The sequence below is a fragment of the Nonomuraea terrae genome (assembly GCF_044465245.1).
Taxonomy (GTDB): domain Bacteria; phylum Actinomycetota; class Actinomycetes; order Streptosporangiales; family Streptosporangiaceae; genus Nonomuraea; species Nonomuraea terrae.
Genome location: NZ_JBITLL010000003.1, coordinates 728,410 through 841,745 on the forward strand (window position 1 = coordinate 728,410; position 113,336 = coordinate 841,745).

Here is a 113,336-nt window from a genome sequence, read left to right on the forward strand (position 1 = left end):
CGGTGATCCACGCCCAGGCCCGCCTGCGGGTGGTCGCCGCGCTCAACGTCCTGCCCGAGGGCGACGAGATGGCCTTCAACTCCATGAAGGAGCTGCTCGGGATGACCGCGGGCAACCTCTCGGTGCACCTGACCAAGCTGGAGGACGCCGGCTACGTCCGGATCATCAAGACGCACAGGGGCCGCACGCCCGTCACGTACGCGGCGCTCACCAAGCGCGGACGGCTGGCCTTCGAGGACTACACCAAGGCGATCCGCGCCTTGCTGGACAACGCTGGAGGAGTCTGATGACGGTTCTCGCCAGGACGGTCGAGGCCACCCGCCGCTACGGCGACGTGCTGGCGCTCGACCGCGTCTCGCTCGACATCAGAGCGGGCGAGCTGGTGGGCCTGCTCGGCCCCAACGGCGCGGGCAAGTCCACCCTGATCAACCTGTTCGTGGGGCTGCGCCGCCCGACGTCCGGCGTGGTGGAGCTGCTCGGCGGCTCGCCCTCCGATCCGGTGCGGCGGCGCGGCATCGGCGTGACGCCGCAGGAGACCGGGCTGCCCGAGTCGTTACGCGTCGCCGAGATCGTCGACTTCGTCTCGGCCCACTTCCCTGACCGGCTCCCCAAGGAGGAGCTGCTGGCCCGCTTCGGGCTCGACGACCTGGCCAGACGGCAGGTCGGCGGGCTGTCCGGCGGGCAGCGGCGGCGGCTGGCGGTGGCGCTGGCGTTCGCCGGCAACCCGCGGCTGGTCTTCCTCGACGAGCCCACGACCGGCCTCGACGTCGAGGCGCGGCGCACCTTGTGGGAGGGCATCAGGTCCTTCCACGCCGAGGGCGGCACGGTGCTGCTCACCAGCCACTACCTGGAGGAGATCGAGGCCCTGGCCGAGCGGGTCGTGGTGGTGGCGGGCGGGCGCGTGCTGGCCGACGACACCGTGCGCGCCGTACGCGAGATCGTGGGCGTGCGCCGGGTGTCGTTCGCCGCGGCCGAGCTGCCCGAGCTGCCCGGCGTGGTGGGCGCCGAACGCCACGGCGACCGCGTCGACCTCGTCACCACCGACCCCGACCGGCTGGTCGTCGAGCTGGTGCGCAGCGGCGCGTCGTTCTCGGACCTGGAGATCAGGCCGACCACCCTCGAAGAGGCCTTCCTCGCCCTGACCTCGAAGGAGTCCGCGCATGTCTAGCCTGGTCGTCGCGCACACCCGCTATCTCCTGCTCGAACAGCTCAGGGTGCCGATCAGCCTGCTGGCCGGCGCGTTCTTCCCTGCCGTGGCGATGGTGGCGTTCGTGGTGCCGTTCGCGGGCAGCGACCCGCGCGCGGCCACGATGGCGACGGGCTCGCTGGCGTTCTTCGGCGCGATGTCGGGGGCGCTCATCGGGCTCAGCATCACCGTGGCGCAGGATCGCGAGCTGCCCTGGAACCCCTACCTCCGCACCCTCCCCGCGGGCCCGGCGCCCCGCTTCGCCGGGCGCATCCTGGCGACGCTGGCCGTCACGGTGACCTCCATGGTGCCCGTGCTGCTGGTGGCGGGCCTCTTCACCGAAGCCACGACCACGCCGCCGCGGCTGCTGCTGGGCCTGGGGGCCGTCGTCGCCGGCCTGTTGCCGTTCATGCTGCTCGGGCTGTTCATCGGGTTGGTGACGACGTCCAAGGCCGCGATCGCGGTGTCACAGGTGCTGTTCTTCCCGATGGCGGTCCTCGGCGGGCTGGTGATGCCGCCGCAGCTCCTGCCCGGGTTCGTCCAGGCGATCTCGCCGTACGTGCCCACCAGGGGCGTGGCCGAGCTGCTGTGGGCGATCACGGCGGGCTCCACGCCGGACGCGGTGGCGCTGGTCATGCTCGGCGTGTGGACGGTCGTCGCGGCCGCGGCCGCCGCCTGGGCCTACCGCCGCGACGAGGGCCGCCGCTTCTCATGAGTTCGGGGGGGGTGTGCCGCCGAGTCCGCAGCGATCTCGACGGCACACCCGTCCATGAGGGGGTCTTGGGGTCAGCTCTGCTCTTCGAGGGTGACGTCGACCTCGTGAGTCTTGCCGTCCCTCATATATGTGATCTTGACCTCTTGGCCCGGTTTGAAACCTCTGACCTGTCCCACAACCGTATCGCCCCCGTCAACCGTCTTGTCGCCGATCTTGGTGATCAGGTCGCCCTGCCGCAGACCGGCCTTCTCCGCCGGGCTTGCGGCGGTGACCTGGCGGACGAGGGCCCCGGGCACGTCGCCCATGGCGTCGGTGACGCTCACGCCGAGGAACGCGTGGGTGACCTTGCCGTCGTTGATGAGCTGCTCGGAGACCTGCTTGGCGGTGTTGACCGGGATGGCGAAGCCGACGCCGCCGCCCGCGGCCTCGGACGCGATCGCGGTGTTGATGCCGACCAGCTCGCCCGCGGCGTTGACCAGCGCGCCGCCGGAGTTGCCGGGGTTGATCGAGGCGTCGGTCTGGATGGCGCCGCCGATCGTGGTGAGCGGGCTCTGCTGCCCCTGCATGCCCCAGCCGGGCGGGAGCTGCTGGCGATCCTCGCCGAGGTTGAGCGTACGGTCGAGCGCGCTGACGATGCCCGCCGTGACGGACCCGTCGAGGCCGAGCGGGCTGCCGATCGCCAGCACGGGGTCGCCCACCCGGAGCCCGTCGCTGTCGCCCAGCGTGGCCTTGGTCAGCCCGGAGACGCCCTCCGCCCGGATGACCGCGAGGTCGGTGGCGGGGTCGGTGCCGACGACGGTGGCCTTGGCCGTCTTGCCGTCGCTGAACTTGACCGTCATCTGACCGGCCTGCCCCGCGCCGACGGCCACGTGGTTGTTGGTGAGGATGAGGCCGTCCTCCGACAACACCACACCGGAGCCCTCACCGGTCTGGCCCTGGATCATCACCACCGACGGCTGCACCTTGGTCGCGACCTCGGCCACGGTGAGCTGGTCGGAGGCGGTCTTGAAGACCGGGCCCGGCGTGCCGGTGGTGCTGCCGGCGACCGGCTGTGGCTGGAACGAGGTGGCGACGTAGGCTCCCACCGCACCGCCGCCGATCGCCATGGCGGCCAGGGCCAGACCGGCGACGGCCTTCTGGCCGGCGTTCAGCCGTGCCTTCACGGGCGTCCCGGCCGGCGGCGGTGGCGGCTGGGGCATGGGGTGCGTGTCCCTCCGGGGAAAGCCCCCGGCGGCCGGCGGAACGGCGCCGAACTGGCTCCACCCACCGGAGCGCTCCTGCTGAGGGCGCTGCTCGTGAGGCTCGTTCGCGTTCATCTGTCATCTCCTCAAGTCCCGATGGCTCAAGGATGTCAAGACCCGCGTAAGACCTGCTTAAGAGCCCGTTCGGCACGCTGCGAAACCACTCACGCACGCTTTATAGCCGCTGGTCGCACGGGCAGTCACCAGCCGCATGACCCGCAAAAAGATCTACCGGATCTTTGCACGGGCGAATCGGCGCTCCTGCGCGGGAGCCGACGTGCGCCCGGCGCGCGAGGTCGGCGTGCTCTGCGCCAGGTGATCAGAGGGTGGAAAGGTCGGCGCACACCTTCCCACCCTCGAACGATGTTTCGCCATACACGTCCGTTTTCCCGGACGGGATTTCCAGGCCGGTAAACGCCGCGTGTTCTTGGCTCATGGCATGGTCGAAACCACCGGCAGGAACGCGCATCCGTTCAGGGCCTCAATCCGGGCCCCCTTGATGACGTCGTAGCTTTCCCAGCCAGCGCCGCTTCTTCTCCTTCGTCTGCGGGCCGGCCGCCGTCGGCGTGGCCGTCTCGACCGGCTGCTTCTTCTTGAATCTGCGCAGGAACGTGCGCACCCGATCCATCAGTCTCCTCATGCGATCCACCTACCCGACAGGCGGCTGTCATGCCGCTGACCAGCGGCGACACCTGACCTGCCACCCGACGCCGGCGCTCCGTCAGCGGGCGGGCCAGTACGCGTCGCGGAGGAGGCGTTTGTAGAGCTTGCCGGTGGGGTGGCGTGGCAGCTCGGGGCGGAAGTCGACCGACTTGGGGCACTTGTAGTGCGCCAGGCGCTCCCGGCAGTACGCGATCAGCTCCGCCTCCAGCTCCGGGCCGGCCTCGTCCATCGACATCGGCTCCACCACGGCCTTGACCTGCTCCCCCATCTCCTCGTCCGGCACCCCGAACACCGCCACGTCGGCGACCTTCGGATGCACCGACAGCACGTTCTCGGCCTCCTGCGGGTAGATGTTCACCCCGCCCGAGATGATCATGTACGAGCGCCGGTCGGTGAGATACAGGAAGCCCTCGGCGTCGAGGTGGCCGATGTCGCCCAGCGTCGTCCAGCCCCTGCCCCGCGGGTCCTGGACCGAGCGGGTCTTCTCCGGGTCGCCGTGGTACTCGAAACGCCCGCCGCTCTCGAAGAAGATCGTGCCTTGCTCGCCGGGCGGCAGCTCGTCGCCGTCCTCGTCGCAGATGTGCACGGTGCCGAGCAGCGGGCGGCCGACGGTGCCCTTGTGCTTGAGCCAGTCCTCGGGACCCACGTACAGGAAGCCGTTGCCCTCGGTTCCGGCGTAGTACTCGTGGATGATCGGCCCCCACCAGTCGATCATCTGCTCCTTGACCGGGATGGGGCACGGCGCGGCGGCGTGGATCGCGTAGCGCAGCGAGGACAGGTCGTGCTTCTGCCTGGCCTCGGCGGGCAGCTTGAGCATCTTGATGAACATCGTCGGCACGAGCTGCGTGTGCGTCACCCGGTGCCGCTCCACCAGCGCGAGGTACCGCTCCGGGTCGAAGCGCTCCATCACCACCACCGTGGCCCCGAGCCGCTGGAACGACAGGCTGTAGCGCAGCGGCGCGGCGTGGTAGAGCGGCGCGGGCGACAGGTAGACGCTGTCCGCCGAGGGCGCGAAGAGGAACTGGATGAGCTGGAGCAGCGCGCCCGGCTCGGTGAGCGGGCCGTACGTCGAGGGCAGCTTGACGCCCTTGGGCCGGCCCGTGGTGCCCGAGGAGTAGAGCATGTCCATGCCCATGCACTCGTCCTCGATCGGGGTGACCGGCTGCCCGGCCACGGCCTGCTCGTACGACTGGAAGCCGTCGGCGGCGCCGTCCAGCATGAGCCGCAGCTCGACGCCGGGCGTGGCGGCGGTGACCGAGGCGGCGACGCCGGCCAGGTCGGCGCTGGAGATGAAGACGCGGGCGCCGCAGTTGTTGACGATGTAGGCCAGCTCGTCCGTCTGCAGCCGCGAGCTGATCGGCGTGTAGTACAGGCCCGATCGGTGCGCCGCCCAGGCGATGACGAGGAAGAGCGGGTGGTTGGCGAGCATGAACGCGATGTGGTCGCCGGGCCGCAGCCCGGCCGCCCGGAACAGGTGGGCCAGCCGGTTCGACTCTTCGTCCAGCTCGCGGTAGGTGACGATCCGTCCGGAGCCCGCCATGATCACAGCGGGCTTGTCGGGGGTGGCTGCTGCGATGGCTCCCGGATGCATGACCAGAACAGTATTCGGTGCGTCGGCGGCGGGCCAGGACCCAATTTCCGCGACGACGAAGCCGCGGCCTCACCTTCGAGTGCCGCGGCTTCGCGTGGGGCTCAGACGCCCGCGTGGTGGACCGACTCCCACCCGGAGTGGACGCCGGTCGGACGGGAGTGGTCGCCCCTGCTCACGTCCACGGAGATGTGGGCGGCGTTCTTACCGGAGAAGGAGAAGTGGCGGGGGTGCCTGCCGCAGTTGGCGAAGCTCTTGAACGAGGACGAGCCGTTCTCGTGCACGACCTTGAACGTCTCCCACGCGCACTTGCCCCTGCCCGACTTGTGGTTCACGAGCGTGCTGTGCACGGTGAAGAACTCCCTGTACCGCCACTCCCAGACCTTCTTGCCGACCTTCTTCACGACCCATTTGCAGTGCCGGTCGCCCTTGTGATCCTGAAGCACTCGCGGTCCCTGACGAAGTCGGTCTTCCAGTACCAGTGCCGGTAGCGCTGGCGGTCGACGGACACGTGACCGCGCGCGGCGGCCTTGTGGTCGGCGGAGAAGTAGGGGCCCCAGCCCGCCTGGGATGTGGTGGACGCGCCGGCCGCGGCCGGCGTGAGGACCGCGGCCACGGCGGCCGCGGTGATGCCGAGCATGATTCGTGAGGCGATTCGCACGGGGTCTCCTCGGGAGAGGTTTTCCTGACCCCGCTTTCGTACGCCTTCCTGATTGCTCTCGGCTTACAATTCGCTTAACGCCATAAAAGGCCGGATAAGATGATATTCCAGAATGATCGTGAAAAATCCTGATCATTAGGTTGATCATTTATCCGGCCCCTTGATGTGTTACTCGGCGGGGATCACCGAGCCCTGGTACTTCTGCTCGATGAAGTCCTTGACCTTCTGGTCCCGCAGGAGCTTGCCGAGGGTGACGATGTTGGCGTCCTTCTCGTGGCCCGCCTGGACGACCAGGCCGTTGACGTACGGGTTGCCCTCGGTCTTCTCCAGCACCAGGGCCTGCGAGGCGGGCTTGAGCCCGGCCTCGATGGCGTAGTTGCCGTTGATCACCGCGGCGTCGACGTCCTCCAGCGAGCGGGGCAGCTGGGCCGCCTCCAGCGCCTTGAACTGCAGGTTCTTCGGGTTCGCCGTCACGTCGCGCTCGGTGGCCGCGGTGCTCGCGCCCTCCTTGAGGGTGATCACGCCGTTGTCGGCGAGCAGCTTGAGTGCGCGGCCGAGGTTGGTGGCGTCGTTCGGGAGCGCCACGGTGGCGCCGGCCGGCAGCGCGGAGACGTTCGTGATCTTCTTGGAGTACAGGCCGAGCGGCTCCAGGTGGACCGGCGCGACGAAGCTCAGGTCGGTGCCCTTGGTGGCGTTGAAGTCGTCGAGGTACGGCTTGTGCTGGAAGAAGTTGGCCGTGAGCTGCCCCTCCTCGAGCTGGACGTTCGGCTGCACGTAGTCGGTGAACTCCACGATCTCGAGCTTCAGCCCGGCGGCCGGGGCCAGGTTGTCCTTGACGAAGTTCAGGATCTCCGCGTGCGGCACGGGGCTCGCGCCGACGCGGAGCACGGCGTCAGCGCCCTCAGCGGTGGCGCCACCAGTGGCGCCGTCGGTGGCGGACTGCGACGTGCCGCATGCGGCGAGCGACAGAGCCAGCGCGACAGCACCCACAATGCGGTGAATTTTCATGATTTTTCCTTACTTATGCGATAGTCGGCGAGCGATCAGGTCGCCGAGGCTCTGCAGCAGTTGCACGATGACGATGAGCAGGACGACGGTCACGATCATGAGGAGCGTCTCGAAGCGCTGGTAGCCGTACCGGACGGCCAGGTCGCCCAGCCCGCCCCCGCCGAGCGTGCCCGCCATGGCGGAGTAGCCGATGAGCGCCACGACCGTCACGGTCAGGCCCGCGACCAGGCCGGGCAGTGCCTCCGGCAGCAGCACCTTGCGCACGATCGTGGTCCGGCTCGCGCCCATGGCCTGCGCGGCCTGCACGACGTCGGTGCCGACCTCGCGCAGCGCCGTCTCCACCAGCCGCGCGTAGAAGGGCACCGCCCCGACGGTCAGCGGCACCACGAACGCGGCGGTGCCGATGGTCGTCCCGACGACGAGCCGGGTGAACGGGATGATCGCGATCATCAGCACGATGAACGGCAGCGACCGCCCGATGTTGACCACGAACCCGAGCGCCGCCCGGGGCCCCGGCAGCGGCCGCAGCCCGTCGCGGTCGAACGCCACCAGCGCCACGCCGAGCGGCAGCCCGAACAGCAGGGTGAACAGCGTCGACCACCCGACCATCTGCGCCGTCTCCAGCGTCGCCGGGCCGAGCAGCGGCAGGATCTCTTCCCAGGTCACGCGGCCTCCTCGACGATCAGCCCGGAATCCCTCAGGTACGCCAGCGCCGCGGGCCGGTCGGCGCCGTCGAGCGTGACGCGCAGCCGGCCGACGGGACCGGCCGGCAGCTCCTCGATGGAGCCGCCCAGGATGCTGAGGTCCACGTCGAACTTGCGCACGACCGCCGACACCACGGGCTCCGACACCACGGGCTGGCGCGGGTCGCCGGTGAACGTCAGCGTCACCGAGCCGGCCGGCGCGGGCTCGGGCAGCGGGAAGATCTCCCGGGTCAGGCGGGAGCCGGGCGTGCGGATGAGGTCGGCGATGGCGCCGGACTCCTCGATGCGGCCGTTCGCCATGATGGCCACCGAGTCGCAGACGCTCTTGACGACGTTCATCTCGTGGGTGATGAGCAGGATCGTCAGGCCGAGCTCGGCGTTGAGGCGCTTGAGCAGGGCGAGGATCGACTGCGTGGTGGCCGGGTCGAGGGCGGAGGTGGCCTCGTCCGACAGCAGCACGGCCGGCTCGCCGGCCAGCGCGCGGGCGATGCCGACGCGCTGCTTCTGGCCGCCGGACAGCTGGTGGGGCCGGTCCTTGCCGCGCCCGTCGAGCCCGACGAGCTCCAGCAACTCGGCGACACGGCGCTCGCGCTCGGCCTTGGGCACCCCCATGACCTCCAGCGGGAAGGCCACGTTGCCGGCGACCGTACGCGAGGAGAGCAGCGCGAAGTGCTGGTGGATCATGCCGATGCGCTGCCTGGCCCGGTTGAGCTCGGCGTTGCCCAGCGCGGTCAGGTCCTGGCCGGCGACCGTGACGGTGCCGGCGGTGGGACGTTCGAGCAGGTTGACGCAGCGCAGGAGGGTGCTCTTGCCGGCGCCGCTCTGGCCGAGCACGCCGTAGATCTCGCCTTCGCGCACGTGCAGGTCCACGCCGTCGAGCGCGACGGTCGTGCCGTACTGCTTGCGCAGGCCTGAAGCCTGGATCACGGGACTTCCCCACGACTGAGGGCGGCCACGAGCGCGGCCGCGGGAACGTACATCACCGGACGAGGAGAAACCGAGCGGTCAGCGGGTGCCCGGGGGGAACGGCAGGTGCGTCAGCCTGCGCAGCACGAAGCCAGGTGTGATCATGAGGGAACCTTCGAGGGAACGGGCGGAAGGGGTGGTCTAGCGGGCCGGCATTCGCCCCATACGCATGCGGCGACACGCGCCGCTGTGGGCACGGTGGTCGGTCGCGTATACCTCGTTCACGACTTGCCTAACGGAATACGGAGATTTCTCTATTCCGCCGCCGCTTGGTGATGTGTGTCACGCTGCGTGACATGAGACTGCCCCGCCGTACCCCAGGAGGCCGGGTGCGGCGGGGCAGTCGCCCGGGGGGTCAGGCCGCCACGGTCGAGGCGACCTGAGCCGGGGCGAGCGCGATGTCGAGGACCTCGCGCACGTCGCTGACCGGGTGGATGGTCAGCTCGTCGCGGACCTCCTCGGGCACGTCGTCGAGGTCGGGCTCGTTGCGCGCCGGGATGAGGACGGTCGTGATGCCCGCGCGGTGGGCCGCCAGCAGTTTCTGCTTGACGCCGCCGATCGGCAGCACCCGCCCGGTCAGCGAGATCTCGCCGGTCATGGCGACGTCGCTGCGGACCAGCCGCCCGGACAGCAGCGAGGCCAGCGCCGTGGTCAGCGTCACGCCCGCCGAGGGGCCGTCCTTCGGGACGGCGCCCGCCGGGAAGTGGACGTGCACCGAGCGGTCCTTCAACGCGGTGACCGGCAGCTCCAGCTCCGCGCCGTGCGAGCGCAGGTAGGACAGCGCGATGCGGGCCGACTCCTTCATCACGTCGCCGAGCTGGCCGGTCAGCGTGAGGCCCGTCTCGCCGGTCTCGGGGTCGGCCAGCGACGCCTCCACGTAGAGCACGTCGCCCCCCGCCCCGGTGACCGCCAGACCCGTGGCCACGCCGGGCACCGAGGTGCGCTGGGAGGTCTCGGGCAGCGACGACTCCGGCACGAACCTCGGCCGGCCGAGGTAGCCCACCAGGTCGTCGGCGCCGACGGTGACGGGCAGCTCGTCCTGGTCGTCCGAGCGGGCCGCCACCTTGCGCAGGACGCGGGCGACCGAGCGCTCCAGCGAGCGCACGCCGGCCTCGCGGGTGTACTCGGCGGCGAGCCTGCGCAGCGCGGCGTCCTCGACCGTGACCTCCTCGGCCGTCAGGCCCGCGAGCTCCAGCTGCCGGGGCACGAGGTGGTCGCGGGCGATCGCGACCTTCTCGTCCTCGGTGTAGCCGTCGAGCGTGACGACCTCCATGCGGTCGAGCAGCGGCCCGGGAATGGCCTCCAGGACGTTGGCCGTGGCCAGGAAGAGCACGTCGGACAGGTCGAGCTCGACCTCGAGGTAGTGGTCGCGGAACGTGTGGTTCTGGGCCGGGTCGAGCACCTCCAGCAGGGCGGCCGTCGGGTCGCCGCGGTAGTCGGCGCCGACCTTGTCGACCTCGTCCAGCAGGACCACCGGGTTCATCGAGCCGGCCTCGCGGATGGCGCGGACGATGCGGCCGGGCAGCGCGCCGACGTAGGTGCGCCGGTGGCCGCGGATCTCGGCCTCGTCGCGGACGCCGCCGAGCGCGACGCGGACGAACTTGCGGCCCATCGCGCGGGCCACGGACTCGCCGAGCGACGTCTTGCCGACTCCGGGAGGGCCGGCCAGGGCGAGGACGGCGCCGCTGCGGCGGCCGCCCACCACGCCGAGGCCCTTGTCCTGGCGGCGCTTGCGCACGGCCAGGTGCTCGATGATGCGGTCCTTCACGTCGGTGAGCCCGGTGTGGTCGGCGTCGAGCACGGCCCTGGCGCCCGCGATGTCGTAGTTGTCTTCCGTACGGTCGTTCCACGGGATGTCGAGCACCGTGTCGAGCCAGGTGCGGATCCAGCCGGTCTCGGGAGACTGGTCGGACGTCCGCTCCAGCTTGTCGACCTCCTTGAGCGCGGCCTCGCGCACCTTCTCCGGCAGGTCGGCGGCCTCCACGCGGGCGCGGTAGTCCTCCTCCTCGGTCTCGGAGTCGCCGTTGAGCTCCTTGAGCTCCTTGCGCACGGCGGCGAGCTGCTGGCGCAGCAGGAACTCGCGCTGCTGCCTGTCCATGCCCTCCTGGACGTCCTTGCGGATCGTCTCGGCGACGTCGAGCTCGGCGAGGTGCTCACGGGACCACTCGATCAGCTTGGCCAGCCGGTCGGCGGGGTCGGCGGCCTCCAGCAGCTCGACCTTCTGCGCCGTGGTCAGCCACGGGGTGTAGCCGGAGCTGTCGGCCAGCACCGACGGGTCGTCGATCTGGTTGACCTGGTCGACCACCTGCCAGGCGCCGCGCTTCTGCAGGATGGTGGTGGCCAGCGCTTTGTACTCCTTGGCCAGCTCCTGGGCGTGCTCGCCCACGGGGACGGCGTCGATCGTCTCGGCCTCGACCCACAACGCCGCGCCGGGGCCGGTCGTGCCGGTGCCCACGCGGACGCGGTCGACACCGCGCACCACCGCGGCGGGCTCGCCGCCGGGCAGCCTCCCGACCTGCTCGACCACGGCCCGCACGCCGATCGCGCCGTAGCGGCCGTCGATCCGGGGAACGAGGAGGACCCGCGGCTTGTTGCCGCCAGATGCGCGGGCTGCGTCGATGGCGGCGCGGACCTCGGAGTCGGACAGGTCCAGCGGGACCACCATGCCCGGCAGGACGACGGCGTCGTCCAGCGGCAGGACCGGGAGGGTCAAGCTCTCACTCATGCGCACTCCAAAGGGTTGAGTTATACCGACTCAATTCATCGGAGCCCTCTGGTGTTCCCTTCTCTGCCGATGTTCGCTCAGGGCGATCGTAATCATGTAAGCGATACCTGAGGGTGACACCGGAATCAACCCGTGGTCCGACGCTGGGCGCGGCCCCGGCGCGTAGTCTCAGCCGGGTGATCAGCGCCCGCTCCCTCAGCCACCGGCGCCGCCGCCCAACCCCTCAGGAGGAGCCGGCCCGCACCGACACCACCGGCGGCCGACGCGCCCCGGGCGAGGATCCCCCGGAACCCGGGGCTCCGGAGCCCGGCAGTCCACAGCACGCAAACCGGCAACCCGACGGCGCGCCACCCGGCAGCGCGCAACCCGGGACACCGGAGCCGCAGAGTGTGGAGCCCGGCGGTGACAGGCGCGCTGCCGGCGTGTCCGAGGAGCCCGCCACGGGCCGGCCCCCTTCGGCGCACGCCGGCGCCGAAGACGCCCGTCCCGCTGGAAGCCCTGACGGCCGAGACCCTTCCCGTGGAGGGCGCGACCGGGTCGTGGCGTGGGCGCGGGTGGTGGTCGAGCCGGTGGCGATGGCGCTCTTCAAGGGTGACGCCGACCCGGCGCCGCCGGCGCGGCGGCCGACGATGCGGGTGCCGCGCGCCTTCCGGGTGCTGCTGCCGTCCAGGAGCGTCGGCCTCGTGCAGGTGGCCGACATCGCACTGGCCGTGATCCTTCACGGGGTGACCGTCTCCACGGTGCTCGGCTGGAACTCCCGAGTCCCCGGGCAGCCGGTCGGCGAGAGCCTGGTCCATCTGACCGGGATCGGCGTCTGCCTGCCCCTGGTGCTGCGCGACCGCCTGCCGCTGGCCGCGTGGCGGGTCGCGGCCGTGCTGCTGCCGGTCGTCATCTGGGTGACGATCCGGCTCGACGGGGCCGCGCCGCCGTACCCGTTGCCGGCGATCATCATGTACCTGCTGGTCCTCTACTCGGTCGCCGTGCACTGCGAGCGCCGCGTCACCATGGCCGTCTGGGCTGTCACGGTCCTGGCCGCCTGGATGATCCACCCCAACTCGATGGCGCTGGTGACCGTCGTGGTGTCGGTGGCGGTGGTGTTCGGCTACAACGTCCGCGTACGCCGCACCGCGACGGCTCGGCTCGTCGAGGAGGAACACCGTACCCGGCAGGCCGAGGGCGCCCAGGCCGTGCTGGAGGAGCGGGCCCGCATCGCGCGGGAGCTGCACGACGTGGTGGCGCACCACATGTCGGTGATCGCGATCCAGGCGGAGGCGGTGCCGCTGAAGGCGGGCGGCGACGCCGCGCAACTGGAGGCCGGGCTGGCCGAGATCCGCCAGCTGTCGCTGGAGGCGATCGCGGAGCTGCGCCAGGTCCTCGGCGTGCTGCGTGATCCGGAGGGCCGCGTCGACACCGCCCCGCAGCCGGGGCTCGACCGGATCGACGAGCTGGTCGCCAACGCCCGCGCCGCCGGGCTGGCGGTGCTGGTCAAGCGGTCCGGCTCGCTGGAGGGGCTGCCGCCGGCCGTGGGGTTGTCGGCGTACCGGATCGCGCAGGAGTCGCTGTCCAACGTGATGCGGCACGCGCCGGGGGCGGGCGTCGCCGTCGACCTCAGCCGCGGCGGCGGTGAGCTGACGCTGCACATCGTCAGCGGACCAGGCACCGGCCCGGGCGCCGGAACCGGCGCGGTGGCCGACAGCCGGCGCAGCACCGGTCAAGGGGCCGGGCACGGGGTCGGGCGAGAGGCCGGGCACGGGGGTGGGCAGGGGCTGGTCGGAATGCGGGAGCGGGCGGCGCTGCTCGGCGGCACGCTGGAGGCCGGGCCGCTGCCCGGTGGAGGGTTCGAAGTACGCGCTGCGCTGCCCGCCGGGCAGGGGGAGGTCACGTGATCCGGGTGCTGATCGCCGACGATCAGGGCATGGTGCGCACGGGTTTCACCGTGTTCCTGAGCACGCAGCCCGACATCGAGGTCGTGGGCGAGGCGGGCGACGGGCGCGAGGCGGTCGAGCGGGCCGCGGAGCTGCGTCCCGACGTGGTGCTCATGGACGTGCGGATGCCGGTGATGAACGGGCTGGAGGCCACCCGGGAGCTTCTCTCGCGTGCGACCCCGGTGCCCAAGGTGCTCATCCTGACGACGTTCGACCTCGACGACTACGTCTACGAGGCGCTGCGGGCGGGCGCCAGCGGGTTCCTGCTCAAGGACGCGTCGGCCGCGCAGCTCGCCGAGGCCGTACGCGTGGTCGCGGCCGGCGACGCGCTCATCGCGCCGGCGGTGACCAAACGGCTGATCACGGAGTTCGCCCGGATGGGCGCGACCCGGCCGGTGGCGGGCCGGCGGCCGGCCGAGCTGACCGACCGGGAGAGCGAGGTGCTCACGCTGGTGGCCCAGGCGCTGTCCAACCAGGAGATCGCCGGCAAGCTGTTCGTGGCCGAGCAGACGGTCAAGACGCACGTCGGGCGGATTCTGACGAAACTCGGGCTGCGCGACCGCGCCCAGGCCATCGTGTACGCCTACGAGACCGGCCTCGTCCGCCCCGGCACCTGACCCCGCGAGCACACCCGGGTGCTCCCCGGCGCTCGTCGGCCGACGAGCGTTCGCTGGCCGACGAGCGCCGGGGGCGCGACCCGTGGCTCGGCCTGGGCGGGCGCCGGGCGGATACGGTTCGGGCGGTTCCTCTGCCGCACCGGTCTGAACGGCGGTCCGGACGGTTCCCCGGCCCCGCCGGTCTGAACGGCGGTTCGGGCGGTTCCCCGGCCCCGCCAGTCTGAACGGCGGTTCGGGCGGTTCCCCGGCCCCGCCAGTCTGAACGGCGGTTCGGGCGGTTCCCCGGCCCCGCCAGTCTGAACGGCGGTCCGGACGGTTCCCCGGCCCCGCCGGTCTGAACGGCGGTCCGGGTGGAGTCGTCGGGCGTGCGATCAGTCTGCGGTGGGGTCCTCTCAGTTGGCGTTCATGACGCGCTGGTGCAGCCCCATGACGACCTGGCGGGCCGACTCCAGGGCTCCCGACTGCCAGGCGATCATGTGGCTCAGCCAGTCGCCGGCGAAGTACACGCGGCCGGCGGGCTTGTTGAGGAGCTGGTATGCGCCCTGGCGGGACGGCCAGCTCACCCATGCCCCCTCGATGTTCGGCTGGAGGTTCCACGCGACGGACACCGACGTCGCCAGCTCGTCGCGATACTTCGCACCGTGGATCTTCATGCCCTGCTCGACCGCGCGGCGCTCGCGCTCCGGGGACGTGAGCGCGGCGTACGCGTTGGCCTGGGCGTCGAAGTTGTAGTAGCCGACCACCAGTCCGCGGGCCGAGCCGTACCCGTAGGAGGGGTAGAGAATCTGGGTCAGGTCGAGGTCGGTGGCGGTGATGCCGCCGTAGATGTCCTCGTCGAGCTCCCACCAGCGGCGGTTGTACTCCAGCCCGATCTTGCCCGCGTTGACGACGGTCGGGGTGGCGAGGGCGGCCTGGACCTCCGCGCCGAGATTGTGCGGGGTCCTGGCGAGGATGTGCGGAGGCATCGCCGCAACGCACAGATCCGCGCTGATCTTCCGGGTGGTGCCGTAGTGGTCCCGGTACTCCACCTCCACGCCGTCCTGCAGATTGGTGATCTTCGTGACCTTGGAACGCAGCAGGATCCGCTCGGGCCCGATCCTCGCGGCGAAGGCCCGGGGGATCATGTCCATGCCGCCGACGGGGTGGAACATCAGCATCGCCTGGTCGTAGCCATGCTCGAACTCGAACCACTGACCGACGCCGCTCGCCAGCACCTCCGACAGTGACGGCACCGGCCCGAGCACCGTACCGGCCTCGTCACCCGCGCCCGGGTTCACGCTGTAGCCGCGGCGGGGGGTTCCCGTGTACCTGAATCCGCTCGCCTTGTTGCCCACCGCCCCGAAGCTGGACAGAAACGCGATCAGCCGCTCTTTGTCCTGCGCGGTCAGCGCGGCGTCCAGCGCCCCCGCGTCGGTCGCCCGCGACAGCAGTTCTGCGACGTAGCCGTACATGTCGGCCTTGGCCGTACGCCAGCGGACAGGGGCCCCCACGTGCTGGTGGTAGATGTACGCCTGGGCGTTGGAGTTGGTGAAGATCTCCAGGTCCACGCCCAGCTCGCGGCAGTAGTCCATGGTGACCATCCACTGCGCCAGCCGGGTCGGGCCCGCGTTGAAGTGGATGCCGTCGCTGAACTTCGCGACCTGGAAGGAGCGGTTGAGCTCAAGCACCCTGTCGCCGCCGCGGATGGTCCAGTTCCGGCCACCGACCCGGTCGAGCGCCTCCAGGATCGTGCAGTCGTAGCCCGCCTTGCCGAGCTCGTACGCCGTGGCGAGGCCGGCGATCCCCGCGCCGAGGATCACCACCCTGTTCGCGGACCGCCCGGTGAGTGAGAAGTCGGTCGGCTGCGGCGGCGCGAAGGCGCCCTTCGCCGACGCCTCGGCGGAGGGCGCGAGCCCAAGTGCGCCCATGGTCGCCAAGAGCGCGCCCGCCCCGCCGGACATGCCGACCGCGGACAGGAAATTGCGTCTGCTGTACGTCAACGCCGACCTCCAGGATTCAGGGCGGTCCGGTCCTCGGGGTGACCGGTCTTCCGGGTGACGCCTGCGGGCAGGGCGGCCGCCGCACGGGCGAGGCCCCGCTCCGCCCGCGGGGAACGGCTCATGACTGTCCTCGGCCCGAGGGCCGGTGGCGCGGGGGCCCCGGCGGACGCTCGGCGAGTTCCAGCTCCAGCAGCCATTCCACGACTTCGGTGTGGTGGCGGGCCTGCCGGGGATCGGCGCCCCACGCGTACAGGCCGTGCCCGGCGACGACCGCCGCGGGCATGAGGGGATTGCGGGCGGCTTCGAGCCGGTCGCCGAGCACCGCCATGTCCTGGCTGTTCTCGATGACCGGCAGGACGACGTCCTCGTGGTGCGCCGCTCGGCCGACGCCTTTGAGCATCTCCAGGTCGCGGAAGACGATCCCGTCGAGCCTGCGCCGCGCGACGGCGACGGCGGCGATGCTGTGGACGTGGACGACGGCGCCCGCGCCGGTGAGCCGGGCGATCCGGGCGTGCAGAGCGGCCTCGGCCGACGGTCTGCCGCCGTTGACGGCGGCGCCCGAGTCGTCGACCAGCACCGCGTCGGACGAGGTCAGTTCACCCTTGTCCAGGCCGCTGGCGGTGACCGCGAGACGCAGCGGATCACGGCTCGTCACCATGGACAGGTTGCCGGACGTACCCCGCATCCAGCCGAACGAGGCGAAGCGGGCCGCCTCGGCGGCCAGCACCGCTCCCGCCTCCGTCAGGGCCAGATCGCCGGAGCTGTCGATGTCGTTCACCGGGTGCCTCTCATGACGTGTTCCTCGCCTCGCTCTGCTGGGCCCGGCCGATCCGGAGGCCGGCGAAGGACTCGACTTCGGGGTGGCCGGCGGCGCCGTGCCGGTGGTAGGGCTCGCCGGGCCGTCGCACCGCCGCGGTGAGCCAGCCGGAGGCCCGCGCGGCGTCGAGTTCGGCCGGCCGGTCGGACAGGAACAGGGTCCGGCCTGGCCGCGTGCCGATCGCCTCGGTGATGGCCCGGTACGAACCGGGTGACTGCTTGGGGCCGGCGTTCTCGGTGTCGAACAGCCCGTCGACGAGGGGCAGGAGGCCGCCCCCTGGGCCGTGGGAGAACCAGTCGCGCTGGGTGGCCACCGACCCGGACGAGTACACGTAAAGCCGCACGCCCGCCTCGTGCCAGTCGCGTAGGGCGGGTGCCACGTCGTCGAAGAAGTGCGGGACCAGGTCGCCGCTCGCGAAGCCCTCGGCCCACACGATTCCCTGCAGCGTCTTCAGCGGCGTGGCCTTGCGGTCCTCGTCCAGCCAGTCGCCGAGTGCCCGCTCGACGCGTGCCGCGTCCGCGCCCGGATCGCCGAGCAGCCGGCGTGCCTGGTCCATCGCGCGGCGTACGGCGGGCTCGTGGCCCCGGTCGGACAGCAGTGCGCCGAACCGGCGACGCGAGTACGGGTAGAGCACCTCGGTGACGTACGCGGAGGCGCTGGTGGTGCCCTCGATGTCGAGCACCACCGCGTCGGCGTCGAACGTCAGGTTCACGCGTCCGGCTCCGCGGCGCGGGTCGCGTGGATGGTGTCGAAGTCGGGGAAGCGGGAGGAGATGTCGGAGCCGGTGAAGGTGCCGATCCAGCCGTCCTCCTCGTGGAAGAACCGGATCGCGGTGAAGGACGGCTCGGTGCCCATGTCGAACCAGTGCCTCGTGCCCTTGGGGACCCCCAGCAGGTCCCCCTTCTCGCAGTACACGGCGTGCACCTCGCCGCCCACGTGCAGATAGAAGATCCCGGCTCCGGCGACGAAGAAGCGCACCTCGTCATCGTCGTCGTGGGTGTGCTCGGTGAGGAACTTCTCGCGGGCGGCCCGGGCGCGCTGCGGCCAGTCGGGGTCGTCACTGGGGTGCAGGGCGACGACGTCGACGGTGACGAAGCCCCCTTCCTCGCTCAGCGCGTCGATCTCGTCGCGGTACGCGGCGAGGACGGTGTCGGCGTCGGCGTCGGCCGGGACGTCCTCCCGCACCGGCCACTGCTGGTGCCGCACCCCGAGCGGGGCGAGGGCGGCGGCGATCTCGGCCGGGTCGGACGTGCGTCGGATGACGGTGTGCGGGCCGGAATCCGGCCAGGTGGTCAGAAGCGTCATGGGGGCTCCAGCGCTGCAGGGATCAGGAAGGAGGGCAGGAGTGAAGGGCGGGGACGTGGACCGGGTGCCGGAACAGCAGGATCGGGAGTCGCCGGGACGGCGCGCGTCACGGAAGCTCGAACGGCAGGGACAGGCCTTCGAGCGCGGTGGCGCAGGGACACGTGCGATCCTCGGGCAGCAGCCGCGCCGCCCCGACGATCACGTCCCGCAACCGATCGATGTTGGCCCGGAACACCCGGAACACGGTCTCCTGGTCGACGCTCTCCCCCTGCTGCACGCCCGCGTCGTGGTCGGTCACCAGCGCCACGGCGGTGTAACAGAGGGCGAGTTCCCGGGCGAGGACCGCCTCGGGATGACCCGTCATGTTGATGAGCGACCATCCGGCCGCCGCGTACCACTGGGACTCGGCCCGGGAGGAAAAGCGCGGGCCCTCGACGACGACCATGGTTCCGCCGTCGTGGGCCTCGGCGCCGAGGGACGAGGCGGACTTGAGCACGGCCGTCCTGCCCTCCTGGCAGTACGGATCCGCGAACGGCACGTGGACGGCTCCCGTGTCGTAGTACGTCTGGATCCGGCCGCTGGTGCGGTCCACGATCTGGTCGGGCACGACGAGGCTGCCCGGCCCCAGCTCCGGGCGGAGCGACCCGACCGCGCAGGGAGCCAGGATCCGCCGTACGCCCAGGGAGCGCAGGGCCCACAGGTTCGCCCGGTAGTTGATCCTGTGGGGTGGAAAGCGGTGGTCGGCGCCGTGCCGGGGCAGGAACGCCACCCGCCTGCCGCCCACGTCGCCCACCGCGAGGGCATGCGAGGGTTCGCCGTACGGCGTGGTGACCTCGATGTGTTCCGCGCCGGTGAGCAGTTCGTAGAACCCGCTGCCGCCGATGACGCCGATCTCGGCCCGATGCGTCCGCGTGCTCATGCCGTCGCCTTCCTGTCGATGCCGTCCGCATGGCCTGCTCCGCCGAGTCCGGCGGGGTCCGCCTCCGGCACGTCGTGCAGGACCAGCAGGGGGTGGCGGGACAACCGCTCGCTCCCGCCGAGCCCGGCCAACGCCACCAGCACGGCCATGCCCGCCGTACGGGCGCCGCAGGCCTCCACCAGAGCCGCCGCGGCCGCCAGCGTCCCTCCGGTGGCCAGCACGTCGTCCACGCACAGCACCCGTTCACCGGGGGCGATCGCGCCCTTCTGCACCTCCAGCTGATCGGTGCCGTACTCCAGGGCGTACTCGACCCGGTGCACAGGACCGGGCAGCTTCCCCGGCTTGCGGACGAGCGTCAGCGGCAGGCCCGTGCGGGCCGACACCGCGGCCCCGAGGAGGAATCCGCGCGCCTCCACGGCGAGGATCCGGTCGACGCCGCCGAAGTGTCCCGCCACCGCATCGGCGAGCTCGGCGAGCAGGCCGGGTTCGGCGTACACCCCGGCGAGATCGCGGAAGACGATCCCGGGCTCCGGATGGTCGGGGAACGCGGACAGCAGCCCGGCGATCCTGGCCGACAGGGAGCGTGCCGTCGTCCCCGCCACCCCGGAGGCGGGGCCCGTCGCGAAGTGGCCGGTCACCGTGCGCCGCTCCGAGACGGTCCCGGTGATGAGCCCGGCGGGCGTGACGTCGAACGCGGGGTTGAGGACGCCCGCGCCGGCGGGCGCCACGGCCACGCCCCCGACGTGGGTGATCTCGGCTGGATCGCGTTCTTCGAGGAGAATGCCCGACCCGTCGGGAAGCGACCGGTCCCACGTGGACTCGGGGGCGACGACGACGAAGGGCACACCGTGGTGGGCGGCCGCCACGGCGAGCCCGTAGGTACCGATCTTGTTCGCCACGTCGCCGTTCGCCGCGATGCGGTCGGCCCCCACCAGGACGCAGTCGACCAGCCCCTGGGCCATGGCGGCCGCCGCGGCGGAGTCGGCGCAGATCCGGTAGGGGACGCCCGCCTCCCCCAGCTCCCAGGCGGTCAAACGGCTGCCCTGGAGCAGCGGACGGGTCTCGTCCACGAGGACTTCGGCGACGTGGCCGCGTCCGGCCAGTTCCAGGATGGCCCCCAGCGCGGTACCCGTCGCGGCGGTGGCCAGCCGCCCCGTGTTGCAGTGGGTGAGCAGGCGCAGCGGGCGCCTGGCCGTCAGCGACAGCACCAGGTCGGCCGCTCGCCGGGCCGCGACGCGGTTGGACTCCGTGTCCTCATGAAGCATCGCCGTCGCCTCGGCCAGCACGGCCTCCGGACCGTCGGCGAGCCGGCCGAGCGCGCGGCGGACCCCCCACTCGAGGTTCACGGCGGTCGGGCGCGCCGCGGCGAGGCGGTCGGCGTCGGCCGTCACCGCCGCCGCGGCCTCCTCTCCCGCGGACCTGTGCAGTCGTGCGGACAGAGCCACGCCCAGGGCGCCGGCCAGGCCGATGGCCGGCGCTCCGCGGATGGCCAACGACCGGATGGCGTCGATGAGCTCGTCCACCGTGGTCAGGCGCAGCAGGCGGTATTCTCCCGGCAGCGCCCGTTGGTCGACCGCGACGACGGCGTCGCGGTCCCAGCGCAGCGAGGGCGTTCCCGGCTCGTCTCTGTTCACATCGCCTCCGTGAGGCTGGTCAGGGGGTCGTCACGGGATGATGAGGGGCTCGCCGAGGACGAAGCGGTCCAGGGCGTCGGCCATGGCGCTTCTCGACGGGGGATGGAAGGCCAGCGCCCGGACCGCCGAGAACAGCGTCGCGCTGACCCCGCTGACCATGTACGGCGTCCCGCCGAGCAACTCGGTGGCGAGCGCGGCCACCCGCTCGATGGTCCGCTGGGCCGAGTACCGCACGTACAGCGCACGGGCCACGCCGGCCGGATCGTCCTGCCCGAGCTCGCACGCGCGCGCGACCGCTTCGAGCGAGGCCATGACGGTCTCCAGCTCGCCGACCAGTTCGACCCGTTCGGCGGCGGTGCCGCGGCGCCGCTCGAGCACCGTCTCGACCAGTCCGCTGGCCGCGCCCACGTAGCTCGCCGTGACGAGGAGCTCGAAGGTGTGGAAGGCCGTCGACAGCGCGGCGTTCAGCGACTGCGGGTCGCCCAGGAGGGACATGCACTCGTCCGGCACCTCGACGTCGGTCAGCACCACCTCGTGCGTCTCGGAGCCGACCAGCACGGGCGAGCTGCGGAACGGTCTGACCGAGAGCCCTTCGGCGTCGGCCGGAATGATGGCGAGCGCCATCTCCGAGCCGTCCGTGTCGGCGGAGGACAGGGCGACGCTCGCGGTGAGGAAGTCCATCGACTCCGCGAGGCTGCACGGCTTCTTGGCGCCGTTGAGGCGCCACCCCTTCTCGAGGCGCTCCGCCCTCATGGTGGGTGCGAGCACGCTGGCGCCGGGCCTGCCCTCCCCGAAACCGGAGGCGATGTACAGGTGGTCACCGGCGACCGCGCGGAGCAGATCCTCGGTCGCGGCGCACGGCGGCATGGCGAGCACCGTGCAGACGTGCATGTTGACGGCGACGGCCAGCGACGGCGACCGGGCGCCGAGCACGCGCTGGATGTGCAGGGCGTCGACGAGCGACGCGCCGAGGCCGCCGAGCTCGCCCGGGACCACGAGGCCCGGACCGCCGGCCTGCCGGAAGATGCGCAGGCCCGGTGACGTGGCGGACTCCAGCTCGGCCGTTCCCGTCTCCCGGAGCTGCCGGTCGAGGCCGGGCAGCAGGCGTTCGGCCGTCGACAGTTCATCGGTCATGAAGTGCGGGGGCAATGCCTTTCCCTCATCTCGTGTCAGCTTGCGGCCTTCCGTCGCCGGCGGCGACGAATTCGGCGATGCGCGCGGCGAGCCATTCCGGCTCGTCGAGCGAGACGAACGCGCGGGAGTTCTCCGCGATCGCGACGGACGAGTGCGAGAAGCAGGACGCCAGCCGCTGTGCGTGGTGGAACGGGAAGAGCGGGTCACGCCTGGACCAGACGACGAGCACCGGCCGGCGGAACCGGTGCAGCTCCTTCGCGACGGCCTCGGTGACCTCGGGCCTCAGTCCGCGCAGGAGCTTGGCGAAGTCCCGTTGGACGCCGCGGCTGCCCGGCAGTTCCCCGAGGAGTACGTCCAGGAGCGCCGGGTCGGGCGATCGCCGCGACACGAGCAGCATCATCGCCCGACGGACCAGATCCAGCCGGAGCGACAGCGCCACGGCCCGGACCGCGCCCGGCACGTCGGCCAGCAGGCGCATCGGGGCCAGGAGCCGGGGCGGACAGTTGTCGAAGGCGTCCGACGGCAGGAGCACCAGCCGGTCGAACAGGTCCGGTTCCAGGGTGACGGCGATCTGCGCGATGGCTCCGCCGGTGTCGCTGCCGATCAGCACGACGGGGGGTGGAAGCCGCCGGGCGAGCTCCACGACCCGCTGCGCGTGGGCCTGGAGGCCGCAGTCCGCGTCCGGTTCGAGCGGTGTGCGGTGGCCGCCCAGTGGCAGGTCGGGCAGCACCATCCGGAACCGGTCGCGGAGCCCGGGGATGAGCGGGTCCCATACGTGTCCGTTGACCATCAGTCCGTGGACGAACAGTGCGGTCGTCCCCTGCCCGACCTCTCGTACGTCGATCTGTCCGCCGGTCGTCAGGACCCGGGTCTCCTCGTCTGTCATGCGGTGTCGTACTGCCTTTCTCCGCTCAGCCGCGGGAGGTGAAGACCTCGAGGTCGTAGACGAACGCCTTGTCGTCGTGGGTCAGTGACGAGCTCAGCGTGTCGTCCCGGCGCAGCGTCGCGCGGGCGTCGTCCGGCAGGCCGTGCTTGGCCAGGAAGTTCCGGTAGCAGACCCGGCCGCCGGGTCTGACGGTGCGCGCGACGTGCTGCATGATCAGGTGGAAGTCCGCCTGGCCGACGCAACTGGTCACGTCGGACAGGGAGAACTTGTCGAACGAGGCGTCCGGAGCCCGCCGCAGGTACGTGGTCAGGTTCTCGGTGACGATCTCCACCTTCGTGTCCGCGGCGCGGATCGCGTCGTAGTTGTCCCGGAGCAGGAAGTGCGGCAGCGTGTCGCGGTCCGGGTACTTCCCGGTGAACATGAAGGCGATCCAGTGGTTGTCCCGGGCGAGGTGGTTCATGAAGGTGTGGTGGACCCGGTCCAGCACGTAGCCGCCCACCGAGTCGACGTCGACCGTGATCTGGTAGCCGGGGTCGTTCAGCACGGTCTTGAGCATGCGTTCGGAGAAGCCGTACCGGATGATCGACCGCCACAGGGGCCCGTCGATCCGCTGGCGGTAGACCGCCCGCTGCTCCTCGATCGTGGAGGCCGCGAACAGGTCCCGCACCGCACGGCCGAAGAAGAGCCGCATCGTCGGCGCGACGACGCGGGTGTAGAACTTCTCGTGCCTCCCCGCGAGCAGGACCCCCTGCCGCACCGCCCTGCCGTGCCGGGCGAAGTACCGGAACGCGTCATGGCTCATCCGGCTCTGCAACTCCTGGAACAGTTTCCACCGGTCTGGGCACGGGTCCACGCCGAGGAACTGGAGCAGCGAGTCGTAGTCGAAGTGCCGGATCGCCGCCAGCTTGAGTTCCAGCAGGTAGTTCTGTCCGGGCGAGGTGTCCACCGACACGACGGAGCGCGGGGCGTTGGCCACGAGGCTCAGGGTGCGGCAGCCGCTGCCCGTGACGCTGAGCACGTCGTCGCCCGGCGAGACGTCCAGAGCCCGCATCTCGGAGTCGGAGTCCTCATCGCAGGTGCTGTACAGAATCCATTTCTCGGCTGCCTGGGAGCTCATGATGTGGTTTCAGTCCCTCTTCTCGGGCGTTCTCGGGTCTGTGCATGGGTCACGGGTCGCTCGGATGGGGTGGTGGGTCCCCCAGGGGCCGGTCACGTCACGAAGAACCCGTCGCCCGCCATGTCCGTCAGGCTGAGGTCGAACGCCTTGCCGACGACGGCCAGGTCGTCGTCGGTGTGGGCGGCGCTCAGCAGGAAGCTGTGCAGCTCGGGCAGGTAGACCCCGTGCTTGCGCATGTAGTAGGCGAGCGCGATGGTGGCCTTGAAGTTGCTCCCCGCCATCCGCTCCCGGTAGACCCCGGCCGAGCGGTGACTGAAGTTGAGCGAGAAGATCGAACCCCGGGCGTTGATCCGGCAGGCGATTCCCCGTTTACGCGTGCTCTCCTCGAACTCGGCGCGCAGCCACCGGGTTCTCGCGTCCAGGTCCTCGTAGAGGGTCGGATGGTCGCGCAGATGCGTCAGCACGGCGTTGCCCGCCCGGCAGGTCAGCGAGTTCCCGCTGAGCGTGCCGCCGGCGAACGCCTTCTTCTCGTAGTCGAGGAACGGGTCCTCGGAGCTGCGGGCCATGTCCGTCAGCTCGGCGCGGCCCACGACCGCGCCGCAGGGCAGGCCGCCCCCGATGATCTTGCCCAGGCAGGTGAGGTCCGGCTCGATCCCGGCGATGGTCTGCGCCCCGCCGTAGGCGACGCGGAAACCGGTGACGACCTCGTCGAAGACGAGGGGGATGCCCAGGTCGGCGGTCGTCCTGCGGAGCGCTGACAGGAACTCCTCGTCGATGGCGGCGGTCGAGCTCGGCATCGGCTCCACGATGACGCACGCGAGCCGGTCGGCGTGCTCGCGCAGCCGGTCGAGGCCGCCGATGTCGCCGTACTGGAACACGAGCGTGTTGCGCACCACGCCGGAGTCGGAGCCCAGGGTGCCCGCGATGGGCTCCGGTGCGTGCTTGTCGCCGGTGAACCGGAACCAGGAGCTGACCATGCCCTGGTCCGAGAAACCGTGGTAGTGGCCCTCGAACTTCACCACGACGTCACGCCTGCGGTAGGCCCGGCAGAGCCGCACGGCCAGCAGCACCGACTCGGTGCCGGAGTTGCACAGGATGGCCTTCTCGGCCGCCGGGAACGCGTCGACGAGCAGCTCGGCCAGCTCCACTTCCGGCTCGTGCCCGATGCCGTTGACGTTGCCCGCGGTCACCCCCGAGATGATCGCCTCGTTCACGACCGGGTGGGAGTAGCCGAGGATGTGGGGGCCGTACCCGCCGGAGAGGTCCACGTACTCGTTGCCGTCGAGATCGCGGATCCGGCCGCCCGCCGCGTCCTTGACGAAGACGGGATACGTGCTGGGGAAGAAGTAGCGGTTGATGTGGGTGGGCGCGACGAGGGAGTTGTTGGCCCGGTCCCGCATCTTCAGCGAGGTGGGGATCTGGGTGCCGAAATGGGCGTCGAACCGCTCGCGCACCTCCTTGCTCATGTAGGGCGAGTAGCGGTCGGTGAATCTGCGGGCGTTGTCCCAGATGTTGATCTCCGGGTCGAGCTGGGTGGCGAACCCCTCACAGGAGAGGAAGACGAGCTCGACCTTGGTGAAGCTGGAGGTGTAGCGGGCGCCGTACCTCTTCAGCAGGTCGCTGACGTCCCGGAAGTAGCCGATCGTCGACCAGCGGTTGGACACGACGTCGAAGTGGTGCTCGAGCACCGCGGCGAGCTCGGCGCGGTAGGCGTCCCACTTCCGGCGCAGGGTCCGGGTGCCGGTGACGAAGTGAGCGGTGAAGCGCTCGACGGCGACGTCCCACTCCTTGCGGGTGCACGCGTAGTAGAAGGAGGACAGCCCCCACTTCTCGTCCTCGGTCAGCTCGACCGTGATGCCGTAGTCGAGCAGCAGCAGCTCGCCGGACTCGGAGAACAGGATGTTGCCGGGATGCGGGTCACCGTGCGACAGCCCGTGCATGTACAGCATGGTGTAGATCGTGTCCTGGAGCCGCCGGGCGAGCTGCTCCTGCGGCATCTGGACCTCGTGCGCGGCATTCCCCCGGATGCCCTCCATGAACTCCATGGTGAGCATGCGGGGCGTGACGAATTCCGGGATCACCCGGGGCACCCGGACGTAGGGATGCCCCTCGAAGTTGCGGTACACCGCCTTCTGCCGGGACGCCTCGTGCAGCATGTTGGCCTGGGAGCGGAACAGCGTCGCGATCTCGCCGAAGCGTCGCACGGCATCCGCGTCGGCGACCGCGGAGGAGGCCCGCTGGGCCAGGCGGACGGCCGCGCCCATGGCCCGCAGGTTCTGGTCGATCTGCCGGGGGACGCCGTCCTTCACCAGCTTCACGGCGACCTTCTGACCGTCCAGCAGCCGCGCCGAGTGGACCTGTGCCACGGATCCGCTGGCCACCGGCACGGGATCGAACTCCCGGAACACGCTGTTCATCGGCGCGCCGAGCTCGCGTTCGATGGCGGCGCGGCTCTGGGGGGCGTCCATGTGGGGCGCGTCGTCCTGCAGGGTGCGCAGCGTCTGGACCCACTCCGGGGGCACCAGGTCGGAGCGTGTGGCGAGCAGCTGCCCCATCTTCATGTAGACGGGGCCGGCCTGGACGAGGCAGTCGAGCAGCCGTTCGGCCTCCTCCGTCCGCAGGTCCTCGCGGGGGCTCCGGATGCGCGCCGCGGTGTAGCCCACCAGATGGGCCAGCGCGTGGACCACGGGCTTGGCCGGGAAATTCGCCGGGAGATTCCGGGCGAACCTTCTCGGGGAAGCAGACATGTTCTTTCCCATCCTCATCGACGCTCCCGGTCAGTACACGAACGAGAAGGCGCTGAACGACATGCCGGCGCTGCCGACCCATCCGATCGCGCGGTCACCGCGGCGCAGCCGCCCTCCGCCCACCGCGGAGGCGATGGCGGCGGGCACCGACGCCGAGACGATGTTCCCGGTGTCCTGGAAGACGTGGTGGATCCGCTCGCCCAGGCCGACGTGGTCGGCCATGTCCTGCCACCACCGTTTCGACGAGGCGTGGGTGAACACGGCCACCGCCTCGTCCTTGGGGGCGTCGAGCCGCTTGAAAACCTCCAGGACCTCGTCCCGGCCGGCCTCGTGCAGGTCGAATCCGTACGAGGTGAACCGCTGGACGCCGTTCTTGGCGATCTTCTCCGAGGGCGTGACGCAGAAGTCCGCGTAGTCCGCCATGGGGACGTTGCACAGGTCCGCGAGGTCGGGCCGCGAGGCGAACGCGAACGTCCACGGCTCCGCTCCCTCCGCGGTGAGCACCGTGGCGGTGGCGGCCTCGCCGAGGGTGAAGGCGGGGAAGGTCCAGGTGAGGGCCTCGGGATTGCGCAGGGCGAACACGTGCGGGTAGACATGGCCGGTCGGACGCAGGCTGAACTCGGCGTTCACCACCAGAGCGGTGCGGCACGCGCCCGAGCGGAACAGGCCGTCGACGAGTTGCAGCGCGCGGGTCCAGCTCATGCAGGCGTCGAGGATGTCGAAGCACTGCGCACGCCTGAGGCCGAGCGCGACGGCTGCGTGGTAGGCCCCTCCCGGTTCGAGGAACCCCCTGCCCACTCCGGTGTAGATGACGATGTCCACGCTCTCCCGTGCCAGCCCTGCCTCGGCGAGGGCCTGTTCGCCCGCGCGCACCAGCAGATCGGCGGGACGCTCGTGGTCCTCGGACCACCGGCGGCACTCGGACCCCGAGTACGCCAGCCAGAACTCGATCTTCCGGAGGGTGTCCTCGAGGTCGCCTTCGAAGACGGGAGCGCTGTGCTCGCGGACGAGGCCGACGACGTCCTCGTTGGTGACGCGCCGCGAGGGGAGGGCGGCGGAGACGGCGGCGATCCTCATCGGTCGCTCCCTGTGGTGGCCGCGGGGCTGGTCAGCCGGCCGGCGACGCGGCCCGCCAGTTCGTCGACGGACGCCGAGTCCCACAGCCACTCGTGCGGCAGGCGGGTCCCGGCCCACTTCTCGAGACTCTCGTGCAACTCCATCAGGTGCAGGGAGCTCAGTCCGTGCGCCGCGAGCGACCGCCGCGCGTCGACCTCCGCCGTGCCCTTCAGCACCTTGCGGGTGATCCAGTCCACGATGTGGGCCCGGCCGGCGTGGTGGAGCGCCGCGGCGGCGGACCCGACGTCGGTGTTCTCCGGCCCCGGCGCCGCCGGGGCCGCGCCGGACGGGTCGCCCGCGGACGGGACGGTGTCCCCGCCCGTGCGGTACCGCAGGGAGAGCCGGCCTTGCAGGTACTCCGACCGGCATCGCCGGCGCTGGATCTTTCCGCTGGTGGTCATGGGGATGGCGCCGGTCTCGGCGATGGCGACCGTCACGGCGATCTCGTGCCGGCGTGAGATCGCCTCGCGGATCGCGCGGGCGACGTCCTCGGCGGGGGTCTCGTCGCCGCGGTGGCATTCGGCGACGACGACGACGCCCTCAGGGCCGTCCAGCTCCGTGTCGAACGCCGCGATGCGACCCCGGCGGATGGCGCCGTGGCTCGCCTCGGCGGTCTCTTCCATGTCGTGGGGGTAGTGGTTGACACCGTTGACGATGACGAGGTCCTTGATCCGTCCGCAGACGTACAGCTGGCCCTCGCGGTGGAAGCCGAGGTCGCCGGTCCGCAGGTAGGCGTCGGAGTCCTCGCCCTGGATGCGTGCTCCGAACGTGGCCGCGGTCTCTTCCGGGCGACCCCAGTAGCCGCGGGAGACGCTCGGGCCGGCCACCCAGATCTCCCCGACGTGGCCGTCGGGCAGGCGGCCTCCCGTGTCCGGGTCGACGATCGCGACGGCGGTGCCCGGCTCGGTCGTACCGCAGCCGACCAGAGCGCGTCCGGCGGTGTGCTCCACGGCCGGTCCGCCGGGGGAGACGGCGTCGAAGGCGCCCCACGCCAGCGGCTCGCCGGGCCGCTTGGTCGTGACCTTGAGCGTGGCCTCCGCCAGGCCGTACCCGGGGCACAGCACGTCAGGCCCGAGCCCGTACGGGGCGAAGGTCCGCTGGAAGCGCTGCAGCGTCTCCAGCCGCACCGGCTCCGCCCCGTTGCAGGCCATCACCAGGGTGCCGAGGTCGAGACCGGCGCGTTCGTCTTCGGTGGTGCCGTCGACGCACAGGTCGTAGGCGAAGTTGGGAGCGGCCGTGTGAGTGCCGCGGTGGTGTGCGATCGCCTGCAGCCAGCGAATCGGCCGCTGGACGAACGTGGCGGGCGCCATCTGCACGGACGTGCAGCCGAGGTAGACCGGGAGCAGCACCGCGGAGACCTGGCCGAAGTCGTGGAAGTGCGGGAGCCAGGTCACCAGGCGGCTCTCGCTGCCCACTTGCCAGGTACGGGCGAGTTCCGCGCACTGCTGCAGGGCGTTGGCGTGGTCGATGATCACGCCCTTCGGCGAGGACGTGGACCCCGACGTGTACTGCAGGTAGACGATCCCGTCCGGGGCGGCCTCGACCGGCAAGCCGTCCCCCGCGGGCGGCGCCGAGAGGTCACCGTCCGGAGTGTCCGTCGCCAGCCAGGGCAACTTGCGCACCCGCGCGTCCTCGTCGAACAGCCGCTGCTTGTGCGCGCCCAGCTCGGTGGTGAGCACGGCGGCGGCGGCGCAGTCCTGCGCGATGGCCTCGATCGTGTGCACGGTACGCGGCTGCGGCGCGTAGAGCGGGACGCTGATGAGGCCGGCGTACAGGCATCCGTAGAACCCGACGACGTAGTCGAGGCCCGGCGGGTACAGCAGCAGGACACGCTCGCCGGGCTCCGCCACCTCCAGCAGACGGGCGGCCAGCGCACGGGCGCGGTCGTGCAACTCCGCGAAGGTCAGTGTCGCCCTCTCGTCCAGGTCCCCCTGAAGAAACGTGAACGCGGGCCGGCCCGATCCTGATCGGGCGCGCTTCTCCAGAATGCGGGAGAAGTCGGTTTCTGGTACGGGAATCACGCGGATCCTACCCCCAGTGATGGCACGACGAGACGAGGCGCCTGTCGCTGTGCAGGCCCGGAAAAGGGGACATCGCATGCCGGACGGGCTGCACGGACGGCGATCGAGCGCGAGAAATTTCCTGGACCGCGAAATGGCCCAGGATGATTTTCAGTCGTTTGACGCCCCCGTTGATCTTTGACACACAGCGTGCCATGAATCGACGAGCCCGAACAATGACGACAGTCGGAAAATCCCGTCGGCCGATCTTCGCAGTTCGCGAAGACGTGCGCCGATCGCGCCCGTACACCACCGGCACGCTCCGTATCCATCCAGGTCACAGGCCTGCTACGGAGAGGTTGGTGGCCATGACGGAGCATTACTCAGTTTGTTCCCACGGTTTCCGACGAGGCCATGCGACATTTTCCAGGGGTCTTCGCCGAGTGCGAACATCGAGTCGCGACACTTCCGACTGTTGTCATTGTCCGGACCGCACGGCCAATGGCAGAATCCTCGTCCGGGGCGGCGGATCTGTCATTGACTTGTCCGCGGGCATGACTTTCTTCGCGCATCACGGCTCGTTCCCGTGCCGGCCGGCATATACGATTCCACCGCGGTCGGAATCCGCTTCACTACCGGCCTCCCATCAGGCCGCCCCGCCGAACCGCTCAAGGTGCATCCCGCCCGCCGACTGAAGGGAACTTCAGCCGTGGAACCGCTCAGAACCCAGGTGGCCGAGCCGATCACCTCCAGGACGACCCGCGAACGCCCCGCAGCGGGTCCGATCCGCGCACACGACACCGCGCAGGGCCGGTGGTCCGCGACATCCGCCGCGGCCTTCCCGGCCTCCCGGGCCGTCCCGGCCTTCCGCTGTTCCGCGACGACATCCCGGACGGGCACGTGAAGCTCTTCTGCCTCACCCGAGCCGACGGCCCGGCCGGGCTGCAACCGCTGCGGGTCGCGCTGCAGCCCGACATCGACGTCGTGCCGATCGAGCCGTCCGGCGGCCGGCGCGGCGACAGGCCGGGCGAGCCGTCCCCCGAGCGCGCCGCCGCCCTGATCGCGAACCAGGCGGGCGAGGGTTCCTACGCCGTCTTCGGCTGCCATCTCGGCGGCCCGCTCGTGTACGAGGCCGTTCGCCGGCTCGTGGAGGCGGGGCACCGGCCGCCGCACCACCTGTTCGTGTCCGCCGGACCCCTGCGGCGCCGTCACGGCGACGGGGCGGCAGCCGGTGAACGCCCGTGGCTCAGCCCCACTCCCCCGGGGTCGTCTCCCGGCCTGAGCTGTCCGGTCACGGTGGTCACGGGCGGTGAGGAATCCGCCCTCACGGAACAGGCCGTCGCGCAGTGGACCCGGCTCACCAGCGGCCCCGTCACCCGATGGGAGCTCGCCGGCGTGGACCACTCCCGGCCTGAAGGCATGAGCGGGACCTTCGCCGCCCGAATCCGCTCCGCCCTGCTCGGGGACGGCCCAGGCCACGAGGGGCGGCCGCTGGACCAGGACCTGTTCCGGGACGCCATGGCGCACCTGGCCGCGCCCGTCACCGTGGTCACCACCGTGGGCGGCGACGGACGGCCGCATGCCTTCACCGCCAGCGCCGTGTGCAGCCTGTCCGCCGATCCGCCGCTGCTCCTCGTGTGCGTCAACCGGTCCGGCAGCGCTCACGACGTGTTCACCACCGCCGACCGCTTCCTCGTCAACGTCCTCGGTCACGAGCAGGCCCACGTCGCGCGTGCCTTCGCCCGGCACCTGCGCGCGGAGGACGAGGCACGGCTGGCGACCCTGGAGCTGGGCCTGCCCGGCCTGCCCGACGCCTCGGCCCGATTCGCCTGCACGCGGCAGGCAGTCCTGCCCGGGGGCGATCACAGCATCCTCGTCGGCCGGCCGGAGCAGGTCGCGTTGTCCGGCGCGCCACCGCTGATCCATTACCGACGGGGCTGGCACCAGCCGGCGGCGCTGCCCGCCCAGCGTCCCTCGCAACCGTTCCGGCGGGTCTGATCACGTCCGCCGCCGCAACACACGTCCTGTGACGCCCCCCGAACACCCCGACCACGACCGCGAGGCCGTGATGTGACGTACGTGTTAAACGTTTTCGCGCTGCAGATTCACGTCAGGCGTTTGCATCTCGCGCGAAGCATAATCGTCGGTATGAACCTGACTGAATCGGTGCCCCAGAGATTTTCGGTCAACGGAAAAAGGCTATTTAGCGAAGGTTCTGTTCACGACTGCGGCGACATGACGCACGGTACGGCCACGCTCACACGTCAGGTCGCCGACGTCGCCGAATGTCTTTCCGGACACTTACCCATGGTGGTCGACGACGTCCTGTCGGCGATCTGGCGCGACGCCATGCCGGACAGCCTGCTCGGCAAGGATCCCGCGCTGTCGGCGGTGGTGCGGTCGGAGACCACCATGCTCCTGACTCGCTTCCTCCACAGCCTGGTGAAGGGCCAGGAAGAGCCGATCCGGTCACTCGAGTCGCGGCACATCGCCCGGCTCGCGGCCCGGCACGAAACAACGCTCTCCGACGTGATCTCCGGCTTCCGGATCGCCCACCGGATGCTGGAGGAGGCGTTGTTCGAGGCGGTGCACGAAGCGGGAATCCCGCCGGGTGACTCCCTGGAGGTGCTGCGGCACTGCTGCCGTCAGCTGTTCCGCCAGATCGAAACCCTCGTCGAGATCGTGACGGCGGAGTACGCCCACGAGACGGAGTCGCGGGACATCGACCAGAACGCCAGGCGACTGCACGCCGTCAAGTCCGTGCTCAACGAGAGACGATCCCTCACCGTCCTGCCCTTCTACGACCTTGAGGCCGAGCATGTCGCGGCGGTGGCCAGGGGGGCGACGGCCGTGGCGCTGGCGGCCTTCGCCCACAGGCACGAGGGCGGCGCGGTATGCCTGCGCCTGGACCGCAGCGTCGTGTGGGCGTGGTTCAGCGCGGTGGACCCTGTGGACGTGCGGAAGGCGGCCCTCGAGCGACCGGGGCGCGGCTGGCTGGGCATCGGCGAACCCGGCGACGGGGTGGCGGGGTTCCGGCGGTCCCACACCGAGGCCCGGGCGGCCTACCGGGTGTCGCAGTGGACCGGGGCCGTCGCGGCACGGTTCGGCGAGGTCTCCGTCGAGTCGATCGGGCTGGCCGACGTCGATGTCGCGCGCGCCGTCGTCCACCGGCACCTGGGCCGGCTGGCGACGGAAGGCAACCGGGAGGACGCGCTCCGGCACACCCTGGAGGTCTACCTCGCCTCACAGCAGATCACGCGCCATGCCGCGGCCAAGCTCGGTCTGACCGAACGCGCGGTCGCCAACAGGCTCCAGGCCGTCCGGCGGCTGCTCCCGCCGGACGCCCAACTGTCGTCCCCGGAGCTGGCACTCGCGCTACGCCTGTGCCCGCTGGTGGGCTAGCGCCGGGCTAGCGCTTCAGGCGCGAGAGCGTCGAAGGTTGTCGCGGCGGTCTTCGTCCCGATGTAGGGCCCGGGCCCCTGTTCCAGGAAGCGGTCCGGGCGCGGATTCGGCTCCGGTCTCCCGCCGAGCGCCGGGGCACCGTCACGGACGGGCTTGACCTTCGGGCTTGCTCAGGGCCGCCGCGATGCGGGCCTCCGCCCACGGCACCATGAGGAACCCGCGTTTGACCGTCAGGATCTGCACGCCCGCGGTCCACGACTGGATGCCCGGCACCGCGGCGAGCGTGCGGGAGGTGAAGTGGTGCAGGTCGGCTGTGGTGGGCATGATGACCTCGCACATGAGCGACGCCTGCCCCAGCGTGGAGGCGATCATGCGCACGCCGCGCTCGCCGGACAGGCGCTCGGCCACGCTGTGCTGCATGCTCGGCTCGACCGACAGCCAGAACAGGACCTCGGCCTCGTAGCCGAGCGCGGCGGCCGGGATGAACGTGGTCACCGTGGCGCAGCCGCGCTCCAGCATGGCCTCCAGCCGCCGCCGCGCCGTGCTCTCGCTGATGCCGAGGCGGCTGCCGACCGACTGGAAGCTGGCCCGGCCGTCGTCGCGCAGCGCGGTGAGCACCTCGCGGTCGACGTCGTCGAGGTGGCCGCGCTCGCACGTGTGGGCGGGCCGCCGCAGCGCGAACGGCGCCGCCCGCTCCCCCAGCACCGGGACGCTCCAGTCGTAGCTGACCTTGTACGTGTGCAGCACCAGGTCGGCGTTGCTCTGCTGGGCCCCGGGGACGGCCTGGACGAAGTCGACCAGCATCGAGTACAGGTCGCGGTGCTTGGGCGCGACGAGCTCGAACACGATGTCGTACGCGCCCGTGACGACCGTGACGTAGCGGATGTCGGGGTTTCTGGCCAGCATCCCGGCGACTCTCAGCTGGCTGCCCGGCGCGCAGGTCAGGCGCACGATGAACACGTGCACCGGCCCTTCGTTCTCCAGGTGCGGCAGCACCGCCACCCGGGCCAGCCCCGCGCCGAACAGGTGCTGGGCCCGCCGCGCCACCGTGGTGGTGGACGTGCCGAGCAGCTGGGCGATGTCGGTCCAGCTGGCCCTGCCGTTCACGTGGAGCGCGGCGAGGATCTTGCGGTCCATGTCGTCGAGATCGTCCATCGGGGGCATCATCGCGCGTTCAGTGCCGTTCTCGCACCTTGCCGGGCAGCGCGCGGGCGAGGAAGTCGCGGACGGTGGCCTCCCACAGTTCGGCCTCCTCGACCTGCGGGGAGTGCCCGGAACGCTCGAAGACGCGCAGCTCGGCGTTCGGGACGAGCTCGGCGATGGTCCGGCTGCACTCGACCGGGGTGATCCAGTCGTGCCGGCCGACGGTGACCAGCGTGGGTGCGGTGATGGACGGCAGGAGGTGCTTGATGTCGTAGTGAGGCTGGTTGACGGCGAAGGCGTAATTGTGCGTCCGGTAGTGGTACGGGGTGGCGGCCACGCGCTCCTCGACCTTGGCCGGGTCGTAGTCGTGGTCGTAGAGCGGCAGGATCTCCCGCCAGCAGTCGCGCAGGTCGTCGTCGTCGCGCACGGTGCCCGACATGATGCGGTCCAGCTTGTCCTGGTCGATCGTCACCCGGGAGGAGGCGGCGGCGTTGCGCATGGCCGGCTCCTGGTTGCCGTTGTCGGCCGAGGTGTCGCGGAGCACGACCGCGCTCACCCGGGAGGGGTGGCGGGCGGCGTACTCCATGGCGATGAAGCCGCCGTACGAGCCGCCGGCGACGACCACCCGCTCGGCCCCCAGCCAGGCGCGCAGCGCCTCGACGTCGGCCACCCACTGCTCGTGCGTGAACGGGCCGTCCTGGCCGCTGCCGCCGGAGCCTCTGGCGTCGAAGACGACCACGCGGTAGGCGTCGGCGAGCCGGCCGAAGCTCGCCCTGGGCTCGGCGAGGGAGCCGAGGCCGGGGGCGCCGTGGTGGGCGATGATCGTCTCCTCGCCGTCGCCGAGGATCTCGACGTTGAGCGAGGTGCCGTTGATGTCGATGAACACAGGTCTCCCTTTCAGATGGTCACGTCGGCGAGCTCGCGCGGGTACGCCGTGAGCCGGCGCGGGCCCGACTCGGTGACCAGGACGGTGTCGGAGATGCGGTATCCGGCGTGGCCGGGCACGTACACGCCGGGCTCGCTGGACAGGATCATGCCGGGGGCCAGCACGGTGGCGTCACCGTCGGACAACCAGGGCGGCTCGTGGAAGCCGAGGCCGATGCCGTGACCCTGCCGGTGCCGGATGTGCTCGCCGAGCCCGGCCTCCTCGATCACCGCCAGGCAGCGGCGGTTGGCCTCCTCGCAGGTGACGCCGGGCACGAGCGCCTCGGTGCCGGCCTGCTGCGCCTCGCGGACCGCCTCGTAGTAGCGGGCCTGGCGCGCGGTGGGCTCGCCGATGACGAACGTGCGCTCGCTCTCCACGAACCGGCCGCCGACCGCGCAGCCGAGCGAGAGCATGAACGTCTCCCCCGCCCGCAGCCGGTCGCCGCCGGGCAGGCGGTGCGGCTGGGCCGAGTTGGGGCCGCCGTAGACCAGGCCGCCGGTGAGCATGGGCACCACGACGACGTCCTCGTGGCGGGCGTACATGAGGCGCGAGCCGTGGGAGATGACGTGGGAGGCCAGCTCGGTCTCGGTGGGCAGCTCGCCGCCGGACTCGACGGCCGACCTGACCAGCTCGACGCCGGCCGCGAGCATCTCGTCGGCGATGCGGGCGGCCTCCTCGTGCAGCGTGATCTCCTCGGGCAGCTTGCGCAGCCGCACCCGGCCGACCGCGCCGCAGGCGCTCCATCGCGTGCCGGGGAACGCCTCGGCCAGGGCGGCGGCGCGGGCGACGCTGGTGGACGGCGCGTACGCGGCGGCGTCCGGCGCGCGTACGTGCCCGGCGAGCACCGCGAACGGCGAGCGCACGCCCGGGAACTCCGGATAGGCCAGGATCTCGGCGCGGGCCCGCTGGTCGGCGGCGTACTCGCGTTCCAGGTCGGGCACGAGCAGCACCGGGTCGCCGGACAGCGGCAGCCAGCAGGCGACCGGCCGCTCGTTCGGGAAGTGGTGGAAGCCGGTGAGGTAGGCGACGTCGAGCGGGTCGTCGAGCACGAGCGCCGCCACGCCGTCGGCGGACATCTCCGCGCGGACCCGCTCGATCGCGGCGTCGTAGCAGGCCGCGGGCAGTCTCTGGGTGAAGGTCACGAGGAGTTCCTGTGGTCGCGGGCGTCGTTGTAGGCCACCGAGAGCAGCGTCGTGGAGACGACCAGCAGCAGGATCGCCAGCGACGGGAACAACGTGGTCCACCACGCGGTGGCCAGCGCGCCCGACTGCTGCGCCTTGTGCAGGATCGTCCCCCACGACCAGCTGTTCGGGTCGGCGAGGCCGAGGAAGGACAGCCCGGCCTCGGCGAGCACGGCGCGGGAGGTGGTGAGCACGACCGACACGCCGACGACGGGGATGACGCCGGGCAGGAGGTGCTTGCGGACGATCCAGAGCGAGGAGCCGCCGACGACCTTGGCCGCCGACACGAACGGCATGGGCACGATCGCGATGGCCTGCGAGCGCACCACCCGGGCCACCTCGGGCCAGCTGAACAGCGCGATGACCACGGCGAGCGTGCGCACGCTCGGCCCGGCCAGCGCCGCCACCAGGATCATCAGCGGCAGCACGGGCAGCGACAGCGACAGGTCCACCAGCACGCCGAGCGGTGTGTCCAGGCGGCGGAAGTACGCGGCGCTGACCCCGATGAGCAGGCCGATGACGATGGCCAGCACGGACGCGCTGACGCCGACCGCCATGCTCACCCGGGTGCCCCAGACGACCTGGGCGAAGACGTCCTGGCCGATGTCGTCGGTGCCGAACCAGTGGGCGGCCGAGGGCGGCTGGGAGGTGTCGGCGCCGTACCCCTCGGGGAAGGGCGCGATGAGCGGCGCGCAGACGGCGACCAGCGCCAGCAGGACCAGCACGATCGCGCTGGCCACGCCGAGCGGGTTGCGGCGGAAGGCGGACCAGGTCCGCAGGCGCGGGGTCAGTTCGACGGCGGCGGCGGTCATGAGGTGCGCACCCTGGGGTCGAGGATTCCGTAGGCGACGTCCGTGATCAGGTTGGCGGCCACGACGGCCGCCGCGAGCAGCACGAACGCGCCCTGCAGGACGGGGAAGTCGAGCTGGCCGACCGCCTCGTAGATGGCGCGGCCGACGCCCGGGTAGGCGTAGATGGTCTCGGTCAGGACGGCGCCGCCCACCAGGGTGCCGAGCTGGAGCCCGGCGATCGTGGTGGTCGGCAGCAGCGCGTTGCGCAGGGCGTGCTTCCACACGACCGTCCCGGGGCGCACGCCCTTGGCCTTGGCCAGCGACACGTAGTCCTCGCCGAGCGCCTCGATGAGCGTGGTGCGCATCGTCAGCACGTAGCCGCCGAGCTGGATGAGCACCAGCGACAGGCAGGGCAGCACCAGGTGGTGCAGCATGCTGAGGGTGGCGGCGAACCCGGTGGCGTCGAGGTCGACCGCGCCGCCGATGGGGAACCAGCGCAGCCACACCCCGAGCAGGTACATGAGGAAGATGCCGACGCTCGGCACGAACAACGACTGGGCGGTGACGCCGGTGATCTGGATGACCCGGTCCACCCAGCCCCTGGCCCTGGTGGCGGCGAGCACGCCGAGCGGGATGCCCAGCACGATCGTCACCACCATGGCCGAGACGGTCAGGATCAGCGTCCACGGCAGCCGTTCCATGAGCACGGTCGTCACGGGGATCGACTGCCGGAACGACATGCCGAGGTTGCCGTGCAGGAGCTGCCCGAGGTAGTCGAGGTACTGCGCCGCGAGCGGCTTGTCCAGGCCGAAGTCGGCCAGCAGCTTCTGGCGCAGCGCCTCGGTCATGTTCGGGTCGGCCACGGCCGTCACCGGGTCGCCCGGCAGCAGGCGGACCAGGAAGAACGTCACCGTGACCGCGAACCACAGGGTGAGCAGGCCGCGGGCCAGCCGGAGGCCGATGAAGCGCATGGGATCAGCCCGCCGGCTTCGCCGCTGCCAGGGAGAGCGGGTTCACGATGGACAGCAGCTCGCTCGGCATCGGCTTGAACCCGGTCCACTTCGTGTTGTGCGCGACGTTGAACGTCTCGACGTACAGGACGTTGTCGTAGACCTGGTCGCGGATGAGCCGGGCGGCCTCCTGGATCGGCGGCTTGGCCTCCTCCACGCTCAGCGCCTTCTGCGCCTCGTCGATCAGCGCGTCCAGCTTGGGGTCGCTGACCTGGCCGTAGTTGATGTATCCGCCGGTCTTGAAGGCCAGGCCCAGGTTCGCGGGCGGGTTGTCCATGATGGCCCACGATCCGGCGTAGATGTCGAAGTCGTGCTTGAGGCTCTTGTCCACGTACGTGTTCCGCTCCAGCCCCTGGAGCTTGATCGTGATCCCGGCCTGCTTCGCCGAGTCGCGGACCATGGGGGCCCAGCGGGCGATGTTCGGGTCGGCCTGATCGTAGATCATGCTCAGGCTGAGGTCGCTCACCCCGGCCTGCGCCAGCAACTGCTTGGACAGCGCCGGGTCGAAGGTGTACTCCTTCGAGGCCGGGTCGGCCCACTCGGGCAACGAGGGTGTGAGGACGCTGGAGTTGCTGGACTTGGCGTAGCCCTTGAGCGCGATGTTCCTGATCGCCTCGTAGTCCACGGCGTGCGCGAGGGCCTGGCGGACGCGTACGTCGTCCAGAGGCTTGCGCTTGACGTTGTACTGCAGGTGCGCCCAGCCGAGCGACGGGATCTGCTCCTGCTTGACGCTGGGGTCGTTCTTGAGCTCGGCCGCGGTGGCGGGCGGCAGCACGTTCCCGATCACGTCGATCTCGCCGTTGCGCAGGGCGAGGACCTCGGTGTTGACGTCGGGGAAGACGCGGAAGACGACTTCCTTGACGGCCGGGGTGCCGGGGCCGAAGCCGTCGACGCGTTCCATGACGTAGCGCTGGCCGCGCTCGACCTTGGTCAGCTTGAACGGCCCCGCGCTCACCCAGTCGGAGTCGTTGGCGAACTTCTGCACGCTCGGCGCCTTCTCGAACACGTGCTTCGGCACGACCGGCAGCCAGAAGCCGACGTTGTCCAGGAACGTGCCGTCGGGGCGGGTGAGGTCGAAGCGCACCTCCGTGGGCGAGACCGCCACGGCCTCGTCCAAGGCGGTGATGAGGCCGGCGACCACGCCGAAGTTCTCCTTCTTCACCGTCATCACCGAGAAGACGACGTCGTCGGCGGTGACGGGCTTGCCGTCCGACCACTTCATGTCGTCGCGCAGCCTCACCGTGGCGCTCTTGCCGTCCTCGGCGTACGACCACTCCGTGGCCAGGTACGGCACCCGCTTGCCGGTCATGTCCATCTGCGTCAGGTGCGGGTACATGAGGTTGGTCACCCACGAGTCCGTGCGGCTGTTGCCGACCAGCGGGTTGTAGTTGAGCACGTCGGCGGTGGTGCCGATGGTGAGCCGGTCGGAGGGCGCCGACTGCTGCCCGCCGGAGGAGCCGGACGATCCGGGCACGCTCGGGGCGCAGGCGGCGCTCAGGGTAAGGGCGGCCAGGGCGGCCAGCAGGACTCCACGTCGCATCAGATCCAGACCTCTTCCAGCACGCGCATGACGTTGCCGCCGACGACCTTGGTGATCTCGTCGTCGGAGTAGCCGTGGCCGACCAGCCAGGCGATGATGTTCCAGAAGCACTCGGCCGGGTTCTCCAGGCCGTCCACGTACGGCACCTTCTCGTAGGAGACGCCGCCGTGGGCCTCGTTGAGCGACAGGTGCTCGGCGAAGGTGTCGTGCAGCCCCACGTGGTCGCCGAAGAGCGTGTCGGGGCCGAAGGCCACGTGGTCGATGCCGACCAGGTCCACGCAGTACGTGAAGTGGTCCATCACCGACTCCAGGCTGTGGCGCGGGTGGTCGGGCGACAGGGTGGTGTGCGGGGCCGCCTCCAGGCCGATCACGCCGCCGCGCTCGGCGGCCGCCTGGATGACCGCGTCGGGCTTCATCCGGTTCGTCGGCCAGACCCCGCGGGCGCCGGCGTGCGTGATGAGGATCGGCTTGGTCGAGTGGCGGATCGTGTCGAGCGAGGTCTGGTCGCCGGAGTGGGAGACGTCGATGGCGATGCCGAGCTTGTTCATGCGGCGCACGGCGCGCTCGCCGAACAGCGTCAGGCCGCCGTCGCCGCGCTCCTTCAGGCCGCTGCCCAGGGCGTTGGCCTCGCTGTAGGCGATGCCCATCTGGCGTACGCCGAAGCCGTACAGCATGTCGATGCGGTCGACCTCGTTCTCGATCATGGTGGCCGCCTCCAGGGCGAGCACCAGGCCGACGCGGCCCTCGGCGTGCGCCCGGTGGACGTCGGCCAGGCGCTCGACCTTGACGACGAAGTCCTGGTGGGCGATGTCCGACAGGCGCATGCCGATGTCGGCGACCACGTCGTTCCACTTCCAGCCGGCCTGGCTGGTGATGCAGCAGGTGCCGTCCATCAGGTTGTCGAAGACGACGGTCATGCCGGAGCGGGCCAGGCCCTCGAAGCCGGTGTGGTGGCGGGCCGTGCGGTTGTACTCGACGGTCTGGCGGATGTCGTCGGGGAAGATCGACGGGTGGTCGTGCAGGGAGACGACCAGGCTGTCGGCGAGCAGGCGGCGCACCCGCTCGGTCTGCTCGGTGGAGAGCTCGGGCCCCTGGTACGCCGGGACGCGCCCGAGCTCGGGTGCCAGGTCGAATCGACGGTAGTCGACCCCCTCCTCCAGATACTCGTACGAACGGTAACCCTTGTAGCTCTTCGCGGCTTTCAGCACTTGTCATCCCCTCTTGTCCGATTGCCGGAAGCATGCCAGGATCATGCACTAAAGGCAATACTCAAGTTGTTTTCCGGCAAGACTGACGTGATCGACGCACGGTTTCGTCACACTGGAGGAGGGGGTGCGGTGAGCGAACCACCGGTCCTGGAGATCCGTGACCTGCACGTCACGTTCACCGCCCACGGGCGCGAGATCCCCGCCGTACGCGGGGTGGACCTGACGATCGAACGCGGCCAGACGCTCGCGCTGCTCGGCGAGTCCGGATCCGGCAAGTCGGTCACCGCGAAGGCGATCATGGGCCTGCTCGACCGGCCCGGCACGCGGGTGCGTTCGGCGGCGGCCCGGCTGGGCGGGCGCGACCTGCTCGCGATGTCGGAGGAGGAGCGGCGCGCCCTGCGCGGCAGCGCGATGACGCTCGTCTTCCAGGACGCGCTGTCGGCCCTGAACCCGGTGCTCAGCATCGGCGACCAGATCGGCGAGCTCTTCCGGGTGCATCTGGGCGTCTCCCGCAGGCAGGCGCGGGCGCGTTCGATCGAGATGCTGACCCTGGTGGGCATCCCGGCCGCGGCCAAGCGCGTCGACGACTACCCGCACCAGTTCTCGGGCGGCATGCGCCAGCGCATCCTGGTCGCCATGGCGGTCGCCCTGGAACCCGATCTGATCATCGCCGACGAGCCGACGACCGCGCTCGACGTGACCGTGCAGGCGCAGATCCTGGAGCTCATCGACCGGCTGCGGCGCGATCTGGGCACCGCGGTCCTGCTCATCACCCACGACCTGGGGGTGGCGGCCGAGGTCAGCGACCGGGTGGCGGTGATGTACGCCGGGCGCATCGTGGAGAGCGGCGAGGCCGGCGAGCTGTACGACCTGCCCGCCCATCCGTACACGGCCGCCCTGCTCGCGGCGATCCCCGACCTGGACGCGCCCGCCTCCGAGCTGCGCGCCATCCCGGGCGCCCCGCCCAGCCCGGCGCAGGTGCCGCCGGGCTGCTCGTTCGCGCCGCGCTGCGACCGGGCGAGCGAGGTCTGCCGCACCACCCGCCCGCCGCTGATCCCCCTGACGACCGGCTCCGGCCGGTACGCCGCCTGCCACCACTCGGAGGAGATGCTCGATGCCGCCCTCGCCTGATCCCGACCAGAAGCGGGAGCCCGTGCTGCGCGCGTCGGGGCTGCACAAGAGCTACCGCGGCGGGATGCTCTCCCGGGGCGGCGCCGTGCGCGCGGTCGCGGGGGTCGACCTGGAGCTGCACGCCGGCGAGACGCTCGGCATCGTCGGCGAGTCCGGGTGCGGCAAGTCCACGCTCGCCCGCATGCTCGTCGGCCTGGAACGCCCCGACCAGGGGGAGGTGACCTTCCGGGGCCGGCCGTTCTTCGCCAGGGGCGGGGTGCCGCGCGACATCCGGCGCCGCGTCCAGATGGTCTTCCAGGACCCGCTCACCTCGCTGAACCCGCGCATGACCGTGCACGACATCGTGGCCGAGCCGCTGCGCGTGCACCGGCTGTCCCCGGACGCGCGGGCCATGCGGGAGCGGGTCGGCGAGCTGCTGACGCTGGTGGGCCTGTCGCCCGACCGGATGAACCGGTTCCCGCACGAGTTCTCCGGCGGGCAGCGCCAGCGCATCGGCATCGCCAGGGCTCTGGCCACCGAGCCCGACGTGATCGTGTGCGACGAGCCGGTGTCGGCGCTGGACATGTCGGTGCAGGCGCAGGTGGTCAACCTGTTCGCCGAGCTGCAGCGGACGCTCGGGGTGGCGCTGGTGTTCATCGCGCACGACCTGGCCGTGGTGCGGCACGTCTCGCACCGGGTCGGGGTGATGTACCTGGGACGGCTGGCGGAGCTGGGACCGGCGGGGCAGGTGTACGGGGCGCCGGCGCATCCGTACACGATGGCGCTGCTGTCGGCGGCCCCCGTGCCGAAGCCGCGGTTGCGGGGACGCTCGCGGATCATGCTGGCGGGCGACCCGCCGAGCCCGGTGGCGCCTCCCCCGGGGTGCCGCTTCCACACGCGCTGCTGGAAGGCGGCGCCGCGCTGCGCCGAGGAGGAGCCCGTCCTGGAGGCGGTCGGCGCCCACTACGCCGCCTGCCACTTCGCCGAACGCGCGGCATCCGCCGAAAAAGGGGCGGCAGCCCTTTGACGTCGCCTTTCCCGGGTAGACAGGAGGCAGGACGGCATTTTGATGACAACCTGTCGTCATCAACTTGACGCCGCGCGCCGGTGTTTGTGACACTGCGTCAGAAACATCAGCTCGACCTGAGGTGGGCCGTGACCACGTCGTTCTCCGAGACCCTGCGGAACGCCACCTGGGCGGACCACGAGTCGGCCGAGTCCGAGAGCTACCTCTCGGAGCTGATGAGCGGCCGCCTGAGCGAGCACGAATACGGCCAGATGGTCGCCCAGCACTACTTCGCCTACACCGCGCTCGACGGCGTCTCGCGGCGGCTGGCCGGCCACCCGGTGGCGGGCCGGTTCGTCTTCCCCGAGCTGTTCCGCGAGCGGGCGCTGGAGCGCGACCTGACGACGGTCTACGGCCCCGGCTGGCGCGAGCGCGTCGCCCCGTCGAAGTCGACCCGCACCCTCGTGGCCCGCATCCACCAGGTCGCCGACTGGCCGGGTGGCTTCATCGCCCACCACTACACCCGCTACCTGGGCGACCTGTCCGGCGGCCAGTTCATCCGGATGGAACTGCAGAAGATCTACGGCTACGCCAAGGGCGGCGGAGTCGACTTCTACTTCTTCGACGAGCTGGGCAGCCTGCCCCGGTTCAAGACCGAGTACCGCTCCCGGCTCGACACGCTGGAGCGGGAGTTCGACGAGCGCGAACGCCGGCGGATGATCGGCGAGGTCAAGCTGGCCTACCAGCTCAACACCGAGGTGCTGACCGAGCTGATGCACACCGTCAAGGCCGCCGCCTGACCCGTCACGGGCCGGTGCGGCTCTCGACGGCGTCGCCGGCGGCTCCCGGCGGCGGCGACCGGCCTACGATGGGCCTATGCCCCGCATCTCGGCCGCCACCATCGGCGAGCACCGCGCCCAGACGCGTGACCGCATCCTGCAGGCGGTGTCGCGGCTGTCACGGGTGCAGGGCATCGACGCCATCTCGATGACCGACGTGGCCGGCGAGGCAGGCATCACCCGTACGGTCCTGTACAACTACTTCCCCGACAAGGCGGCCCTGCTGCTGGCGTTCACCGAGCGGGTGACCCAGTACTTCATCGAAGGTTACGAGCGGGAGCTGCCGGAGGGGGCCTCGCCCGCCGACCGGCTGCGGGCCTTCGTCCGGCTCCAGCTGGCCGGGCTGGTCGCCCATCCCCATCCGGGGGCCGCCGATCTGAGCGCGACGCTCGGCCCCGACGCCTACCAGCGCCTCGCCGAGCACGTCGCGCCCATGCAGCGCATCCTCGTGGACATCCTGCGGAGCGGCATCGACTCAGGCGACTTCAGGGTGCTCGACGTGCCGGCCACGGCGCGCATGATCCTCGCGGTGATCGGCGCCGAGCGCGTGCCGCTGATCAGCGGCGAGGTGACGGTGGAGCGGGCCGGGGAGCTGGTGTCGGAGTTCGTGCTCCGCGCCCTCGCCTTCCACTCGTGAGGGCTCTCGCCTTCAACTCGTGAGGCCCAGTTCGCCGGCGCGTTTCCCGGCCTGGAAGCGGGTCTCCGCCTCCAGCGCCGCCATCAGGGCGGCCACCCGCCGCCGGTAGGTGCGCAGGGAGACGCCGAGGCGACGGGCCGCCGCCTCGTCGGTGTGGCCGAGGCTCAGCATGCGCAGCACGGTGCGTTCGGCGTCGTCGAGGTGCGGCCGGTCCGTGCCGAGGTACGCCTCCAGCTCGGTGGCCGCCTCCCAGACCCCGTCGAAGAGCGAGCAGACGCCGCCGACGAGCGACGGCTCGTCGATCACGGTGTACTCCCTGACCCCCGCCGTGGGGTCGCCCGCCGTGATGGCGTACGACCGGTCGATGACGATCGTCTCGTACGGGAGGGGGCGCGCGGCGATGCGCACCTGCACCCGGCCCGCCGCGAGCTGCCGCAGGTGGCGCCGCGCCTCCTCGCCGGCGAGCGCGGCCGGGCTGAGCAGCTTGCGCACGACGACGCTGCCCGGCGCCCAGGCCATCCGCCGCCGGACCGCCTCACGGGCCTGCGGCTGCGCCCACGTGGACAGGTCGCGCGCGGCGCAGACGAACTCGCGCGTGACGCCCTCGAACAGGTGACCCGCCCGCGCCACGAGCTCGATGTCTCCGCGTACGGTGATGACCATCGCCGGAGTATATGGCAGGAAGCTGCCATCGTCTTGGGCCGGGCCCGCCCGACCGGCGAGGCTGACGGCATGACGAACAACGTGTTCCCGATCGGCGGAGATCTGCCCGTGCGCCGGCTCGGTTTCGGAGCCATGCGCCTGGCCCGCGGCTCGCTCACCGGGCCCGCCCGCGACCCCGAGGTCGGGATCGCCGTGCTGCGCAGGGCCGTCGAGCTCGGCGCCGACCACATCGACACCGCCTGGTTCTACCGGCGCGGTGACGTGGCCTCCAACGACCTGATCCGCAAGGCGCTGCATCCTTACCCCGACGGCCTGGTGATCGCCACGAAGGTGGGGCCGGTGCTGGACGAGCGCGGCATCCCGAGCCTGCAGGCGAGGCCGGACCAGCTGCGCGCCCTCGTCGAGGACAACCTGACCAGCCTCGGGCTGGACCGGCTGGATTTGGTCTACCTGCGGGCCGGGGCGATGGCCGGGCCGGGCGGCGAGTCGATCGGCGAGCGCTTCGCCGCCCTCGCCGAGCTCCGCGACGAGGGGCTGATCCGCCATCTCGGCGTGAGCAACGTCGACGCCGCCCAGCTCGCCGAGGCCCGCGCGATCGCCCCGGTGGCGGCCGTGCAGAACGCCTTCCACGTGCAGGATCGCGGGTCGGCCTCGCTGGTGGAGGAGTGCGCCACGGCCGGGATCGCGTTCGTGCCGTTCTTCCCGCTGGGCGGCGGCCGCACCCCGATCGACCACGCCCGCCTGGAGCGGGTCGCGGAACGGCGCCGGGCGACGACGACGCAGGTGGCGCTCGCCTGGCTGCTCGCCGTCTCCCCGGCGATCCTGGCGATCCCCGGAACGGGCTCGGTCGAGCACCTGGAGGAGAACATGGGGGCGGCCGGCCTGCACCTCACCGACGAGGATCTGTCCGGCCTCGAGTCCTGACCCGCCCCCCTGCGGGCGGTACGGGAGGCGATGACAGGATGGCCTCCATGGCAGATCCCCCGGAAGAGGTCCGCGCCGACGGGCACGTCATGCTGAAGTCGGCGCGCGGCCGGTGGATCCTGGCGGCGACCGTGCTCGGCTCCGGGCTGGCGCTGCTCGACAGCACCGTGGTGAACGTGGCGCTGCCGTTCCTCGGGCGGGAACTGGAGGCCGACATGGCCGGCCTGCAGTGGACGATCAACGCCTACACCCTGACCCTCGCCGGGCTGATCCTGCTGGGCGGCTCCCTCGGCGACCGCTACGGCCGGCGCAACGTCTTCCTCGTGGGCGTCGTCTGGTTCGCCATCGCCTCGGCCTTGTGCGGGCTGTCGCCGAACATCGAGTTCCTCGTCGCGGCCCGCGCCCTTCAGGGCGTCGGCGGGGCACTGCTCACGCCGGGCTCGCTCGCCCTCATCCAGGCGTCGTTCGTCCGGCACGACCGGCCGAGGGCCGTGGGCGTGTGGTCGGGGCTCGGCGGCGTGGCCAGCGCGGTCGGTCCGCTGCTGGGCGGCTGGCTGGTGCAGACGGCCGGGTGGCGGTGGGCGTTCCTGATCAACCTGCCGTTCGCGGTGGTCATCGTGGTGCTGACGCTGCGGCACGTACCGGAGAGCAGGGACGAGCAGGCGGCGGGACGTTTCGACGTGCTGGGCGCGGCCCTGGCGGCGCTGGCCCTGGCGGGCATCACGTACGGGCTCATCCAGCAGGGCGCGCCCGTGCCGCTGCTGGTCGGTCTGGCGCTCGCGGCGGCGTTCGTGGTGACGCAGGTGCGCAGGTCGCCGGACGCGCTGGTGCCGGTGGAGATCTTCCGCGACCGGGTCTTCACGGCGGTGAACGTGGTGACGCTGATCATGTACGCGGCCATGGGCGTGGTGTTCTTCCTGCTGGTCGTGCAGCTGCAGGTGGTCTCCGGCTTCTCCCCCATCGCGGCCGGGATGGCGATGCTGCCGACGACGGTCCTGATGTTGCTGCTGTCGGCCCGGGCCGGCGAGCTGGCCCGGCGCGTCGGCCCGCGCCTGCTCATGACGATCGGCATCCTCGTGGCGGGCGTGGGATTCCTGCTGATGAGCACGATCGGCGCCGGATCGTCGTACGCGCTGCACGTGATCCCCGCGGTGTCCGTCTTCGGGCTGGGGCTGTCGGCGGCGGTCGCGCCGCTGACGGCGACCGTGCTGGCCACGGCCGACGAGCGGCACGCGGGCACGGCCAGCGGCGTCAACAACGCGGTCGCCCGCACCGGCAGCCTGCTGGCCGTGGCCGCCGTGCCGCCGCTGGTCGGGCTGGTGGGCGACGCCTTCCAGAACCCCGCGGTGTTCGGGGCGGGCTACCGGACGGCGATGCTGGTCAGCGCCGGGATGATGGCGGTCGCGGCGCTGATCACGTTCGTCACGATCAGGACGAACGTGCTGGCTGGCGGTGACGACGACTAGGGCGACGCCGGGGTGGATCGCCATTTCGTCGCCTGGTGGGTGCAATGACCTGCCGCGAACCCGCGTGATCTCTGCTGGGGAGGGGAAGGCCCTGCGTGAATCTCTGGATCGCGGTTCACGTCAGGGGCGCAGGAGCCGTCATCCACGTCTCACCTGATGGACGTGGGTCGCCTTCCGTGCCGCGTGTCGCCCCCAAGACTCCGCGGACGCTCCGCGGCGGAGTGCGACTCGTCCCGAGCAAGGGGGAACGGTGTCATGACGGCAAACGACCATGAGGACATCGGAGAGCAGACCGACCAGCCGTTCGGCCTGCTGGAGCTGGTGCACGCCTTCAAGGAAGGCCCGATGCCGACCGGCGTCACTGTGTCGCACACTGGCCGGATCTTCGTCAACTACCCGCTGTGGGGTGACGACGTCGCCGCCACCGTGGCCGAGCTGCGTGACGGCAAGGCCGTGCCGTTCCCGGGCCAGGCGTGGAACGCCAGGTCCGGCGACCTGGTCAAGCGGCTGGTGTCGGTGCAGAGCGTGGTGGTCGATCCAGCCGACCGTCTGTGGATCCTGGACACCGGCAGTCCACTGTTCAAGCCGACCGAACCGGGCGGCCCCAAGCTGGTCTGCGTGGACCTGCGGAGCGACACCGTGGTTCGGGTGATCGCCTTCGAACCCGACGTGGCGCTCAGCACCTCCTACCTCAACGACGTCCGCTTCGACCTGCGCAAGGCGGCCGAGGGCGTCGCCTACATCACCGACTCCTCCGGCAACGGTCCCAACGCCATCGTCGTGGTGGACCTGGCGACCGGACAGGCATGGCGACGACTGAACGACCACCCCAGCACCAAGGCGGAAAGGCCGCCCGGCTACCTGCCGATGGTTGAGGGCCGCGTCTTCATGGAACGCCCGAAGGACGGCCCGCCCAAGCCGGTCCTGATGGGCGCCGACGGCATCGCCGTCTCGGCCGACGGCGAACGGCTGTTCTACTGCCCGCTCATGTCGCGGCACCTGTACAGCGTGTCGGCTGACGCCCTGGCCGACCGCTCGGTCAGCGAGGAGGAGGTGGCGGCCACAGTCACGGACGAAGGAGACAAGGGCGGCTCGGCCGATGGCCTGGAGACCGACGACGCCGGACGCGTCTACATCACGAACTGGGAGCACAACGCCATCATGCGCCGCCTCCCGGACGGAACCTTCGAGACTCTCGTGCACGACCCGAGACTGCTGTGGCCCGACACGATGTCGGTCACCCAGAGCCATCTTTACGTCACCTCCAACCAGCTCCACCGGCAGGCGGCTTACCAGAACGGGCAAGACCTGCGCCGCTACCCCTACGCCCTGTTTCGCACACCCATCGACGCCGGCCCCGTTCGGCTGCTCTGAACGACGACCATGCCCACCGCTTCCTGGACCGACCTGCTGCGCTGCTGACCGGCCGCGGAAGAGAGCACCACGGGCGGATCCTGCGCGAGGTGGCTGCCTGGCCGACGCGGGAGCGTCGAAGGCCCTGCTCGACGCCCGGTGTCCGGGGTCGGTGCAGGTGCCGATCAGAACGTGAAGGGCTGGCTGCGCACGCTGTTGTCGAAGTTCGACAGCAGCAGCTCGGGCTCGCCGACGGAGCGGACGCCGGGCATCCGGGTCAGCAGCTCGCGGAACATCGTGCGCATCTCCTGCCTGGCCAGGTTGGCGCCCAGGCAGAAGTGGGGGCCCGGCCCGCCGAACCCGACATGCGGCTTGGTGTCGCGGGTGATGTCGAACGCGTCGGCGTCAGGGAAGACCGACTCGTCGCGGTTGGCGGAGCCGTAGAAGAGCACGACCTTGTCGCCCTTCTTCAGCTCCAGGCCGCGCAGCGAGTGGTCCTGCGTGACCGTGCGCCGGAACTGCATGATCGGCGAGACGTGGCGGACCATCTCCTCGATGGCGTTGTTGATGTGGGCGTCGAAGTCGCTCATCAGCAGCTCGCGCTGCGCCGGGTTGTCGGTGAGCAGCTTGATGCCGTGGGCCATCGTGTTGCGCGCCGTCTCGTTGCCCGCCACCAGCAGCAACGAGAAGAACGACCCGAGCTCCTTGTCGGTCAGCTTCTCGCCGTCGGGGTTGGCGGTGACCAACAGCGAGACCAGGTCGCCCTTGGGGGCGGCGGCGCGCTCGTGGCCGAGCTTGATCACCATGCGCTGCAGGGCGAGCAGGGCCAGCATGTTCTGCCCGGCCATCTGGACGCTGCGGGCCAGGCTCGGCCGGACGCCGGTGTAGGCGGTGGAGATGTCGACGTGCCGGTGGACCTGCTCGCGCAGCTCCTGCGGGATGTCGAGCATGTCGCAGATGACGTGGATGGGCAGGCGGGCGGCGACCTGGGCGACGAAGTCGCGCGGCCCGTCCTTGATCACGTCGTCGACGATGCGGGCGCAGGCGGCCTCGATGTCGCCCTGCAGGTTGGCCAGCATCTTCGGGCTGAACGAGCGGGTGACGATGCGGCGCAGGCGGGCGTGGCGCGGATCGTCCATGTTGACCATCGACTCGCCGAAGACCTGCTTGACCCACCCCGGCGGCTCCGGGTTGGTGACGGCCGGCTCGCTGGAGAACACCTTGGCGTTACGGCTGGCCTCGACCACGTCGGCATGCCGGACGAGGGCGTAGAAACCCTTGCCGGAGCGGAGGAACGGCACTTTCTTCTCGGGGAAGAACACCGGATGCTCCAGCTCACGCAGCCGGGCGAACGCCTCGTTCCGCTCCTTGAGCGGCTTACGCCAGAAGTCGAGATCAGCGAGGTCGATGTCCACCCGTCTATCCTGGCACGCTCCCGCACCCGGGAAGTCCGGCGTGCGCGGCCCTCCCAGCTCCGGAGTACGTGATCAATCCGGCGCGGAGCGTGATGTGCATCCGGACCTCCTGGCGTGTTCTCGTGCCGTTCAGTCACGGTTCGACCTGACTGGTCATTACTGCGGGTATGAAAGTGCTGCTCACCGCCTGCCTGCTGCTCCCCCTGGCCTGCGGTACGACGCCCGCGGCGGCCTCCTCGTGCGCTGGGCGGCCGCTCGACTTCGACGGCGACGGCCGGGCCGACCTCGCGATCGCGGCGCCGTACGACCGCTCCCGGGCCGGCACGGTGACCGTGCTGTACGGCTCCGGGAAGAAGACCGTGCTCACGCAGCCGGGTGCGGAGAAGGGCGACTCGTTCGGCTCGGCGCTGGCCGTGGGCGACTTCGACGGCGACCGGTGCGCGGACCTGGCCGTGGGGGTGTCGGAGGAGTTCACCGGGGAGCGGACCGCGGGCGCCGACGGGAACGGGGTCGTGCAGATCTACGACGGCTCGCCGGACGGGCTCGTCGCCGGGCGGGAACTGCGGCTGCCGAAGCCGTCCAGTGACCGGTTCGGCGCCTCGCTGGCGGCGGGCGACTTCGACGACGACGGCCGGGACGAGCTGGCCGTGGGGGCGCCCGGCCGGGGAGCCGGCGGGTCCGTGACCGTGTACTGGATGAAGGGCCGCAAGCCGTACGAGATCACGCAGAAGACGTCGTGGGTGCGGCAGGCGGCGAGCGTCACCGACCAGTGGGGGGCGGCGCTGGCCACCGGGGACTTCGACGGTGACGGCCGGGACGAGCTCGCCGTCGGCGCGCCCTCCGACACCGTGGCGAAGGACGGGCAGGGCTCGGTCACCGTGATCGACGTGCGGCGCAAGCGGGCGCGGCAGTTCACGCAGAGCTCGCCGGGGATCGCGGGGGCCGCCGAGAAGTGGGACGGGTTCGGCTCCGCCCTGGCCACCGGCGACTTCAACGGCGACCGCCGGGCCGACCTGGCCGTCGGCGTGCCGGGCGAGGGCATCACCGCGAACCAGCGGGCCATGGACTACGGCGACGGGATGGTGCACGTCCTGTACGGCTCCCGGAGCGGGGTCGGCGGCGGTGGCGCGGAGGCGTGGTCGCAGAACACCCTGGACGGGCGGCCCCGCTACTTCGACCGGCTCGGGGCGTCGCTGGCGGCCGGCGACCTCAACGGCGACGGGCTCGACGAGCTCGCCGTCGGCGTCCCCGGCGAGAACAGCGTCCAGGTGCTGACCGGCCGCCCGTCCGGCGGCCTGACGCGGCAGGGCAACCTGCTGGTCAAGGGCCGCGGCCGCGACTTCGGCGCCTCGGTGGCGGTCGTCCCGGACTGGCGCGCCCGCCACCGCCCCCTGTCCAGGCGACGCCCCCTGTACGGCCTGGTGGCCGCCTCCCCCGAGCAGGGCGTCGTCATGTTCACCCCGGGCCGCCGCGAGCCCGGCCTCACCCTCGACAAGTTCCGGCCCCTCACGACCGGCACCGGCCTCTTCGGCTACACCATCAGCTGACCCAGGCGGGCTACTCCGCCGTCTTGAGGTGGCGGTCCAGCTCCTCGAGGGTCATCGGCGGCCGGCGCAGCGGCTCGGCGGCGTCCAGCGCGGTGGCCTGGAGGCCGCCGAGGAACAGCTCCAGCTGCCGGAGCGTCACCAGCTCGTTCAGTTCGGCGCTGATGACGGGCAGCGGGCGAGACAGCTTGATGATGCCGGCCAGGAGATCGATGGGGCCGATCCCCTGACGGAGCCGGCCCTCCCGCTGCGCGCAGTGGACGAGCCGCTCCAACCGCTCGAAGATCCGGTCGCGACTCGCCTTGAGTTCTCCTCCTTCGCCGCGCATGTCCTCCTCGAGGCTTGAGGCCAGTATCGGCATGAAGACGCCGACCCGAAGCTCCACCATGCGGCGCAGGAGCCGCGCCAGCGCGCCCCAGGCGTCGGAGTGCGCGGCGGTCGCGCGGTCCAGCTCCTCACTCACCCGTGCCAGGTTGTCCAGGGCGACCTGGCGGACGAGCGTGTGGCGGTCCGGGAACCGCCGGTAGAGGGTGGCGATGCCGACGCCCGCGCGACGCGCGATCTCCTCCAGCGACGCGTGGACGCCCTGCTCGAGGAAGACCTCGCGGGCCGCGGTGATGATCTGCTCGCGGTTGCGGCGGGCGTCCGCCCGCAACCGGGTCGTGCTCTCGGTCAACCGGTACCCATCTCCTCGGATATGGAGGGAACCCCTTCGGTTGTGTTAGCGTACCGCTCAGCAGAAAGTGAAGGGTTTTCCTCCACTTATTAAGGAGTGGCCGATGTCCCAGACCACGACTCCGGACAGCTGGAGCTTCCCGGCCCAGCGCCAGTGCCCGTTCGCTCCACCGCCGCGGTACGACACGCTGCGCGCCGAGGAGCCCGTCTCCAAGGTGCGGCTGCCCACCGGCGCCACCGCCTGGCTGGTGACCCGGTACGACGACGTCAGGACCGTGCTGAGCAGCCCGGTGTTCAGCGCCGACGGCACCCGCCCCGGCTTCCCCACGCTCCTGCCGGGGCAGGCGCAGATCCTGCGGCGCCCGCCGTTCATCCGGATGGACCCGCCGCAGCACACCTTCTACCGGCGCATGCTCATCCAGGAGTTCACCCTCAAGCGCATCAGGACGATGCGGCCCGGCATCCAGGCCACCGTGGACCGGCTGCTCGACGACCTGCTCGCGCAGACCCCGCCGGTGGACCTGGTCGAGGCGTTCGCGCTCCCCGTGCCGTCGCTGGTGATCTGTCACCTGCTCGGTGTGCCCTACGACGACCACGCGTTCTTCCAGAGCAGGAGCAAGGTCGCGGTGTCACGGGCGACCACCGCGGAACAGTTCGCGACCGCGTTGGGTGAGCTACGCGCCTACATGGACGGGCTGATCACCCGCAAGCAGCGGGAGCCCGGCGACGACCTGCTGAGCAAGCTGGTCACCGAGCACCTGGAGCCCGCCGGCGAGCTCTGCCGGGAAGATCTGCTGATGATGTGCCTGATGCTGCTCAACGCGGGGCACGAGACCACCGCCAACATGATCTCGCTCGGCGTCGTGGCGCTGCTGGAGCATCCCGACCAGCTCGCCGCGCTCCGGTCGGACCCCGAGCTGCTTCCTGACACCATCGAGGAGCTGCTGCGCTACCTCAGCATCGCCGACCTCGTCACCGCCCGGATCGCGGCCGAGGACACCGAGCTCCGCGGCACGGCGATCCGCGCCGGTGAGGGGGTCATCGCCCTGCTGGCCGCGGCCAACTGGGACCCCGGAGTGTTCCCTGAGCCCGGGCGGCTCGACGTCCACCGCGGCGACCGGCACCACGTCGGCTTCGGCTACGGCGTGCACCAGTGCCTCGGGCAGAACCTCGCCCGGCTGGAGCTGGAGATCGTGTTCTCCACCCTGTTCGCGCGCATCCCCACCCTGCGGGTCGCCGTGCCGGTGGACGAGCTGCCCTACAAAGACGAGGGGTTGCTCTTCGGCCTGCACGAGCTGCCCGTCACCTGGTAGGCGGACTCAGCCCGGCCGGTGGGGGGCGCTCAGGGCGCCGGCCGAGGTGGTGGCGGGGATGGTGAGGCGGTGGGAGGTCGTGGCGGGGGCGCCACGGCGGGAGATGTAGTCGAGGGTGCGGTAGTCCACCGTGAGGTCGTCGCGGGTCACGCGGGCGATCAAGTAGCCGCGGCGCTGGTCGATGTAGGAGATGTGCGGGTTCTCCTGGAGCGCTTCGGCGATGAAGGTCTTGTCGCGGTAGCCGTCGCCGTCGCTGCTGATGGACGTGGCCACGACCTCGTTGGCCACCACCGGCGAGTCGGGGTCGTCGAAGTCGGTCTTGAGTTCGGCGGCGTGGTGCATGTGCACGTCGCCGGTCAGCACCACGGGGTTCGCCGTCCGGGCCAACGCCCCGAGCACGCGCGTGCGCTCGCCGGCGTAGCCGTCCCAGGAGTCGAGGTTGACCTCGCGGCCGGGCCCGACCTTGAAGTCGCGCTGCGCCATGAGGATCTGCTGCCCGAGCAGGTTCCAGCGGGTTTCGGAGGCGCTCAGGCCGCTCTCCAGCCAGCGCCACTGGTCCTCCCCGAGCAGCGTGCGGCGCTCGTCGAGCCGGTCGTCGCAGCCGGCCCGCACACCGTCGCTGCACGCCTGGTCGTCGCGGAACTGCCGGGTGTCCAGCAGGTGGAAGCGGGCCAGCGTGCCCCAGGAGACGCGCCGGTTCACCCGTAGTGACGCCCCGTGGAGGGCGGCGCGGCGCAGCGGCATGTTCTCGTAGTACGCGCGGAACGCCTCCGCGCGGCGGCGGGCGAAGGCGGGCGCGTCCGTGCTGGAGTGGGAGCCGGCCCAGTTGTTCTCCACCTCGTGGTCGTCGAAGAGCGCGAGCCAGGGCGCCACCCGGTGGGCGGCCTGCAGGTCGCGGTCGCTCTTGTACTGGGCGTGCCGAAGCCGGTAGTCGGCCAGCGTCCGGCACGTGCCGGGCGTGTGGGTGCGCACGCGCCGCCCGAGCGCCGTGTACCCGCTGGGGGCGTACTCGTACAGGTAGTCCCCGAGGAAGACCACCAGGTCGGGCTCCTGCTCGGCCAGGCGGCGGTAGGCGGTGTAGTAGCCGTGCTCGAAGTGCGCGCACGCCGCCACCGCGAACGTCAGCGGCGTCTCCCCCGTCGGCGTCGTCCGGGTGCGGCCGCTCGGCGAAAGCCGCCCTTCGCCGCGGAACCGGTAGAAGTACTCGCGCCCCGGCTGCAGCCCTTCGAGCTCGACGTGGACGCTGTGCGCGGCGGAGGCCCGCGCGGTGGCCGTACCGGATCTGACGATCTTGGAGAAGCGCTCGTCGGCGGAGACCTGCCAGTCCACCTCCACGTCGCGGGACGGCATGCCGCCGCGGCCGTCGTCGCTGAGCGGGTCGACGGCCAGCCGGGTCCACAGGACGAAGCCGTCGGCGGAGGGGTCTCCGGAGGCGACGCCGAGCGTGAACGGGTCGGATCTGAGGGTTCTGGAGGAGGCGGACGCCGGTGCGGCCGCGTGGGGAACGAGGAGGCCGGCTGTCGCCGCTGTCAGGAAGGCTCTGCGGTCCACGCTCCCAGGTATCGCCCGCCGGGTTGACTCCGCCGTGACAGCGGCGTCAAGGGCGGATGAACAGCGTCGGTCGTCCTGTCCGCGCAGTTCATCCGGGAGATCACCCGTTCGTACGTTTCCATGAACCCGTTCATGAACGCGCGGTCAGGACAGGGCGGCGCGCAGGTCGGCGGCGCCGGTGAAGAGCACGCCGGTCATGCCCGCGCGTTCGGCGCCCTCGACGTTCTCCAGGCGGTCGTCGATGAAGACGATGTCAGCGGGGTCGGCGCCGAGCGCCCTGGCCGTCTCGTCGTAGATCTCCTTGCCGGGTTTGACCAGGCCCAGGCGTCCGCTGTAGAAGCGGTGGCCGATCGCGGCGATCCAGGGCAGCTGGTCGAGGCCCTCGCCGACGCAGACGGGCGCGTTGGACAGCAGCGCCACCTCGCGCCCGGCCGCGATCAGCTCGCCGAGCAGCTCGACCGTGCCCTCGTCGGGGTGAGCCCAGCTGGCGACGTCCATGGCGACCAGGCGGGCGACCTCGGTGTGGGTGACGGGCCGGCCGAGCACCGCCGCCCAGTAGGCGTGCGGGGTCAGGGCGCCCGCGTCGAACTCCAGCCGGTGCTCCCAGTACCGGCTCATGAACGCCTCCGGCTCGGCGCCCACGACGCGCGCCATGGCCTCGGCGTCGGAGTCGGGCTGGGGAAGGGAGAGAACACCGCCGTAGTCGAAAACAGTCCACGTCATGGCACGAATGGTCGCAGATGCGGGCCGAGGGCGGGACAGCCGAGGTACTTCTGCGCGGTGTGGAAGTCGATCCAGTCGAGGTTGACCAGCTCCTCGGCGTCGACGCCGGTGAAGCTGCCGGCCAGTGCGGGCGGGATGGCGGCGATGTCGTCCTTGTCGGCGATGTTGACCCAGCGCCCGACGCCCGGGGGCCGCTCGCCGCGACCGTTGACCGGGGCGGGCAGGAGGCGCTCGAAGACGACGTCTCGCATGCCGAGCGGGCTGCCGAGCGTGACCAGGAGGTCGACGCGCAGGTCGGGGTCGGCCCACAGCGCCTCGTACGCGACGACGCTGCCGAGCGAGTGGGCGATCACGACCTTGGCGCCGTTCCGCCTGATGGTCTCGGCCACGGCGCGGCGGCACTTCTCGCGCCTGCCCTGGTCGGTGAGGTAGGACGCCACCTCAGGGGCGAACAGCGCGGCGAACGCCGCCGACCTCTCGTCGAGCTTGTCGAGCAGCCAGCCGGTGAACGTCCTGAGCGCGCCCGTGACGTGCTCGCCGAGGCCGAGGTTCCCGGCCCAGCCGGCCAGCACGGCCTCGGCCTGCACGTCCATGGCGGCCGGGGTCGCGGTGGCGTCCTCGCCGCCGTCGTTCAGGTGGTGGGAGAAGTAGGCGATCTCGGCGAAGTACGGCCGCGTCTCTCCGCCGAGGCAGGCGTGCAGGTAGCGGTCCCATTTGCGCCGCATGGCCTCAGCCGCCCCCGTCGCCGAGCGCCCGGCCCTCAGGTAGTAGTCGTACTTGCCGATCCCGTGCACGCCGACGATGACGGCCACCGCGCCTCCCCACCCCCGCGATCTCTTCCGCGCGATACTGGCATATGCCGCGCGCGATCAGCCGTCAAGCGGTGGGAAATGCCGTTGCGGGAGGCATACCGCCCCCATATACGGTGACATGTCGTAAGTAGAGGCACGTTTCGAGGAGTTGCACCCATGCCCGGCCCGCTGGTCGTCAACGACTCGGTCGTCATTCCCGACGCCGAGCTCGTCTGGCGTTTCTCCCGTTCGTCGGGGCCGGGAGGGCAGGGCGTCAACACCACCGACAGCCGCGTGGAGCTCTCCTTCGACGTGGCCGCGAGCACGGCCCTGCCGCCGGCGCTCAAAGCGCGCGCCCTCGACCGCCTCGGCTCCGGCACGATCACGATCGCCGCCTCGGAGTACCGCTCCCAGCTGCGCAACCGCGAGGCGGCCGAGCACCGCCTGGCGCAACGGCTGCGCGAGGCCATCGCCCCGCCGCCCAAGCGCCGCCGCCCCACCAAGCCCAGCCGGGGCGCGGTCGAGCGCCGCATCGCCGCCAAGAAGCACCGCTCCGACCTCAAACGACAGCGCCGCGAGCCCTGAGACGCGAACCCCTGAGACGCTGAGCGCCAGCCGATGAGCGCCAGCGGGTGAACGCTAGAGGATGAGCCGGGGCAGCGACGCGACGCTGCCGGACAGGTAGCCTGCCACCGCCCGCGGCACCAGATTCCTGGACGTGATCTCCGTCTGCTCCAGCCGTACGCGCTCGACCTCGTACAGGCCGCGCGACGGGTCGTCGAATTCCGGGCCGTTCCGCAGCGCCGGGTCCATCGACACCAGCCGGCACCCGAACAGGTGCTGCGTTTTCACCTCGCCCAGGCACGGGTACGACACGCTCGCCAGCGGCGTCACCGCGCGGACCGTCGCGCCGAGCTCTTCGAGCAGTTCCCGGTGCAGGGTGTCCTCCAGTGAGCCGTCCGCCGGCTCGACGTGCCCGCCGGGCACGGTCCAGTAGAGGTCGCGTCCCGGCACCGTACGGCGGAACAGAATGAGACGCTCGTCGTGATCGAGCAGGACACCCCGGACACTGGGTCGCATACATCCACCCTATTTGACCGGTATGTCCTTCGGGTAGCCTAACCTACGGTACCGTAACCTGAAGGAGAAGATCTTTTATGGCGATGACTCAGACGGAGCTGCTGCACGAGCTGGAGCCCGTGGTCGCCGGGGAGCTGAACCGCCACGAGAAGATGGCCAAGGAGTGGTTCCCGCACGAGTACATCCCGTGGAGCCAGGGCCGCGACTTCGACGGCATCTACGGGGGCGAGGCGTGGCAGGAGAGCGACTCCACGATTCCCGAGGCCGCGCGCGTGTCGCTCATCGTCAACCTCCTCACCGAGGACAACCTGCCCAGCTACCACCACGAGATCGCGACCACGTTCGGGCGCGACGGCGCCTGGGGGACGTGGGTCCACCGGTGGACCGCCGAGGAGGACCGCCACGGCACCGCACTGCGCGACTACCTCACCGTCACCCGCGCCGTGGACCCGGTCGCGCTGGAGCGCGCCCGCATGCACCACATGGAGCAGGGCTTCGTCACCGCGTACGGCACCATGCTGCAGCAGCTGGCCTACGTCTCCTTCCAGGAGCTGGCCACCCGCATCTCACACCGCAACACCGGCATGGCCTCCGGCGACGAGGGCTGCGAGCGGCTGCTCGCCCGCATCGCCGCCGACGAGAACCTGCACATGCTCTTCTACCGCAACCTGCTCAAGGCGGCCTTCGAGCTCGAGCCCAACCAGACCATGCGGGCGGTGACCGACGTCGTCACCACCTTCCAGATGCCCGGCACGGGCATGGAGGGCTTCGCCCGCAAGGCCATGATCATCGCGCACGAGGGCATCTACGACCTGCGTCTCCACCTCGACGACGTGCTCATGCCGGTGCTGCGGCAGTGGGCGGTCTTCGACAAGACCGGGCTGGACGCCGAGGGCGAGAAGGCACGCGATGAGCTGTCGGCGTTCCTGGAGAAGACCGACGCCACGGCCGCGAGGTTCGTCGAACGCCGCGAGGAGCGCCGCGCCCGCATCGCCGCCCGCGGCTAGCCACCCGCACGCCTGTCGGCCCGCCCCCGGGGCCGGCAGGCGGCGGACGACGCGCTAGCGCCATTCGCGGGCCGCGCGCGACAGGGAATCGCCCCGTGCGGCGAAGCCTGGTGTCCCTCTTGACCAGCCGATGGTCTTGCGCATCCGACCATCGGGCAGGTTCCCGCTAACACCGGAACCTCTTGGGAGCAGTGGGTGAAAATCATCGGGATCGCCGCAAGCCTCCACGCGGGGTCATTTATCACGAGATTGTTGGATGCCGCGGGCGGCGAACTGCCGGAAGGCGTCGGTTTCGAGGTCTGGCAGGGGCTGGGGACGATCCCGCCGTACCGCCCGGGTCCGGTGCCGCCGGAGGCCCGGGATCTCGTCTCGATGACGGCCGGCAGCGACGCGATCCTGCTGACCGCCCCCGAGCACAGCCTGCTCCCGGTGGAGCTGACGCACGCGCTGGACTGGATGTCGGCGCGCGAGGGCCTGTCGGGCAAGCACGTGGCCGTGATGAGCGCGAGCGTGCGGGCGTGCGGCGCGATGTGGGCGCAGGCGGAGCTGTACAAGCACCTGCTGGGCGCGGGCGCGGTCGTCATGGGCGAGGAGCTGGTCATCTCGCCGGCCTGCCCGCACTTCGACGAGGACGGCCGCCTGACGGCGCCCGAGCTGCGCGCCCAGGTGCGCGCGGTGATCCGCCAGCTCTGCCCCGCCGAGGTCATGGAGCCGGTGCTCTCCCTGCGCTGACGAGGAGAGCACGGGAGTGATTCTTTCCACTCAGGACGAGGCCCACACGGAAGCGAGCGTTCTACCAGGGAGAACGGCCACGCGGCCGGGAGAAAAGTACGGGATGAGAATCCTGCACCGGCTAGCGCCGGTCTTCGATCTCCCAGATGTGGTCGATGACGTGCCAGGCGATACGCCGCAGCGCGTAGCGCGGCGGCCACGCGGTGGTCGCCGGCGGCTCCCACGGCCGCGACAGCACCTCGATCAGCTCCGCCCGCATCGCGTCGCGGTCGGCCACCGATCTGAACGGCTTGTGCCGCACCCCGACGTTGCGCGCGTACGAACGCTCCGCCTCGGTCACGTGAGCGACGATCTTACTGCGGTCGCGGCCGCCGCCGCGCGGGCCCTTGCGCAGCTCCTCCGGGGAGAGCGCGGCCGTCTCCTCGAACGACTCCCAGGCCGCCCGCACCACCGCGGCCTGACGCTCGGCCTCGGGCCCCGGCAGCGGCTCCAGGTCGAGGCCGGGCACCTGGTACGGCACCCCGAAGTCGGTCGTCCCGGCTCCCTGCACCCGGGCCACGACCTGGGGCTCCCCGGGGTCGAAGGCGAGCCCGGCCCGCTCGGCGATCAGCCGGTAGCGGGGCACATAATCCATGAGCCGGTCGAGCGCCGCCTCCTCGCCCTTGTCGATCCGGCACCAGCCGGGCCAGTCGAGCGAGCAGGCGAACACCTTCTTCGGGCCGATCTCGAGATAGACGCGGGTCATACGGCCGAGCCTGTCACGCGTACCTGTCAAGGGACGTCAGGTTCAGATGAGGTCGATGAGGTCGGCCACCGAGTCGACGACCAGCGACGGCCGGTAGGGGTAGCGGTCGATCTCGTGACGCTGGGTGACGCCGGTCAGGACGAGGATGGTGAACAGGCCCGCCTCCATGCCGGAGACGATGTCGGTGTCCATGCGGTCGCCGATCATCGCGGTCGTCTCGCTGTGGGCGTCGATCTCGTTGAGCGCGCTGCGCATCATGCGCGGGTTGGGCTTGCCGACGAAGTAGGGGTCGACGCCGGTGGCCTTGGTGATCATCGCGGCGACGGCGCCGCAGGCCGGCAGCGAGCCCTCGGTGGAGGGCCCGATGGGGTCGGGGTTGGTGGCGATGAAGCGCGCGCCGCCCTCGATGAGGCGGATGGCGCGGGTGATCTGGGTGAAGCTGTACGTGCGCGTCTCGCCGAGCACCACGTAGTCGGGGTCGAGGTCGGTCAGGATGTAGCCGACCTCGTGCAGCGCCGTGGTCAGGCCCGCCTCACCGATGACGTACGCCGAGCCACCGGGGCGCTGGTCGTCCAGGAACTGGGCGGTGGCCAGCGCGGAGGTGAAGATGGACTCGACCGGCACGTCGAGGCCGGCGCCCGCGAGCCGCACCGACAGGTCGCGGCGGGTGTAGATCGAGTTGTTGGTCAGAACCTTGAACCGTTTGCCCGACTCGCTGAGCCGCTTGATGAACTCGTCGGCCCCGGGGACGGGCCGCCCCTCGTGCACGAGAACACCGTCCATGTCGGACAACCAGGAATCGATCCGCTTACGCTGAGTCACCCGCTTATCGTACCGACCGGGCGTTTCGTGATGCGGAACTACACCCCTGGACGAAGGGCGCCATCTGTGAACAATGTCCTCATGTCGTTCATTGAATCCGCGCAGGACATGCGGGACGAACTCGTACAGCTCCGCCACTCCCTTCACACCACGCCCGAGCTCGGTCTCTACCTGCCGCGAACCCAGGAGAAGGTGCTGGCCGCGCTCGAGGGCCTCCCGCTGGAGATCTCCACCGGCACCCGGCTCAGCTCGGTGACCGCCGTGCTGCGCGGCGGCCGGCCGGGGCCCGCGGTGCTCCTGCGGGGTGACATGGACGCCCTCCCCGTGACCGAGAAGAACGATCTGCCGTACGTCTCGCAGATCGCCGGGCAGATGCACGCCTGCGGCCACGACCTGCACACCACGATGCTGGCGGGCGCGGCGCGCCTGCTGAGCGCGCGCAGGGAGGAGCTGGCCGGCGATGTGATCTTCATGTTCCAGCCCGGGGAGGAGGGGCACGACGGCGCCAAGCACATGATCGAGGAGGGCGTGCTCGACGCGGCGGGCGAGCGCCCGGTGGCCGCGTACGGGCTGCACGTCGTCTCCTCGATGATGCCGCCGTCGACGTTCATGTCGCGGCCGGGGCCGTTGATGGCGGCGGCGGACGTGTTCCAGGTGACGGTGAAGGGGCGCGGCGGCCACGGGTCGACCCCGTGGCGGTCGCTCGACCCGATCCAGGCGGGCTGCGAGATGGTGGCCGCGCTGCAGACGATGGTGACCAGGACGTTCGACGTGTTCGACCCCGTGGTGGTGACCGTGGGCAGCTTCCACGGCGGCACGAAGGACAACATCATCCCGGACGAGGCGTCGTTCGAGGCCACGGTGCGGACCTTCAGCAAGGAGAACCGGACGCTGATGAAGCGGCGGCTGGTCGAGCTCGTCGAGGGCATCGCGGCGGCGCACGGGCTGCGGGTCGAGGCGTCGTTCGGGATGGGCTACCCGGTGACGGTGAACGACGAGGGCGAGTCGGAGTTCGTCGGGCGGACGGCCGACGAGCTGTTCGGGCCGGGCCGCTTCTACGTCGCGCCGCAGCCGATCATGGGCTCGGAGGACTTCTCGTACGTGCTGGAGTCGGTGCCGGGGGCGTTCGCCTTCCTGGGCGCCTGCCCGCCCGACCGCGACCCCGCGACCGCGCCCTACAACCACTCCCCCGAGGCCATGTTCGACGACGCGGTGCTGCCCGACGGGGCCGCGCTCTACGCGTCACTGGCGTTCTCGCGGCTGTCCTGACATGCGCGCCTGGGTGGTGGAGCGGCCGGGGCCGATGGCGTCCGGGCCGCTGGCGCTCGTCGAGCGGGAGGTGCCCGAGCCCGGACCGGGCGAGGTGCTCGTCCGCGTGGAGGCGTGCGGCGTGTGCCGTACGGACCTGCACCTCGCCGAGGGCGACCTGCCACCCAGGCGGCCCCGCACCACCCCCGGGCACCAGGCGGTGGGCCGGGTGGCCGGCACGGGCGAGCGCGTCGGCGTGGCCTGGCTGCGCTCGACCTGCGGCCGGTGCCGCTACTGCCGGCGCGGGATGGAGAACCTCTGCCCCGGTTCCGCCTACACGGGGTGGGACGCGGACGGCGGGTTCGCCGAATACCTGGTCGCGCCCGCCGAGTACGTCTACCCGCTGCCCGGCGACGTGCCCGCCGAGCGGCTGGCGCCGCTGCTGTGCGCGGGGATCATCGGCTACCGGGCGCTGGCCCGCTGCGACCTGCCGGAGGGCGGGCGGCTGGGCATCTACGGGTTCGGCGCCTCGGCCCACCTGACCGCGCAGGCCGCGATCGCGCGGGGCGCCACCGTGCACGTGGTGACCCGCTCCCCCGCCGCCCGCGCGCTGGCGCTGGAGCTCGGGGCCGCCTCGGCGGGCGACCGGCCGCCCGAGCCGCTGGACGCGGCCATCCTCTTCGCGCCGGTGGGCGACCTCGTGCCGCCCGCGCTGGAGGCGCTCGACCGGGGCGGGACGCTGGCGATCGCCGGCATCCACCTGACCGGCGTGCCGCCGCTCGACTACGACCGGCACCTGTTCCAGGAGCGCACGCTGCGCAGCGTGACGGCCAACACCAGGGCCGACGGGCGGGCCTATCTGGAGCTCGCGCTGGCGCACCCGCCGCGCGTGACGATCGCCCCGTATTCCGTGGAAAACGCCGCCCTGGCGCTCGCGGATCTGGCGAATGGCCAGGTCAACGGTGCCGCGGTTTTGGTAATGGATTAACCGAACCCTTGATGGCGCTTAGCACCACTCCGTACACTCATGAAGGAAAGTTACATTAGCCTCACATCTCCTGGAGATTATTGACGCTGATGTGGCGTGATCGTAGTGTCCCGTCAATCCCTCTTAGATCCTGGAATCAGGTCCGACATCCCCCGGAGCGGCAAATGAAGCGACTGGCAGCGGTAGTGGCGTTGCTGGGTCTTGCCACCGCGACTGCGGCGTGCAGCGGTGGCACCACCAACAATTCCGGCGGCTCGGGCGGTGGCGGCGGGCTCTTCACCACGATCGACGTAGCCCGGCCGGGCCTCGACGCGTCGGCGCCGGCCAATCCCTGGAACCCGAAGGGCAACGCCTTCCTGGGGTACAACGGGATGAAGCTGGCCTGGGTCAAGAACCACCTCACCGACCCCAACCAGTTCTACCCCGGCGTCGCCGCCAACTGGGACATCGCGGCCGACAATTCCTCCATCACCATTCACGTCCAGCCGAACGCCAAGTGGTCCGACGGCAAGCCGGTGACCGCCGAGGACGTCCGGCTCTCCATCGGCCTGGCCTACACCACCGGCAGCACCGCGTTCGCGATCACGCCCGGTGCCGCCGGCGCGGCGGCCGAGGTGCAGGTCGTGGACGACAAGACCGTCAAGGTCACCCAGGACATGACGAACCCGAGCGCCAAGTTCGCCCGCGGCGTGCTGGACAACTGGGTCGTCCCCGCGCATGTCTGGGGCAGCGTGCTGCCGGCCGACTTCTGGGACAAGCTCAAGACCTCCAGGGGCGAGGGCGAGGCGGCCGACAAGGCGCGCGAGGAGATCCTCGCGCTCGGCCAGAAGGTGCTGGCCTTCGCGCCGCCCAAGGACGTCTCCGCCGGCCCGTTCACCCTGGAGCGGGTGAACCCGGGCGAGGCGCTGCTGGTGAAGAACCCGAACTTCTACAACGCCGCAAACGTGGCGCCCGCGCAGGTGAAGTTCCTCAACTACAGCGGCAACGAGCAGATCTGGAACTACCTGAGCGCCGGCAAGCTCGACCACTCCGGCTTCGTCGCCGCCCCGACGGACGTGATGAACCGGATCAGGCAGGCGCCCGGCTCCCACATCATCACGGGCTTCTCCCCGGTGGCCGTCGGCATGGCGTTCAACCAGAGCAAGAAGCCTTACGACAACGTGCACGTGCGCCGGGGCCTGGCCTACCTCATCGACCGCGCCCAGGTGACCAAGGTCGCCTCGCCCGACGGCGGCACGCCGGCCCTCACGACCTCCGGCATCCACCAGAAGCCCGCGCAGGAGTGGATCGGCTCGGAGCTGAGCAGCCTGGAGCCGTACAACCACGACGTGGCCAAGGCCGAGGCCGAGTTCACCGAGGCCGGCCTGAAGAAGCAGGACGGCAAGTGGACGCTGGCCGACGGCTCGCCGTGGAAGGTCACGATGCACGCGCCGGCCGGCTTCTCCGACTGGATCTCCGCGCAGGAGAACATCAAGAGCCAGCTCATCGACAACGGCGTCGACGCCGAGGTGGTGACCGTCGCCGACTACCCCGTCTACCTGGAGGAGATCGCGGCGGGCAAGTACGACGTCGGCTTCTGGCTGATGGCGCTCGGCCCCGCGCCGTACGACATCTACCAGCGCCTGTACGGCACCTCGAACGGCTGGACCAACGTGGCCGGCAAGGTCTCCCACAACGCGCCCGGCAAGGGCGGCAACTGGATGGGCGGCGCCGAGGAGATCGACGTCGAGGGCGTCGGCAAGGTCAACCCCGGTGAGCTGACGGCGGAGCTGAACGCCGCCTCCGCCGAGGAGGCCAAGCCCATCATGGCCAAGCTCGCCAAGGCCGCCAACCAGGACCTCCCGGTCATCCAGCTGTGGGACTACGTCAACACGCAGTTCACCAACACCTCCCGGTTCACCGGGTGGCCGCAGAACGACAGCGACGTGCTGCGCCTGCCCGCCGGTGTCTGGATCCAGCTGGGCATGATCAAGGCCAAGCAGTAGAGAAGAGCGTATGACGGTCATCGCACGGCGACTCGCGGGCCACCTGGCCCGCGGAGTCGTCATGATCCTCGTGGTCGCCACGATCAGTTTCTTCATCGTCAGGAGCATCCCCGGCGATCCGGTGGCGGCGAACGTGCAGAAGCTGATCGAGCAGGGCATGGCCCCTGAGGCGGCCGAGCAGGCGACCCGCGTGCTGTACGGCTTCCAGCCGAAGGGCACCCTGTGGCAGCAGTACGTCGACTACATGGGCGGGCTGCTCACCTTCGACCTGGGCCAGTCGGTCACGCACGCCGGCGCGCCTGTGACGGACGTGCTGGCCGACGCGGCCAAGTGGACCGTCCTGCCGGTGCTGGCGGGGACGCTGCTGAGCTTCCTGGTGGGCATCGTGATGGGCGTCTACGCGGCCATCCGGCGCAGCGGCAAGCTCGGCGACGTCCTGGCGATCTCGGGTTCACTGCTGCACGGCGTGCCGCAGTACGTGCTGGGCCTGCTGCTCAGCGCGATCTTCGCCACGCTGATCCCGATCCTGCCGGCCGACGGGCCGGTGGACATCCTGTTCGAGCCCGGGTTCAACGCCGGCTACATCGGCTCGCTGGTCGAGCACGCGGTGCTGCCGGTGGCGACGTACGCGCTGGCCGCGTACGGCGGGTGGATCCTGGCGATGAAGTCGAGCGTCGTCACCGTGCTGGGCGACGACTTCATCCTGGCCGCAGAGCTGCGCGGGATGAAGCGCTCGATCATCTTCCGGTACATCGCGCGCAACGCGATCCTGCCGCTGTTCACGATCCTCGCGCTCTCGCTCGGCCTGCTGCTGGGCGGCGCGGTGTTCATCGAGCGGATCTTCAACTATCCCGGGCTCGGGCTGCTGCTCATCGAGAGCATCACGATGCGCGACTACGCCCTGATGGGCGGCGCGTTCCTGCTGATCACGATGGCCATCATCGTGGCGAACATCGTCGCGGACCTGTTCTACAGCGTCATCGACCCGCGGGTCCGCAGCGGGGAGGAGGTGTCCGCATGAGCGAGCGAGCAACGGGACACGGCGTCCTGGCGTTCATGCGACCGGCGAAGGAGGGCGCATGAGCGTCCTTCTGGAGAGCTCGTCCACGAACGCGGCCATGCGCCGCAACTTCTGGGCGGGCGTGTGGCGGGTGATGCGCCGCAAGCCCAGCCGCCTGGTGGGCGCGGTGCTCATGGCCGGGTTCGTGTTCATGGGCGCCTTCGGGCCGCTGTTCTATCCGAACCCGCTGCCGCGCGACGTCGATCAACTGACCAGGCCGCCGAGCTGGGAGCACTGGCTCGGCACCGACGACCAGGGCCGCGACGTGGTCGCGCTGGTGGTCACCGGCTCCCGGTACGTGCTGCTGGCCGCGCTCGTCACCGCCGTCATCACGGTGGTCCTGGGCACCGGCATCGGGCTGTTCTCCGGCTTCAAGCGGGGCCGCTGGGACACCGTGCTCATGCGGATCACCGACATGAAGCTGACCATCCCTGGCCTGCCGCTGCTGCTGGTGCTCTCCACGGTGTGGAAGTTCAGCAGCGCCGTGCAGATGGGCGTGGTGCTGGGGCTGCTGAGCTGGGGCGGCGTGGCGCGGGCGGTGCGCGCGCAGACGCTGTCGCTGCGGGAGCGGGGCTTCATCGAGGCGGCGCGCGGGCTCGGACTGTCGACCTCCCACATCGTCGGCAGGGAGCTGCTGCCGAGCATGGCGCCGTACATCGCGATGAACATGCTGATCGCGATCACCGGCGGGGTCTACTCCCAGGTGGGCCTGTTCTTCCTGGGCGTGCTGCCGTACGAGTCGAACAACTGGGGTCAGATGCTCAACACGGCGGTGTTCCGCTCCGGCGCGCTGACCGTGCCGAGCGCGCTCGGCTTCCTGCTCGGGCCGCTGCTGGCGATCCTGCTGCTGACATTGGCCATCGTGCTCGTGGTGGACGCCATGGACGAGATCTTCAACCCCCGGCTGCGCGAGGAGTAAAGGGTGAGCAAGCAAGCGCCGGGCGTGCGCATCGACGGCCTGACGGTCGTCTACAAGACAACGGCGGGCGAGCTGCCCGCCGTCCGGGACGTCAGCCTGACGCTGGAGCCCGGCTCGATCACCGGCATCGTGGGCGAATCCGGGTCCGGCAAGTCCACGCTGGCCCTGTCGCTGCTCAACGCGGTCCAGCCGCCGGGCCGGATCTCCGCGGGCAGCGTCGAGATCGACGGGCTCGGCGACGTGGTGGGCCTGAGCGGCGAGCAGCTGCGCAAGGCCCGCGGCAAGCACATCGGATACGTCTTCCAGGCCGCCCAGAACTCCCTCAACCCGCTCAAGACCGTCGGCAAGCAACTGCTCGACCTGGGCCGCTCGCACGGCGTGGAGGACCTGCGCGGCCTGGTGCGCGAGGCCAGGGAGCTGCTCGGCCGGATGGGCCTGGACGGCGCCCGGGTGCTCGACTCGCACCAGCACGAGCTGTCCGGCGGCATGCGCCAGCGGGTCGGCATCATGCTGGCGCTGGTGCTCAACGCCCACGTGGTGGTGCTGGACGAGCCGACGACCGCGCTCGACATGATCACCCAGGCCAACATCCTGAAGATCGTGCGCGAGGTGCACGCGGAGCGCGGCCTGACGACCCTGGTCATCACCCACGACATCGGCGTGGTGGCCGAGGTCGCCGACCGGCTGGCCGTCATGTACGGCGGCCGCCTGGTCGAGCAGGGCCCGACCCGCGAGGTGCTCGGCTCGCCGCGGCACCCGTACACCAAGGGGCTGATCAGGGCCATCCCGCGGCTCGTCGGCGACATCGACGAGGCGCAGGCGCTGCCCGGCCGCCCGCCCACGCTGGCGACGGTGCCGAAGCAGGGCTGCGTGTTCAGGGAGCGGTGCGCGCTGCGCATGGACGTGTGCGACGACGTCGACCCCGAGGCCGTCCTGCAGGGCACGAGGACCGTGGCCTGCCACGCCGTGACCGTGAAGGAGCACGCATGATCACCGGAACCGGCGTCGTCAAGACGTTCAAGCAGCGGGGCAAGGTGCTCGGCGCCCGCGACGTCCAGGCGCTGCGGGGCGTGGACTTCGCGATCCCCAAGGGCGGCGCGGCCTCGTTCATCGGCGAGTCCGGGTGCGGCAAGACGACGCTGGGGCGGATCATCGCGGGGCTGGAGACGTACGACGAGGGCGAGGTCGCCATCGACGGCGTGGCCATGTCGGGGCTCAAGCCCAAGGACCGCCAGCCGCACTTCCGCAAGATCCAGATGATCCATCAGGACCCGTACTCGGCCCTGAACCCGACCCGCACCATCCACCAGACGCTGCACGCCCCGCTGAGCCTGCGGGCCCGGCAGACGGGCCGGTCGAGGTCGTGGATCGAGGAGCGGGCGGCCGAGGTGCTGTCGCTGGTGGGGCTCGACCCGGGCTCGGTGCTGGCGCGCTACCCGCACCAGCTGTCCGGCGGCATGCGGCAGCGCGTGGTGATCGCGCGGGCGCTGACCGTGGACCCCGAGATGCTGGTCGCCGACGAGGCCGTCTCGATGATCGACGTCTCGCTCCGGCTCGGCATCCTGGCGCTGCTGAAGGACCTGCGCGAGCGGCTCGGCGTGAGCGTGCTGTTCATCACGCACGACGTGGCGACGGCCCGCTACATCGGCGACGACGGCGAGCTGTACGTGATCTACCGCGGCCAGGTCGTCGAGCGCGGGTCGGTCGACACGGTCATCGCCGACCCCGTGCACCCGTACACGCAGTCGCTGCTGTCGGCCATCCCGGTGCTGCACGGGCTGGAGCAGCCGGGCGAGCAGCCGGTGGTGCCGCTGGAGTCGCTGGACGAGAGCCGGTCCGACGAGGGCTGCCTGTTCGCCCGCCGCTGCCCGTTCCGTGCCGACCGGTGCGAGAGCGAGCGGCCGGTGCTGCAGATCACCGGCGGCGTGCCGCAGGAGCACGCCTGCTTCCACCCCGAGCGCCGCAGCGTCATCGCGCGCCCGCTGAGCGAGGTCTGATGACGCACGCCGTACGGGCGGCCGAGCCCGCCGAGGCGGCACGGGTCGCCGAGGCCGCGCTGACGCTGGACCCCGGCGAGGGCGCGGCCCTGGTGGCCCACCTGTCGCGGCCCCCGGCCGGACGGCGCTGGACGGCGCTGGCCGTGGACGGCGGCGTGGTGCTGGCGTCCCTGTCCGCCCACACCGCCGGGGTCGGCCACATCGACCTGCTCGCCGTGCACCCTTCGGCGCGGGGTCAGGGGCGCGGCCGGGCGCTGGTGCGCGCGGCCGAGGAGTGGCTGGCCGAGCAGGGGGCGCGCCAGGCCCGCTTCGCCGGCAACCCGCCGTGCTACGCCTGGCCGGGCGTGGACGTCCGCTACACCGCCGCCGCCTGCCTGGCCGAGAGCCTCGGGTACGAGCGCTACGACGTCGCCTGGAACATGACCGCCGACCTGGGCGCCGACCTGTCGGCCGAGGAGGACGTACGGCGGCTGGAGCGGGCCGGCGTGGCCGTCCGGGAGTCCGTCGAGGACCGCGAGCGGGTGGCCGCGTTCGTCGAGGAGCACTGGAACGATCGATGGGCCTGGGAGGCCGTCCACGCGGCCGGGCTGCACTACGCCGAGCGCGACGGCCGCATCCTCGGCTTCGCCGCCTGGGGCGCGCGGCCGGCCTGGTTCGGGCCCATGGGGACCGCCCCGGAGGCGCGTGGTACGGGGGTCGGGCGGGTGCTGTTGCGCCGGTGCCTGGCGGACCAGCGGGCCGCGGGGCAGAGCGCCGCCGAGATCGGGTGGGTGGGGCCGCTGCGGTTCTACTCGCGTGCCGTGGGCGCGCGGGCGGAACGCGTCTTCTGGCTCTACCGGCGCGACCTGGCGTGACGTCTGACGGAATGCGTGGGGGTCGGGTAGGGCGGTGCGGGCGCGGGTTCATGATCGGTTCGAGGTGGGTACCTCCCGCGAGCACGGACTTCGTGTTCGGCTCCGGTTTTCACACGAGACATGAACCCATTGTCTGAAAGATATTTACAAATTAGTAGTAAAGGGTGGAAATTAGCGTCATGATCGAGCCCGTGCCCGAGTTGGCCACCGAACAGAGTGATCCCCGCTACAGCCAGATCGACCGGCTGCCGACGGAGCAGATCGCCCGGCTGATGAACCAGGCCGACGCCGCCGTGCCCGCCGCCGTGGCGGTCGCGCTGCCGGCGATCTCCGCGGCCGTCGACGCGATCGTCGCCCGGATGGCCCGCGGCGGCCGGCTGCTGTACGTCGGCGCCGGCACCTCGGGGCGGCTGGCCGTGCTGGACGCCAGCGAGTGCCCGCCCACGTTCGGCACCGACCCGTCGCTGGTGCAGGGCGTCATCGCGGGCGGCCCTGAGGCGCTGACCCGTTCTGTGGAGGGGGCGGAGGACGACGCCGACGCGGGCGCCGCGGCCTTGAAGGACCTGGAGGCCGGGCCGCTCGACTCGGTGGTGGGCGTGTCGGCCAGCGGCCGGGCGCCGTTCGTGCTGGGAGCGCTGGCGGAGGCCGCCGGGCGTGGGGCCTTGACCGTCGCCTTGTCGTGCAACGAGGGCGCGCCGCTGTCGGCCGCCGCCGAGCACGCCATCGAGGTGGTCGTGGGGCCCGAGGTGGTGACCGGCTCGACCCGGCTGAAGGCGGGCACGGCGCAGAAGCTCGTGCTGAACATGATCTCCACGATCTCCATGGTGAAGCTGGGCCGTACGTACGGGAACCAGATGATCGAGATGTCGGCCATGAACAGCAAGCTCGCCGAACGGGCGCGCCGCATGGTCAGCGACATCACGGGGACCGACCGCGAGACGGCCGGCGCGGCGCTGGACGCGGCGGGCGGTCAGGCCAAGATCGCGGTGCTGATGATCCGGCACGGCCTGGACGCGCAGGGCGCCCGCGCCCTGCTGGAGTCGCACGGCGAACGCCTCACCGACGCCCTCAGCACCTGACAGGACCGGCTCGACTCACGTGACGGGCTCGGTGGACGGGAGGGAAATCGCGATGTCCGATCGGCTGGAGGCGATCCTGGCGGACGCGGTGCCTCGCGTCTGCCCGGCCGCCGTCGCGCTGGTCGCCGTGGACGGCGCCGTGGCCGCCTCGGCCGCGGCCGGCGAGCTGGTCCGCTACGCCGGCGCCGACGGGACCCTGGCCGCCGAGCGCCCGGCCGCGCGCATCGACTCGATCTTCGACCTGGCCTCGGTCAGCAAGCTCTTCACCACGGTCGTGCTGCTCTCGCTCGCCGAGGAGGGCCTGCTGGACCTGGACGAGCCGGTGGCCGGCCGCCTGCCCGGCGCCGACCCACGCCTCACCCCGCGCCGCCTGCTCACCCACACGGCCGGTCTGCCCGCCGGCCGCCGCATCGACCGGGAGCTGCCCGAGGCGGGCCCCGGCGAGCGGATGGCCGCGATGGTGCGCACGCCGGTCCTCCACCCGGTCGGCGGGCCGTACCTCTACAGCGACGTGGGCCTGATCGTCGCCGGGCGCGTCGCCGAGCTGGCCGGGGGCGCGCCGCTGGACGCGCTGGTCCGCGCCCGCGTCACCGGCGTGCTCGGGCTGGCCGACACCGGCTACCGCCCCGCGGAAAGGGAACGGGTCGCGGCGACCGAGTGCAAGCCGGGACGCGGCTGCGTACGGGGTGAGGTGCACGACGAGACGGCGTACGCGCTGGGCGGCGTGGCCGGCCACGCCGGGGTGTTCGCCACGGCCGGCGACCTGCTCGCCTTCGGGGAGGCGCTGCGGCGCGGCGGCGGCCCGATGCTGCGCCGCGAGACCGTGGCCGAGATGCTGCGCGACCAGGGGGCCGAGGGCGCGCCCTTCCGCCACGGGCTCGGCGTGCGCATCGGCGACCCGGGCATCACCGGCCCCCTGACGGGCGCGTACGGGCACTCCGGCTTCACCGGCACCTCGCTCGTCGTCGACCCGGTCCGCCGGCTGACGGTGGTGCTGCTGACGAACGCCGTCCACCCCGTACGGGGCCGCGACGGCATCCGCGACCTGCGCAACGCGGTGGCGGCACAGGCCGCCGGCCTGACCTGACGGCGCGGGTCCGAGCCCGTGGCCCGGCGCGCCGGGCGCGCCGGGCCACGCGGCGTCAGAGGGTCACGAGATGGACGTGGCCGTCGCTGCCGGAGACCACCGCCGACACCGTGCCGTCGCCGGCGGAGGAAACGCCGAGGGCGCCGGTGAAGGTGTCGCTCGACCAGCTGGACGGCTGGTACCAGCCGCCCCACCGGCCGTCGGCGAAGTCGCGGCGCCAGAGCTTGTAGTCGGCGGCGCGGGCGAAGACCGACATGCCGGTGCCCGTGAGCGTGAGGGTGGGGCTGCCGCTGAGGGTGCCGTCGCCCTGCTGCCACCCGCTCCACTGGCCGCCGATCCGGCTCCGCAGGTAGAGGTGGTCGTCGTTGCCGCGTACGGCCAGGTCGACGCGGCCGTCGGGACCGGCCACCGCGCTCGGCCTGCCGTAGACGACGCCGTCGGTCGGTGAGCCGAGATCGGCCCAGCCGGAATCCTGGGTGCGGTACTTCACCCGGCCGTCGGTTCCGGTGACGAACAGCGTCCAGGAGCGTGGGCTCTCCCACGCCACTCCCGGGGCGTCGGCGGCGGAGCCGCCCAGGCGCAGCCAGCGTCCCCACGTGTCATGCGTGTAGGTGCGCTGCCAGATCGCGTCGTCGGTGCCGCGGACGAAGACGTCGAGCCGTCCGCCCGGCGTCGCGACCGCGGCCGGCTGGCCGAGGATCTTGCCGGGGGCCGGGCCGCCGAGGTGCTTCCACTTCCCCGGCCAGGCGTCGTCCGTCGATCGCTGCTCGTACAGCGCGCCGTTGTGGCCGCGGACGAACGCCACGGTGTGCGTCTCGTCCTGCCTGACGACGGCGGGGTCCCCCGTCGGCTCGCCGCCGAGGTCGGTGCCGAGGACCGACTCGGCGCCGGTGAGCTTGAGCAGGACGACGCCGTGCCGGGGCACCGTGGTGGTGTAGGAGTCCTGGAAGCCGCCGGCGTCCTGCCGCTCCCACAGCCGCCGCACCTGTACGGGTCCGGTCAGACCCGTGTCGGCGAAGTTCACCGTGATCGAGGCATCCGACTCCGAGGTGTTGAGCAGCGCGACGGCCCGGGTGCCGCGCTCCGACAGCCGCTTGCTGTACACGTCCAGCCCGGCGCCGGGTGACGCCACCCGAACGCCCTGGATGGCCAGCGGGTCCCGGTCGACGGCGATGACCTCGGGGTTCTTGAACAGCTCGGTGGTGGCCTCGTCGAACGCGGTCACGTCGGTGCCGATGACGAGTGGCGCGGCCATGATGGCCCACATGCCGAACTGCGTCCTGGCCTCCTCGAAGGTGAGGCCGTGCGTGGGCAGCATGTAGTCGGGGTCGTTGTAGTGGCCGGGGCCGTTCGCCTCGGGGTGGTATTCGTTGACGCCGAGCGTGCGCTTGAAGTACGTCCACTCGTTGCCGTCGCTGTCGTAGAACGCGCTGTCGGTGCCGGTCCGCCACGAGTCGGCGATCGTCGCGCCGAAGCTGTAGGAGTGGATCGCGGTGCGCTCCAGCGGGTAGTCGCCCCAGTCCGTGGTGACCGGGTTGCAGATGTTGAGGATCATGCGCCCGGCGACGGCCTTGCTGACTTCACGGTAGGCGGTGGCGGGGTCGAGCCCGGCGGCCACCCCGCACAGGAAGTCGACCTTCACCGCGTCGAATCCCCAGGCGACGAACTGGTCGAAGTCCTGCTGGTAGTGGCCGCCGCTGGCGATGCTGCAACTGGTCGGAACATCCGGCCCCGCGTCGGTGTAGATGCCCGCCTTGAGGCCGAGCGAGTGCAGGTAGTCGGTGAGCTGCCCAAGCCCGTTGGTGGCGGCGTCGGCCGGTTCGTCCGGATCGAAGCGCCACCGCTCCGGGTCGTACCGCAGGTTGCCCTGCTCGTCGCGGCCCATCGAGTGCGAGACCGGGTGGCCGCCCGTCTCGGTCGCCGCCAGGTTCCATCCGCCGTCGAGCCAGACGATGTCGTAGCCGGCGGCGGCGAGCCCGCTGTCCACCAGGTAACGGGCCATCCGCTTGATGGAGTGGGCGCCGAGGTACTTGTCGGGATCGGCGGCATACGGCAGGAAGCCGGCGTAGTAGGTGTTCCACCCCATGTACGGCACGGGCGCGTGTCCGCTGTTGTAGTACGCGGGGGCGCCCTGGCCGGACTCATCGGGTGCCTTGCTCGCATGAGCTGCCACGGTTCCCACGGTGAGTGTCAGTAAAACCACGAAAAGTGACGTCAACAGGCGATGCGGTCGTCGCACCATTACCTCCTGGGGGAAAGGTCAGCCGAGCCGGAAGGCGTCAGCTGGGGGGACCGGGACGACGCGGTCGAACCGGCCATCGGGCAGGTCGCGGTGCACGGCTGAGCCGCGCCGCACCGCGACCCGCGGATGGTCTTCCGTCGTCCCGTCGGAGTGGCCGTCCGCCGGTGAGGCGAGAGCGGACGGCTCGCCGAGGTCGCCGGCGCGAGGGCCGGCGGCGTACCGGTCGGCCCTCCCGAACGCGGCGGTCGGCGAGGTACATGGTCAGGCCGTCGCCCGGGCGAGGGTGGTCACTGGGCTTCCCGGAGGTCCAGGGCGGTCAGGAAAGCCGCGATCCGCCGGGCGAGCTCGTCTAGGCTGCCGCCGCGTGCGGCGTCACCGACGAGGGGTGAGCCGACGCCGACCGCGAGCGCACCGGCGGCCAGGTAGTCGCGCGCCTCGGCGGCGCCGACGCCGCCGACGGGCACGAAGGGGACCTGAGGGAAGGGGTCGCGCAGCGCCCGCAGGTAGCCCGCTCCGCCGAGCGACGCGGGGAACAGCTTGACGGCGGCGGCCCCCGCGTCCAGCGCGGCGACCACCTCGGTCGGCGTGAGCGCTCCGGCGAGCACGGGCAGCTCCAGCTCGCGCCCGGCCCGGACGGCCTCGGACACCGCCGGCGTGACGAGGTAGGAGGCGCCGGCCTCGGCCGCCGCGCGCGCGTCGCCGGCGCTGATCACGGTGCCGGCGCCGAGGACGGCCGCGCCGCCCAGCTCCGCCCGCGCGTCGCGGATCACCTGGAGCGCGTCCGGGGTCACCAGCGAGACCTCGATCAGCCGGACGCCCTCGTTCGCCAGCGTGATCACCGTGCGCAGGGCGGCGTTCGCGTCGGAGCCGCGAACGATGGCGAGCAGCCGCCGCCGCGCGAGCACCTCACGAAAGTCGGGGATCGTCAGGGACATCACACCATCCGTTCCGCGGCCAGCACCAGCCGCCAGGTCAGCTCGCCGGAGGACGGGACGACCGCCGCGTCGCCCGGACCCGCCTCGGCGAGATCGAACACGGCGCCGAGCATGGGCTCGACACCCACGCTGCGGTACGGCGCGCCCTCGGGGAACCCGCCGAGGTTGCGCCACAGCGCGGTGGAGAGCGGCACCCCGTCCGGCGCCTCCACCCGCAGGTCGAGGGCGTCCCGCCCGTCCTCGACCCGTACGGCGGGGCAGCGCAGCACGGCGCCGGCGGCCGTCCCGTCATCGGGGCCCAGCCGATCCAGCGGCAGGCCCAGCGGCACGGGCCAGCGCCCTTCCACGAAGGGGGCTCTCCCATCCTGCCCCCGCGCACCGGCCCGCCGCCCAGGGCCGGGGTCCCTCGCGGGGAGGAGGCGGGGTGTGGCGGGCGGCCAGGGGCCGTCGAGCAACGGCGCCGCCTCGGGGTAGAGGCGTACCGGGGTGTCGGTGGGGGCGACGATCCGCGCGTGCGCACTCAGATCGAGCAGGGCGTGGGCCGCCCAGACGAACGCGTATCCGGGATCGGCGGCCAGCCGGTAGCCCGCCACCACCGCTCCCGCCTCCCGCGTCACCGTGCGGCGCAGCTCGAAGGCGTCGCAGGTCACCGCGGCCTCGGCGGGAGCGCCCGACCAGGGGCGGGCCCACGCCTCGCCGTGGTCGGGCGTGCCCCGGACCGTCGGGACGCACTCCTCCAGGCCGCCCGCGTCGACGAACGCCGACCCCGGCGTGACCGTCGCCCGCGCCGGATCCGGGCGGGACCACAGCCATTCGCGGCCGCCGCCCGACAACGACACCCAGCGCCCGCCGTGCGGCAGGTCGAAGCGGGCATGCAGCGGCACCCGGCTCGTCGTCACCATTCCGCCAGCCCGCCGTCGTCGTGCCGCCAGATCGGGTTCCGCCACGCGTGCCCCACCTGGTCGGCCCGCCGTACCGCGGCCTCGTCGATCTCCACGCCCAGCCCAGGGGCGGTGGGGCGCGCGGCGTATCCGTCGACGAAGCGGAACACCTCGGGGTCGGCGACGTAGTCCAGCAGGTCGTCCCCCTGGTTGTAGTGGATGCCGATCGAGTGCTCCTGGATCAGGAAGTTCGGCGTCGCGAACGCGACCTGCAGACTGGCCGCGAGCGCGATCGGCCCGAGCGGGCAGTGCGGGGCGAGCTTGGCGTCCCACACCTCGGCGAGCGCCGCGATCCTGCGGGTCTCGGAGATGCCGCCCGCGTGCGAGAGGTCGGGCTGCACCACGGCCACCCCGGCCTCGATCACCGGCCGGAAGTCCCAGCGCGAATAGAGCCGCTCCCCCACGGCGACCGGCACGCTGCTCGCGGTCACCACGTCGCGGAGCAGCTGCGGCCGGTCGGGCAGGACCGGCTCCTCGGCGAACATCGGCTGCAGCGGAGCCAGCAGCGGCAGGATCCGCCGGGCCTCGGCCGCCGAGACGCGGCCGTGGAAGTCCACCGCGACGTCGCGGCCCGGCCCGAGGAGCTCCCTGGCCAGGGCGACCCGGTCCACCACCGCCGCGACGTCGGCCATGGTCGCCGCCCCGGGCAGCCGGCCGACCGCGTTCATCTTGACCGCGGTGAACCCGGCCTCGATCCGCTCGGTGATGCCGTCGGCCAGTTCGGCCGGGTCGTCGCCGCCGACCCAGGCGTACATCCGGACCCGGTCGCGGACCGGCCCGCCGAGCAGCGCGTGCACGGGCACGCCGTAGGTCTTGCCGGCGATGTCCCACAGCGCCTGGTCGAGTCCGGCCAGCGCGCTGGACAGCACCGGGCCGCCGCGGTAGAAACCACCGTTGGCCAGCACCTGCCAGTGGTCCTCGATCCGCAGCGGATCCTGGCCGATCAGGTACTCCGCCATGGTGTGCACGGCCGCGCGCACCGCTTCGGCGCGGCCCTCCACGACGGGCTCACCCCAGCCGATCACGCCCTCGTCGGTCCGCACCTGGCAGAACAACCACCGGGGCGGCACCAGGAACGTCTCGATGTCGACGATCTTCACTTGCCGCCGCGATTCTTGATCTGCTGCTCGTCCTTGGCCGCCTGCTCCAGCAGCTCCCGCATCGCCCGTTCGGCGCCGTCGGGGTCCGCCCGGCGCACGGCGTCGAGCACGGCCCGGTGCGGCGGCAGGAAGTCGTCCCGGTGTCCCTCGGTGTGCACGAGCAGGTCACGGGCGCGCAGTCCGATCTCGATGATGTACTCCATCCGGATCAGCAGTTCGTTGTGCGAGGCCTCCAGCAGCTGCCGGTGGAACGCGAGGTCGGCCTCGATGATCGCCTCGGCGTCGGCCTGCTCGTCCACGGCCGCGAGCGCGGCCGCCAGCAGCTCCACCTCCTCCTCGGTACGGCGGAGCGCGGCGAGCCTGGCGCCGGCCGGCTCCACGATGATCCGCACCTCGTAGAGGTCGTCGAGCAGCCCGGAGCCGGAGGGTTCCTCGAACTGCCAGCGCAGCAGGTCGGGATCGAGCAGGCTCCACTGCGAGCGGGAACGGACGAAGGTCCCGCGTTTGGGCCGCGCGTCCACGAGCCCCTTGGCGGCGAGCACCTTCAGCGCCTCCCGCACGACGGTCTTGCTCACGTCGTAGGTGATCTCCAGCGCGTCCAGGTCAAGGGTGGAGCCGGGCGCCTCCTGACCCGAGACGATCCGCCGGCCGATCGCTTCGACCACCTGCCCGTGTATGCCACGACCTGGGTAAATGCTCAATTTCTCCATCCTCGGGTCGGGGTTGCCGTATCGCTCACGCCGAATCCTTCTTCGCGCTCCAGCCGCCGTCCACCAGCAGGCTCGTCCCGGTGATGTACGAGCTCTGCGCCGAGGCGAGGAAGACCACCGCGGCGGCCACCTCCTCGGGACGCCCGAAGCGCCCGGCGGCCGTCGCGGCCGCGCTCCGGCGGCGGTCCTCCGCGCTGACGCCGTCCCACGCCGGGGTCAGGATCGGCCCGGGGAGCACGGTGTTGACCCGCACCCGGGGGCCGTACTCGACGGCGAGCTGCCGGCCCAGGGAGATGAGCCCGCCCTTGGCCGCCGCGTACGCGGGATGCCCCGGCAGCCCGGCGACGGCGTGCACGGACGAGCTCAGCACCACCGCGCCGGCCCCCCGCTCGGGGAAGCCCGCGCCGAGCAGCCCCACGCAGGCGCGGACGCCGAGGTAGGTGGCGGTCAGGTTGACGGCGATCTGCCGGTTCCAGTCGGTCTCGGCCAGCTCGTGCGCGGGGGCCGTGATGTTCACGCTCGCGTTGGAATGGAGCACGTCGAGGCGGCCGAACTCGGCGCGGGCCAGGTCGGCGATCCGCGTCCAGGTCCCGGCCTGCGCGACGTCGCCGGCGAGCGGCAGCACGCCGGCGGGCGCCGCGCCGTCCGGCTCGGTCAGGTCGACGGCGATCACGTGGGCGCCCTCCGCGAGGAAGCGCTCGACGACCGCCGCCCCGATGCCGGAGGCGGCGCCGGTCACCACGGCCACTTTTCCTGCGAGCAGTTGTCGGTCCATCTCCATCCGCTTCATGATGACGGCCTACACCCGATCCAGGATCACGACCGAGGCGTCGGTCGTGTCGTCAGGCAGCGGCGCCAGCCCCGCGGCGGCCAGCGCGGCCCCGCTGTGCCGGCTGTCGTCGTCCCGGCGCCGATAGCGCGCGGCCGGGTCGACGCCGCGCGGCCGGACCCGGGGCGGGCGGCTCACGTGCGTGGCGGACCCGCGAGCGTGACCGGTGCGCCAGGACAGCAGCACGACGGTGTCGTCGCGGGTGTACTCGACGGCGTAGAACGGCCCGCGCGGATCCCCGTGCCGGTGCACCTCGCCGAGCTGGACGACGTCCCGGACGGACCGGTAGAGGCCGATCCAGCGGGCCGCCTCGTCGAGCCGCTCCTGGTCCCAGGCCGAGATGTCGGCGCCTATGCCGAGCACGCCCGCCATCGCGGTCACGTACCGGAAGTCCCGGCTGCGCGGGCTGGTGGCGAAGAACCCCGGGTCGTCGGTGACCCACGAGCTCATCAGGTGCGGCGCGAACGCCTGGAGGAAACCGTGCTGGACGACGAGCCGGTCGAGCGGCCCGGTGTTGTCGCTCGGCCAGAGCACGTCGCAGCGGGCCACCGTGGCGAGGTCGGCCCGGCCGCCGCCGGCGGCGCACCCTTCGACGACCACGCCGGGGTGGTCGCGCCGGAGCGCCTCCAGGATGGCGTAGTAGTTCGCGACGTGCCGTCCGTCGAGGTCGGCGCCGGCGCCGCGCTCGGTCATCGGGCGGTTCATGTCCCACTTGAGGTAGGAGATGTCGTACCGGGACAGCAGGCGGTCGAGAGCGGCGTGCGCCCAGGCCGCCGCGTCGGCGCGGCCGAGGTTGAGCACGTACTGGTTGCGGATCGTCGTCATCGGCCGGCCGGGCACCTGGTAGACCCAGTCGGGATGCTCGGCGTAGAGGCGCGAGCGCGGGCTCACCCCCTCGGGCTCGACCCACAGGCCGAAACCGAGGCCGAGCTCCCGTACCTGGGCGACGAAACGGTCGAACCCGCCGGGGAACTTCACCGGGTCCGGCTCCCAGTCGCCGAGGCCGCCCCGGTCGTCGTCGCGGCCGACGAACCAGCCGTCGTCCACCACGAACGTCTCCACCCCGATGGCGGCGGCCTTGCGCGCCAGCTCGATCTGCTCCTCCGCGCGCACCCGGAACTCGGTGGCGAACCAGGAGTTGTAGACGACGGGCAGCCTCACGTCCCGGCGCAGCCGCCGCTGGTAGGCGTGCCACGCCCGCGCCGCGCCCGCCAGGCCGTCCGGGCTGTACAGCCCGCAGGCCGGCGGGGAGGTGAAGGTCTCGCCGGGCGCCAGCTCGATGGCCGACTCCACCGGCAGCCGGCCGAGGCTCACCCGGGTGACGCCCTCGGCGGAGTCCGCGTCGGCGTCGATGGCCCACGATCCGCTCCACGCCAGGGCCGTGCTCCAGGTGGGACCGTCCGGTTCGTCCAGCGGCTGTACGGCGAGCCACGGCGAGTGCGCCAGCCCGGTCACACCGAGCCGGTTCTCCAGCGTGAACCGGCCGTGCCGGAGCTCGACCTGACCGGTCTGGAACTCCTGCGCCCAGCGTCCGTGCAGGTAGTGCAGCCGCGCCCCGCCCGGGGTGGGCATGGTGAACGCGGCCGATCGCGACCGCTCCAGCCGGAGCGGGGTGTCCGCCTCGTTCGTGATCTCGGCCCAGCGCTCGACCACGTCGTGATCGCGGCTGACGCGGTAGCACAGGGTGGCCGTGAGCCGCTGCGACGCGTCGGCGAAGCGCAGCCGCAGCTCGGTCGTGCCGTCCTTGTCGGCCAGATCGTCGCCGCTGTACCGCCAGAGCGTGCCTCTGACGCCGCCCTCGCGCTCGGCGATCAGGTCGAGCTGGGCGAAGTGCCGCACCCCGAAGGGCGCGTACTCGCAGGCGGCGACGTCGGCCGCGGTGGAGTAGGGGGTGGGCCCGGCGTACTCCAGCGGCCCCGGCACGAGCGTCTCCTCGACGGCCGGCCCCCAGTACGCGAGCTCCGCCCAGGCGCCGTCGAGCGCGAGTCGTACCTGGTAGGAGGTGGTGGCGGTGCGAAGTGCCCATCGCGTCATCGGGACGATCCGATCAGCAGGCCGGAGATGAAGTAACGCTGGAAGCGCAGGAAGACGATCACCGTGGGGATCGCGGCGATCACGGTCGCCGCCGCGATGACGTTCCACGAGGAGACGAACTCGCCCTGCATGCCGAGGATGGCCGGGGTGACCGGGAGCTTGTCCTCGCTGCGCAGCAGCGTGATCGACCACACCAGGTCGTTGAACGTCCAGGTGAAGCAGAGCGAGCCCAGAGCCGCGAGCGCCGGCTTGGTCAGCGGCAGGACGATGCGCAGGTACACCCCGAACGTCGTGGCGCCGTCGATCCTCGCCGCGTGCGTCAGCTCCTGCGGGATGCCGCGCATGAACCCGTGCAGCACGAACGTGTAGAAGCCGAGCCCCACCGCGGTCTGCACGACGATCATGCCGATGAGGGAGTCGAACAGCCCGAACTGCTCGGTGAGTTTCAGCACCGGGATGAGCAGCAGTTGCGCCGGCAGCAGGTTGCCCGCCAGCATCAGCAGCAGCATCGTCCGCCGGAACGGGATGCGGTGCCGCGCCAGCCCGTACGCCGCCATCGAGGCGAGCACCAGCGTCACCAGGACGACGGGCACGGTGATGAGCAGGCTGTTCATGATCGACCGCCACTGACCCGACGCCAGCGCCTGCCGGTACGGCTCGGCGGTCAGCCCGTCCGGGACGCTGGCGAGCCCGGAAGCGGCCAGGTCGTCGAAGGTGCGCAGCGACGTGAGCACGACCAGCGCGAGCGGGATCAACCACAGCACCGCCAGCACGGGCATGCCGCCGTGGAACAGCCACGTTCGCAGCCGGGGGTTCCGGGACTGCACCGCCGTCATGCGGTCTCCTCCTCGCCAAGGCTGCGGACCAGGTACACGATGATCGTCCCGACGGTGAGGATGAAGATCACCACGGCGAGCGCGGAGCCGTACCCGAGCTGCGAGCCGAGCACACCGGTGGAGAACTGGTAGGTGCTCAGCAGCTCCGACGAGTGGTACGGCCCGCCCTTGGTGAGCGCCCAGACGATGTCGAACGAGCGCAGCGCGTCGATCACGGTGACCGCGAGCACGACCGTGGTGATCGGCCGCAGCTGCGGCAGGGTGATGTGCCGGAACCGCTGGAAGGCGTTCGCCCCGTCCGTCCTGGCCGCCTCGTGCAGCAGCGGATCGACGGTCTTCAACCCTGCCAGGAACAGCACCATGATGTAGCCGATCTGCCGCCAGAGCGCCGGCACGATCAGGGCGTACAGCACGGTGTCGCTGTCGCCGAGCCAGATGCGCGCCTGGTCGGCGAGCCCGACGGCGGAGAGCAGGCCGTTGACCACGCCCTCCGGCTGGTAGATCATCCGCCACACGAGCGCGGTGACGACCATCGAGAAGACCACCGGCAGGAAGAAGATCGCCCGGTAGATCCCGACGCCTGGGCGCGGCTTGTCGAGCAGCACCGCGAGGCCGAACCCGCCCAGCACCGACAGCCCGCCGAACAGCACCAGCCACAGGACGGTGTTGCGCAGCGCCAGCAGGAACGTGGCGTCCGACCACATCCGGGCGTAGTTGTCCAGGCCGATGAACGTCGGCGGCGAGATCCCGTCCCACTGGGTCAGCGAGATGTAGAGGCTGTTGAGCGCCGGCCAGAAGGTCCAGAACATCTCGAGCGCGAACGGGACGAGCACGAAGGCGAGCAGCACGAGTGCGTCGCGGGACCCGTGCCAGGTGCGCCGGTACGGCTTGGCGGCGGGCCGGTAGGACTTGGCAACGGACGCCATGGTCAGTTACCGCGGGCCTTCGCCGAGTCGCTCTGCCACTGCTTCTGGATGTCGGCGCCCTTGTCCGGCTCGTCGATGAACCGCACCAGCGCCGTGGTGAGCGCGTTGAGCTGGTCGTCGTTGGTGTCGCGGTTGAAGAACTGCGTCACGTCGGCCGCCCCGGCCACCATCGCCCGGCCCTTCTCCAGCAGCGGCGTGCTGACCGGCGACTTGGCGTCGGAGTTGGCCGGGAGGAGCGCGTTGCCGGAGATCTTCAGGTAGAGCTCCTGGGCCGCGGGGGTCGCGACGAACCCGAGGAACGCCTTGGCCCCCTCCGGGTTGGCGGTGTGGGCGCTGGCGATGAAGCCGTCCAGCGGCGCCTCCTCGACGACCGGCACCGCCGGGTCGACGATGGGGAACTGGAAGAAGCTGATGTCGTCCTTGACGTCCGCGGGCATCGCGTCGGCGAGGAAGGGACCGCACAGGAACATCGCGTCCTTGCCCTGCTGCCACTTCGCGTAGCCCTCCGTGGAGGCCAGGCCCTTGCTCGCGGGGTCGAGGTACGGCAGCACCTCCTTCCAGGTGTCCAGCACCTTCGTCACCCGCGCGTCGGTGTAGGCCTCGTCGCCGGCGAGCAGCGCCCGGTGGAAGCCGGCCCCGTTGATGCGCAGGTTGAGGTAGTCGAACCAGGACGCGGTCAGCCACGCCGCATCGGCCAGCGGCAGCGCGATCGGGCTGACCCCCTTGCCCTGCAGCGTCTTGCACAGCGCGACGAACTCGTCCCAGGTCTTCGGCTCGGCGACGCCCCACTTGTCGAAATAGGACTTCCGGTAGAAGACGCCCCACCAGTAGTAGACGGTCGGGATGAAGATCTTCTTGCCCGTCGCGTCGGTGGACAGCTTGGCGAACTGCTCGCTGTAGCCCTGGGCGGGGTAGACCGAGGTGACGTCGAGCAGCAGGCTCTGCTGCGCGAAGTCGCTCGCGATCTCACCGGCGAACCACGTGAGCACGTCGGGTGGGGTGGACAGGGTGAGGTCGGCGCGGATCTGCTGCTGGAACGCCGCCGCCTCCATCGTGTTGAGAGTGCTCTTGTACTGCGGATGCTGCTTGGCGAACTCGTCCAGCAGCGCCTGCATGCCCTTGCGGCCGTTGTCGCTGCTCTCGCGGGACTTCAGGACCAGTGCCGTGCTGGACTGACCGCCGCCCCCGGCGGGCCGCGCCGGAGTGCTGGTCGCGCATGCGCCCAAGGTGGAAGCGATGCCGAGCGCGCCGAAGCCGGCGAGAAAGCCGCGCCGGCTCACATCGCGTCGGCTCGCGTGAAGTTGACTCACAGTGACCTCCGTGGGCGGCCGCTGGGAGTGAGGATCCGGCCGCGATCACAGACCTTGGCACGCCGACCCGGCGAGGGTCAATATTAATTCATAAGAAATGAATATTGAGCTTCCGCACAAGACGACGTACTCTGTCGTGCGCGATGTCACGAAGGTCACGGGAACGCTCCAAACAGCCGGCCGCGCAGGTCAGCACACCGGCGCGCCGCCCGTCGGACTGCTACGGGGCCAGCGCCTCCAGAGCCTCCTCGGCGCGGCGCATCGCCTCGCCGGCATCGGACGACGGGATCTCGCGGTCGAAGTTCAGGTCGTGGAAGACGTCGGTGACGCCCTGCTCGGCCAGCGCCGCCACGTCGTTCCTGATCTTGTCGTACGTGCCGGTCAGCGGCCGGTCCTCGTCGGCCTCCCGCACCTGGGTGACGCCGCGGCAGACGAACCGGAACGCCTCCGCGTCCCGCCCCGCCCCGGCCAGCTCCGCCTTGATCAGCCGCACCCGCCCGGCGATCGCCGACAGGTCCTCCCGGCTGGAGCTGACCCAGCCGTCGGCCAGCCGCGCGGCGCGGCGCAACGCGACCTCGGCGGTGCCGCCCAGCAGGACGCGCGGCGGCGCCGGCACCGGCTTGGGGTCGATGTGGGAGGCGGGCACCCGGTAGAACTCGCCGGAGTGCTCCACCACGTCGTCGGCCCACGCCTTGCGCAGCAGCTCGACGAACTCCTCTCCCCTGCGCCCGCGCCGCGTCATCTCGACGCCGGTCGCCTCGAACTCCTCCGGCAGCCAGCCCAGGCCGATCCCCGCGCTGACCCTGCCACCCGAGACGGTCTGCAGCGTGGCCAGCTGCTTGGCCAGCACGATCGGCTGGACGTAGGCGTTGATCACCGCCACGCCCAGCTCGATCCGGCTCGTCACGGCCGACACGTGGGCCAGCGTGATCAGCGGGTCGTGGACGGCGCGGTAGGTGGGCCCCATGAGGTGCCCGACCGGGTACACCAGCCGCTGGAACGTCCAGAGCGCGTCGTAGCCGAGCTCCTCGGCCCGCACGGCGATGCGGCGCATGTTCTCGGGGGTGGCCCAGGGCCCTGACTGCGGAACGGCGAAACCGACTCTCATGCCCCCAGTCTGACCGACGCGAGTTCGTCCCAGAAATGGGCCTGTGACGTGCGAGGAAGAACGAGACCAGTCGCCCACCGGCCACGCCCGCGTTGAGCCACAGCGACACGGCTGCGTGCCGCAGATCGTAGGGACGCCGTGCCAGCAGGGACCGCGCCTGCTCAGGAGTGAACGCCAGCTCGCGAGCCTCCCGCCACACCTCGGCACAGCAGAGTGCTGTGCGGACGCGAGAGGCAGTCGATGTCACCACCCTGGGCAACCTCGCTGTCCAGGGGTCACCGTAGTAGTCGCCGAAAATCGCGCGGATATGGCTGGGCAGGCTTCCGAGCTGGGAATGTGTGGGCCTGGCGGGAGGTCTTTCTTGGCGACGCAGGTGTTCGCGGACGAGGAGCTGGAGCGCCTGCGGGGGTTCCCGGAGATGGGCAGGGACGAGCTGGCGAGGTTCTTCACCCTGACTCCGGCGGATGTCGCGTTCGTCGATCCCGGTCGGGGCCGTGGTCCGGCGGACCGGCTCGGCTTGGCCGTGGCCTTGTGCACGTTGCCGTGGCTGGGGTTCGTGCCGGACAAGGTGCTTTCGGCCCCGCCGGTGGCGGTGGCCAGGCCGGCCGAGCAGCTCGGCGTCGCCCCGGCCCGGCTGCGCTCGTACGGGCGGCGGGACTACCCGCGGACGCAGATCGCGTACCGATGAGGTTTCCGCGCCGCGCCCGTCAGTACGTGTGAGATCGACTCACGGAAGGCCGGCACGATGCGGAAACTGATCTTCGCCATGAACGTGACCCTGGACGGTTACATCGCCGCGACCGGCGACGACATCGGCTGGAGTGGAGGGGAGGGACCGGACTCATCGTCGAGCGCCGAGCTGTTCCAGTGGTGGTACGACCAGATGCGCGCGAGCGAACTGTCGCTGTACGGGCGCAAGCTGTGGGAGGCGATGAGCGCCCACTGGCCGACCGGCGACCAGCAGCCCAACGCGACCCCGGCGGAGATCGGGTTCGCGCGCCTCTGGCGGGACATGCCGAAGGTGGTGTTCTCATCGACGATCGACAAGGTCGACTGGAACACCCGCCTGGTCACCGGCGACGCGGTCGCCGAGATCGCCCGGCTCAGGGCCGAGAACGGCGGCCCGATGGACATCGCCGGCGCGACGCTCGCCGCGGCGGCCATGCGGGCCGGGCTGATTGACGAGTACGCGATCGTCACCCATCCGGTCCTGGTGGGCGGCGGCACGCCGTTCTTCACAGCCCTGGACAACTGGGCGAACCTGAAACTGGTCGAGACGCGGACATTTCCCGGCGGCGTGGTGCTGACCCGATACGAGACGAGGCGATGAGCACGGGCCAGATGCCCGGCTCGTAAGGCCAGGTCGAAATCCTTCCTTGCGTGCTCATCGTGACCCTCGGCGATGAGGGGGCCCTTTCCCTGCCCACCGACTCGCGAAGACGAGGACGACGACGTCGTTGATCGTGACGATGTTCATCGGACATGCCCCGCCGGCAACGCCGGCGGGGCGGTGGTGTTCAGCTGTTCGGGGTGCTCATTCCGCGGTGACTTCGGTGACGCCGGCCCGTGCGCTGGAACTCGTCGACGATGAGGACTTGTCCGATCACAGCGTCGTGGGCAGGCTCAGCCACGGTTTGTCGGTGACGTCGAATCCGGTGAGCTCGGCGATCTTCCCGTCGACGATGTGCAGGACCGCGATGTTGAACAGACGATATTCCGGGTCGTCGGGGGTGCGGAGGTACAGCACGGCGGCAGGCATGCGGTTGACCGTCGTGGTGATACAGCGCCAGTCGTCGTAGCCGCGCTGGAAGAGCCCACTGGAGATCCAGCCGTCCACCGCGTCCTTGGCCGTGACGACCAAGGTGCCCGGCTCGGGCAGCATCGTGAAGCGCAGGTCGTCGCGCAGCAGGGCCATCAGCCCGTCGAGATCGTTGCGCTCGTGGGCGTCGATATACGACTTCACCACGCTGCGCTCGTCATCCGACAGCTCGTGGGTGGCGGGGCTCCGCCAGTCGAGGCGGCGGTCGGGCAGCTGCTCGCGCATCGTCACACGGGCCCGCTGCAGTGCGCTGGTCACCGATGCGACGGTCAGCTCGAGGGCGTCGGCGGCTTTCGACGCCGGCCAGCCGAGGACGTCGCGCAGGATGAACGCCGCCCGCTGCCGCGGCGGCAGGTGCTGGACGGCGACGATGAACGCCAGCTCGATCGTTTCCCGCGCCACCACCGATTCCTGCGGGTCCTCGGGGAGCATCCAGTCGGGATACGGCTGCAGGTACAGCATCTCGGAGCCGGGATCCGGCAGCTCGGACGGTACGGGTGTGCGGTCGTTGCGCTTCTCCAGGAAGTCGAGGCAGGCGTTCGTCGCGATCCGGTACAGCCAGGTCCGCAGGGCCGCGTGGCCCTTGAACGACTCCCGCTTGTTCCACGCTCGCAGGAACGTCTCCTGCGTCATGTCCTGCGCGTCCTCGTAGTTCGCGAGCATCCGGTAGCAGTGCACCTGCAGCTCACGCCGGTGGCGCTCCGTGATGAGTGCGAACTGCGCTGTGTCGCCTGAGCGGACCGCCGCGATGAACGTGGCCTCGTCGGCGCCCAGCAGTCTGGCGTCGGTCATGGTCATCAATCCTTCCACCGGTGCGAGAGGGCTAACAGAACTGACGACGTGGCGGAGGATTTCTGATCGGTGAAGCCGCTGACACCGAGCCGTTCGCCAGGCCGGATGGGTCGGGGTCGATCCAGGGGACGTGCTCCGGGCCGGGCACACCCTCGATGTCGAGGTGGGGCCGGCACGGCTGAGCGGTGTTTTCCTGCGTCTGCTACTCAGGGGCCGCATCGGCGCGCCTCCGACCGCGATGCCAAACCATACGCCGCCTCGGCGAGGTCAGTCACCCGCGCGGCCTCGCCGAGGCCGGACAGGACGCCTAACCGACGGTTCAGACCGGCGGTGGCGCGGTGGACCACTCTTAGCCGGCACAACTCCGCTCAGGTGAGGCCTGTCCCGGTCGTCCTCGTCTTTGTCGATCTGCTGAGATTGCCAGATCACGGCGCATTATCTGACAACGGCGGGATCGGCTGCTGCGGGAACACCGTGCACCTTTCACGCGTGTTACCTGACAACCAGGGAAGCGGGCCAGACGGCGACAGACCGGCACCTCACCGCCGTGCCCGACCGTGACAACGCGGAGACGCCGGGAGGGGTGCCGACCGCCTCGTTCCTGCGCCACCTCGCCGGCCGACACGGCCGGCCCGGCCGGTCCGGCCGAATCACCTCGCCGGAGACCGTGCGCGCCTACACCTCGGCCCTGCCGATCGCGTTCACCGGGATCGTGCACCTCGGCGAGCTCGCCGGCGTCGGCCGAGACCGGCTGCACACCAACATCCGCGGCGCGTGGGGCGGCGCGGCGCCGTCGACGTTCAACGCCAAGCGGGCTGCCGTCGCCTTCGCCCTGGCCTCCTTCCACGACCAAGGCTGGATCGGCGACCCGGCCCGCGGTACTGCACGGCCTGGACCGAGAGCACCAGCCCAGGCCGGACGACACCCGCGTCCGCAGTCGCGAGCGGATCGACCGGCTCATCGCCGACGAACGCCGCCCGCTGGAAGACCGGACGCTGTGCGCGATGCTCTACTCCACCGCCGCCCGCGCCGAGGAAGTCCCGCGCCTGAACGTCGAAGACCTCGACCGCGCCAACCACCGCGCACGCACCATCCGCAAAGGCGGCAAAACCGACGAGCTGCTCTACGACCTCCGCACCGCCCGGATGCTCGGCCAGCTCCTCTGCCGCCGCACCCGCGGGCCGATCTTCCGGTCCGCGCGCATCGCCCCTGACACGGCACCGCGCCCGTACGTGACGTCGACCCGGCCAGCCGCCGCCGACGCATGACCTACCGCACCGCCGAACGCCACCTCGGCGCCGCAACCGACGGCTGGAATCTGCACGACCCGCGCCATTCCCGACTCACCCACGCCGGCGAGGACGCACCCAACGCCGACGAACTCACCGCCCGCATGACCAGCGACCGCGACAGCACCTAAACCCGATCTTTGCTGGTCAGCCATATCCGCCCGATTTTCGGCGAGTACTACGGGGACCCCCGTCCACGGCATCGACCACCTTCAGGCGATCATCGAGAACCGGCTCACCCGAATGCCGCAAGTCGGCCTGCGATGGAAAATCACCTACCTGCCAGGTAATGGCCCTGCCTACGAAGAGCGTGTCAGGATCGGCAGCGCACCGAACACGACTTCACCGGGAGGACACCATGCCGGCCTACGTCATCGCCCACCTGCAGGATGCAGCCCCGCACCCCGAGATCGCGGAGTACATCGAACGGCTCCCCACCACCTTCGAGCCGTACGGTGGCCGCTACCTCATCCACGCCACCCAGCACGAGGTGAAGGAGGGCAACTGGCCCGGATCTGTCGTGATGATCGGGTTCCCAGAAATCGCCGAGGCGCGGGCGTGGTGGGATTCTCCCGCGTACCGGGAGATCGCGCCGCTGCGCTCGCGGCACATCGAGGGCGACATCATCATGGTCGACGGCGTGCCCGAGAACTACGTCCCGACGGCGGCCGTCACCGCCATACGGGAAGCGGCGAACCTGCCCGCGTAGGTCAGCGTCTGGGATGGCAATGGCTGTCTCCACCTCTCAGCCACTGACCCCCGAACGACTTACGGTAGGGACCACTCTTGGCACTCCCGGACGAAGACCCCCTTCGGCGCCACCGTCTCGACGAGACCCCGCTCACGCACCAGCGCCAGCGCGGCTCGCACCACCTTGCGGTCACACCGAACTCCGCAGACAGCGACGTCTCCCCCGGCCGGTAACGTCCCCGGCTGATCCGGGAGGCGCTCCTCGGCGACCCCCTCCACCTTGGTCGGGGCCTGCCGCACTGACGTGCCCTCCGGGCCGACGAACCGCCCATGGCGGCCGCGCGAGTGGATCAGAGCACGAACGCGCCGCCCGTCTTTCAAAGCTGCGTCCCCTTCGCGCTGCGCGACTGCCCCATGCTGATCAACGACGTCACACCGTGGTCGGTGGGCTGGACAGAGTCAGCCGGCGTGCTGGCCGACTTGTACGAGCCCGGCAACGCCCATCCTTCAGCACCACAACGTGTTCGTCCCGTGGGACGCGTTCAAGCACCATGCGGACACCCTCGCCACCAGCCAAGTCGTGCACCTGTGGGACATGTGCCGGCACGACCTTCCCGACCCGGCGCCCCAGAAGCCTGCCCCGGTCGCATCCGGCGACCTGAGCAGGCGTGGCCACCCGCCCGCACCCAGGACCAAGATTCCCCGCCCAGGTCCTGAAAAAGGGCGCATCAGCTGCCGATGGCCTCCCGAGGATGGCCACGCCATCAGAAAACGCGCCTTCGCCGACCCGGCGCCGGCTGCAGCAGCGGTCCTTCGACCGTTGCCCATCACCTGCCAGGTAATTGATCTTCTCCGGTGTGCCACGACATGCTCCCCGTGTAGTTCTCGTGAGCTCAGAAAAGGATGAACCCATGGGTCCTCGGCTCTCCTGGGCCGTATGGACCCTTGGGTTCGTGGCGACTCGCGGGGTCTTGGGTCCGGGCGAGAAGGAGAGTGCGGCCGTCATCGGCGTAGCCGCGGGCCGTCTTAGGAAAGAGCCCGACCCGGCCGTCGCGATCCCGGCGTCGCGAAGTGGCTCACGTGCGCGGCGACGTCCCGGTCTGCGATCCACGTGCAGCCGCTGTCTGGGCTTCCGGACGAGGCGATGACCGCGTCGAGGCGGTCACGGGTACGGGTCAACCCGGCGATCTGGGCGTCGATGCGATCGCGCTCGGCGAACAGCCGGGCCCGTGACTCCGGAGTGCTGACCTTGGCCTCGACGTAGGGCAGCAGCTCGGCGATGGTCCGGCTGGACAAACCGGCCGCGTAGAGCATCTGGATCAGCTGAACCCGGTCGACCGCCGATTCGGGGTAGTGGCGCTGCCCGGAGCCGCTCCTGTTCGCCTCCAGCAGCCCCTGCTCCTCGTAGTAGCGCAAGGCCCGCACGCTGACGCCCGACCGCGCCGCCAACCCGCCGATACGCATCGTGACCTCCATCACAAGACTTGCCTCTGACGTCAACGTCAGGTTTTAGCCTATCCGGCATGCAGATCAACGGAGCACACGTGCTGGTCACCGGCGCCAACCGCGGCCTGGGCCAGCAGTTCGTCCTTTCCCTTCTCGATCGCGGCGCGGGCAGGGTGTACGCCACCGCCCGCCGCCCGGACCTCATCGACGTGCCCGGGGTCGTCCCGCTGCGCCTCGACATCACCGATCCGGCATCGATCGCCGCCGCCGCGGCAGCGGCACCCGATGTCAGGATCGTCATAAACAACGCGGGCATCTCCACCGGCGCGAACCTGGTCACCGGGGACCTGGACACGATCCGCCGCGAGATGGACACCCATTTCTACGGCACCCTCAACGTGATCCGCGCCTTCGCGCCCCAGCTGGCCGACGGCGCGATCCTCAACGTGCTGTCGGCGATCTCGTGGCTCGCTTTCGACGGCGCGGGCGCCTACCACGCGGCCAAGGCCGCCGAGTGGGCGCTCACCAACAGCGTCCGCCTGGAGCTGGCCCATCAGCGCACTCTGGTGACGGGACTGCACTTGGGCGCTGCGGACACCGACATGATGGCCTGGTACAACGGCGACAAGAGCGCCCCCGAGGTGATCGTCGCGGCCGCCCTGGACGGCATTGAGGCGCATCGGTCCGAGATACTCGCCGACACCTGGAGCCGCCAGGTGAAGGCGTGGCTGTCCGAGGACCCGAGCGTCATCTACCGGGAAGCGGCGGCTGCCCTCACGGCCTGACGCGCTGATCCTGCTCGGCCCATCGGCAGGCCGCCGGGCAAGGCCGGACGGCTCAGGCCGCCTCGGTCTCCTCGTCCTCGCCACCCCTGCAAGACGAACGACGAGGACGACAAACCTGCAGAGTTTCTGAAATCTCTTCGAAAGAACCATGGATCCCAGTACGTCTCCGCGCGGTAGTTGGCGTTTCGGCCGTCAGCGGGGACAGCCGGCTCCGGCGCCGCGGTGTCGTCGCCCTCGGCCGGGCGCGGCTCAGGCACCCAGCCGGACGCGAGCAGCGCCTGACGCCGGGCCTCCTGCTCCGCACGCCGCGCGTCGGCCGCCGCCCGCCGCTGCGACCGCGACGCCACCGGCCGCCGCTCATGCCGATCTTGGACGGGGCGCCGTTACCGCAGGCCTGGTCGGGGGTTCGGCCCGATCCGGAGATCGCGTCCGGCGGCGTGAACCGCCCATACCGCCGAATAGTCTGTACGAGTGGGTCTGGAGCAGGAGCTGACGGGTGTCGCCGCGGCGTATGGCGGTACGGGAACGCCCGTCTTCCATCCGACCCGCACCGACGTCGTGGTGTTACGCATGGGTGAGGTCGTGGTCAAGGCCCATTCGGCGCGCGACGACGCCGAGGCGTTGCGCCCGAGGGTGCGGGCCGCCGCCTCGGCCGCGGTGAGCAGTGTGATGCTGGCGCCGCTGGAGCCCGAGGTGCTCGCGGCGGGCGGGCGCGCGGTCACCGTCTGGCCCGCCGGCCGGCCGATCTCGCAGGACGACGATCCCCGCGCCGCGCCCTGGGAGGAGGGCGCCCGGTTACTGGCCCGGCTGCACGCCGTCCCCCTCACGCTGCTGCCCGCCCTGCCGCCCGCCGGAGGGCCGGCGCGGGCCGCCCGCGCGGTCGGCCGCATGCCGGGCGACGGCCCGGTCGAGCAGCTCATCAGGCGGGCGTTCAAGGAGCTTCCCGAGCCCCGGCGGCGGGTGGCGCCGCTGCCTGGCCTGCTCACGCACGGCGACTGGCATCTGGGCCAGCTCGTCCACCGCGACCGCTGGCTGCTCATCGACGTCGACGACCTCGGTGTCGGCGACCCGGCGTGGGATCTGGCCCGTCCCGCCGCCTGGTACGCCGCCGGCCTGCTCGAACCGGCCGTGTGGGAGCGGTTCCTCGGGGCCTATCTCGCCTCGGGCGGGCCCGCGCTCGGGGCGGGCGACGACCCCTGGCAGCGGCTCGACGTGCCCGCCAGGGCGCTCACCGTCCAGCTGGCCGCCGTGGCCGTCGTCAATGCCGGGCGCGAGGGCCGGGAACTCGACGAGGTCGAGCATTCGTTGGTCGAGGCGTGCAACAGAATCGTCAAAGCATGACGGGGTTGCGCGCGGTAGGTTTCATCAAGAGACCATAAAGCCAAGGAGAACGACTTCGATGCAGTGCCCCAAGTGCCGCGGGAACATGCGGACTTACGACCGCAACGGCGTCCACATCGAGCAGTGTGACAACTGTCGTGGGATCTTCCTCGACTACGGCGAGCTGGAGACGCTGGCGCGGATGGAGACGCAGTTCCACGCCGCTCCCCCGCCTCCGCCTCCCGTCCACGGCGGCCCGGCCTGGGGCGCTCCCCACGGCGGCGGCCACGGCGGCCACTACGGCCACCACCGCCAGCGCAGCTGGGTGGGCATGCTCTTCTCCACCTGATCGCGACGAGGCCGCGCGCCCTCCGGGGCGCGCGGCCTCCGGGGCGCGCGGCCTTCCGCGTGCCCCGTTCAGGACGGGAAGTCGTCCGGGTCGACCGGCGAGGTGCGGGCGTTGCCGCCGTCGACCGCGTGCAGCGTGATCCGCCAGTCGTGCCAGCGGATCTGCGTGGCGGTGTAGGTCGTCTTGAACGACACCGACTCCTCGAACTTCTCGAAGCTGCAGTCGCGGGTGAACGCCTTGGCCTTGCCGTCCCAGTCCACGCCGTGCGTGAAGAAGATCCGGTAGCTGCCGTCGCGCACGCCGGCGACCTTGAACTTCGCCTTCTTGCGCACGTACACGCTGAACACCTTGCCGCCGCCCCTCACCACGGTCACCACGGCGTCGCGGGTGCCGCCGTTGTTGATCTCCAGTGAGCCGCGGCCGTTGAGCGTGCCCTTGCTGATGTACGAGCCGTTGCGCAGCCGCCTGGTCTGCCGGTCGGCGGCCTTGACCGAGACGATGTCTGCCGGGTAGTCGCCGGCGCTCTCCAGCTCCTTGCCCGCCTCGTCCAGCGCGCCGAGCTGCTCGCCCAGATCGGCGAGCACGGCCGAGGACGTGCACAGGTCGCGCGCGCCGACCTTGCCGGCCGTGGCGCCCAGCTCGCCGGCGAAGTCGCGCAGACCGGCGACGTACGCCTCGTGCTGGGCGCGGACGGCGGCGGGCGGGGTGACGGCGTCCAGGGTGTCGACGGCGTCGTTCAACGTCTCCTCGGCCCTGGACATCCGCTGGTCGAGGACCTTCAGCCCGCGCGCGCGGGACAGCCCGGTGATCGCACCGGCCATCTTCTCGTGCAGGTCGCCGAGCTCGCTCTTGTACGCCTCGGGCGTCAGCGCGACCGGCCCGGCACTGGCGTCGGGGGCGGCGCCTCCGCCGCCCGCGACACCGGAGATCCGCTGCTCGCCGCCGGCCGGCGACGAGCCCGCCGAGGAGCACGCGGCCACGCCGGTGAGCGTCGCCAGAGCGAGAACGGAGGAGATCAACCGGGGTCCAGCCACCTGCCACACTATCGCCGGGTTGATCCCTAACCGTCAATTGGCGATTCCGCCAGTCCCTTCTGCCGGTCCTGAAGCAGCCGGCGGGTGATCCCGATGCTCTCCAGGAACGGCACGTCGTGGCCGGCCACGACGAGCGCGCCCCGGTACGCCGACAGCGCCTGGGCGAGCTGCCGGACGCTGGCCATGTCGAGGTTGTTCGTCGGCTCGTCGAGCAGGAGCAGCTGCGGCGGCGGCTCGGCCGACAGCAGCGCGGCCAGGGTGGCGCGGAACCGCTCGCCCCCCGACAACGTGCCGGCGGCCTGGTCGGCCCGCTCCCCGCGGAACAGGAAGCGCGCCAGCCGGGCGCGGACCTCGTTCACCGGCGCCGACGGGGCGAGGGCGCGGACGTTGTCGACCACGCTCAGCCGGTCGTCCAGCAGGTCGAGCCGCTGCGGCAGGTAGCGGACGGGCACGTGCGCGCCCTGCTCGACGATCCGCTTGAGCAGCGTGGTCTTGCCCGACCCGTTGGGGCCGAGCAGCGCGATGCGTTCCGGGCCCCGGATGACGAGCGTCTCCAGCACTTTCAGCCCCGGCTCCTCGGCCGGCACCTCGCCGGGCTCCAGCGGCAGGGTCAGGACCGTTCGGCCGCCCGGCACCTCGGTGCCCGGCAGGTCGATGCGGATCTCCGCGTCGTCGCGCACCGCCTGCTCCGCCTCGGTCAGCCGTTCGCGGGCCTCCTCCAGCTTCTCCTGGTGCAGCGCCCGCTGCTTGCCGGCGTTCACCTGGGCCTTGCGCTTGAGCGTGCCCGCGGCCATCTTGGAAACCTTCTTGTTCTCGGCGGCCTTCCTGCCCTGGCGCGCGCTGCGCTCGATCCTGGTGCGGGCCTCGATGAGCTCGCGCTGCTGCCGGCGCACCTCGCCACCGGCGGTGCGGACCACCCGCTCGGCGGCCTCCTGCTCGGCCTCGACCTGCGCCTCGTACGCGGTGAGGTTGCCGCCGTACACGCGGACGGCGCCGTCGCGCAGCTCGGCGATCTGGTCCGCCAGCTCCAGCAGCGCGCGGTCGTGGCTGACCACCAGGAGCACCCCCTGCCAGGCGCCGACCGCGGCGTACAGCCGGCGGCGCGCGTCCAGGTCGAGGTTGTTGGTGGGCTCGTCGAGCAGCAGCACGTCGGGCCGTTTCAGCAGCTGCGCGGCCAGCGCGACCATGATGGTCTCGCCGCCGGACAGCGTGCCGACCGTGCGGTCGAGACCGATGTGGCCGAGGCCGAGCCGGTCGAGCTCGGCCCGGGCGCGCTCCTCGACGTCCCAGTCGTCGCCGACCGCGGCGAAGTGCTCCTCGGCCACGTCACCGCTCTCGATGGCGTGCAGCGCCGCCCGCGTCGCGCTGATCTCCAGCAGGTCCGACACGGTACGGCTCGCGCCCAGCGGGACGTTCTGCGGCAGGTACCCGATCACCCCCGAGACGGACACGGAGCCCGAGCGCGGGGTCAGCTCTCCGGCGATGATCTTCAACAGGGTTGATTTGCCCGATCCGTTGACCCCGATGAGCCCGGTGCGACCCGCGGGGAAGGCGGCGTCGAGCTTGTCGAGCGCCTTCGTGCCGTCCGGCCAGGAGAAGGACACGTGATCGACGACGATGGAATGAAACATGAGGCGGCTCCCATCACAAAATCCGAAATTTCGTGACTTGGCGGGAACACCGCAGATGCACGCGACACAGGGGAACGCGGAGAGGCGTCCGAGCTCGGAGCGAGGACATGCCCGAGGTCCAGGTGTGCGCGCATGCCCACGTCAGGGCGGAACGGCGCGGTGCCCGCGACCTCAGATCCTCACGTCAACTGCCCCCAGGGCTCGGCTGCAAGACGTATGACAGCGTACGCGACCCCCGCGACGGCCGGCAAGGCACCTGTGCGGCGACGGTCCGCCCAGACCATCGACTGAGACGCCGCTCACACCCTAGAGTCGGGGCCAACATCCCCCAGGAGGTCAAGGCATGTCGAGCATTCCCGCCCTGCTGCGTGACCGGATCGCGGCGACCCCCGACGCCGAGGCGTACCGCGTGCCGTCCGATGACGACTGGACGTCACTGTCATGGCGGGAGGTGGGCGAGCGCGTGCGCGAGCTGGCCCTGGGCCTGTCAGAGCTCGGCTCCGGGCCGGGCAATCGCGTGTCCATCCTCTGCTCCACCCGCCTCGAATGGATCCTGGCCGACCTCGCGGTGCTGTCCACCGGCGCGGCCACGACCACCATCTACCCGTCCAACACGGCCGCCGAGTGCGCGTTCGTCATCAACGACTCCGGCAGCACGATCGTCGTCGCGGAGGACGACGGCCAGGTGGCCAAGCTCAGGTCGGTGCGCGACGAGCTGCCCGGCGTCACCCACGTGGTGGTCGTCGACGGCTCCCCCAGCGACGACGGCTGGGTCGTCACCCTCGACTCGGTCAAGGGCGGCAAGGGCGACTACGACGCGATGGTGGACGCCATCGCCCAGGACGACCTGGCCACGCTCATCTACACCTCCGGCACCACCGGCCGGCCCAAGGGCGTGGAGCTGACCCACGACAACTGGCTCTACACGGCGCAGGCCGTACGCGAGGTCGGCCTGATCGGGCCGTCCGACCTGCACTTCCTGTGGCTGCCGCTGTCCCACTCGTTCGGCAAGCTGCTGGAGGTCGTGATGATCGCCATGGGCGTGCCGACCGCGATCGACGGCCGCCTCGACAAGATCGCCGACAACCTCGGCGTGGTGCGGCCGACGGTCATGGCCGCCGCGCCGCGCATCTTCGAGAAGATCCACAACACGGTCGTGGCGACCCAGCGGCGCGAGGGCGGCCCCAAGCTGCGCATCTTCACCTGGGCCCGTAAGACGGGCATCCGGGTCAGCCGGGCCCGCCAGCACGGCGCGGCCGTCCCGCTCACCACCCGCGTCGAGTACGCCATCGCCGACCGTCTGGTGTTCAGCAAGCTGCGCGCCCGCTTCGGCGGGCGGATCCGCTTCTTCATCTCTGGCGCCGCGCCGCTGTCTCAGGACATCGCCGAGTTCTTCGACGCCGCCGGTCTGACGATCCTCGAAGGGTACGGGCTGACCGAGTCGTCGGCGGGCAGCTTCCTCAACCGGCCCGACTCGGTGAAGTTCGGCACGGTCGGGCTACCGTTCCCGGGCACCGAGGTCCGCATCGCCGACGACGGCGAGGTCCTCATCGGCGGGCGCGGCATCATGCGCGGCTACCACGGGCTGCCGGAGGAGACCGCCGAGGCGCTGGCCGACGGCTGGCTGCACACCGGCGACATCGGCGAGCTCGACGAGGCCGGGCGGCTGCGCATCACCGACCGCAAGAAGGAGCTGATCAAGACCTCGGGCGGCAAGTACGTCGCGCCGACGTACTTGGAGGGCCGCATCAAGGCCACCTGCCCGTACGCCTCGCACGTGTTCGTCCACGGCGACCGGCGCAACTACGTCACGGCGCTGGTGACGCTGGACATGGACGTGGTCAAGCCGTGGGCGCAGGCCGAGGGGCTGCCGCTCGACCCGGCGGAGCTGCGCGAGCACCCGCGCATGCGCGAGGAGGTCGAGAAGGCGATCAAGCAGGTCAACGCCGACCTCGCCAGTTACGCCACGGTCAAGAAGTTCGCGATCCTGGCCGAGGACTTCACGGTGGAGACGGGCGAGCTGACCGCCAGCCTCAAGATCAAGCGCAAGGCGGTCGAGGAGCGCCACGGCCGCGTCCTCGACTCCCTCTACGACGCCTGACGCCGAAGGTGATCTCCCGCCTGCCGGTGCGGCCCCGGCACTGCGACGCGCAGGCCATGGTGCACGCCATCCGCTACTACGAGTTCTTCGAGGACGCCTTCCTCGACTGGCTCGCCGCCCGGGGCGGCTACGAGCGGCTCCGGCGGCAGGGCGCCGACCTGGTGATCCGGGCCAGCGGATGCGAGCACCACGCCCCCGCCCGGCTCGGCGACGTGCTGGCCGTGGAGAGCGGCCCCGCGCGGATCGGCACGACGTCGATCACGATGACGTTCACGATCCGGCGGGGCGAGGGCGAGCTGGTGGCCGTCGGCACGATCACGTACGTGTGCGTGCGCGGCGGCCGCCCGGCCGCCCTCCCGGCGATGCTGACGTGACGGTCACAGCACCCGCTTGGCGTACGGGAGGGAGCGGACCAGATAGGCCGCCGACCAGCACGCCGGCAGCGCGAGCGCCAGCAGCACCGCGAACTTGGCGACCGCGGGGGCCTCCAGCCAGCGCAGCGCCCAGCCGAGGGCGACCAGCACGAGCGGGTGGATGAGGTAGACGGTGAAGGCGTGGTTCGACAGGAATCTGCCGCGCGGCCCCTGCCGGTTGTGCCGCTCGCGGAACAGCACGGTCATCCCGAGGATCATGCTGACGGCGAAGGCGGACTCCCACAGCGCCATCAACGCCTGGGACGTCGCCCCTGTGGTCAGGAGCGCCGCCGGCAACAGCACCGCGCTCGACACGCCCGCGGCGGCCAGCCCGAACCGCCCCGCCCGCGCGGGCAGCGTCTCGAACCACCCGCGCCGGTGGGCGACGCACCCGAGCACGAACATGCTCACGTACTGCGGCAGGAACTGCGGCGACGGCAGGCCGAGCACCGGCACGTAGGTGCCGGTCGGCACGGGGAAGCGCCACAGGAACGTCACGACGGCGAGGCCGAGCACGAAGGCGACGATCCAGAGCGGCCGCACCGGGGCGGGCGCCCGCTCCGCCTGAGCCGGACGCAGCAGGGCCCGCCAGGCCGCGTACGCCAGGGCGAAGACGATCAGCACCTCGACGAACCACATGGGCCCCGGGTCCCAGGAGGCGAGGTAGTACTGCCAGTACGGCAGGTCCAGCGCGAGGTAGCCGCCGAAGTTGACCAGCGGCCGGAGCAGCAGGAGGAAGGCGAGCAGCGGGATGCCGAGCCGGATCAGCCGGTCGCGCACGAACGCGCGCCCGCCCTTGCGGTCGTGGGAGCCGGGGGTGAAGAAGCCGGAGATGAGGAAGAAGAAGCCCATGAAGAACGCCTGGTTCACCGTCACCAGGATGTCGAGCAGGATCCCGGAGGGGTCCTTGGCCGGCTCGACGTAGAACCAGAGCGGGATGTTGCCGTACGTGAGCGCCGCGTGATGCGCGACCACTAACGCGGTCAGCACGATCCGCAGGTTGTCGATGGCGTAGAGCCTGGTCCTGGTGCCCGTCTGCGTCGTCATTTCCGGCATGCCCTTTCGAAGAGGTCGGCCAGTTGCCGTGCGTGCGCGTCCAGGTCGTGACCGGGGTTGGCGGCCCAGTACGCGAACATGCTGTCGATGGCCGAGGAGTGGGCGACGGCCATCACCCGCCGGTCGAAGTCCCTGAACTCGCCGCTCTCCTGACCCAGCCGGTAGATCTCCTCCAGCGCGCGGTAGATCTCCTCGTTGGCGTTGATGCCGTAGCGCGGCTGCCCGTCCGCGGTCCTGAGGTTGTAGAAGATCTCGCCCAGGGCCAGGAGCTGGGTGCGGTGGCCGCGCATGTGGTCGGCGACGGAGACGATGTGCGTCCGCAACAGCTCGGTGGCCGTGGTGAGGCCGACCATCCTGGTGCCGACGTGCTCGGCGATCGTGCCGTACGTGCGCTCGACGACCTCCTCCATCAGCTCGTCCTTGCCGGCGAAGTGGTAGGAGATGACACCCTTGCTGATGCCCGCGTGCTGGGCGATCCGCGCCAGCGACGCCTGCGCGAACCCGATCTCCGCGATCACCTCGATCGCGGAGGCCACGATCTGCGCCCGCCGCGCCTCCTCGATGAACGACCGCTCCTTCTGGCCGCTTGCCTCATTTTCTGACCGCATGGCCAAAATCTAGCCCATGCGGACGATCCGCGCGACCATCGGGACGGTCAGAAGGGCAGCCAGCCGACGCGGCCGTGGCAGGTGCCGCCGGCGGCGACGTGGTCGGCGACGGCGCGTTCGAGGCGGGTGCGCCGGGGCAGGGCGGCCGGGTCGGCGGCGTCGGCGCCGTACACGAAGGCCAGCATCTCGCTGTCGTCGAAGCGGTGGAGCAGGCGGAACCTGCGCTGGAAGGCGACGATGTTGGAGCCGTCGGGCAGGCGGCGGGCGAGATCGTCGTTCAGCAACCACGACCCGCACGTCATCACCAGCGGCTTGTCGTCGGGGAAGTGCCGGGGGAAGAACCGCCGGGCCCGCGCGAAGGACTCCTCGCACGCCTCGGGCGTGAGCGGGCCGAGAAAGTCGGGCACGTGCACGTCGATCGCCGGCGAGCCGGGCCCGAGCGGCAGCCCGGCCTCCCGGATGGCGCCGGCCGCGACCTGCCCGAGCCTGGCGCGGTTGAACTGCAGCCGGCCGAGGGCGTACAGCAGGCCGCGGGCGTGCAGCATGAACCAGTCGGGGGCGTGCAGGCCCGGGGTGCCGTGGCGCTTGCGGTGCACCGTCATGTTGCGCCCCAGGTCGGTGAACGTGGCCCAGGACACCTCCTCCGGGATGCCCAGCCGCCGGTGGTAGGCGCGGGTGTGCGGCAGCGCGGCGAGGAAGACGTACACGTAGAAGTACGGCCCCAGCTCGGGCAGCGGCTGGAACCACGGCGGCCCGCTGAGCTCGCCCATCGTGGACACCAGCGAGCGCACGCACCGCTCGGCCAGCCACCACGCGCCGGTGCCGGGCTGCGGCGCGGCGGCCACGACGGCGCCCACGTCGTCGTGCGGCACGGCGAGCCGCAGCAGCTCCGTGGCGAGATCGGCGGGCAGCGCGAAGTCGGGCCCGTCGACCGACTCCAGGTGGTCGAGCCAGGCGGGGTGGGCGCTCAGGAGGGCTTTGACGTCCATCCCGGTCAGCCTAGCCGGGCCCGGTAGACCGCCCGCGCCTGCTGCAGCAGCGAGACGTGGTCGCCGAACTGGTAGGGGCTCACCAGCCGGGCGTGCTGCCTGATCAGCTCCTCCAGCAGATCGAGCCATTCCAGGCACCAGCGCACGTCCTCGGGCCTGGCCACCCGGCGGCCGGCCACGTCCACGTGGACGGGGCTGGTCAGGGCGTAGCCGGTGGCGGTCAGCGTGCGCGGGTGCGGGTCGCACAGGACCTCGGCGATCACGTAGGTGGGCCCGTCCACCTGCAGGTCCGCGGAGACGGTGAGCCGGTCGTCGCCGTGCCGCCGCTCGCCGTCCGGCAGCCGCTCGGCCCCCGCGCGCACACCGTCGGCGGTGCGGATGCGCACGGCGGCGACCTCGGGCCCGACAGCGGTGGCGGTGACGCTGAGGCGGTCACCGGGGCGGGCGGCGATCACGTGTCCGGGCCCGTGGCCGTTCACCGTCAGCTCCAGCCACGGGCCGGTGGTGGCGAACGTCCGGCCCGCGCGTACGGCGGCGGCGAACGAGCGGGCCGTCAGCTCGCCCTCGACGCGGGCGTAGACGCGGGCCCAGCCGGGCGGGTTCGACTGGTCGTGCGAGCGGGTGAACGAGATCGTCGCGTCGGTGCCCGCCGTGACGGCCAGCCGGTTGCCCGCGCCGATCAGCCGCCGGTACACCGCCGCCGTGGCCTGGATCGACGCGTGTGTGAGCACGTCGAGGCTGTCCACCAGGCCGAGCGCGGCGTCGGCGACCAGCTCGCGGGCGGTGCAGTTGCGCGGCGCGGGCGACATGACGCCCTCGGGCGGGTCGCCCTCGCCGATCGGCGCGCAGAACGGGTGGCTGTAGCCGACGAGCGCGCCGAGGCCGCGCAGCTCGCGCAGCCCGTCGGCGTTGGGGGGCCAGTCGGCGTCGCCGTCGAACCCGGTGTGGTAGCGGCCGGGGGCCGAGCGCGGCGCGAACGCGTAGACGTGGCCGAGCAGGTCGTTGCGGTACTCGACGCCCATCCTGGCCACGTGGGTCGCGTCGGACCAGGGCAGATCCTCGTCCGACCAGTGCTCCAGGGCCTCGCGGTCGTAGACGCGGCGGCCGGAGACGTTGCCGGCCACCAGGTTGAGCACGTGCAGGTCCTCGCCGTGCTGGGCGGCGGCCGCGTCGGCGGGCGCGGCCACCACGTCGCCCGCCCAGTTGAGGTGGGCGTGCATGTCGCCGCCGTACCAGCCGCGGGCGGCGGCGTCGTACAGGCGCCGCGGGGTGAGCTCCACCCGGTGCTCTGCGCCCGGGCCGGGCAGCAGCTCCAGCGTGGCCTCGCCGTACTCCATGCCGCGCGCGGCCGTGACGGACAGCGGCACGCACGGCACCTCGAGGACGAGGTCGTCGCCGTGGAAGTACGGGCGGCCGTGGTAGTCGTGGCGGCCGGGCGTGCCGGGCGGGAACCAGCCGCCCCCGTCGGCGTCCACCACGCTCCACCGGCACGGCATCCCGGCCACCAGGCGCAGCCGCGCCGACGGGATGGGCCGCACCAGGGTGTCCAGCCCGACGGGGGAGCCGTCCACGACGACGACGCTGTCCTGGCCGACCTCGACCAGCCAGGCGCCGCACGGGTCGAGCAGCCGGTGCTCGCCGTCCACGCTGACCGGGCAGGGCTCCTCACGGCGGGAGTCGACGAGCAGCGGGAACCGCTCCTCGCCGCGGCCCGCCGGCCGGACAGCGGGGGCGAGCGCGGGCCGCCACGTGACGGACGCGCCGGGCGCGCGGGGCTGCGCGCCCGGCGGCACGACGAGCGGCACGCCGTTGCCCTCACCGGTGTACGACGGCAGCAGGACCGTGCGCGGCGCCCCCTCCACGATGATCTCGCCGGGGCCGACGCGCACGGCGACGAGATGGCCCGGCAGCTCGCCGTCGAGGGTGTCGCGCAGCACCCGGTCGTAGTCCGGCTCGGCCAGGCGGGCGGCGAGCTGGTCGGGCGGCTCGGCTGGGTGGCGTTCGGCGACCGCCTTGAGCACCAGCTCCCAGAAACGGTCGAGCAGCGAGGGCGGCAGCACCCGGCGCCTGGCGAAGAACTTCACGTAGTGGACCTCCGGCTCGCCCCACGTGATGCCGTGCTCGTCCAGGAGGCGGCCGTACTGCTCAAGCGCGCCCGCCACCCTCGCGGGCAGCGTCGACTCCGCACCCATCTGTGCCCTCCCCACTCGGTTGCGCGCCATCGTGACATGGATCACGCAGGCGCCTGGGGCGGCTCCGAGGGCGGGGGTGGGGATGTTCCACCCGTGGGAGAGGTATCTGCACCACGAGGGTTCCGATGCTGTCCCCGGGATCGCGCACCCCGATTCGAGACAGACCGTAACGCCTCGTACACAGAGGGTGTTTCCCCGGTACGGTGCCGGAACGTGTCAGGGGCGCTTGAAGGCGGACAGGATGCGGTCGGCGGCGAGGGCGGGGGTGAGCTCGCCCGCCAGGACCTCCCGCTCCACCGTCTCGGCGATCTCCGTGACCCTGGGGTCGTGGCGCAGCTCGGCGAGCAGGCGGTCGCGGACCAGCGTCCACGTCCAGCCGACCTGCTGGGCGCGGCGCTTGGCGGCCACGTCGAGGGCGTCCTGGTGGGCCAGCACGTGCCGCCAGACGTCCTCCAGGCCCTCCCCCGTCAGCCCGCTGCAGGTGAGCACGGGCGGCGGGGCCGTGTCGGAGCGCAGCATGCGCAGCGCGCCGGCCAGCTCGCGGGCGGCCTTCCTGGCCGGCAGCGCGTACTCGCCGTCGGCCTTGTTGACCGCGATGACGTCGGCCAGCTCCAGCACGCCCTTCTTGATGCCCTGCAGCTGGTCGCCGGTGCGGGCCAGGGTGAGCAGCAGGAACGTGTCGACCATGTCGGCCACCGCGGTCTCCGACTGCCCCACGCCCACGGTCTCGACCAGCACGGTGTCGAATCCGGCCGCCTCCACCACGACCATGGCCTCCCGGGTGGCCTTGGTGACGCCGCCGAGCGTGCCGGAGGTCGGCGAGGGCCGGATGAACGCCGCCGGGTCGGCCGACAGCCGCGCCATGCGGGTCTTGTCGCCGAGGATGCTGCCGCCCGTCCTGGTGGAGGACGGGTCCACGGCCAGCACGGCCACCTGGTGGCCGCGCGCGGTCAGCAGCGTGCCGAGCGCGTCGATGAACGTGGACTTGCCGACCCCGGGCACGCCCGAGATGCCGACCCTGCGGGCACGGCCGGCCAGCGGGGTGAGCTCGACGAGCAGCCGCTGCGCCAGGGCCATGTGGTCGTGCCGGGTCGACTCGACCAGCGTGATGGCGCGGGCGATCCACGTACGCGAGCCGGCCCGCACGCCCTGCGCGTAGTCCTCCAGCGCATGCACCCTGTCACCCCTTTCTTCGGTGTTGATCAGCTTAACTTCTGACAAGTCTTGACATTTGCCAGTAGGGTGCTGGAGTTCTGGATCTCAGCCGTCACAGGAGTCACTCCCCTCATGCCCAATGTCGAACCCCTGCGCGAGGGCGATCCGGCGGCGGTGGGGCCGTACCGGCTGGCCGGGCGCCTCGGTGCGGGCGGGCACGGGGTCGTCTACCTCGGCCGCGCGCACACCGGGACACCCGTCGCGGTCAAGGTGCTGCACGAGGGGCTCGCCGCGGGTGACCGGCTGGCCGCGGACATCGCCGCGGCGAGCCGGGTGGAGCCGTACTGCCTCGCGCGGGTGCTGGACGCCTCGACGGGCGGGCGGCCGTACATCGTCTCCGAGTACGTGGACGGGCCGTCGCTGCAGCAGGAGGGGCCGCTGGGCGGGCCGGAGCTGCGGGAGCTGGCCGTGGGGACGGCGACCGCGCTGGACGCGATCCACCGGGCCGGCGTCGTGCACGGCGACCTCACGCCCTCGAACGTGCTGCTCGGGCCGGACGGGCCGCGGGTGGTGGACTTCGGCCTCGCCGGTGCTCTGGGGTCGGGCATGAAGGCGACCAGCAGCATCGTGGGCACACCCGCGTACATGGCGCCCGAACGGCTGTCCGGGAAGGCGGCGGAGGCGCCGGCGGACGTGTTCTCGTGGGCGTCGGTGCTGGTGTTCGCGGCGACCGGGGTGCCGCCCTTCGGCGACGACGCGCTGCCCGCCGTGATCCACCGCATCCTGCACGAGGAGCCGCGCCTCGGCGACCTGCCGCGCGCGCTGCGCGAGGTCGTGGCCGCCTGCCTCGCCAAGGACCCGGCGGCCCGGCCCGGGATGCGCGAGGTGCTGCGCCGTGTGTCGGCTCCCCCGCCGCGTCCCGCTCCCCCGTCCGCGTTCGACTGGGAACACACCCCCGACCGCGCCTGGGACCCTCCCGCCCCCGCCGACCCCACCCGCGCCGCCGAGGAGACCTCCGTCCTGAGCGCGGAACACACGCCGGCGCCCAGCGCCGGCCAGCCCACCAACCCGGTCCAGATCACCGAACCGCCCATCACCGCCGAGCCGGTCCCCACCGTCGGCCCGACCGCCGAGTCGGCTCCCACCACCGGCCCGACCACCGGCCCGGCCCACCCGGGCGTACGCGGCCCCGCGGCGCCGGCGGGCGTGCTCGGCGCCGCAACCGCGGAGCGGCCCCTGCCGCACCGCTCCTCGGCGTCCGCGGCGGAGGCGGGCCTCCCGCGACGCACCTCGACGCGTACGACGCCCGGCAACGGTCCCCGGACCGCCGCGGCCCTCGGGCCGCACACCGGCTCGGCACCGCACACCGGGGCGGCACCGTACACCGGGGCGGAACCCGTCTTCCCGCCCCTCGACGACCCGCCTTGGCCGCACACCGGGGCGGCGGTGCACAACGCGGCGCACAACGGTGAGGAGGAGACCGCCTCGACGCTTCAGGCGCTCTTCGACCTCTCCTCCGCCGTCGAAGCGCCGGGGGCCGGGTCCGGCCGGCCGGACGGACCGCCGCCTCACAGGTCCGCGGCCAGGACACCCGAGCCGCCGGAGTTCAGCGCGCCGCCGGGTTTCGCCGATCCGGTGATGTCCGGGGTGGAACACTCGACGGCGCCCGCCGCGTCAGTGGGTTCCCCGGCGGGGGCGGGAGCGCGGGACGTGCCTGCGCCCGGGTGGCGGGATGACGGGCACGGGACCGCGGTGGAACACGACGCCGACGTGAGCGCGCGCCCCGCCGGCGGCTCGCCGCGAAATGGCGCCGTGTCGGGCGACGACGGCGTGCACGGCGGTGACGGGCCGTCTTATCGCGACGGCCTGTACCACGACGGCGCATACCACGAGGGCGGCCTGTCCGGCGGTGACGGACCGCCGCAGGGCGGCGACGTGGACGGCCGGGCCGAGGGCGGCGCCGGGAACCGCGGTGAGGGGCGCGGGCGGCGGGTCAAGACGGCGCTGGTCGCGGTGCTCGCCGGCCTGTGCGTGGTCGCCTTGGGCGGTGCGATCCTGTGGCTCACCCCGACGACGCCGACCTCGATGACCGCGAAGCTCGCCGTCGTCACCGACGCTCCCACGGCGCCCCCGGGGACCACTCCCCCACGAACCGGCACGCGTACGGCCCCGCCGAGCCCTCGGACGGACGGCAGGCCCAGCGCGGTCTCCACCGACGCGACCGGCGGGGACACCCCGGCCGGCGCGCTCGGCGGGTTCGCCATCGCCCAGGTGCGCCCCGCCGGCACCAGGGACGGCGTCTGCTGGTCCGGCGGCGAGGTCACCCTGCGCGCCCTGGTACGGCGGACCGGCGAGGCGACGAGCTTCGACTACACCTGGGTCATCGACGGCGCCGACGTCGCCCGCTCGTCGGCGGTCATCGGCGAGAACGGCCGCCGTCTCCTCGCCGCGCCCCGCCCGCTGAGGAGCACGGGCGGCGCCCACAGCGTCACGCTGCGGATCACCTCCCCCGTGGCCCTCCAGCGGACGGTCACGGTCACGATGTGCGAACAGGCGGCCTACTGACGGCCCCTGAGCTGCTCCAGCAGGTCGAGGGCGGCGTCGGCGATCACCGTGCCGGGCGGGAAGATGGCGGCGGCGCCCGCGGCGCGCAGCTCGTCGTGGTCGCCGGGCGGGATGACGCCGCCGACCACGATCATGATGTCGCCGGCGTCGAGGTCGGCGAGGGCCTGGCGCAGCGCGGGCACCAGGGTCAGGTGACCGGCGGCCAGCGACGAGACGCCCACGATGTGCACGTCGGCCTCGACCGCCTGCCGGGCCACCTCCTCCGGCGTCTGGAACAGCGGGCCGACGTCGACGTCGAAGCCCAGGTCGGCGAAGGCGGTGGCGATCACCTTCTGGCCGCGGTCGTGGCCGTCCTGACCCATCTTGGCCACCAGGATGCGCGGCCGGCGGCCCTCGGCGCGCTCGAACTCGGCGCACGCCCGGCGGGCGCGTTCGATGTTCTCGGCCGGGCCTGACTCGTCGCGGTACACGCCCGTGATCGTACGCACCTGCCCGGTGTGCCGGCCGAACACGCGTTCCAGCGCGTCGGAGATCTCCCCTACGGTGGCCTTGGCGCGGGCGGCGTCCACGGCCAGCTTGAGCAGGTTGTGCTCCAGGCCGGGCGCGGGGTGACCGGCGGCCTTGGTGAGCGCGTCAAGGGCGCGCCGCACGGCCTCGCCGTCGCGTTCGGCCCTGAGCCGGGCGAGCTTGTCGAGCTGCCGGGCGCGTACGGCGCTGTTGTCGACCTTGAGCACCTCGATGGTCTCGTCGGCGCCGGCGCGGTACTTGTTCACCCCGATCACCGGCTGGCGGCCGGAGTCGATGCGCGCCTGGGTGCGGGCGGCTGCCTCCTCGATGCGCAGCTTGGGCAGCCCGGCCTCGATGGCCTTGGCCATGCCGCCGGCCGCCTCGACCTCCTGGATGTGGGCCCAGGCGCGTTCGGCGAGGTCGTGGGTGAGCCGCTCGACGTAGTAGGAGCCGCCCCAGGGGTCGATCACGTGCGTGGTGCCGGACTCCTGCTGCAGCAGCAGCTGGGTGTTGCGGGCGATGCGGGCCGAGAAGTCGGTCGGCAGGGCGAGGGCCTCGTCGAGGGCGTTGGTGTGCAGCGACTGGGTGTGGCCCTGGGTCGCGGCCATGGCCTCGACGCAGGTGCGGACCACGTTGTTGAACACGTCCTGCGCGGTGAGCGACCAGCCGGAGGTCTGGCTGTGCGTACGCAGGCTCAGCGATTTGGGGTTCTTCGCGCCGAACCCGGAGACGAGCCTGGCCCACAGCAGGCGCGCCGCGCGCAGCTTGGCGACCTCCATGAAGAAGTTCATGCCGATGCACCAGAAGAACGACAGGCGCGGCGCGAACCGGTCGAGGTCGAGGCCCGCGGCCATGCCGGCGCGCAGGTATTCGACGCCGTCGGCCAGCGTGTACGCCAGCTCCAGGTCGCAGGTCGCCCCGGCTTCCTGAATGTGGTAACCAGAAATGCTGATGGAGTTGAATTTCGGCATCTTTTCGCTGGTATAAGCGAAGATATCCGAAATGATGCGCATTGACGGCGTCGGCGGATAAATGTAGGTATTGCGGACCATGAACTCCTTGAGGATGTCGTTCTGGATGGTCCCCGCGAGCTGCTCCGGCGCGACACCCTGCTCCTCGGCCGCCACGATGTACATCGCGAGCACCGGCAGCACGGCGCCGTTCATGGTCATCGACACCGACATGCGGTCGAGCGGAATGCCGTCGAACAGCTGCCGCATGTCGTAGATCGAGTCGATCGCCACCCCCGCCATGCCGACGTCGCCCGCCACCCGCGGGTGATCGGAGTCGTAGCCCCGGTGGGTGGCCAGGTCGAAGGCCACCGACAGCCCCTTCTGCCCGGCGGCCAGGTTGCGGCGGTAGAACGCGTTGGAGTCCTCGGCCGTGGAGAAGCCCGCGTACTGGCGGATGGTCCACGGCTGGTTGACGTACATCGTCGGGTACGGGCCCCGCAGGAACGGGGCGGCCCCCGGGTACGTGCGCAGGAAGTCGAGCCCCTCCAGGTCGGCGGCCGTGTAGAGGGGTTTGACCCCGATGCCCTCGGGTGTCTCCCACACCTCGGCCTCCGGCCGTGGCGCCGGGCCCACGTCGGCCGGCCCGTCGCCCAGCGGGATGCCGGAGAAGTCGGGGATCATCGGGCCACCTCCAGGTCGTCGAAGGTCTCGCGGAGCACGGCCAGCGCGTCGCAGCCGGCGTGGAGATTGCCGTCCACCCCGTCGTAATGCCCCCTGCCGGCCAGCCACACCCTCCTCGCGCCCGCCTTGCGCAGGGCGGCGGCCACGGCGGCGGCGTGCTGCTCGTACAGCCGGTCGGTGGAGCACAGGCAGGCGACGGGCGAGCCGCTGACCGCGAAGGCGGTGGCGATCTGCTCGGGATCGGTGCCCGGCCCCGCGGTCTCGGTGGCCAGGCCGCCCGCCTGGAACAGGTTCGCGGCGAACGCGGCGCGCGCGGTGTAGGCGGCCAGGGGCCCGATGGTGGCCAGGAACACGGTGGGCCGCTCGGGCAGGGCGTCGGCCAGGTCGCGCAGCCGCTCGTACGGCTCCGCGTAGCGCACCCGGGGCAGGCCGCCCTCCTCCGGCACGGGGGCGGGGCGCCGGTGCACCGGCTTCTCGTGCAGGTCGGGGAACTCGCTGACGCCCGTGATGGGCAGGCGGCGGCGGGCGACGTCGGCCTCGCGGCGGGCCCGGGTGGCGGCGATGCGCTCGGACACCAGGCCGGCGGCCGCGTCGATGCCCCCGGCGGCCTCGATCTCCTGGAACCAGGCCCAGGCGGCCTCGGCGAGGTCGGCGGTGCGGCGCTCGACGTACCAGGAGCCGCCGGCGGGGTCGATCACGCGGCCGAGCGACGACTCCTCCAGCAGCAGCGACTGGGTGTTGCGGGCGATGCGGCGGGAGAAGTCGTCGGGCAGCCCGAGGCAGGCGTCGAACGGCTGCACGGTGACCGCGTCGGCCCCGCCCACCCCCGCGGCGAAGCAGGCGACGGTGGTGCGCAGCATGTTCACCCACGGGTCGCGGGCGGTCATCATGGCCGAGCTGGTGACGGCGTGCTGCCGCTGCCCGCCGGCCTCGGGGGCGCCGCACACCTCGGCGACCCGGGCCCACAGGCGGCGGGCGGCGCGCAGCTTGGCGATGGTGGCGAACTGGTCGGCGGTGGCGGCGTAGCGGAAGTCGATCTGACCGAGCGCCTGCTCGGCGGAGAGCCCGGCGCCGGTGAGCGCCCGCAGCTCGGCCACGCCACGCGCGATCGAGCAGCCGAGCTCCTCGACGTCGCCGCCCCCCGCGTCGTGGTACGGCGTCGCGTCGACGGTGACGGCGCGCAGGCCGGGGAAGTCCGCGGCGCAGCGCACGGCCAGCTCCGCCGCGGCGGGCCCGTACGCGCTGGAGGCTCCCAGGTTGCCGGTCGGCGCGACGCCGCGGGCGGCGGCCAGCCCGAGCAGCGCGTCGGCGGCCCTCTCGGTCAGCCGGCCGGCCTCCAGGACGACGGGGGCCAGGTCGAGGTAGACGTCCTTCAGCACCGTGGCGAGCGCGTCCACCGGGATCGCGTCGTCGCCGACGACCAGCCACAGCGAGGTGACGCCGTTCTCCAGGTCGGCCGGCACCGCCTCGGGGTCGGGCACGGCGTGCCGCTGCCGGACGTCCCATCCGGCGGCGGCGCGGGACCCGCGCACGTAGGGCGGCGCTCCGGGCGCGCCCGGGTCGCCGGGCAGGTCGTCGAGGTCGTAGAGCGGCGCGACGGTCAACCCGTCGTAGGTCGTGCGCGACAGCGCCTCCTCCGGCGAGCCGGCCTCGACGCCCGACTTGCGCAGGACCTCCAGCGCCAGCGCCCGCCAGTCGTCGCGTGATGTCGACGCGAACCCCGCTGCCAGTTCCATGATTCGGATACTAGGCGGTATGTCGCCGAGCCACTAACCCCGGGCTTGCGTGGTCCGGGGCAGGATCGCCGCGGTTCGTCACCGCACCGGAACGCCCGGGCGGGAGGCTCCGTTGCGGATCCAGGCGTAGAGGTGGGCGCCGGGGCACTCGGTCGCGTACCCGTCGCGGTGGCCCTTGATCTCCTTGCCCGCGAAGCCCTCCTCGCGGATGTAGGCGATCGTGTCCAGGATGCCGTGCAGGATCCCGTCGGGCGGCTGGACCAGGCCGGACTCGCCCACCAGCCCGAGCACGGCGTAGTGGCCGACGTTGAGACCGGGGCCGTTGGCGGCGGGCAGCCGGTGCAGCCCCCGCCCCTCGAACACCTTCTGATGGGGACACACCACGAACGAGTAGCCCAGGTCGATCCAGCCGTTGCGCTCCATGTGGTACGCCTGGATCGCGCGTACGAGGTCGACGCATCCGCCGTGGTCGGTGACGATCATGGGGTCGACCCGGCCGCCGGTGTAGTGGACCTTTACTCCTCTGGCGGATTCAGAGTCGAGCTGTGTGTAGTCGCCGCGGGGCGCGCGAGCCTTCCAGTCGCGCCGCAACACCAGGTCAAGGGCCACGGTCATCTCCGAGAGTCGCTGTGTGACCACTGAGCGTAACGTGGCGAACGCGGAACGGACTCGTGTATCGCGGATTTGCTCTACGGCCGGATCACGCGCCTTTCGGTGACGATCGCGGTGATGAGGTCGTGCGGGGTCACGTCGAAGGCCGGGTTGAGCGCCCGGGTGCCCTCGGGGGCCAGGCGGACACCCCGGACGGCGACGATCTCGTCGGCGCCGCGGTCCTCGATCTCGATGTGGTCGCCGGTCGGCGTGCGCGAGTCGATCGTGGACTCGGGGGCGACCACGACGAACGGCACCCCGGCGCGTTCGGCGCCGAGGGCGAGCGCGTACGAGCCGATCTTGTTGGCGGTGTCGCCGTTGGCGGCGATGCGGTCGGCACCGATGAGCACGGCGTCCACCTCCCCCTTGGCCAGCAGGTACGGGCCCGCGGAGTCGGCGATGAGCCGGTGCGGCGCCTCCATCCTGGCCAGCTCCCAGGTGGTGAGCCGGGCGCCCTGCAGCAGCGGCCGGGTCTCCAGCACGAGCACCTCGGCCAGCCGCCCGCGCTCGTGGAGCGTCTGGACGACGCCGAGCGCGGTGCCGCGTTCGACGGCGGCCAGGCCGCCGCTGTTGCACACGGTCATGATGCGCAGCCGGTCGCCTTCGAGCAGGTCGGCCCCGCGCTCGCCCATGGCCCGGCAGGCGGCGATGTCGTCGTCGCGGACGCGCAGCGCGGCGGCGAGCACCGCCTCGCGGCCTTCGTGCAGGTGGGCGACGGCCTGGTCGACGCCCCAGGCGAGGTTGACCGCGGTGGGGCGGGCGGAGCGCAGCTCGGCGATCTGCGCGGGGTCGCCGTCGGCGAGGACGACGCCGAGCGCGCCGGCCACGCCGAGCGCGGGCGCGCCGCGCACGGCCAGCCGCCGGATGGCGTCCACGAGCTCGTGCACGGTATGGATGCGCAGCACCAGGCACTTGTCGGGGAGCAACGTCTGGTCCACGAGCTCGATGGCGCCGTCGACCCAGTCGATGGTTCTCACAGGCAAACGGTAACCCCGGCGGAAGGAGAAGCCACTCAGCGCTCCGCGAGGACGATGACGGAGTCCTTCTCCCCCAGCACGATGGTCTCGGACTTGTCGGAATTGAGGACGATGCCGTAGTGCGGCGGCTCGTTGCGGCCCGCGGCGTCGCGGTAGCCGA

At 71.5% G+C, this 113,336-nt stretch carries 102 protein-coding genes (2 of these 102 only partly in view); 40 read left to right on the top strand and 62 right to left on the bottom strand.

The features are described from left to right. The 3 genes in view from ACIBP6_RS15850 to ACIBP6_RS15860 are tightly spaced (each overlapping or abutting the next) and all read left to right on the top strand, a layout consistent with a single transcriptional unit that may run on beyond the window. Window positions 1–287: the 3' portion of a winged helix-turn-helix domain-containing protein gene (locus ACIBP6_RS15850; protein ID WP_397052686.1), read on the top strand. Its footprint begins 34 nt before the window's first position; only the last 287 of its 321 coding nucleotides appear in the window; the start codon falls outside the window, past its left edge; its stop codon occupies window positions 285–287. Then, window positions 287–1,168 (top strand): ABC transporter ATP-binding protein, encoded by an 882-nt coding sequence (locus ACIBP6_RS15855; protein WP_397052688.1) that lies wholly within the window; start codon window positions 287–289, stop codon window positions 1,166–1,168. Before ACIBP6_RS15850 ends, ACIBP6_RS15855 begins: the two co-directional genes overlap by 1 nt. Beyond that, window positions 1,161–1,901 carry an ABC transporter permease gene (locus ACIBP6_RS15860; protein ID WP_397052689.1) on the top strand — a complete coding sequence of 247 codons (741 nt, stop codon included), beginning with the start codon at window positions 1,161–1,163 and terminating at the stop codon, window positions 1,899–1,901. The genes ACIBP6_RS15855 and ACIBP6_RS15860 overlap by 8 nt, the downstream gene beginning before the upstream one ends. A gap of 71 nt (window positions 1,902–1,972) precedes the next feature. Here ACIBP6_RS15860 and ACIBP6_RS15865 read toward each other — a convergent pair whose 3' ends face one another. The 9 genes from ACIBP6_RS15865 to lon form a co-directional block, all read right to left on the bottom strand. Then, a complete protein-coding gene (locus tag ACIBP6_RS15865) occupies window positions 1,973–3,217 on the bottom strand; it encodes a S1C family serine protease (RefSeq protein ID WP_397052691.1) in 1,245 nt (414 codons plus the stop codon). A gap of 406 nt (window positions 3,218–3,623) precedes the next feature. Further along, window positions 3,624–3,782, bottom strand: coding sequence for a hypothetical protein (locus ACIBP6_RS15870; RefSeq protein WP_397052693.1), 159 nt, complete (start codon window positions 3,780–3,782; stop codon window positions 3,624–3,626). Between the two features lie 81 nt (window positions 3,783–3,863). Beyond that, window positions 3,864–5,396, bottom strand: a complete 1,533-nt coding sequence (locus tag ACIBP6_RS15875; RefSeq protein ID WP_397052695.1) for an AMP-binding protein — start codon at window positions 5,394–5,396, stop codon at window positions 3,864–3,866. A gap of 101 nt (window positions 5,397–5,497) precedes the next feature. Then, window positions 5,498–5,839: a hypothetical protein gene (locus ACIBP6_RS15880; protein WP_397052697.1), complete on the bottom strand. Its 342-nt coding sequence runs from the start codon at window positions 5,837–5,839 to the stop codon at window positions 5,498–5,500. Continuing rightward, on the bottom strand, window positions 5,794–6,054 hold the full coding sequence (locus tag ACIBP6_RS15885) for a hypothetical protein (RefSeq protein ID WP_397052699.1): 261 nt from the start codon (window positions 6,052–6,054) through the stop codon (window positions 5,794–5,796). The genes ACIBP6_RS15880 and ACIBP6_RS15885 overlap by 46 nt, the downstream gene beginning before the upstream one ends. Before the next feature lie 168 nt (window positions 6,055–6,222). Then, the gene (locus ACIBP6_RS15890) at window positions 6,223–7,062 is read right to left on the bottom strand and encodes a MetQ/NlpA family ABC transporter substrate-binding protein (RefSeq protein ID WP_397052701.1); all 840 of its coding nucleotides are present in this window, start codon (window positions 7,060–7,062) and stop codon (window positions 6,223–6,225) included. Between the two features lie 9 nt (window positions 7,063–7,071). Next, complete coding sequence (locus ACIBP6_RS15895; protein WP_397052703.1) at window positions 7,072–7,728, bottom strand: methionine ABC transporter permease; 657 nt, start codon at window positions 7,726–7,728, stop codon at window positions 7,072–7,074. Beyond that, window positions 7,725–8,693, bottom strand: a complete 969-nt coding sequence (locus ACIBP6_RS15900; protein ID WP_397052705.1) for a methionine ABC transporter ATP-binding protein — start codon at window positions 8,691–8,693, stop codon at window positions 7,725–7,727. Before ACIBP6_RS15900 ends, ACIBP6_RS15895 begins: the two co-directional genes overlap by 4 nt. 394 nt (window positions 8,694–9,087) lie before the next feature. Further along, window positions 9,088–11,457, bottom strand: a complete 2,370-nt coding sequence (gene lon / locus ACIBP6_RS15905) for an endopeptidase La (protein WP_397052707.1) — start codon at window positions 11,455–11,457, stop codon at window positions 9,088–9,090. Between the two features lie 539 nt (window positions 11,458–11,996). Here lon and ACIBP6_RS15910 point away from each other — a divergent pair. Continuing rightward, window positions 11,997–13,343 (top strand): sensor histidine kinase, encoded by a 1,347-nt coding sequence (locus tag ACIBP6_RS15910; RefSeq protein WP_397052709.1) that lies wholly within the window; start codon window positions 11,997–11,999, stop codon window positions 13,341–13,343. Next, a complete protein-coding gene (locus ACIBP6_RS15915) occupies window positions 13,340–13,999 on the top strand; it encodes a response regulator (RefSeq protein WP_397052711.1) in 660 nt (219 codons plus the stop codon). The genes ACIBP6_RS15910 and ACIBP6_RS15915 overlap by 4 nt, the downstream gene beginning before the upstream one ends. A 392-nt stretch (window positions 14,000–14,391) precedes the next feature. On the opposite strand, the gene ACIBP6_RS15920 is transcribed toward ACIBP6_RS15915, so the two are convergent. The 12 genes from ACIBP6_RS15920 to ACIBP6_RS15975 all read right to left on the bottom strand — a co-directional run bounded on the left by ACIBP6_RS15920 (window position 14,392) and on the right by ACIBP6_RS15975 (window position 29,674). Further along, window positions 14,392–15,978: a flavin monoamine oxidase family protein gene (locus ACIBP6_RS15920; RefSeq protein WP_397052713.1), complete on the bottom strand. Its 1,587-nt coding sequence runs from the start codon at window positions 15,976–15,978 to the stop codon at window positions 14,392–14,394. Between the two features lie 118 nt (window positions 15,979–16,096). Beyond that, complete coding sequence (gene mtnB, locus ACIBP6_RS15925) at window positions 16,097–16,756, bottom strand: methylthioribulose 1-phosphate dehydratase (protein ID WP_397052715.1); 660 nt, start codon at window positions 16,754–16,756, stop codon at window positions 16,097–16,099. Window positions 16,757–16,766: 10 nt separating this feature from the next. Next, window positions 16,767–17,507 (bottom strand): acireductone synthase, encoded by a 741-nt coding sequence (gene mtnC, locus ACIBP6_RS15930; RefSeq protein ID WP_397052717.1) that lies wholly within the window; start codon window positions 17,505–17,507, stop codon window positions 16,767–16,769. Continuing rightward, window positions 17,504–18,100, bottom strand: coding sequence for a 1,2-dihydroxy-3-keto-5-methylthiopentene dioxygenase (locus tag ACIBP6_RS15935; protein WP_397052718.1), 597 nt, complete (start codon window positions 18,098–18,100; stop codon window positions 17,504–17,506). The genes mtnC and ACIBP6_RS15935 overlap by 4 nt, the downstream gene beginning before the upstream one ends. Window positions 18,101–18,206: 106 nt before the next feature. Beyond that, window positions 18,207–19,019, bottom strand: coding sequence for an S-methyl-5'-thioadenosine phosphorylase (locus ACIBP6_RS15940; RefSeq protein WP_397052720.1), 813 nt, complete (start codon window positions 19,017–19,019; stop codon window positions 18,207–18,209). After that, a complete protein-coding gene (gene mtnA / locus ACIBP6_RS15945) occupies window positions 19,016–20,653 on the bottom strand; it encodes an S-methyl-5-thioribose-1-phosphate isomerase (RefSeq protein WP_397052722.1) in 1,638 nt (545 codons plus the stop codon). The genes ACIBP6_RS15940 and mtnA (ACIBP6_RS15945) overlap by 4 nt, the downstream gene beginning before the upstream one ends. 30 nt (window positions 20,654–20,683) lie before the next feature. Next, the gene (locus ACIBP6_RS15950; RefSeq protein ID WP_397052723.1) at window positions 20,684–21,787 is read right to left on the bottom strand and encodes a hypothetical protein; all 1,104 of its coding nucleotides are present in this window, start codon (window positions 21,785–21,787) and stop codon (window positions 20,684–20,686) included. A 25-nt stretch (window positions 21,788–21,812) separates the two neighbouring features. Next, window positions 21,813–22,673: an alpha/beta fold hydrolase gene (locus ACIBP6_RS15955; protein WP_397052725.1), complete on the bottom strand. Its 861-nt coding sequence runs from the start codon at window positions 22,671–22,673 to the stop codon at window positions 21,813–21,815. Between the two features lie 25 nt (window positions 22,674–22,698). Next, entirely contained in the window at window positions 22,699–23,790 is a 1,092-nt protein-coding gene (locus tag ACIBP6_RS15960) for a DUF3419 family protein (protein WP_397052727.1), read from the bottom strand. A gap of 92 nt (window positions 23,791–23,882) precedes the next feature. Continuing rightward, window positions 23,883–26,537, bottom strand: coding sequence for an aminotransferase class III-fold pyridoxal phosphate-dependent enzyme (locus tag ACIBP6_RS15965; protein WP_397052729.1), 2,655 nt, complete (start codon window positions 26,535–26,537; stop codon window positions 23,883–23,885). A 30-nt stretch (window positions 26,538–26,567) separates the two neighbouring features. Next, a complete protein-coding gene (locus ACIBP6_RS15970) occupies window positions 26,568–27,614 on the bottom strand; it encodes a 3-oxoacyl-[acyl-carrier-protein] synthase III C-terminal domain-containing protein (RefSeq protein ID WP_397052731.1) in 1,047 nt (348 codons plus the stop codon). After that, entirely contained in the window at window positions 27,611–29,674 is a 2,064-nt protein-coding gene (locus tag ACIBP6_RS15975) for an AMP-binding protein (protein WP_397052733.1), read from the bottom strand. The genes ACIBP6_RS15970 and ACIBP6_RS15975 overlap by 4 nt, the downstream gene beginning before the upstream one ends. A gap of 792 nt (window positions 29,675–30,466) precedes the next feature. Here ACIBP6_RS15975 and ACIBP6_RS15980 point away from each other — a divergent pair. Beyond that, the gene (locus tag ACIBP6_RS15980) at window positions 30,467–31,651 is read left to right on the top strand and encodes a flavin reductase (protein WP_397052734.1); all 1,185 of its coding nucleotides are present in this window, start codon (window positions 30,467–30,469) and stop codon (window positions 31,649–31,651) included. A gap of 309 nt (window positions 31,652–31,960) precedes the next feature. Next, window positions 31,961–33,055: a hypothetical protein gene (locus ACIBP6_RS15985; RefSeq protein ID WP_397052736.1), complete on the top strand. Its 1,095-nt coding sequence runs from the start codon at window positions 31,961–31,963 to the stop codon at window positions 33,053–33,055. 141 nt (window positions 33,056–33,196) lie between these two features. On the opposite strand, the gene ACIBP6_RS15990 is transcribed toward ACIBP6_RS15985, so the two are convergent. The 7 genes from ACIBP6_RS15990 to ACIBP6_RS16020 are packed head-to-tail and all read right to left on the bottom strand — an operon-like array spanning window position 33,197 to window position 40,853. Next, window positions 33,197–34,210, bottom strand: coding sequence for an Lrp/AsnC family transcriptional regulator (locus tag ACIBP6_RS15990; protein WP_397052738.1), 1,014 nt, complete (start codon window positions 34,208–34,210; stop codon window positions 33,197–33,199). A gap of 19 nt (window positions 34,211–34,229) precedes the next feature. Then, on the bottom strand, window positions 34,230–35,084 hold the full coding sequence (locus tag ACIBP6_RS15995; protein ID WP_397052740.1) for an alpha/beta fold hydrolase: 855 nt from the start codon (window positions 35,082–35,084) through the stop codon (window positions 34,230–34,232). A gap of 11 nt (window positions 35,085–35,095) precedes the next feature. After that, complete coding sequence (locus tag ACIBP6_RS16000; RefSeq protein ID WP_397052741.1) at window positions 35,096–36,265, bottom strand: M24 family metallopeptidase; 1,170 nt, start codon at window positions 36,263–36,265, stop codon at window positions 35,096–35,098. Then, a complete protein-coding gene (locus ACIBP6_RS16005) occupies window positions 36,262–37,116 on the bottom strand; it encodes an ABC transporter permease (protein ID WP_397052743.1) in 855 nt (284 codons plus the stop codon). Before ACIBP6_RS16005 ends, ACIBP6_RS16000 begins: the two co-directional genes overlap by 4 nt. Further along, complete coding sequence (locus ACIBP6_RS16010; protein WP_132612012.1) at window positions 37,113–38,066, bottom strand: ABC transporter permease; 954 nt, start codon at window positions 38,064–38,066, stop codon at window positions 37,113–37,115. Before ACIBP6_RS16010 ends, ACIBP6_RS16005 begins: the two co-directional genes overlap by 4 nt. A gap of 4 nt (window positions 38,067–38,070) precedes the next feature. Continuing rightward, on the bottom strand, window positions 38,071–39,645 hold the full coding sequence (locus ACIBP6_RS16015) for an ABC transporter substrate-binding protein (RefSeq protein WP_397052745.1): 1,575 nt from the start codon (window positions 39,643–39,645) through the stop codon (window positions 38,071–38,073). After that, entirely contained in the window at window positions 39,645–40,853 is a 1,209-nt protein-coding gene (locus ACIBP6_RS16020) for a dipeptidase (protein WP_397052747.1), read from the bottom strand. Before ACIBP6_RS16020 ends, ACIBP6_RS16015 begins: the two co-directional genes overlap by 1 nt. Window positions 40,854–40,982: 129 nt before the next feature. Between ACIBP6_RS16020 and ACIBP6_RS16025 the strand changes: the two genes are divergently transcribed. From ACIBP6_RS16025 to ACIBP6_RS16040, 4 genes are all read left to right on the top strand, one after another. Beyond that, entirely contained in the window at window positions 40,983–41,984 is a 1,002-nt protein-coding gene (locus ACIBP6_RS16025; protein ID WP_397052749.1) for an ABC transporter ATP-binding protein, read from the top strand. Further along, a complete protein-coding gene (locus tag ACIBP6_RS16030; protein ID WP_397052751.1) occupies window positions 41,968–42,990 on the top strand; it encodes an ABC transporter ATP-binding protein in 1,023 nt (340 codons plus the stop codon). The genes ACIBP6_RS16025 and ACIBP6_RS16030 overlap by 17 nt, the downstream gene beginning before the upstream one ends. Before the next feature lie 128 nt (window positions 42,991–43,118). Next, window positions 43,119–43,769 (top strand): heme oxygenase (biliverdin-producing), encoded by a 651-nt coding sequence (locus ACIBP6_RS16035; RefSeq protein WP_397052752.1) that lies wholly within the window; start codon window positions 43,119–43,121, stop codon window positions 43,767–43,769. 76 nt (window positions 43,770–43,845) lie between these two features. Next, the gene (locus ACIBP6_RS16040; RefSeq protein ID WP_397052754.1) at window positions 43,846–44,445 is read left to right on the top strand and encodes a TetR/AcrR family transcriptional regulator; all 600 of its coding nucleotides are present in this window, start codon (window positions 43,846–43,848) and stop codon (window positions 44,443–44,445) included. A 12-nt stretch (window positions 44,446–44,457) separates the two neighbouring features. On the opposite strand, the gene ACIBP6_RS16045 is transcribed toward ACIBP6_RS16040, so the two are convergent. Further along, window positions 44,458–45,108 (bottom strand): DNA-binding response regulator, encoded by a 651-nt coding sequence (locus tag ACIBP6_RS16045; protein ID WP_397052756.1) that lies wholly within the window; start codon window positions 45,106–45,108, stop codon window positions 44,458–44,460. Between the two features lie 69 nt (window positions 45,109–45,177). On the opposite strand from ACIBP6_RS16045, the gene ACIBP6_RS16050 reads away from it, so the two are divergent. The 3 genes from ACIBP6_RS16050 (at window position 45,178) to ACIBP6_RS16060 (ending at window position 48,872) form a co-directional block, all read left to right on the top strand. Beyond that, window positions 45,178–46,032 carry an oxidoreductase gene (locus tag ACIBP6_RS16050; protein WP_397052758.1) on the top strand — a complete coding sequence of 285 codons (855 nt, stop codon included), beginning with the start codon at window positions 45,178–45,180 and terminating at the stop codon, window positions 46,030–46,032. A 47-nt stretch (window positions 46,033–46,079) separates the two neighbouring features. Then, window positions 46,080–47,498 carry an MFS transporter gene (locus tag ACIBP6_RS16055; RefSeq protein ID WP_397052760.1) on the top strand — a complete coding sequence of 473 codons (1,419 nt, stop codon included), beginning with the start codon at window positions 46,080–46,082 and terminating at the stop codon, window positions 47,496–47,498. Window positions 47,499–47,753: 255 nt separating this feature from the next. Continuing rightward, a complete protein-coding gene (locus tag ACIBP6_RS16060) occupies window positions 47,754–48,872 on the top strand; it encodes an L-dopachrome tautomerase-related protein (protein ID WP_397052762.1) in 1,119 nt (372 codons plus the stop codon). Window positions 48,873–49,036: 164 nt separating this feature from the next. Here ACIBP6_RS16060 and ACIBP6_RS16065 read toward each other — a convergent pair whose 3' ends face one another. Next, window positions 49,037–50,266, bottom strand: coding sequence for a cytochrome P450 (locus ACIBP6_RS16065; RefSeq protein WP_397052764.1), 1,230 nt, complete (start codon window positions 50,264–50,266; stop codon window positions 49,037–49,039). Between the two features lie 167 nt (window positions 50,267–50,433). On the opposite strand from ACIBP6_RS16065, the gene ACIBP6_RS16070 reads away from it, so the two are divergent. Beyond that, window positions 50,434–51,813, top strand: coding sequence for an FG-GAP-like repeat-containing protein (locus tag ACIBP6_RS16070; RefSeq protein WP_397052766.1), 1,380 nt, complete (start codon window positions 50,434–50,436; stop codon window positions 51,811–51,813). Between the two features lie 10 nt (window positions 51,814–51,823). On the opposite strand, the gene ACIBP6_RS16075 is transcribed toward ACIBP6_RS16070, so the two are convergent. Next, window positions 51,824–52,486 (bottom strand): TetR/AcrR family transcriptional regulator, encoded by a 663-nt coding sequence (locus ACIBP6_RS16075; RefSeq protein ID WP_397052768.1) that lies wholly within the window; start codon window positions 52,484–52,486, stop codon window positions 51,824–51,826. 103 nt (window positions 52,487–52,589) lie between these two features. On the opposite strand from ACIBP6_RS16075, the gene ACIBP6_RS16080 reads away from it, so the two are divergent. Beyond that, window positions 52,590–53,798: a cytochrome P450 gene (locus ACIBP6_RS16080; protein WP_397052770.1), complete on the top strand. Its 1,209-nt coding sequence runs from the start codon at window positions 52,590–52,592 to the stop codon at window positions 53,796–53,798. 6 nt (window positions 53,799–53,804) lie between these two features. Here the strand turns inward: ACIBP6_RS16080 and ACIBP6_RS16085 are convergent, their stop codons facing one another. The 3 genes from ACIBP6_RS16085 to ACIBP6_RS16095 form a co-directional block, all read right to left on the bottom strand. Then, window positions 53,805–55,349: an alkaline phosphatase D family protein gene (locus ACIBP6_RS16085; RefSeq protein WP_397052772.1), complete on the bottom strand. Its 1,545-nt coding sequence runs from the start codon at window positions 55,347–55,349 to the stop codon at window positions 53,805–53,807. Between the two features lie 144 nt (window positions 55,350–55,493). Beyond that, window positions 55,494–56,072, bottom strand: coding sequence for an HAD family hydrolase (locus ACIBP6_RS16090; RefSeq protein ID WP_397052774.1), 579 nt, complete (start codon window positions 56,070–56,072; stop codon window positions 55,494–55,496). Beyond that, window positions 56,069–56,884: a hypothetical protein gene (locus ACIBP6_RS16095; protein ID WP_397052776.1), complete on the bottom strand. Its 816-nt coding sequence runs from the start codon at window positions 56,882–56,884 to the stop codon at window positions 56,069–56,071. The genes ACIBP6_RS16090 and ACIBP6_RS16095 overlap by 4 nt, the downstream gene beginning before the upstream one ends. Window positions 56,885–57,040: 156 nt before the next feature. Between ACIBP6_RS16095 and arfB the strand changes: the two genes are divergently transcribed. Then, complete coding sequence (gene arfB / locus ACIBP6_RS16100; RefSeq protein WP_397052778.1) at window positions 57,041–57,448, top strand: alternative ribosome rescue aminoacyl-tRNA hydrolase ArfB; 408 nt, start codon at window positions 57,041–57,043, stop codon at window positions 57,446–57,448. 54 nt (window positions 57,449–57,502) lie between these two features. Here arfB and ACIBP6_RS16105 read toward each other — a convergent pair whose 3' ends face one another. Next, window positions 57,503–57,943, bottom strand: a complete 441-nt coding sequence (locus tag ACIBP6_RS16105) for an NUDIX domain-containing protein (RefSeq protein ID WP_397052780.1) — start codon at window positions 57,941–57,943, stop codon at window positions 57,503–57,505. A gap of 77 nt (window positions 57,944–58,020) precedes the next feature. On the opposite strand from ACIBP6_RS16105, the gene ACIBP6_RS16110 reads away from it, so the two are divergent. Together ACIBP6_RS16110 and ACIBP6_RS16115 are read left to right on the top strand one after the other, a co-directional pair. Next, on the top strand, window positions 58,021–58,950 hold the full coding sequence (locus ACIBP6_RS16110) for an acyl-ACP desaturase (RefSeq protein WP_397052782.1): 930 nt from the start codon (window positions 58,021–58,023) through the stop codon (window positions 58,948–58,950). 195 nt (window positions 58,951–59,145) lie between these two features. Then, window positions 59,146–59,682: an NADPH-dependent FMN reductase gene (locus ACIBP6_RS16115; protein WP_397052784.1), complete on the top strand. Its 537-nt coding sequence runs from the start codon at window positions 59,146–59,148 to the stop codon at window positions 59,680–59,682. Window positions 59,683–59,803: 121 nt separating this feature from the next. Here ACIBP6_RS16115 and ACIBP6_RS16120 read toward each other — a convergent pair whose 3' ends face one another. After that, window positions 59,804–60,427, bottom strand: coding sequence for a hypothetical protein (locus tag ACIBP6_RS16120; RefSeq protein ID WP_397052786.1), 624 nt, complete (start codon window positions 60,425–60,427; stop codon window positions 59,804–59,806). 42 nt (window positions 60,428–60,469) lie between these two features. After that, window positions 60,470–61,249, bottom strand: a complete 780-nt coding sequence (locus ACIBP6_RS16125) for an HAD-IIA family hydrolase (RefSeq protein WP_132612064.1) — start codon at window positions 61,247–61,249, stop codon at window positions 60,470–60,472. A gap of 81 nt (window positions 61,250–61,330) precedes the next feature. On the opposite strand from ACIBP6_RS16125, the gene ACIBP6_RS16130 reads away from it, so the two are divergent. The 10 genes from ACIBP6_RS16130 (at window position 61,331) to ACIBP6_RS16175 (ending at window position 72,466) form a co-directional block, all read left to right on the top strand. Continuing rightward, window positions 61,331–62,518: a M20 family metallopeptidase gene (locus ACIBP6_RS16130; RefSeq protein WP_397052788.1), complete on the top strand. Its 1,188-nt coding sequence runs from the start codon at window positions 61,331–61,333 to the stop codon at window positions 62,516–62,518. A gap of 1 nt (window position 62,519) precedes the next feature. Beyond that, window positions 62,520–63,485, top strand: coding sequence for a zinc-dependent alcohol dehydrogenase family protein (locus ACIBP6_RS16135; protein ID WP_397052790.1), 966 nt, complete (start codon window positions 62,520–62,522; stop codon window positions 63,483–63,485). Between the two features lie 164 nt (window positions 63,486–63,649). Further along, the gene (locus tag ACIBP6_RS16140; protein ID WP_397052791.1) at window positions 63,650–65,470 is read left to right on the top strand and encodes an ABC transporter substrate-binding protein; all 1,821 of its coding nucleotides are present in this window, start codon (window positions 63,650–63,652) and stop codon (window positions 65,468–65,470) included. A 10-nt stretch (window positions 65,471–65,480) separates the two neighbouring features. Then, window positions 65,481–66,491: an ABC transporter permease gene (locus ACIBP6_RS16145; protein ID WP_132612072.1), complete on the top strand. Its 1,011-nt coding sequence runs from the start codon at window positions 65,481–65,483 to the stop codon at window positions 66,489–66,491. Window positions 66,492–66,549: 58 nt separating this feature from the next. After that, window positions 66,550–67,449 carry an ABC transporter permease gene (locus ACIBP6_RS16150; protein WP_397052793.1) on the top strand — a complete coding sequence of 300 codons (900 nt, stop codon included), beginning with the start codon at window positions 66,550–66,552 and terminating at the stop codon, window positions 67,447–67,449. A gap of 3 nt (window positions 67,450–67,452) precedes the next feature. Then, a complete protein-coding gene (locus tag ACIBP6_RS16155; protein ID WP_397052795.1) occupies window positions 67,453–68,439 on the top strand; it encodes an ABC transporter ATP-binding protein in 987 nt (328 codons plus the stop codon). After that, a complete protein-coding gene (locus ACIBP6_RS16160) occupies window positions 68,436–69,446 on the top strand; it encodes an ABC transporter ATP-binding protein (RefSeq protein ID WP_397052797.1) in 1,011 nt (336 codons plus the stop codon). The genes ACIBP6_RS16155 and ACIBP6_RS16160 overlap by 4 nt, the downstream gene beginning before the upstream one ends. Continuing rightward, a complete protein-coding gene (locus tag ACIBP6_RS16165) occupies window positions 69,446–70,300 on the top strand; it encodes a GNAT family N-acetyltransferase (RefSeq protein ID WP_397052798.1) in 855 nt (284 codons plus the stop codon). The genes ACIBP6_RS16160 and ACIBP6_RS16165 overlap by 1 nt, the downstream gene beginning before the upstream one ends. A gap of 179 nt (window positions 70,301–70,479) precedes the next feature. After that, on the top strand, window positions 70,480–71,379 hold the full coding sequence (gene murQ / locus ACIBP6_RS16170; RefSeq protein ID WP_132623366.1) for an N-acetylmuramic acid 6-phosphate etherase: 900 nt from the start codon (window positions 70,480–70,482) through the stop codon (window positions 71,377–71,379). A gap of 52 nt (window positions 71,380–71,431) precedes the next feature. Next, window positions 71,432–72,466 carry a serine hydrolase domain-containing protein gene (locus tag ACIBP6_RS16175; RefSeq protein ID WP_397052800.1) on the top strand — a complete coding sequence of 345 codons (1,035 nt, stop codon included), beginning with the start codon at window positions 71,432–71,434 and terminating at the stop codon, window positions 72,464–72,466. A gap of 55 nt (window positions 72,467–72,521) precedes the next feature. On the opposite strand, the gene ACIBP6_RS16180 is transcribed toward ACIBP6_RS16175, so the two are convergent. The 11 genes from ACIBP6_RS16180 to ACIBP6_RS16230 form a co-directional block, all read right to left on the bottom strand. Continuing rightward, window positions 72,522–74,639 carry a hypothetical protein gene (locus ACIBP6_RS16180; protein ID WP_397052802.1) on the bottom strand — a complete coding sequence of 706 codons (2,118 nt, stop codon included), beginning with the start codon at window positions 74,637–74,639 and terminating at the stop codon, window positions 72,522–72,524. A 356-nt stretch (window positions 74,640–74,995) separates the two neighbouring features. Further along, complete coding sequence (locus ACIBP6_RS16185; protein ID WP_397052803.1) at window positions 74,996–75,643, bottom strand: bifunctional 4-hydroxy-2-oxoglutarate aldolase/2-dehydro-3-deoxy-phosphogluconate aldolase; 648 nt, start codon at window positions 75,641–75,643, stop codon at window positions 74,996–74,998. Then, entirely contained in the window at window positions 75,643–76,545 is a 903-nt protein-coding gene (locus tag ACIBP6_RS16190) for a hypothetical protein (protein WP_397052805.1), read from the bottom strand. The genes ACIBP6_RS16185 and ACIBP6_RS16190 overlap by 1 nt, the downstream gene beginning before the upstream one ends. Further along, a complete protein-coding gene (dgoD, locus tag ACIBP6_RS16195) occupies window positions 76,539–77,684 on the bottom strand; it encodes a galactonate dehydratase (RefSeq protein WP_132617729.1) in 1,146 nt (381 codons plus the stop codon). Before dgoD ends, ACIBP6_RS16190 begins: the two co-directional genes overlap by 7 nt. Beyond that, window positions 77,681–78,349, bottom strand: coding sequence for a FadR/GntR family transcriptional regulator (locus ACIBP6_RS16200; protein WP_246075303.1), 669 nt, complete (start codon window positions 78,347–78,349; stop codon window positions 77,681–77,683). Before ACIBP6_RS16200 ends, dgoD begins: the two co-directional genes overlap by 4 nt. A 70-nt stretch (window positions 78,350–78,419) precedes the next feature. Beyond that, window positions 78,420–79,175 carry an SDR family NAD(P)-dependent oxidoreductase gene (locus tag ACIBP6_RS16205; RefSeq protein ID WP_246075305.1) on the bottom strand — a complete coding sequence of 252 codons (756 nt, stop codon included), beginning with the start codon at window positions 79,173–79,175 and terminating at the stop codon, window positions 78,420–78,422. Between the two features lie 18 nt (window positions 79,176–79,193). Next, window positions 79,194–81,257 (bottom strand): alpha-galactosidase, encoded by a 2,064-nt coding sequence (locus ACIBP6_RS16210; protein WP_397052808.1) that lies wholly within the window; start codon window positions 81,255–81,257, stop codon window positions 79,194–79,196. Then, window positions 81,254–82,093 (bottom strand): carbohydrate ABC transporter permease, encoded by an 840-nt coding sequence (locus ACIBP6_RS16215; protein ID WP_397052810.1) that lies wholly within the window; start codon window positions 82,091–82,093, stop codon window positions 81,254–81,256. Before ACIBP6_RS16215 ends, ACIBP6_RS16210 begins: the two co-directional genes overlap by 4 nt. After that, window positions 82,090–83,019, bottom strand: a complete 930-nt coding sequence (locus tag ACIBP6_RS16220) for a carbohydrate ABC transporter permease (RefSeq protein WP_397052812.1) — start codon at window positions 83,017–83,019, stop codon at window positions 82,090–82,092. Before ACIBP6_RS16220 ends, ACIBP6_RS16215 begins: the two co-directional genes overlap by 4 nt. Before the next feature lie 2 nt (window positions 83,020–83,021). Next, on the bottom strand, window positions 83,022–84,329 hold the full coding sequence (locus ACIBP6_RS16225) for an extracellular solute-binding protein (RefSeq protein WP_397052813.1): 1,308 nt from the start codon (window positions 84,327–84,329) through the stop codon (window positions 83,022–83,024). Between the two features lie 220 nt (window positions 84,330–84,549). Further along, window positions 84,550–85,437 carry a TIGR03619 family F420-dependent LLM class oxidoreductase gene (locus ACIBP6_RS16230; RefSeq protein ID WP_397052815.1) on the bottom strand — a complete coding sequence of 296 codons (888 nt, stop codon included), beginning with the start codon at window positions 85,435–85,437 and terminating at the stop codon, window positions 84,550–84,552. Window positions 85,438–85,798: 361 nt separating this feature from the next. Here ACIBP6_RS16230 and ACIBP6_RS16235 point away from each other — a divergent pair, with 361 nt between their 5' ends. Both ACIBP6_RS16235 and ACIBP6_RS16240 read left to right on the top strand, forming a co-directional pair. Then, a complete protein-coding gene (locus tag ACIBP6_RS16235) occupies window positions 85,799–86,125 on the top strand; it encodes a DUF4158 domain-containing protein (protein ID WP_397052817.1) in 327 nt (108 codons plus the stop codon). A 57-nt stretch (window positions 86,126–86,182) separates the two neighbouring features. After that, window positions 86,183–86,767, top strand: a complete 585-nt coding sequence (locus tag ACIBP6_RS16240; protein ID WP_397052819.1) for a dihydrofolate reductase family protein — start codon at window positions 86,183–86,185, stop codon at window positions 86,765–86,767. Between the two features lie 273 nt (window positions 86,768–87,040). On the opposite strand, the gene ACIBP6_RS16245 is transcribed toward ACIBP6_RS16240, so the two are convergent. Next, window positions 87,041–88,048: an RNA polymerase subunit sigma-70 gene (locus ACIBP6_RS16245; protein ID WP_397052821.1), complete on the bottom strand. Its 1,008-nt coding sequence runs from the start codon at window positions 88,046–88,048 to the stop codon at window positions 87,041–87,043. Between the two features lie 1,004 nt (window positions 88,049–89,052). Between ACIBP6_RS16245 and ACIBP6_RS16250 the strand changes: the two genes are divergently transcribed. The 3 genes from ACIBP6_RS16250 to ACIBP6_RS16260 all read left to right on the top strand — a co-directional run bounded on the left by ACIBP6_RS16250 (window position 89,053) and on the right by ACIBP6_RS16260 (window position 90,046). Further along, the gene (locus tag ACIBP6_RS16250) at window positions 89,053–89,316 is read left to right on the top strand and encodes a hypothetical protein (RefSeq protein ID WP_397052822.1); all 264 of its coding nucleotides are present in this window, start codon (window positions 89,053–89,055) and stop codon (window positions 89,314–89,316) included. After that, entirely contained in the window at window positions 89,313–89,468 is a 156-nt protein-coding gene (locus tag ACIBP6_RS16255; protein ID WP_397052824.1) for a hypothetical protein, read from the top strand. Before ACIBP6_RS16250 ends, ACIBP6_RS16255 begins: the two co-directional genes overlap by 4 nt. Window positions 89,469–89,695: 227 nt before the next feature. Continuing rightward, window positions 89,696–90,046 carry a DUF1330 domain-containing protein gene (locus ACIBP6_RS16260; RefSeq protein WP_397052825.1) on the top strand — a complete coding sequence of 117 codons (351 nt, stop codon included), beginning with the start codon at window positions 89,696–89,698 and terminating at the stop codon, window positions 90,044–90,046. A 1,007-nt stretch (window positions 90,047–91,053) separates the two neighbouring features. Here ACIBP6_RS16260 and ACIBP6_RS16265 read toward each other — a convergent pair. Continuing rightward, window positions 91,054–91,491 carry a MerR family transcriptional regulator gene (locus ACIBP6_RS16265; RefSeq protein ID WP_397052827.1) on the bottom strand — a complete coding sequence of 146 codons (438 nt, stop codon included), beginning with the start codon at window positions 91,489–91,491 and terminating at the stop codon, window positions 91,054–91,056. Between the two features lie 59 nt (window positions 91,492–91,550). Here ACIBP6_RS16265 and ACIBP6_RS16270 point away from each other — a divergent pair, with 59 nt between their 5' ends. The 3 genes from ACIBP6_RS16270 (at window position 91,551) to ACIBP6_RS16280 (ending at window position 93,927) form a co-directional block, all read left to right on the top strand. Then, entirely contained in the window at window positions 91,551–92,258 is a 708-nt protein-coding gene (locus ACIBP6_RS16270) for an SDR family oxidoreductase (protein ID WP_397052829.1), read from the top strand. Between the two features lie 471 nt (window positions 92,259–92,729). After that, window positions 92,730–93,599, top strand: coding sequence for a phosphotransferase family protein (locus ACIBP6_RS16275; protein ID WP_397052830.1), 870 nt, complete (start codon window positions 92,730–92,732; stop codon window positions 93,597–93,599). A gap of 58 nt (window positions 93,600–93,657) precedes the next feature. Continuing rightward, complete coding sequence (locus tag ACIBP6_RS16280) at window positions 93,658–93,927, top strand: TFIIB-type zinc ribbon-containing protein (RefSeq protein WP_397052831.1); 270 nt, start codon at window positions 93,658–93,660, stop codon at window positions 93,925–93,927. A 68-nt stretch (window positions 93,928–93,995) separates the two neighbouring features. Here ACIBP6_RS16280 and ACIBP6_RS16285 read toward each other — a convergent pair whose 3' ends face one another. Both ACIBP6_RS16285 and ACIBP6_RS16290 read right to left on the bottom strand, forming a co-directional pair. Then, window positions 93,996–94,961 carry a hypothetical protein gene (locus ACIBP6_RS16285; protein ID WP_397052832.1) on the bottom strand — a complete coding sequence of 322 codons (966 nt, stop codon included), beginning with the start codon at window positions 94,959–94,961 and terminating at the stop codon, window positions 93,996–93,998. A 26-nt stretch (window positions 94,962–94,987) separates the two neighbouring features. Next, window positions 94,988–96,592 (bottom strand): ABC-F family ATP-binding cassette domain-containing protein, encoded by a 1,605-nt coding sequence (locus ACIBP6_RS16290; protein ID WP_397052833.1) that lies wholly within the window; start codon window positions 96,590–96,592, stop codon window positions 94,988–94,990. A gap of 343 nt (window positions 96,593–96,935) precedes the next feature. Here ACIBP6_RS16290 and ACIBP6_RS16295 point away from each other — a divergent pair, with 343 nt between their 5' ends. Together ACIBP6_RS16295 and ACIBP6_RS16300 are read left to right on the top strand one after the other, a co-directional pair. Beyond that, entirely contained in the window at window positions 96,936–98,693 is a 1,758-nt protein-coding gene (locus ACIBP6_RS16295) for an AMP-dependent synthetase/ligase (RefSeq protein WP_397052834.1), read from the top strand. Between the two features lie 8 nt (window positions 98,694–98,701). Further along, window positions 98,702–99,067: an acyl-CoA thioesterase gene (locus ACIBP6_RS16300; protein WP_397052836.1), complete on the top strand. Its 366-nt coding sequence runs from the start codon at window positions 98,702–98,704 to the stop codon at window positions 99,065–99,067. A 3-nt stretch (window positions 99,068–99,070) separates the two neighbouring features. Here ACIBP6_RS16300 and ACIBP6_RS16305 read toward each other — a convergent pair whose 3' ends face one another. From ACIBP6_RS16305 to meaB, 5 genes are all read right to left on the bottom strand, one after another. Then, window positions 99,071–100,153 (bottom strand): acyltransferase family protein, encoded by a 1,083-nt coding sequence (locus ACIBP6_RS16305; protein ID WP_397052838.1) that lies wholly within the window; start codon window positions 100,151–100,153, stop codon window positions 99,071–99,073. Next, a complete protein-coding gene (locus ACIBP6_RS16310; protein ID WP_397052840.1) occupies window positions 100,150–100,770 on the bottom strand; it encodes a TetR/AcrR family transcriptional regulator in 621 nt (206 codons plus the stop codon). Before ACIBP6_RS16310 ends, ACIBP6_RS16305 begins: the two co-directional genes overlap by 4 nt. 47 nt (window positions 100,771–100,817) lie before the next feature. Further along, on the bottom strand, window positions 100,818–101,759 hold the full coding sequence (locus ACIBP6_RS16315; RefSeq protein WP_397052841.1) for an acyltransferase domain-containing protein: 942 nt from the start codon (window positions 101,757–101,759) through the stop codon (window positions 100,818–100,820). Between the two features lie 5 nt (window positions 101,760–101,764). Further along, window positions 101,765–103,951 carry a CehA/McbA family metallohydrolase gene (locus tag ACIBP6_RS16320; RefSeq protein ID WP_397052843.1) on the bottom strand — a complete coding sequence of 729 codons (2,187 nt, stop codon included), beginning with the start codon at window positions 103,949–103,951 and terminating at the stop codon, window positions 101,765–101,767. Between the two features lie 216 nt (window positions 103,952–104,167). Next, on the bottom strand, window positions 104,168–105,127 hold the full coding sequence (meaB, locus tag ACIBP6_RS16325) for a methylmalonyl Co-A mutase-associated GTPase MeaB (protein ID WP_397052845.1): 960 nt from the start codon (window positions 105,125–105,127) through the stop codon (window positions 104,168–104,170). Window positions 105,128–105,238: 111 nt separating this feature from the next. On the opposite strand from meaB, the gene ACIBP6_RS16330 reads away from it, so the two are divergent. Then, the gene (locus ACIBP6_RS16330) at window positions 105,239–107,671 is read left to right on the top strand and encodes a serine/threonine-protein kinase (RefSeq protein ID WP_397052847.1); all 2,433 of its coding nucleotides are present in this window, start codon (window positions 105,239–105,241) and stop codon (window positions 107,669–107,671) included. Here ACIBP6_RS16330 and scpA read toward each other — a convergent pair. The 5 genes from scpA to ACIBP6_RS16355 form a co-directional block, all read right to left on the bottom strand. Next, window positions 107,665–109,812 (bottom strand): methylmalonyl-CoA mutase, encoded by a 2,148-nt coding sequence (gene scpA, locus ACIBP6_RS16335; RefSeq protein WP_397052849.1) that lies wholly within the window; start codon window positions 109,810–109,812, stop codon window positions 107,665–107,667. The genes ACIBP6_RS16330 and scpA overlap by 7 nt on opposite strands. Continuing rightward, window positions 109,809–111,548: a methylmalonyl-CoA mutase family protein gene (locus tag ACIBP6_RS16340; RefSeq protein ID WP_397052851.1), complete on the bottom strand. Its 1,740-nt coding sequence runs from the start codon at window positions 111,546–111,548 to the stop codon at window positions 109,809–109,811. Before ACIBP6_RS16340 ends, scpA begins: the two co-directional genes overlap by 4 nt. Window positions 111,549–111,626: 78 nt before the next feature. Beyond that, on the bottom strand, window positions 111,627–112,163 hold the full coding sequence (locus ACIBP6_RS16345) for a peptidoglycan recognition family protein (protein WP_397052853.1): 537 nt from the start codon (window positions 112,161–112,163) through the stop codon (window positions 111,627–111,629). Window positions 112,164–112,237: 74 nt separating this feature from the next. Beyond that, entirely contained in the window at window positions 112,238–113,176 is a 939-nt protein-coding gene (mtnA, locus tag ACIBP6_RS16350) for an S-methyl-5-thioribose-1-phosphate isomerase (RefSeq protein WP_132622466.1), read from the bottom strand. A gap of 35 nt (window positions 113,177–113,211) precedes the next feature. Further along, window positions 113,212–113,336 carry the final stretch of a CASTOR/POLLUX-related putative ion channel gene (locus tag ACIBP6_RS16355; RefSeq protein WP_397052855.1) on the bottom strand. 1,741 nt of this gene lie beyond the right edge of the window, so the window shows 125 of its 1,866 coding nt (coding positions 1,742–1,866); the start codon falls outside the window, past its right edge — the gene reads right to left on this strand; it ends in the stop codon at window positions 113,212–113,214.

What these genes read in the sequence shown, in the direction of transcription:
- ACIBP6_RS15855 (WP_397052688.1), top strand. Translation starts at nt 287, where the DNA reads ATGACGGTTCTCGCCAGGACGGTCGAGGCCACCCGCCGCTACGGCGAC.
- ACIBP6_RS15860 (WP_397052689.1), top strand. Translation starts at nt 1,161, where the DNA reads ATGTCTAGCCTGGTCGTCGCGCACACCCGCTATCTCCTGCTCGAACAG.
- ACIBP6_RS15865 (WP_397052691.1), bottom strand. Translation starts at nt 3,217, where the DNA reads ATGAACGCGAACGAGCCTCACGAGCAGCGCCCTCAGCAGGAGCGCTCC.
- ACIBP6_RS15870 (WP_397052693.1), bottom strand. Translation starts at nt 3,782, where the DNA reads ATGAGGAGACTGATGGATCGGGTGCGCACGTTCCTGCGCAGATTCAAG.
- ACIBP6_RS15875 (WP_397052695.1), bottom strand. Translation starts at nt 5,396, where the DNA reads ATGCATCCGGGAGCCATCGCAGCAGCCACCCCCGACAAGCCCGCTGTG.
- ACIBP6_RS15890 (WP_397052701.1), bottom strand. Translation starts at nt 7,062, where the DNA reads ATGAAAATTCACCGCATTGTGGGTGCTGTCGCGCTGGCTCTGTCGCTC.
- lon (WP_397052707.1), bottom strand. Translation starts at nt 11,457, where the DNA reads ATGAGTGAGAGCTTGACCCTCCCGGTCCTGCCGCTGGACGACGCCGTC.
- ACIBP6_RS15935 (WP_397052718.1), bottom strand. Translation starts at nt 18,100, where the DNA reads ATGACGCTTCTGACCACCTGGCCGGATTCCGGCCCGCACACCGTCATC.
- ACIBP6_RS15940 (WP_397052720.1), bottom strand. Translation starts at nt 19,019, where the DNA reads ATGAGCACGCGGACGCATCGGGCCGAGATCGGCGTCATCGGCGGCAGC.
- ACIBP6_RS15950 (WP_397052723.1), bottom strand. Translation starts at nt 21,787, where the DNA reads ATGACCGATGAACTGTCGACGGCCGAACGCCTGCTGCCCGGCCTCGAC.
- ACIBP6_RS15955 (WP_397052725.1), bottom strand. Translation starts at nt 22,673, where the DNA reads ATGACAGACGAGGAGACCCGGGTCCTGACGACCGGCGGACAGATCGAC.
- ACIBP6_RS15960 (WP_397052727.1), bottom strand. Translation starts at nt 23,790, where the DNA reads ATGAGCTCCCAGGCAGCCGAGAAATGGATTCTGTACAGCACCTGCGAT.
- ACIBP6_RS15965 (WP_397052729.1), bottom strand. Translation starts at nt 26,537, where the DNA reads ATGTCTGCTTCCCCGAGAAGGTTCGCCCGGAATCTCCCGGCGAATTTC.
- ACIBP6_RS15970 (WP_397052731.1), bottom strand. Translation starts at nt 27,614, where the DNA reads ATGAGGATCGCCGCCGTCTCCGCCGCCCTCCCCTCGCGGCGCGTCACC.
- ACIBP6_RS15985 (WP_397052736.1), top strand. Translation starts at nt 31,961, where the DNA reads ATGGTGGTCGACGACGTCCTGTCGGCGATCTGGCGCGACGCCATGCCG.
- ACIBP6_RS15990 (WP_397052738.1), bottom strand. Translation starts at nt 34,210, where the DNA reads ATGGACGATCTCGACGACATGGACCGCAAGATCCTCGCCGCGCTCCAC.
- ACIBP6_RS16005 (WP_397052743.1), bottom strand. Translation starts at nt 37,116, where the DNA reads ATGACCGCCGCCGCCGTCGAACTGACCCCGCGCCTGCGGACCTGGTCC.
- ACIBP6_RS16010 (WP_132612012.1), bottom strand. Translation starts at nt 38,066, where the DNA reads ATGCGCTTCATCGGCCTCCGGCTGGCCCGCGGCCTGCTCACCCTGTGG.
- ACIBP6_RS16015 (WP_397052745.1), bottom strand. Translation starts at nt 39,645, where the DNA reads ATGCGACGTGGAGTCCTGCTGGCCGCCCTGGCCGCCCTTACCCTGAGC.
- ACIBP6_RS16030 (WP_397052751.1), top strand. Translation starts at nt 41,968, where the DNA reads ATGCCGCCCTCGCCTGATCCCGACCAGAAGCGGGAGCCCGTGCTGCGC.
- ACIBP6_RS16040 (WP_397052754.1), top strand. Translation starts at nt 43,846, where the DNA reads ATGCCCCGCATCTCGGCCGCCACCATCGGCGAGCACCGCGCCCAGACG.
- ACIBP6_RS16045 (WP_397052756.1), bottom strand. Translation starts at nt 45,108, where the DNA reads ATGGTCATCACCGTACGCGGAGACATCGAGCTCGTGGCGCGGGCGGGT.
- ACIBP6_RS16050 (WP_397052758.1), top strand. Translation starts at nt 45,178, where the DNA reads ATGACGAACAACGTGTTCCCGATCGGCGGAGATCTGCCCGTGCGCCGG.
- ACIBP6_RS16055 (WP_397052760.1), top strand. Translation starts at nt 46,080, where the DNA reads ATGGCAGATCCCCCGGAAGAGGTCCGCGCCGACGGGCACGTCATGCTG.
- ACIBP6_RS16060 (WP_397052762.1), top strand. Translation starts at nt 47,754, where the DNA reads ATGACGGCAAACGACCATGAGGACATCGGAGAGCAGACCGACCAGCCG.
- ACIBP6_RS16070 (WP_397052766.1), top strand. Translation starts at nt 50,434, where the DNA reads ATGAAAGTGCTGCTCACCGCCTGCCTGCTGCTCCCCCTGGCCTGCGGT.
- ACIBP6_RS16080 (WP_397052770.1), top strand. Translation starts at nt 52,590, where the DNA reads ATGTCCCAGACCACGACTCCGGACAGCTGGAGCTTCCCGGCCCAGCGC.
- ACIBP6_RS16090 (WP_397052774.1), bottom strand. Translation starts at nt 56,072, where the DNA reads ATGACGTGGACTGTTTTCGACTACGGCGGTGTTCTCTCCCTTCCCCAG.
- arfB (WP_397052778.1), top strand. Translation starts at nt 57,041, where the DNA reads ATGCCCGGCCCGCTGGTCGTCAACGACTCGGTCGTCATTCCCGACGCC.
- ACIBP6_RS16105 (WP_397052780.1), bottom strand. Translation starts at nt 57,943, where the DNA reads ATGCGACCCAGTGTCCGGGGTGTCCTGCTCGATCACGACGAGCGTCTC.
- ACIBP6_RS16110 (WP_397052782.1), top strand. Translation starts at nt 58,021, where the DNA reads ATGGCGATGACTCAGACGGAGCTGCTGCACGAGCTGGAGCCCGTGGTC.
- ACIBP6_RS16120 (WP_397052786.1), bottom strand. Translation starts at nt 60,427, where the DNA reads ATGACCCGCGTCTATCTCGAGATCGGCCCGAAGAAGGTGTTCGCCTGC.
- ACIBP6_RS16130 (WP_397052788.1), top strand. Translation starts at nt 61,331, where the DNA reads ATGTCGTTCATTGAATCCGCGCAGGACATGCGGGACGAACTCGTACAG.
- ACIBP6_RS16135 (WP_397052790.1), top strand. Translation starts at nt 62,520, where the DNA reads ATGCGCGCCTGGGTGGTGGAGCGGCCGGGGCCGATGGCGTCCGGGCCG.
- ACIBP6_RS16140 (WP_397052791.1), top strand. Translation starts at nt 63,650, where the DNA reads ATGAAGCGACTGGCAGCGGTAGTGGCGTTGCTGGGTCTTGCCACCGCG.
- ACIBP6_RS16145 (WP_132612072.1), top strand. Translation starts at nt 65,481, where the DNA reads ATGACGGTCATCGCACGGCGACTCGCGGGCCACCTGGCCCGCGGAGTC.
- ACIBP6_RS16150 (WP_397052793.1), top strand. Translation starts at nt 66,550, where the DNA reads ATGAGCGTCCTTCTGGAGAGCTCGTCCACGAACGCGGCCATGCGCCGC.
- ACIBP6_RS16160 (WP_397052797.1), top strand. Translation starts at nt 68,436, where the DNA reads ATGATCACCGGAACCGGCGTCGTCAAGACGTTCAAGCAGCGGGGCAAG.
- ACIBP6_RS16165 (WP_397052798.1), top strand. Translation starts at nt 69,446, where the DNA reads ATGACGCACGCCGTACGGGCGGCCGAGCCCGCCGAGGCGGCACGGGTC.
- murQ (WP_132623366.1), top strand. Translation starts at nt 70,480, where the DNA reads ATGATCGAGCCCGTGCCCGAGTTGGCCACCGAACAGAGTGATCCCCGC.
- ACIBP6_RS16175 (WP_397052800.1), top strand. Translation starts at nt 71,432, where the DNA reads ATGTCCGATCGGCTGGAGGCGATCCTGGCGGACGCGGTGCCTCGCGTC.
- ACIBP6_RS16185 (WP_397052803.1), bottom strand. Translation starts at nt 75,643, where the DNA reads ATGTCCCTGACGATCCCCGACTTTCGTGAGGTGCTCGCGCGGCGGCGG.
- ACIBP6_RS16190 (WP_397052805.1), bottom strand. Translation starts at nt 76,545, where the DNA reads ATGGTGACGACGAGCCGGGTGCCGCTGCATGCCCGCTTCGACCTGCCG.
- ACIBP6_RS16205 (WP_246075305.1), bottom strand. Translation starts at nt 79,175, where the DNA reads ATGGAGATGGACCGACAACTGCTCGCAGGAAAAGTGGCCGTGGTGACC.
- ACIBP6_RS16210 (WP_397052808.1), bottom strand. Translation starts at nt 81,257, where the DNA reads ATGACGCGATGGGCACTTCGCACCGCCACCACCTCCTACCAGGTACGA.
- ACIBP6_RS16215 (WP_397052810.1), bottom strand. Translation starts at nt 82,093, where the DNA reads ATGACGGCGGTGCAGTCCCGGAACCCCCGGCTGCGAACGTGGCTGTTC.
- ACIBP6_RS16220 (WP_397052812.1), bottom strand. Translation starts at nt 83,019, where the DNA reads ATGGCGTCCGTTGCCAAGTCCTACCGGCCCGCCGCCAAGCCGTACCGG.
- ACIBP6_RS16230 (WP_397052815.1), bottom strand. Translation starts at nt 85,437, where the DNA reads ATGAGAGTCGGTTTCGCCGTTCCGCAGTCAGGGCCCTGGGCCACCCCC.
- ACIBP6_RS16240 (WP_397052819.1), top strand. Translation starts at nt 86,183, where the DNA reads ATGCGGAAACTGATCTTCGCCATGAACGTGACCCTGGACGGTTACATC.
- ACIBP6_RS16245 (WP_397052821.1), bottom strand. Translation starts at nt 88,048, where the DNA reads ATGACCGACGCCAGACTGCTGGGCGCCGACGAGGCCACGTTCATCGCG.
- ACIBP6_RS16250 (WP_397052822.1), top strand. Translation starts at nt 89,053, where the DNA reads ATGCTCTACTCCACCGCCGCCCGCGCCGAGGAAGTCCCGCGCCTGAAC.
- ACIBP6_RS16255 (WP_397052824.1), top strand. Translation starts at nt 89,313, where the DNA reads ATGACCTACCGCACCGCCGAACGCCACCTCGGCGCCGCAACCGACGGC.
- ACIBP6_RS16260 (WP_397052825.1), top strand. Translation starts at nt 89,696, where the DNA reads ATGCCGGCCTACGTCATCGCCCACCTGCAGGATGCAGCCCCGCACCCC.
- ACIBP6_RS16265 (WP_397052827.1), bottom strand. Translation starts at nt 91,491, where the DNA reads ATGCGTATCGGCGGGTTGGCGGCGCGGTCGGGCGTCAGCGTGCGGGCC.
- ACIBP6_RS16270 (WP_397052829.1), top strand. Translation starts at nt 91,551, where the DNA reads ATGCAGATCAACGGAGCACACGTGCTGGTCACCGGCGCCAACCGCGGC.
- ACIBP6_RS16280 (WP_397052831.1), top strand. Translation starts at nt 93,658, where the DNA reads ATGCAGTGCCCCAAGTGCCGCGGGAACATGCGGACTTACGACCGCAAC.
- ACIBP6_RS16290 (WP_397052833.1), bottom strand. Translation starts at nt 96,592, where the DNA reads ATGTTTCATTCCATCGTCGTCGATCACGTGTCCTTCTCCTGGCCGGAC.
- ACIBP6_RS16295 (WP_397052834.1), top strand. Translation starts at nt 96,936, where the DNA reads ATGTCGAGCATTCCCGCCCTGCTGCGTGACCGGATCGCGGCGACCCCC.
- ACIBP6_RS16305 (WP_397052838.1), bottom strand. Translation starts at nt 100,153, where the DNA reads ATGACGACGCAGACGGGCACCAGGACCAGGCTCTACGCCATCGACAAC.
- ACIBP6_RS16310 (WP_397052840.1), bottom strand. Translation starts at nt 100,770, where the DNA reads ATGCGGTCAGAAAATGAGGCAAGCGGCCAGAAGGAGCGGTCGTTCATC.
- ACIBP6_RS16315 (WP_397052841.1), bottom strand. Translation starts at nt 101,759, where the DNA reads ATGGACGTCAAAGCCCTCCTGAGCGCCCACCCCGCCTGGCTCGACCAC.
- ACIBP6_RS16320 (WP_397052843.1), bottom strand. Translation starts at nt 103,951, where the DNA reads ATGGGTGCGGAGTCGACGCTGCCCGCGAGGGTGGCGGGCGCGCTTGAG.
- ACIBP6_RS16330 (WP_397052847.1), top strand. Translation starts at nt 105,239, where the DNA reads ATGCCCAATGTCGAACCCCTGCGCGAGGGCGATCCGGCGGCGGTGGGG.
- scpA (WP_397052849.1), bottom strand. Translation starts at nt 109,812, where the DNA reads ATGATCCCCGACTTCTCCGGCATCCCGCTGGGCGACGGGCCGGCCGAC.
- ACIBP6_RS16340 (WP_397052851.1), bottom strand. Translation starts at nt 111,548, where the DNA reads ATGGAACTGGCAGCGGGGTTCGCGTCGACATCACGCGACGACTGGCGG.
- ACIBP6_RS16345 (WP_397052853.1), bottom strand. Translation starts at nt 112,163, where the DNA reads ATGACCGTGGCCCTTGACCTGGTGTTGCGGCGCGACTGGAAGGCTCGC.